Below are 111,515 nucleotides of genomic sequence, written 5' to 3'. Positions count from 1 at the left end.
AGCGGCTGAAGATGAACGTGAAGACTTGCAAACCAATATCGATACCTTACTCAGCCAGGCCCGCATCTGTGAGGCTGGCAAGGCGGCAGTGCAGGCCGCGCATTTTTCTGACATCGATACCTCGATAGCGCAAATGAGTGGCTCGTCTGTACTGGGCCACTCTGACATGACGGCCTCACCTGAACTGGCTGAAAATTTGCGTACATTTAAGTCTACCGTAGTGGATTGGCAGGCTGCCAGTACGCATGATCTGCAAGAGCCAGACGCAGCGCAACAGCAGGAGCTGCAAGCCAGCGCCAACAGGGTCGCCAATTCCGTCATGTCCCTGGTCAGATGGGACCAGATACAACTGCAGTTGATGCAAGAAAATGATTTTCAGGAAAATATCACACCATGGTTTGAGACAGTTGCTGCTGAAATGCAGCAGACAGACATGCAATTCTTGTCCTGGTTTCAAAACCTGGGCAATGTCGCCATGCTGGGTTGTGAAGCACCTGGCCAATGCTGGCTGTCGCCAGCACGGGACTTTGCGCTGACCGTAGAGGCAACCAGCAGGGGCACACTCAAGCGTTGTCTCAGCCGTTTTAGCGATGGTTCATTGATGCTGACGACAGATAGCCGCAGCAGTAATTATTTCATTAGCGGCAGCCAGGTACATATTTTCCCTGTCTACAAAGCGACCTCACTGACCGAGATGCTGAACTTGCATAAAGCACGCGTCGATGCACATTTGGCCAACTCACCTGATATCGCCGTCATCTCACTGGACAATATAGCGAGCATGCAAGAGCTGGAAAATATTTTACGCATCCATGGCCGGGAGTTCCGTCTAAGCCAGGGGATTACCGATGTTGAAATACGTGGTTTGAATGTCAGGTTTCATCAATACTTTGCCACGCAGTTAAAGCAGGTGGTGGCGCAGAGAATTGCTGCCTTGAAGTAACAGCCGGGGGCGCAGAGTTTGTCTGTGCGGGATTTATATGTAGAGTGAATCGCGAATAGAAGCTGGGATTTTAAAAATTTAATTTGCCTGCACAAGGGTTAAGCTTGGTTTGTTTAGTTTGCGGGTGTGGTCAGTGGCTGTTAGCATGGACCACCTTGTTACGATAAAACCATTTTCTTTTGTGGGCCATGGCACTAACTCTGCGCACCCTTTTCCAAAGCGAACTCCTGTCGATACGACATGGCGTGGCCAGGCCTGCGCCTGACGATAGCAAAGAACTGGAATGCGAAACTGCGGACCTGATCCTGCTGCCCATTGCTGGTGTACTGGCCAAACATGACGGTCCTAAACAACATGTCATCGCCAATGCCAATCATGCGATTTTCCTCGGTACGGGCCAACCGTATCGCATTACCTTCCCTGGTGATCTGGGCGATGAGGCATTGGTGCTGGATTTCTCCAAAGAAGCACTCATGCAAATGCTGGTCGATGCTGCTGGTGTGGAACAACTGTATGCCCCGGTACTCAGGCCGCATAGCCTGTTGCCGCCAGCCAGCATACTTCATCGTGAACTCTTGTGGCGGCATCTGCATGCGCCGGTAGTTGATCAACTGGCGGTACAAGAAATCAGCGTCTCTGTGTTGACGGCATCGGTACAGGCGGCATGCAGAAACCGTAGTCAACTCGACGGTGTCAGGCATACCCTGACACAAGGTCGAAGACGCTGGCAAGTTGAGACAGTTAAAGAATTGATTTCGCTTTATCCCCATCAGGACTGGGCGCTCGATGATCTGGCCCGCCATGTACACACATCCCCTTTTCATCTCTCCAGGGTATTCAGGGAAGAAGTCGGTTTGCCCGTCCACCGTTACCTGATACGCACGCGCCTGGCCAGTGCCTTGCGCGCCATGCAGGCGAGGTGCCATGACTTGTCGCAGATTGCCCATGCCTGCGGTTTTGCCAGCCATAGCCATTTCACAGCCAGCTTCCGTTCTGTATTCGGCATGACGCCCAGCCAATCCCAGCAGCGTGGCATGATATGATATGAGCAAGATTATGATAGCGGCAACAAGGCCAGGTATTTAAGATAGCCGGATTGTCAACCGCCAGGCAAACTAATGAGTCATTACTTTGATACCCGCGCAAATCCTCGTCAGGCTTACCCCATACTGGCATTGCTCATAAGCGTCATGCTGGCTTTTCCCTTCGTTGCCATGCAGTTTGGCAATGCCTGGGTGCGCATCATGGATTTTGCCTTGCTGTATATCATGCTGGCCCTGGGTTTGAATATCGTCGTGGGTTTTGCGGGTTTGCTTGATCTTGGTTATATCGCCTTCTATGCTTTGGGCGCCTATGTGACGGCGCTGCTGGCATCGTCGCAGTTTGCGCTCTTGCTGGAGTCACTGGTGAATACTTTCCCGGCGCTGGGCCATGCCCTGACATGGTTTTTCGGGCCAGAGATCGCCGCACATGGCATACATCTGTCGGCGTGGGTCATTATCCCTTTGGGGGCAATACTGGCAGCACTACTGGGGGCTTTGCTTGGTGCGCCTACCCTGAAATTGCGGGGGGATTACCTGGCCGTGGTGACCCTGGGTTTTGGTGAAATCGTGCGTATCTTCATCATCAATCTGAATGCACCTATCAATATTACAGACGGCCCCAAGGGCATCAATATGATAGACCACATACGCATCTTTGGCGTTTCTCTGGGGGGCGAACCAGGCCTGGGGTCGCCGGTGCACATAGGCAGTTTTTCCATGCCTTCGGTGAATGCCTATTACTTTCTTTTCTTATTCCTGTGTGCCTGCATCATCTTCGTGACAGTGCGTCTGCATGACTCGCGACTGGGGCGTGCCTTCATCGCCATACGCGAAGATGAAACTGCGGCGATAGCCATGGGCATCAATACCCGCAATATCAAGCTGCTGGCTTTCGCCATGGGGGCTTCATTTGGCGGCGTGGCGGGTGCCATGTTTGCCGTCTTCCAGGGCTTTGTTTCACCAGAATCGTTTTCATTGAATGAATCAATCACGGTCTTGTCCATGGTGATACTGGGCGGCATAGGCCATATACCTGGCGTGATCCTGGGGGCAGTGTTGCTGGCTATCCTGCCCGAAGTATTGCGCTATGTGGTGGTCCCCGTACAGATGAATCTGTTTGGCAGCATGCTGATAGAACCTGAAGTACTGCGCCAGCTCCTGATAGGCCTGACCATGGTCACCGTCATGTTGAAGCGTCCGGCTGGCCTGTGGCCATCCCCCAGACGTGAAGACAGACTCATCGTCACAGGCTGAACAAATAATTGAATAATCTAGAAAAAAAGTTCTAGACAAAAGTTTCTAGAACATTTATTCTGCATTCATTGTGTAATCTGGATGCCGAGTATGTCTACTGCTGTTGCAAAATCATCTATCCCCAAGCCTACGGCCTCTGAGCTAAATCTGCTCAAGGTCTTATGGCAGCATGGCCCCATGAGTGCCAAGCATTTGCATGAAAGCATACAGGATGAGCGCCCTGATCTGGCCTATGCCACGGTCTTGCGTCATCTGCAAATCATGCACGGCAAGGGTATCCTGACGCGTGATGAAAGCCAGCGCTCGCATGTTTATGCAGCTGCGCAAGAGCAAGATTCCTTGCAAACCAATTTGCTCAAAGACATGATACAAAAAGTCTTTGCCGGCTCGGGCAAGGCGCTGGTGCTGGCGGCCCTGCGCGGCCATGTCACCGACAAAGAACGCGATGAAATCGAGCAAATCCTGCAGGATGAGAAAAAATCATGATGGCTGCTACCCTACTCACAGAACATACACTGACTGAATTGCTGGGCTGGCCTTTACTGCACTTTGTCTGGCAAGGCGCATTGATTGCCAGTGTTTGCGCCATCTTGCTGGCCCTGACCCGCAATGCCCGTCCACAATTGCGCTATATGCTGGCTTGTGCCGCCATGTTGCTATGTCTGTTATGGCCAGCGCTGGGCGTGCTGCAGCAATGGCAGGACCCACAGGCCATCACCCTGGAAACAGCGCTACAGCTGGCCAGCAAGACCAGCATCTCCCTGGACCTGGTCTGGATCAGGCAAAGCCTGCTGGCGGCGCAGATAGAAGCCTGGTTGCCGCTGGTGGTCAGCATCTGGGGCATGGGCGTATTACTGATGCTGATGCGTCTGGCCCTGGGCCTGCTATGGGTGTATAGACTGGGCCAGCATGGTAATGATATCGCTACACTGACACAGCAATGGCAGGCGCGCACCAATCAACTGGCTTACCAGTTCTCGATACGCCGCCAGGTACAAGTGAAGTTTCAAAAAGATTTGTTAAGCCCGGTCACCTATGGCTGCCTGAAGCCGGTAGTCGTCATGCCTGCCTCTCTGCTGAGCGGCATGGCACCCGACATGATAGAAGCCTTGCTGGCGCATGAACTGGCACATATCAAACGCTGGGATTATGCCGTCAACCTGCTGCAAAATCTGGTCTTGTCCCTGCTGTTTTATCATCCTGCAGTATGGTGGATATCCAAACGCATCGATGCAGAAAGAGAATTGATTGCTGACGATATGGCTGCCACCATGCTGGGGCAAAGCAAGCCATTGGCACGTGCCTTGCAGGTACTGGATAAACTGCAAATCGCCGCCTTGCCAGCAACTGTCATGACGGCCAATGGTGGCGACCTGCTCTCGCGCATCAAGCGCCTGGTACGCCCGGATGCTCAGCCCTGGCACTGGAAAATGGCAGCTCCTGTCCTTGGCATCGCCGCGGCTTTGCTGCTGCTATTGCAGACCCAGGTCAATGCTGCGCCAGAGCTATCAGTAGCAGCGCCGGTAGAAAAATCTGCACCGGTGACCCATGTCAATGCCTATGTCAAAACCAGTTCAGAACATGTACTGGTCATTGATGAACAAAGCGGCAAGGTCTTACTGGAAAAAAATGCTGACACCGTCGTACCTATCGCTTCACTAAGCAAGCTGATGACGGCCATGGTGACTCTGGATGCCAGGCTGGATATGGAAGAACGTATTACCATCACCAGGGACGATATAGGTACATGGCAAAATATCCAGATCAAGCTGCCAGCGGGCATCAGCCTGTCGCGGCAAAATCTGCTGGAGCTGGCCCTGATCCCCTCCAGCAATGCAGCGGCGCGCGCCTTGGCCAGAACTTATCCTGGTGGCAAAGCCGCCTTTATCGCTGCTTTGCAAAAGAAAACTGCCAGCCTGGGTTTGCAAGCCACTCATCTGGACGAGGCATCGGGCATTTCACCAAATAATCGTTCCACCGCCAGAGACATCGCCCGCCTCGTCAAGGTCGCTGCCAGCTACCCTGAATTACGCAAGCTGACCAGTCGCAGCGAGGGGCTATATAGCTTCGCCGGTCAAAGCTATGCTTACCAGAGCACGAACGAGCTGACCGCTGACAAGGACTGGGACATCAGCCTGTCGAAAACCGGATATTCAAAAATCGCCGGACGCTGCATCACCATGCGCACCACGCTGGCAGGCAAACCCATCATCATGGTTTTGCTGAATGCAAAAAACAGTGATGTGCGCACCGACGATATCATGCACATACGCACTGCCCTGGAAGCCGCCACCCCGGGCTAAACCACTTAACACCACACTATCCCCCGCTTGACAGTCTTGCGCCAGCATAGGCGCAGGGACTGCTCACGCCCTTCAACTGTAAGCACTGTAAAAGAAAGAACACATCATGCTTTTTCAGCAGGACTCATTACGTCTGAACCCCTTGCCGCACCTGCCTGGTATTGCGCTAAGTGTGCTGGCCTTATTTGCCAGCAAGCCCGTGCTGGCACAAGTATCGGCGTCGGTAACACCAGCCCAGGTCGAAATCACAGGCAAGGCCCAGCCCAATCGCGACAGGCAGGACGATGTAGGCATGCGTGCCATATATGGTCGCGATGACATCGACAAATACGGCGACAGCAACCTCAGCGAAGTCTTGAAACGCCTGCCTGGCGTCAGCGTGACCGAAAGCAAGGGCAAAGGCGCAGAGATACGCATGCGCGGTCTGGGCAATGGCTATACCCAGATCCTGCTGAACGGCCAGGCTACGCCCGTCGGTTTCAGCATAGACAGTATCGCCCCTGATCAGATAGAAAGCATAGAAGTTATGCGCGTTGCCGGGGCTGATGTCAGTGCCCAAAGCATAGCCGGCACCATCAACATCATCCTCAAGAAAAAAAGCAGCAAGCAGGCAACGGAGATCAAATCCAATGCCAGCCTGCAAGCTGGGCGTCTGTTCGGCAATTTATCCTGGAGTGTTGGTGATCAATTGCCAGGCGCAGGAGCAGACATTAGCTATGTCCTGGCCGGTACATTGGAAAGCAATAATAATGAAGTCAATGCCACCCTGGCCGAAACATACGCCACCCGGGAGAATACCAGTGCAGCATGGCAAGTGCAAAATGACAGACTATTGCAGCAAAGCCAGCAAAATCGCCGCGATGTCGCCAGCTTCTCACCCCGCCTGAACTGGAAAATCGATGGACAAACCAGTCTCAACTGGCAAGCCAGCCTGAACCTGAGCAGGGCAGAGCAAGCCAAGAATGAAAAAGAAAATACCCAACTTGGTGAGTCCACAGAATACCCTGACAACCACAGCATCTGGGCCGCGCATATACTGACCTCGCGTAATGACTTCAGTTGGGAACGTCGTCTGGCCGATAGTGCCAAACTGAGCATGAATTTTGGCTGGAACAGCATAGACCGCGCCACCAAATTCCAGTTCTGGGGCAAGGATAATACAGGTGCCTTGAGTGTACACCGCTATGTCATTGGGGATGCCGATGAACATGAATATCGCTTCAATGGCAAATACCTGGCACCGTATGCAGAGTCGCACGTACTCAGCCTGGGCTGGGAAACCAGCCGCGCATTACGCCATGAAAATCGCGATGAACAAGAAACTGCGTTTTCCTTGGGAACTACAGACTACAGCGCCCATACCTACCAGGCCAGCTTGCAAAAACTGGCGGCTTATATCCAGGATGAATGGACCATCAACAGCGCCTGGTCAGCCTACCTGGGTTTGCGCATGGAACGTATCAGCAGCAATAGCCGCGAGGCAGGTGTTTTTGATTTTCAAAATAATTCCACCATGCTGAGCCCGATACTGCAAAGTGTCTGGAAGCTTGATGCCAAAAGGCAATGGCGCATGGCAATCAACCGCAGCTTCAAACTACCTACCGTTGCCAACCTGGTGCCGCGGCTGTTCCGCATTGATAACAACAACATGCCGCTGAATGCAGATTTCCAGGGTAACCCCAATTTGCGCCCGGAGCGCGCCTGGGGCATGGAACTCGCTTACGAGCACTACCTGAGCGAAGACAGCGTCATCAGTGCCAATGCCTATTGGCGGCGCATTGATGATGTCATGATCGAGCAAACCCTGCCATATGGCAAGACTTGGGTAAGCAGCCTCGTCAATGATGGCCGCGCCAGAATACTGGGGCTGGAAATCGAAGCCAAGCTCAACTTGCAACAACTCTATGACTACATGCCCGCCGTAGAAATACATGGCAACCTTAACCGCAACTGGTCAAGGGTAGAGCAAGTCCCTGGCCCCGACAATCGCCTGGCACAACAAACGGGTTTATTGATCAGCATTGGTGCCGACTACCAGATCCAGCCAGCCTGGCGCGCAGGGGCAGACTACAACTTCCAGGCTGCAGACAGCCTGCGTGAATCTGCCTACATGACAGGACATACCAGCCCCAGACGTCACCTGGATATTTACCTGGCCTGGAAGCAAAACAAGCAAAGCCAGTTACGTTTTTCTGTGACCAATGTTTTGCAGCAAAACAAGATGGAAAGCGGCAGCTTTACCGCTGCCAGCGAGCGCTGGACTGAAAACAGCCAGCAGCAAACCGCACGCACCTGGCGGCTGGTCTGGGAACTAAAGTTGTGAACTGCCCGCAGTAACCGAAATTAAATAGCAAGTATTTTTTACACACTGATTCAGCAAATTATAGGAAAATAAAATGACATCACCAGCCATGCAATATCTTCGTATAGGCGTACTTCTTGGCAGCGCCATCCTGAGCCTGCCAGCCGCCAGTGCAGAAGTGGACACTGTTAAACGCGCTACCGATGCAGCCATACTTCCAGTCATGAAAACCCATGACATCCCCGGCATGGCCGTCGGCATTTTTGTCGATGGCAAACAATATGTCTACAACTATGGCCTGGCATCCAGGGCAGAAAATAAAGCCGTCACAAATGCAACCCTGTTTGAGGTGGGCTCCATCAGCAAGACTTTCGCAGCCACCATGGCGACCCTGGCACAAGTCAGAGGCAAGCTGGCGCTGAGCGACAAAGTGGCCGATCACATAGACAGTTTGCAAGGCTCCGCCTTTGGCGAAACCACCGTGATCAGCCTGGCAACCCACACCACCGGCGGCCTGCCCCTGCAAGTCCCGGATGAAGTCAACAGCGATGAACAATTGATGACTTATTTCAAGAACTGGAAACCCGCTCACGATCAGGGCCTCTATCGCACCTATAGCAACCTCAGCGCAGGCGTGCTCGGCGTCATCGCCGCCAAGAGCTTGCAACAGCCATTTGCCACTGTGATGCAGGAACAAATCTTCCCAGCTTTTGGCATGCACAACAGCTACATGGTCGTGCCGGAGGCAAAGTGGGCAGATTATGCACAGGGCTATAAAAAAGACGACACCCCAGTCCGCCTGCGTGACGACGTACTGTCCATTGAAGCCTATAGCGTCAAAACCACAGCCAGCGACCTGCTGCAGTTTATCAAGGCCAATGTAGGTGAGATGAAACTGAGCCCGGAGTTTGCGCAAGCCTTGAACGATACCCACACCGGCTATTTCAAAGCTGGCCGCATGACCCAAAGCCTGATGTGGGAGCTATACCCTTACCCCGCGAATATGTCAGCACTACTGGAAGGCTCATCCGACCGCATGGTCTTTGAAGCCACCCCCGTACAAAAAATCAAGCCACTCATCGCATCTCAAACCAAGGTATTCATCCATAAAACCGGAGCCACCAGCGGCTTTGGCGCCTACATCGCTTTTATCCCACATAAAAAAATGGGCATAGTCATCCTCGCCAACAAGAGCTATCCAAATGCGGCGAGGATTAAAATTGCGCAGGAGATTTTGGGGGAATTGGATAAGTGAATCTTTCACATTATGTGGGATATCAATCACGACACATGACATACTTGTTTTGCAGTTTCTTTTTGCTGACTGCGTAGCAAATTCACGGACAAGTGACTATGACTAAACTTGTCCGTGGCTAATGCAGCGTTTTATGCAAAAAAATGCAAAGTTTTTCAGTGGGCAGAGCATCGTGTAGTTTTCTAAGTGCTTGCCAGGTAACTCACGAAACCATGAACCAACTGATCTGTCATTTCAGCCCTGCCAATGCAGGGTTCGACATGCCACATAGAGTTGGGGTCTAGCGAATAGGCTTCTATCGAGCATGTCGCATTGAGAACCAGAAACCGCAAGGATGCTGCTGGCACGACATGCCTGATTTCACTTTCATGCTGTAGCAAGATATCCACAATAAGATCGATGTTGGCCCGGATGATCGTTCGCGCTTCCGCGATAAATGCTCTGTCTGTATCTGCATCTATGAATTGCGACAGCGCCCGCAAAAAATGCGGATGTTGCTGATATTGATCAAATAGCATGACTATCAATTTTCTCACGCTGGTTGCCAGTGTGTCGCCCAGCAACTGGCTGCGCAATGATGCGCTGTTGGATACATTGCTCTGTTTTAATGCATGAAGAAATGCCGCCCGCAACAAGGCATTCTTGTCGGCAAAGCGGCGATACACGCTGGCAGGTGCCACTCCGGCGTGCTCAGCAATGCGTGGTATCAGTGCCCCTTCCAGGCCAGATTCATCCAGCAGGGCAATAGTGGCATTCAACAGGCGCAAAGCAGTAGATCGACTTCTTTCCTGCAATGGAGCATGAGATTTATTTTCTGAGTTCATACCCATAGTATAGACAAAAATCATAAATTATGTAAAAGTGAATTCACATTTACATTTTGTCGTGTCTTTGATAAGGAACATACCGTGCCCACTTTATTGGAATTGACACCGGTTGTGCTTCAAATGATCGTCGTTGTCATCGTGATTTGTCTGACCCTGACGGTTGATCAACAAAAGACAGCTCGTTTGCAAGCCCATACCAGTAGCATTGAACGCTTGTCTACTTACAAGCACGGCATTGCGAGCTGGTGGGGATATGCATGCATGGCAAGTCTGATGATCCCTCCTTCAGACCTCTTCATTGCGGCAGGCACAAAGAATGACATGGCATGGCTCCGCAATAGCCAACTGATGATGGGTGTGGCAACCACCATCCTGGTCATTTATTTTTCCCTGGCTTTCATGCCAGCAATACACTGCAGTTTCAAACCCAAAACCCGCCTAAGCTATTGGAAAGCCCTGCACAGCTACTATTTCCTGTTCCCTGTTTCAAAGCAGGAACGCCACTGGTGGGTGCTACTCAGCCTCACCGCTGGTATCTGCGAAGAAATTTTCTTTCGCGGGTTTTTGCTGCAATTCATTCACGGCCAGTCACATGCAAGCTGGTACTTAGACCTGAATCTTGCTTTAGTGCTCAGCGCTTTGGTGTTCGGCATATGCCACTACTACCAAGGCATAAGCGGTATTGTTCGTACTACGGTAGGGGGACTGCTTTTTGGTCTGCTGACCATACTCACCAACAGTCTTTGGCTGCCCATACTGCTACATGTCCTGGTCGATCTGGCCGTCTTGCTTATCTATAAACCGCAACAAGATTCTCCTGAAGCGGCAAAGCGCTTGATGGCTGGGTGTGAACCAGAATCGGTTAGGAGCGATATACTGACTTAATATCAGCAAAGTATGCAAAGCCGGATAGACATTAAACAGGCATAAACCTGAATAAGTCACGCATGTGACATAGTTGTTGGTTAACTGCAATCCAAATTCCTTGCCCATTGCATATTAGCAACGTAAGTTCTGTTTCTCTATAGAGGGAAACACTCAAATCACCCCCATCGCATGAAACATGTAGACGGGGCGCTAACGGTTCAGTATTCTTTCAGTATTCGAATAGACTTTGAGTCTTTGCCCGTGGTGAGATATGGCCTTGTTGTTGAAGGCGTCTTGTAAGCAGGAGTAATCATGCTAAGTAGTGATTCGTCATTGCAAGCCGGGGTGCCAGCGGAAGATGTGCTGGTGAGGCCTGTGCATGAGGAGTTGGCGATGAGTGCGGTGTTGCGGGTGAGTGAGCTAGAGCTTGAGGTGATGCGTTTACATAGTGCTTTTGCAGCGATGTCCGCCGAGGAGCGGCAAGGTCCTGTGTGGCGTGAGCAGGTCGCGGCGGTGCTCAGCAAGTTAGTGTTGTTGCGTATTGCCGTTGCCGATACAGCTATGCGCGACAATACGGCCTCTTCATCTGCTCAGGATGTTGATAGTGGCAGTGGCTTTGCTGCTTTCAGCAGGCGGCGTGGATAGATTTTTCATGTAACAAATTCGGGAGTTGGTCATGGCCACGGAAGAAACCAATGTAGTGTACGGGACAGAGGATTTGTTGACGAGTTTGTGTAACTCGGTGATACGGGTATTGAATGTCGCGACGAATAGCAAGGTGCATTATTCTGCAATGGTGCAGCGCATCACAAAAATAGGCTTGAAGCCGGATATCGGTTGCTTTGTCTTGTTTGATGGCGGTTTTTCTGGCCTGGTGGTGCTGAATTTTGATGGTGATACGGCGCTGGAAATTTACGAGAAATACATGCTCAACATGGGCATGCCCAAGTCTGAACTGGCCTCTTCTTTTACTTCGGATGAAGTGGCCAATATCCTGGGTGAGTTGATGAACCAGATTGTCGGTGACTTTACTGGCAAGGTGCGTCGCGAGTTGCAAACCAATATCACGCAGAACCAGCCCAAGATGCTGGTGCTGACCAAGCAAGTCATGCTGAGTGTGGATACGCCGCTGGACCGGCCAGAGTTGCGCCGGGTGTCTTTTTTCACTGAGAAAAATAATATTTTCTATCTGGAACTGGCGATAGACAGGACAGAGTTCATCAAGCTGCATGACTTTGATGCGCATGAAGTGACTGATGCGGATGCCTTGCTGGATTTTGAGCAGGCGTCTGAACAAAAATCTGCTGCCCCTGCAGCGGATGATGATGACGATGCAAACTCTGAATTGCTGAAGTCTCTGGGTATGTAATTAGCCGGGGTGGCTATCAGTCAAACACAGTCAAACCCAAAGTCAAACACAAAACAAAAGGCCGCAGATGCGGCCTTTGTTTTTTTGCGGTGCTGATCTGTGACCGGGATTAGCCCAGCTTCTTGACGACCACGCAACCTATCGAGTAACCCGCACCAAAGGAGCAGATCACGCCTATATTACCTGCTTCCAGGTCATCCTGGTATTTGTGGAAGGCGATGATGGAACCTGCTGATGAGGTATTGGCGTAAGTGTCCAGGATGGTCGGTGATTCTTCTGGCGATGCGTCGCGGCCCAAAATCATGCGGGCAATCAGCAGGTTCATGTTCAGGTTGGCCTGGTGCAGCCAGTAGCGTTTGACATCGGGGATGGTGATGTCGGCTGCTTCTACGGTAGAAGTGATCATGGCGGCTGCCATGGGGCAGACATCCTTGAACACTTTGCGGCCTTGCTGGCGGAACAGCTTGTCTACCTTGCCTATGCCGCTTTCATCGGCGCGGTTCAAGAAGCCAAAGTTGTTGCGGATATTATTCGAAAATTGCGTCTTGAGTTTCAGACCGACGATTTCAAACTGGTGCTTCGATGTCGCCAGGTCGGCACGTTCTACGATGATAGCAGTGCAGGCATCACCAAAGATGAAGTGGCTGTCACGGTCGCGCCAGTTCAGGTGGCCGCTGGTGATCTCCGGGTTGACGACCAATACAGCACGCGCCTGGCCGCTTTGGATTGCGGTAACCGCGGCCTGTATGCCAAAGGTGGCAGAGGAGCAGGCGACGTTGATGTCATAGCCATAGCCATCTATGCCCAGGGCAGCTTGAATTTCCACCGCCATGGCAGGGTAGCCGCGCTGCATATTGCTGGCGGCGCAAATGACGGCATCGATATCTGCTGCAGTGCGGCCCGCGCGTTCCAGCGCCTGGGTGGCGGCAGCGACGGCCATGTCGCACATGATGGATGGTTCGTCATCGCTGCGCTCTGGCAGGTGCGGCACCATGCGGTTGATGTCAAGCACGCCTTCTTTATTCATGACAAAGCGGGACTTGATGCCTGAGGCTTTTTCTATGAAGGCGACGCTGGATTCTTCCAGTGCGACTACTTCACCACTGGCGATGGCAGCGGCGTTTTGGGCATTGTGTTGCTGGACATAAGCATTGAAACTGGCGATCAGTTCTTCATTGGAAATGGACTGGGAGGGCGTGTACAGGCCGGTGCCGCTGATGACTACTTTACTCATCTCTTGCTTTCTGGTTATGTCGTTCTGAAGTAAGCGCAAAAATGCGCGACGAAGTCGCTCGATTTTACACAATAAAGATGACAGTTAAGCGAGAAACGCACAGAAATAGAGTGCTTGTTCCAGTTTGGTGCATGTGGGACTCACACTACTAATTCTGCGGTAATAAGAGATGTCAGACAGCTAATTGCTGTTTGTGGTGCAGCAAATGGTCTTCAATGAAAGTATTGATGAAGTAGTAACCGTGATCGTAGTCAGGCTGATAGCGTAGCGTCAGCGCTTGTCCGACGGCGGTACAGGCTAGTGCAAATTTCTCAGGATGCAGTTGTTCTGCCAAAAATTTATCGGCAAATCCCTGGTCTATCAAAATGCCTTTGGGAAAGGGCGGCTGGCTCTGCTTTTGCATCAATGCAGTGGCGTCATACTCGGCCCAGGTATTTTGATCAGATCCCAGATAGCCAGTGAAAGCTTTTTGGCCCCAGGGACATTGGCTGGGGGCGGCGACCGGGGCAAAGGCAGATACGCTGCTGAATAGCTCTGGATGGCGCAAGGCCAGTACCAGTGCACCATGGCCACCCATGGAATGTCCCATGATACCGACGCGCGCCTGGTCCATGGGCAGGCTGGCCAGCAACATGGGCAGCAATTCAGCGACGATGTAGCTGTGCATGCGGTAGTGCTTGTTCCACGGTGCTTGCGTTGCATCCAGGTAAAAACCGGCAGCCACACCAAAATCCCAGTTATCACTGTCGCCAGCGATGTTGGCATTGCGCGGACTGGTATCTGGTGTGATGAGGATGATGCCTTCGCGGGCGGCGATGGCTTGTGCGCCCGCCTTGATCATGAAAGTTTCTTCCGTGCAGGTCAGGCCAGCCAGGTAAATAATGGCCGGGCAAGTTTCACCGGCCATGGCCTGGGGTGGCAGATACACTGAAAACCGCATGGGCAAGCCTATTTCGGCAGAGTCATGCTGATAAAAGCGCTGCACGCCACCGTGGCAAGCGTGCTGGCTCAGCAATGTCACTTCTTCTGCGTCGTCTGCAGCGCCGTTTGTTGCATCGTTGCTGGATTCGCGTTGCGTCATCAGAACAACACCACAGAACGTATCGATTCACCGCTCTTCATGAGGTCAAAACCTTCATTGATGCGCTCCAGCGGCAGGCGGTGGGTGATGAGGTCATCGATATTGAGTTTGCCTTCCATATACCAGTCTACGATCTTCGGCACGTCGGTACGGCCTCGGGCACCGCCAAAGGCTGAGCCCTTCCATTCACGGCCAGTGACGAGCTGGAAGGGGCGGGTAGAGATTTCTGCGCCAGCTTCAGCGACACCGATGATGATGGATTTGCCCCAACCCTTGTGGCAGCATTCCAGCGCCTGACGCATGACCTTGGTATTGCCGATGCACTCGAAAGAATAATCAGCGCCACCATCCGTCAACTGGATGATATGGTCAACCACGTTTTCTACTTGCGTAGGGTTGATGAAGTGGGTCATGCCAAACTGGCGTGCCATGCTTTCGCGTGCAGGGTTCAGGTCCACGCCTATGATCTTGTCAGCACCGACCATTTTGGCAGCCTGTATGACATTGAGACCAATCCCGCCCAAGCCAAATACGACGACATTGGCACCAGCTTCAACCTTGGCCGTGAAAACCACTGCACCAACACCGGTAGTAACGCCACAACCTATGTAGCAAATCTTGTCGAAAGGGGCATCTTCACGCACCTTGGCAACGGCAATTTCCGGCACCACGATGTAGTTGGAAAATGTTGATGTGCCCATGTAATGGAACAGCGGCTTGCCATCCAGCGAAAAGCGCGAAGTCGCATCCGGCATCAGGCCGCGGCCTTGGGTAGAGCGTATGGCCTGGCAGAGATTGGTTTTGCGTGACAGGCAGAATTTGCACTGACGGCATTCTGGCGTATACAGCGGGATGACATGATCGCCTTTGCGTACGCTGGTGACACCCGGGCCGGTATCAACGATGACGCCTGCACCTTCATGACCGAGGATGGCTGGGAACAGACCTTCAGGATCAGCGCCAGAAAGCGTGTAATAGTCGGTATGGCAAATGCCGGTGGCTTTGACTTCGATCAGCACTTCACCAGCTTGCGGGCCTTGCAGATCAACTTCTTCTATCGTCAGTGGGGAACCTGCTTTCCAGGCGATGGCGGCTTTGGTTTTCATGGCTATCCTTTACAAAGTGAATAGACGCATTGTAAAGGAAGACGGGCAATTGTGGCCTAAGCTCACATTGCCATATAGCGGCCTGGTCGGTGATTCAGGCTGATCGCCAGGTTCAGGGCAAATGCGCCAAGTATGGATGCCCGCAAGGCCATGGGTGTGACAACCGTCAGGGATGTCAGCACGATGATGAAATCGATACCCATCTGCAATTTGCCTGCTGGTATGCCGCGCTTCTCTTGCAAATACAAAGCCAGGATATTGATGCCGCCCAGGCTGGCCTGATGGCGGAACAAGACAATGAAACCCACGCCCATCATCAAGCCGCCAGTCAGGGCGACATAATAAGGAGTCAAGGCCGTCATGCTGGTCAAGTGCAAGAGCCTGGGATGCAGGCTGGAGAATAGCGCCACCAGCGCCACCGCGCAAAAAGTCTTTAGCGTAAAGCGCCAGCCCATGCGCTGCCAGGCCAGCCAGTAAAACGGCAGGTTCAGCAAAAAGAATATCCATCCAAATGAATAGCCTGTGGTGTAGTGCAGCAAGAAGGCCAGGCCAGCCGTGCCGCCTGTCAGCAAGCCTGCCTGCTTGAACAGGGCAATACCCAGGGATATCAGTAAAGTGCCAGTGACAATAGCCAGCACATCTTCCAGCAGGCTATGCGGGATAAAGCGTTTCGATGTGATGGCGGTTTTCATAGCAGGCAGAACAGGAGTGAACGAGATGAAATTGTACGCCGCTGAACCTGGACTTAAATCGGGCTGACGCAGGCATTCAGGGTTTCATTGACCTGCGTCAAACCGGCGGCAGCATTTTTGTAACGATACAGACCATATAAAAAAACAGGCATGACTTACTGTGTCCAGTAAGTCATGCCTGCATTTTGATGAGATGCGTGCTGTCTGATCAGGCTTTTAAAGCCTTTAACTGATCTTCTGCATCTGTCCGTAATTTTTTGCTCAGTGCAGGTTTATAGCTCAGGGCTTTCTCAAAATAGGAAATCGCCTTGGTCTTATCATTTACTGCTTGCAGGCATTGTGCCAGGCGATAATAGACGGCAGCACTCGCCTCCAGGGTCTGGGATTTTTCAAACCAGTTGATGGCTTCCTTGTGCTTGCCTTGTTCCTGCAAAGAGCGGCCCATGCCATACGTGCCCTGATATTTATCAGGATAGCGTTGCAGCAATTCACCAAATACGCGGTCAGCATCAGCAAATTTCTTTTGCTGCATATAGTTCGCGCCTATGTTGAACAAAGCACTACGTTGCATTCTGCTCAGTGATTCGACATTGCCAGGAATGGCGCTTAAGGCAGCCGTTTCTGCATTGCTGATTTTTTCATCTGACAAGTCCACGCTGGCCTGCAATAAATTGCCTGCCGCACTATTGACCTTGGCAGTTTCTATGACCAGGTTTTGTGCCTTGCTTTTACCACCACCGGCAACTGCAGGTGCCTGTAAATAAAACTGCAGCAAGGAGCCGCGCGCGCTATAATTTTTGGGGTCAAGTTCTACTGCCTTGATGAAGGCATCACGTATTTTTCCGGCATACGACATGGCGGCAAACATGCTGCCTGAGGTGGCCTTGGCACCTAGGACATTGCCCAGCATTTCGTGGCATTCAGATAATTGTGGATGGGCGCTGACGCATTGCTCGGCATATTTGGCGGCATCATCAAGCTTGTCTATCTTGCCTTCCGTTAGTATCAAGTCTGCTTTCACCAGCAAGGCATCGGCATTGTTGGCATCTGTACTCAGCTTGGCGTTGGCGGCTTTTTCTGCTTCAGCATATTTCTTTGCCTTCAACAAGGCATCATATTCATGGGCACTGGCAGCTTGTGTCAGTAACAAGGCGAGAGTGCTGGCAAGCAGGACAGGCAAGAACTTCATGGATTACCTCAATCGAAGGGGATGATCTGGTATAACGATGCGCCAGCCTTTTTGGTTGACTGGCGCATGTTAATGCAAAAATCAGATCAGGCGATTTCTTTTTTCTCTTCGCTTTCTTCTTTTTTCTCCTCGCTTTTGGCTTCATTGTCTGGCAGAAAATAGTCGCGTGGCCTTTCCCAAAAACGTGTCCATAACAAGACCGTCAGCAAACCACCTTGTCCAAAACTCACTCTCCTGGAACGTAAGGCCACCAGCATGGCCAGGCTGAAACTGACACCCAGATTCACCATGCCTATGCTCATGATGCCAAACAGGGAATACACAGCCAGTTGCCAGCTTATGTAGTGGTCAAGGCCGACCAGGGCAAAGGCAAAATTGGCACTGGCAAAAGTGATGTGGCGTATATCGATGGGCAAGCCAAAGAAACTGCCTAATTGGCCTATCGTACCAAGCATAATGCCAAAGAAAAAATTCCCTGCCAGTGCACCCAGGTTATTGCCTATATAGGTGGTAACGCGCAGCAGACGTGCTTCACCCAGCAGGCGCTTTAACCAGCCTAGTTGACGCAGACGTTCCGGGATATTGGCATAGCTGGCCTTGTTATCGTAGTAGCCAGAAATCAAGCCAGACAAAAACAGGCAGACACCGGCGATCGCTGCATGCGGCAAGGCCAGGCTGGCAAAGGGATCAATATCATGCAGCAAATGCTGAGCTTTTTCTGGCGACACCAGGTGCTTGCCCGTGATGTAAAGCCAGCCCCAGGCGATTGCATAGGCCGTGGGCATGGCCAGGCCGACATTACCAACAATAGCAATGAATTGTGAACGCAGCACGCGCACGATGAGTTCAGCCAGTTCATCGAGTTTTTGTTTGCCGCCATCGATGGCACGCGCCAGCAAAGCTGCCGTCATCGCCGGTTGTTTGGTGGCGATGGTGAAATGCAGCACATGCACCAGCATGAAGCCGCCGGAATAATTCAGGCTGTACAACACCGCGTAACCAAATGGTGCCAGCACCAGCGTGCCAAACAAAATTTTGATGAGTGCCATGAAGCCGACGATGAAGCCTGCGCCCAGGGCTGAGCGCAACATCTCCAGCCACTCTGCACGATTATTCGTCACATAATGCTCACCGCTTTTACCCGCTCTTTCTGTCACTTGCAGGGACAAGAGTTCGGTATTGCTTTGCATCAGATTACGCAGGCTGTGACGCTGGTTTTCTGCGATGGTCAATTCCTTGAACAGGCTGGTGCCGATGGCGCAGGCATGTTCGGTACTGCGGCTATCAAGCAAAGCCAGTAACTGGCGCAAGCGCGCTATGCTCTGCATCAATTGCAGCAGCAAGCGGGTCAGACTGATAGACACTCCCTGCATGGAGGCTGTGCGGCGTATGCGGTTGGCAATGTCTTCGCACTGCGTCAGCAAGACTTCTATATGCTTGCTGTCTTCACGCTCATGGGTTTTGTCGCTCAGCCATTTGCTATAGCAAACTACATAGTCATTGATGGCATCGTTCTGGCGCAAAAATGGCGATTCGAATTTTTCTATGTCGGGATAATTTCTTACCAGTTCGGCTTCCAGACCGATGTTGGTGATGCGGTAAGACAGCACTTGTACGGCGCTCAGAATTTCACAGGTCAAAGCTGCATAAGTCGTGCGGGCTGCGGGTGAGCGAAAGCCTATGGCTGTCAGCAAATCCATCCAGGCCTGGTCTTCTACTGCATTGATCCAGACATGGTCCCATTTTTTATCAAATATCTGGCCGAACACATCCTTGATATAGGCATCATTGACCAGTGGCGGCAAAAACTTGTTCATCAGTCTTTGTCTTGCCACGGACCAGAAGCCGGTATTCTGGGTGATACCCAGATCGGTGAATAAATGCACCAGTTTGCGCGTGGTCAATACCTGCACCAGATAAGACCGTAATGCTGTGCGCCAGGCTGGTTTGTTTTGTAGGACAAAGCACAGGGCGCGTATATTGTCAGTGGCCCGCGCTGTGTCTTGCGGGCGTGGGGGGCGTATTTCTGCAATCAAGGCCCGCAGATGCTGGATATCATTGAGTGCAGGATATTCGCCAAGGCGGATTTCAATTTCCGCTAAAACACTGTCTAAGCTCAAACCTTTCTCCTCAAAATGCCGTGAACATAAGCTTTTAACGCAATTCACAGGTTTTGTCATGCGGGCTTGCTCGCATGCATCTTAATTACATGCGGCATGCCGGCAATTTTTCAAGTGTGGCTATACGCAAGGCATTGTAATTGCATGCAAAAAGGGGCAATTTAGTCTAAAGTGTCGGGGTGTTCATAAAAAAGGTTGAGCGTTGGATAATTTATTGTTGGTGCTGGCTGCCCTGTTACTGGTCTTGTTAAATGGCTTTTTCGTGGCGGCAGAATTCGGTCTGGTGAAGTTGCGTCAGACCAGGGTGCGCAGTATTGCGAAAACCTCAGGTTTGCGCGGCCGCCTGTTATTCACGGTGCATCAAAACCTGGATACCTATTTGTCTGCCTGTCAGCTGGGCATTACCCTGGCTTCACTGGGCCTGGGCTGGATAGGTGAGCCTGCCTTTGCCCGCTTGCTGTTACCCCTGTTTTCGCTGGTGGGTGTCACCTCAGCAGAGTTAATACACGGTATTTCCTTCTTCTTCGCTTTTTTTGTTATTTCTTTCCTGCATATCGTGGTGGGTGAGCTGGCCCCAAAATCGATGGCGATACGCATGCCTGAACGCGTCTCCCTGTGGACAGCGCCCGCCCTGTATGCATTTTACTGGGCCATGTATCCAGCTATCTGGACACTCAACTTCAGTTCCAACAAAGTCTTGAAGTGGGTAGGCCTGAGCGCAGAGCATGGTGGTGACGCCCATTATTCACCCGAGGAACTCAAACTCATCCTGCGCGGCAGCCATGGCGGCAAGAAAGAAACCCGCGATGAGTGGAGCATCATGGCCCAGGTGCTGGACTTCGGTGGCCTGGAAATTTCTGACCTGATGCGCCCCATCAATGAAGTTGTTGCCATGCATAAGAGCGCCAGCCTGGAAGAAAACATGCAAACCGCGGCGCGTAACCGTTTCAGCCGTTACCCCTATTTCGATGAAGATGAAGAAACCGTACTCGGTATGCTGCATCTGAAAGACTTGTTCCTGGCCCAGCAGGCTGGCAAGCCCCTGGATGACCTGAGCAAGCATTTGCGTCAGGTTGAGTTTGTACCACCCACCATGCCAGCGCTGGAATTGTTCCGTCGCTTCCGCAAGGGGGCACCGCACTTTGCCATCGTCGGCAACCGCGGCAGCAAGCCCGTGGGTTTCCTGACGCTGGATAACTTGCTGAGTGCCCTGGTCGGGCAGATACGCGATGAATTCCGCCAGAATGAAAATGACTGGACACCGCTGGATGATGGCACCCTGATAGGCAAGGGGAGTCTGCCCTTGTTCACGCTGGGCAGCGCCCTGGGCTTTGATGTCGATAGTGACGAGGTCGAATCCATAGGCGGCCTGATCATGCATAAACTCGGTGATTTGCCAGTCGAGGGACAAAAAATCGAATTTGAACGCTTTGATGCTGTCGTCAAGAAAATGAATGGCCCACGCATCATCCTGGTCAGGATACATCCCAAATCCGAGGCTTAAGCGACACAATACGCCAAGTTTAAGCTTGCCTCACGAGAAACTTGTTTTAGAATAAATGCTTATCCTTTGGGGCCGTGTGCCCCAAACCTGGTTTTGTTACCCGGTTCTTGAAAGCACTGAAGCAATGGCTACTCATGACAGCTTATCCACCTATACGCGCAGCTTTTGGCTGAGCCTGGTGGTGTTTGCTGCGTTCACCCTGGTCTTCGGCTGGTATGTGTATTCCGAAAAAACCGTAGACCGCCTCAATGAATTGCGCTTTGAATCCCATGCCCTGTCCATGGAATTGCAACAAAGCTCGGAAGACCTGACGCGTATGGTGCGCAGCTATGTGGTCACCGGCGACCCTGTCTATAAAAGCTATTTCCAGCAAGTTCTGGATGTCCGCAATGGCAAGCTGCCGCGGCCTGTACTGGGCCGCAACTTGTTCTGGGATCTGGTGCCTGCCAGTCAGACACAGGCGGCCAGCCAGTCCACCAGCCGGGCAGATTTGACTGGCTTGCGTATCCCGCTCATGGAATTGATCAAGAAGACCGGCATCAGCCAGCAGGAACTGGCCTTGCTGGAACAAGCCAAGGCCAATTCGGATGCGCTTACCTCGATAGAATACCGCGCCATGGACTTGATAGAAAATCCTGGGCTGGATGTCTACGCTGCCAAGGCAAAGGCTGGCAGCATGCTCTACGACGAGCAATACCGCCAGGCCAAACTGGCGATCCTGCGCCCGATTGCCGAAGCCAGTGACTTGATGGAAAAACGCGGCATCACGCTGGTGGAAGAGGCTGCGCAACTGGCCTTGCGTGTGCGCCTGTTATTCATTTTTGTCGGTATCCTGCAAGTCGGTGTGTTGTGGCGTGCCTACCGCTCCTTGAACCGCAGCCTCGGCGGTAATATCAGGGAAGTCTCGGCCAGCCTGGTCAATCTGGGCAAGGGCAATTTCTCCAGCCCCATCGTCGTCAAACCAGGCATGCAAGAAAGCATCATGGGGTGGTTGTCTGTCACCCAGGCCAAGCTGGCCGAGATTGATGAAGCGCGTAATCTGGCGGCACAAAAAAGCGAGCGACTGGGCCGGCTGTATAGCGCGCTGAGCCAGTGCAATCAATCAATACTGCGTTTGGGGAATAAAGATGATTTGCTGCCTCGTATCTGCGAAGATGCCGTGACCATAGGTGGCTTGAAAATGGCCTGGATAGGGTTGGTGGCAGAAGGTACGGAAGTGCTCAAGCCGGTGGCGTCTTTTGGGGCTGGCTCCAGCTATCTTGATGGCTTGCATATTTCTGTCCACCCCGGGGATGCTCATACAAATGAGCCCAGCGCGCAGGCCTACCTGAATAACCAGCCTTACTGGTGCCAGGATTTCTTGCATGATGCACAGACTGCAGCCTGGCATGAGCTGGGCACTACGCAGGGCTGGCTAGCTTGCGCCGCCTTGCCCTTGCTTAATAACGGCAAGGTGGTTGGTACTTTCAATTTATATGCAGGCAGTGAAAATGTCTTTGATGAATCGGTACAGGACTTGCTGATGGAATTTGCCATTGATGTCAGCCATGTCTTGAATCGTTTTGATCTCGAAGATGATCGCCTGCATGCCTTGCAAATGGAAGAATTGCGCAGTTATATGCTGGAGAGAATTACTGCCAATACGACACAAAAAGAATTATTCCATGATGTTGTTCTCAAGGTTGAATCCTTATTGCCGGAATGCCTGTGTTCCATCATGCTGCTGGACCAGGATGGCAAGCATTTACGTACCGGAGCGGCGCCCAGTTTGCCAGCCACATTTACCCGGGCGATAGAGGGCGAGGTGATCGGTGCTGGCATAGGTTCTTGTGGCAATGCCTTGTTTACTGGTGAGCGTACCATTGCGACTGATCTTTCCACCCATGCTTATTGGCGTGATTACTGGAAGCTGGCCGAGCAGTTTGAGCTGCGTTCATGCTGGTCGGAACCAATACGCTCTGCTGAGCGCAAGATCATAGGTGCCTTCGCCATTTACCACAGGCAGGCATCGGTGCCTGACGATTTTTCCCTGAACCTGCTGGAAATGGCCGCCAACCTGATTGCCATAGGCATGGATCGCAAGCAGTCGGAAGAGAGCTTGCGCAAGCTGTCGCAAGCGGTAGAGCAAAGCTCCAATGCCATCGTGATTACCGACACGGCGGCGAATATAGAATATGCCAATGAAGCCTATCTGAAAAACGCAGGCAAACAGTTGGCCGAAGTCCTGGGGCGCAGGCCCAGCATCATGCGATCCGGGATTACCGCCCCCGAAGTGTATGCAGAAATGTGGCAGCATCTGGAGCGTGGGGAAAGCTGGAAAGGTGAGCTCGTCAATCGCTATGCCGATGGCCTGGATCATACCGATCTGGCGCATATTTCACCGATCAGGAATAAGCAGGGCGTCGTGACGCATTTCCTGTCCATACAAGAAGATATCAGCGATAAAAAACGGACTGAAGAACGCATCAGATACCTGGCGCATTACGATGCCCTGACAGGCTTGCCTAACCGCAGCCTGCTCGATGAACTGGCGCGCTATGCCCTGAGCCTGGCTGAGCGCAATCAGGATGCGCTGGCCGTGATCTTTTTTGACCTCGATCATTTCAAGGATATCAATGACAGTCTGGGGCATAGCCTGGGTGATGTCATGCTGGTGGAATTATCCCGTCGCCTGGTTGCCGCCATGCGCGAGAACGACACTATCTCACGCCTGGGTGGTGATGAATTCATTTTGCTCTTGACGGGCGTCGATGAACACCAGGTTGAGCAGGTGGTACGAAAACTCATGCAAGTCGTCAACACGCCTTTTCACCTGGGTGAATATGATTTGAATGTCACCGCATCCATGGGGATAGCGATTTATCCCAATGATGGCAAGGACCTGGAAACCTTGTCACGTAATGCCGATGCTGCCATGTACCGTGCCAAGCGCGAAGGCAGGAATGCCTATCGCTACTTTACCCAGGAAATGCAGGAGCGTTCCACCCGTCATCTGGAGCTGGTAAATGCATTGCGTCAGGCCCTGGAAAAACAGCAGTTTCAGCTGCACTTCCAGCCACAGATTTCCATGCAAACCGGTGCGGTGCTGGGGGCAGAAGCGCTACTGCGCTGGCATCATCCGATACTGGGGCATGTATCACCGGCAGAGTTTATCCCGGTGGCAGAAGACAGTGGTTTGATCTTGCCCATAGGTGAATGGGTCATGCGTAGCGCGGTGCAGCAATGGAAGCAATGGCAGGCCAGTGGCTTGCCGGATTTGCTGATTGCCGTGAATCTGTCTGCCGTACAATTTCGCCACCATGATTTACCAGCGCTGGTGACGCGCATACTGGAAGAGGCGGATATGCCTGCGGCCTGCCTGGAGCTGGAATTGACCGAAGGGGTGGCCATGCATGACCCTCAGGGCGCGATTGCCGTCATGAACAATCTGCATGAGCGTGGCATACGTATGTCGATTGATGATTTTGGCACGGGTTATTCTTCTTTGAGTTACCTGAAAAAATTCAAGGTCTACAAGCTCAAGATAGACCAGAGTTTTGTCCGCGACATCACCAGCGACCCGGAAGACCGCGCCATCGTCAGCGCCGTCATCAGCATGGCCAAGAGCCTGGGCCTGATGACGATTGCCGAGGGGGTGGAGACGGCAGAGCAACTGGAATTCTTGCGACAGCAGAAATGTGATGAAGTACAGGGGTATTTTTATTCACGGCCCCTGGCTGCCGCGCAGTTTGCCGACTTTGTGAAAGCCAGCCTGCATCCATCCTGAGTTGCACCTCACGGTTTTTACGCGCGCCACGGCGCGTGCTTCCTTGCTATTCGTTGATACGCCATCATGGCAATTTCCTGGCTTATGCTCAGAGTGCGTTCAAGGGGATTTTCAAATAACGTGTGCCATTGTCTTCCGCCTCTGGCAAGGCACCGGCACGGATATTGACTTGTATCGCCGGTATCAGCAGGTAGGGCATTTCCAGGCCACTGTCACGTTTCTGGCGCAGTGCAACAAAGTCAGCTTCGCTGACGCCATCGCGCACGTGGACGTTTTCGGTTTTTTGTTGGGCAACCGTAGTATGTGTGCAAACCTCGCGCCCGGCTGGTGGATAATCGTGACAGAGGAATAGACGCGTCTCAGGCGGGAAGGATAATAACTGCTGGATGGACTGGTAGAGCTGGCGGGCATCACCACCAGGGAAATCACAGCGCGCCGTGCCTACATCGGGCATGAACAGGGTGTCACCTATAAAAATGCTGTCACCGATCAGATAAGCCATATCGGCCGAGGTATGGCCAGGCACATACAGGGCTCTGGCCTGCAATTGGCCTATGGAAAATATTTCATCTGCCGCAAACAGGGTATCGAACTGCGAGCCATTGATGGGGAAAGCAGACTCCAGATTGAACAGGCTCTTGAACGCCTTTTGCACTCCGGTGATATTTTCACCGATGGCGATATGACCACCGGCTTTTTCTTTCAGGTACTGTGCACTCGACAAATGGTCGGCATGGGCATGGGTTTCCAGTAACCATTGCAACTTCAGTTGATTGGTCGCCAGAAATTCCAGTACCTGGTCAGCTGATTTGCTGCTGGTATGGCCCGACTTGGGCTCGTAATTGAGGACGGGGTCGATCACCGCCGCATGACCGCCAGGCGCATCAAACACGATATGGGTTGCCGTGCAGGTCTGTGTGTCGAAGAGACTATGTACTTGAGGGTTCATGATGGATTGCATCGTTTGAGCAGTAACTTGAGAATCATAGCAATTTGTTGCAGATTTTGACATCTATCATTGAGAATGGAATTCAATTTGCTCAGCTTGACTCGACGCGGGTTTCAGCAAGGAATACACTAGCGCATATTTTTTATATCTATACTGATATGCTCATTCCTGCTGCAGAACTTCTGGTGGTATTGATCGGTGCCGTGGTTGGTCTCGTCATGGGTCTGACCGGGGCTGGCGGCGGAATACTGGCCGTGCCCGCGCTGGTGTACAGCCAGGGTTTCAGCATGCAGCAAGCCATGCCCATGGCCTTGCTGGCGGTCAGCAGTGCGGCCCTGATCGGAGCGATAGAAGGTCTGGTACGCAAGCTAGTGCGTTATCGTGCGGCCATACTGATGGCAGCGGCGGGTAGTCTCCCTACCTTGCTGGGGGTACAGGTGGCACATCGTATGTCACAGCAGTGGCTCATGCTGGTATTTGCCTTGATCCTGGGTGTAGTGGCGGTGCGTCTGATTGTGCAATTGCGTTCACCCGAGTGTGATGACCACAAGCGCGCGGCGCTGGCACACATCAATAGCAGCACAGGACGGTTCGACTGGACATTTAAGACCGGTGCAGTGATCGCTGGCATAGGGGCAGTGTCCGGCTTCATGACTGGCTTGCTGGGGGTGGGCGGCGGTTTTGTCATCGTCCCCATGCTCAGGCATTACACCAATGCCAGCATGCATGTGGCCGTAGCCACTTCTTTGCTGGTGGTCAGCATCGTTGGTTCCATGGGGGTGGGTTCAGCCTTGCTTAGTGGAGCACATTTGCCGGTTTTGCTGTCGGCCATTTTTGTCGCTACGACCGTGGCGGGCATGTTACTGGCCAGGCGCATTGCCTTGCATTTGCCAGCTAAAAAAGTGCAGATGATCTTTGTCGTCATGCTGCTCTGCGTGGCAGCCAGTTTGATTTATCGCGCCGCGATTTGAGAACGTGAGGTGCTAAGTGAGATGCTAAGTGCCTGGCCTGCCGTTTAACAAGGCTGCCTGCGATTCAAACTGGCGCGCCACATTGCCACACACCAGATCACACAGGGCATAGATCGATTCATCAGCGATATGATAATACACAGAAGTGCCGCGCCCTTCGCGTGCCACCAGGCCATGCTTGGCCAGGGTGGAAAGATGGCGCGAGACATTCGCTTGCGAGCAGGAGCAGCGCTCAGCCAGCTCACCGACATTGTATTCTTTTTCGCGCAGGCAATTCAGGATGCGCAAGCGGGTAGGCTCGGCCAGCGCTGAAAAATAATGGGCAATCTGTATCAAAGCCTGATCAGATAATCCGTCCATAACAAAGAATCTGGTAGTGGGAATATTTCTATCATACCCCTAGTGTATGAGATTGCCCATGCTTAATTTACTATATGCGTAATTGTGCAAATAGCAGAAGTATTTCTTCCAAGCGATAGAAAAATTGCCTATACGCAGATTGTCATCGCTATCATGAGTTATCTCGAGTTTGCCATGAGCAAGCTAATTTGCAAGCTAGTGTGCTGGCCAATAAAAAATGTTTAACCCTTGATGGAAAAATTGATGCGCGAATTTGGCGCAGCCAGTTTGTCACTGAGACGCCGTCCCGGATTTTTGCGCCTGCCCTGCAATTTGCGGGTATTGAGCAAGATGGCTTGCTGTTTTTCCCTGCGGTCGGCGCTACGCCTGTCTTCGTGATGACGGCGTTCAACTTCAGGCCAGACGGCATCTTCGCCGACGGATTTAGCATCCTGCGCATGGGCAGGACGATGGTGTTGGCTAGTGGCATGCGGTGTTTCTGCAGCCTGCTCAAAGAGTCGGAATACTTTTAGTGGGAACATGACATCAGTGCTGGAAATGAGACTATACGCACTTAGAACGGTCAGTTTGCCAAAAACTTTAGCAAGAGCATTTTTTCAGCCATCTCCGGCTGCAAAAATTCCCAACGAGAAATATTTCGTTTCCCTAGATTTTTAATTGGAAAGGCGTGAAATTGGTATCCTTGTCATAGTAGTCTTCATTCTCTTTGCGCTTGAGGAAAGCAACTACTTTGTAAGTCACAGGTGTCATGACGACTTCCCAGCTGGTTTTCAAAATATATTGCGCCACCATGACCGTGACTAACTGGCTATCTGACCAGATGCCATAAAAGGCAATCACATAAAACAGGCTGGAATCGACAAACTCGCCGCAAATCGTCGAACCTATGGTGCGCATCCATAGATGTCGGCCTTCCATTGCCACCTTCATCTTGGCCAGCACATAGCTATTCACAAAACTGCCGCACCAAAACGCCGTGACCGAGCCTAATATGATTCTGGGGGTATTACCAAACACTGCATTCAAATGGGTCTGGTATTCGGTATTGAAAGGGTCTGCTGCCGGTGTCAGCGCCAATACCACCATGGACATGATGGCGGCAAACAGTACTGCCCCAAAGCCTGCCCAGATCACCCTGCGGTCACGGCCATAGCCATAGACCTCGGTCAGTACATCACCAAAAATATACGAGATAGGGAAAAACAATACACCGGCACCGAAGGTGACGGTACCCAGCCAGGGCAGCGTCACTTGCGCGGCCTTGGCCGCACCAATCAGATTGGAACATAGCAAGACCGTGACAAAGGCGGCCATGACAAAGTCGTAATATTTATAGCTGGCAAGTGGGCGTGTCATCAGTTGGATCCGGTAAGGTCGCAATATATTGTTATGTTTGCAGGCAAAGCCAGGGTTTCAGGCATATTCATGTAGGGAACTCAAACTTGTCAACCATGGAGCAAGATTTTGTTGGAAAATGGGCGCACACGGCATTTTGCTACAATGAACTTAACCCAGTTCGATTCAGTTTTTAAGTATCCCCATGTGCGCAGCTTCAACGACAGTCAACGTCCCGGTAGAACAATTATGCATAGGCTTATATGTACATCTGGATATCTCATGGCTGGAACATTCTTTTGCCCTCAATAGTTTCAAGATCAAAAGCCAGGAAGAGATCGCGGCAATCAAGCATCTGGGTTTGAAAACTGTCAGGGTCAGCCCTGCCAGATCGGATAACCGCCCCCTGCCCGCGCTACCCAAAACGGCAGCAGTTGTTGAACCCGAACCAGCCATCGTACATAGCCCGGAAGAACTGGCTTTGATTGCGGAAAAGAAAGCGCGCATAGACAGACTGGTCAAGGAACGCAATGCCATCGCCCAATGCGAAAAGCAATTACTGAAAGCGGCCAATACACTTAAAAGCATCACCAAAAATTTGTTTTCACGCCCACAAGAGTCAGTGCGAGAAGCAGATCAACTGGTACAGCAAATGCTGGATTCTTTGCTGGTCGATAAAGACATTGCCATCCACCTCATGAATGACAAAATCGTCGGTGAAGAGTCTTATTACCATTCCCTGAATGTTGCCGTGCTGACCATGATGCTGGCAAAGGAATTATCTTTCCCTGCTGAAGATATCAAGCAACTGGGCATGGGTTGCATGTTCCATGACATAGGCAAGATAGAAATTCCTGATCGTATCGTCAACAAGACTTTTGCACTGACCAAGGCTGAGCAAAATCTCTTGCAAATGCATAGCCACTATGGCCAGCAAATTGCCGAGAAGTTGAATCTGTCAAAAGGCGCGACTGACATCATCGCCCAGCATCATGAAATGGCTGATGGCAGTGGTTATCCACAACAACTCAAGGCAGAGCGTATCTCACCGCTGGCACGCATCGTCGCCATCACTAACACTTACGATAATCTGTGCAATAAACCAAATTCTGCCGATTCGCTAAGCCCGTTTGAAGCCATGTCGTATATGTTTGCCCATCAACGCAAACAATTCGATGCGCCAGCCCTGAATCTATTCATACGTTGCATGGGCGTTTATCCGCCGGGTACTATCGTCAAGCTCAGCGATGGTACGCTGGGCATGGTCGTGGGCGTGAATTCCGGCAAGCCGCTGCGACCCAGTGTCTTGATCTATGACCCCAGCGTGCCCAAGTCCGAAGCTATCATCATCGACCTGATACACGAACCCATACTCGACATCACCGCCAGCCTCAAGCCCGGCCAGCTATCGCCCGAAGTGTATGAATACCTGAGCCCACGCAAGCGCATGACGTATTTCTTTGATACGCAAAAGGCCGATAATCAGCAGCGGCCATAGTAGAATAATTGTGGCGTACAGCCTCATTTATTCTTTCAAGGACTCCCATGCGCACAAAGCGTCTATTGTCATCCTTTGCACTATTTATTGCACTTGCAAACTTGAGTGCCAACAGTTCTGCCACATCGAATGATAGTTTGCGTGCCATGTATGAAGCAGACCAGAATGAGCGCAAAGCTGAGCAAGTTGATTTTTCTCGCATCATCAATAATGACAGTGAGCGTCGTGCTGCTGTATTGAATTTGTTGCAGACATCGAAATTAAATAGTGCAGAAGATTATTTTCATGCAGCCATGATTTACCAGCATGGCACGACGCTGGAAGACATACGCATGGCTTACAGCCTCAGCAATATCGCAGTCATTTTGCGGCCAGATCACCAACATTACCAACGATTGCGCGCACTGGCATGGGACAGGATGATGCTGCAATTGAATAAGCCGCAATGGTATGGCTCACAGTCCATGCAACAGGGTGCAGATCAGGACTGGAAACTGTATGACATTGATGAGACTGCCGTCAGCGATCATGAAAGAAAAGCATTAGGCATGCCCACCCTGGCTGAAGCGAAGTCAGAAATTGCAAGGCTTAATGCAGAACTGCAAAAGCAAAGATCATCTACCTCAGAAAAACCAAAAGAAGTCAAAGTGGTCAAACCTGTGCTCATCAGTTTCCAGCGTGATCCTGGCACTGGGTATGAGTTACTGGCGATTGACCGTTGTCTGGCAATGTTCTGGATCAAGCTTAGTGAGCGGGGCATGACCGAAGCCTTGAGTGCGCAACAAGCAAGCAGGAAAACGCGCTTGTTCGTTTTGCGCAAAGAAGAAAAAGATGTACTTGCCTTGCTTGATGGCAGAGCCAGGCTCATCCTTAACGACACCAGTAGCGAAGCCTGTTTTTTTGACTATGTTGCCTATGTCGATGAAAATCGCCATTTAATCCTTGACCTCGCACTGGACGACAAGGTCGTTGCGGGTCCTGGAACTACATTTGATGTGAAACCCTATAAGTACTTCCGCATCAAACTAGAACAGCTCGATACGGATTTGAAAGGCAGGCAAATTAAATTATTGCAAGCTGAGAAGATAGTGTTGACAGATATGAGGCAATGACGCCACCTTCAGAGTCAAACATATCAATGCTGTGTGCGGGGTAGGGATGCAATCAAATCTGCAAAGCGCTGGCCCTGTATCATGATATGGCCGCGCAATAAATTTGCAGTCAGTTCTGCTTCACCCTGCAAGATGGCTTGCACCACTTCATCGTGTTCATTATACGAATTGGCAATACGGTCGCGCACCCGCAATTGCAGGCGGCGGTAAGGGCGCAGACGGCGATGTAAATTCATCGCCTGCGTTTCCAGAAAATCATTATGGCTGCCGCGATAAATCAGGTAGTGAAAAATTTCATTCTTGTAAAAGTATTCGTCAGGGTCTTCGGCATCACGCGCGTCCTTGCAGGCTTCATGAGCAGCTTTTAAATCTGCCTGTTCCTGTTTGGACATGCGGCGCGCAGCCATGCGGCCGCACATGGCTTCAAACTCTGCCATGACTTCAAACATTTCTACCAGTTGCTGGGGGCTGATGGTGGCTACCTGGGCGCCACGACGTGGCCGCATTTCTATGATGCCCATGGATGCCAGTTGTATCAGCGCCTCACGAATAGGCGTGCGGGATACGCCAAAGCGTTCTGCCAGCTCGGTTTCGTCCAGATGATGGCCAGGCTGTAGTTGTCCTGTTGCTATCAATTCTTCTATCTCTTCTCGCAGGCTGGCTGAACGGTTTGTCATTTTTTGGTGTTTCTCATTAATTCGTCAGGCTAGTATATATTCAAGTTGACTTTGAATGCAAAATAGTCGATCTTGTATACAAGAATTTTAATAAAGCATACAAGGCAAAGTTGTTAGCGGGATATGCAAAGATCAAAGACAGGGGCAAACCTTGTCAAAAAGAGATGTCTCATCCATAAAACCTTAGGAGTAATCATGTCGCAACTGAAGAGAAGAGCAGTCTTGCAAGCTTTAAGTCTGGCCCCGTTGGCAGCGGCATGGTCACCAGCCTGGGCGCAAAGCACCGCCCTGAAAATTTCTCACCAATTCCCCGGTGGCACGCTGGAAGAAGGCGATTTCCGTGATCGCCTGTGCCGCATGTTTGCTGCAGAAGTGCAAAAACGCAGCAATGGCAGCCTGAAGTTTGAGATTTATCCAGGTTCTTCCTTGATGAAGACCAATGCGCAATTCTCATCCATGCGCAAGGGTGCGCTGGATTTGTCGCTGGTGCCTTTGTCGTATGCCGGTGGTGAAGTGCCAGAAGTGAATATAGGTCTCATGCCTGGTCTGGTGCCGTCGTATGAAGTGGGCGCAGCATGGAAGAATGCTGAAGTCGGCAAGGAATTGAATAAACTCTTGCTGGACAAGGGTATTGTTGTTGTCAGCTGGATATGGCAAGCCGGTGGCGTAGCGTCGCGCACCAAGGCAGTGGTTGACCCGGATGATGTCAAGGGCATGAAGATACGTGGCGGTTCGCGTGAAGTCGACCTGGTCTTGAAAGCCGCTGGTGCTGCCGTGGTCTCGCTGCCATCGAATGAAATCTATGCAGCGATGCAAACTGGGGCGATGGAAGCCGCCATGACTTCATCGACTTCACTGATCTCTTTCCGTCTCGAAGAAGTCTCCAAATTCCTGACCAGTGGTCGCGGCCAGAGTTACTGGTATATGTTTGAGCCCTTGATGATGTCGAAAGTGATTTTTGACAAGCTGACAAAAGACCAGCAAAACACCATCATGACTGTGGGTGCAGAACTGGAAGCCTTTGCCATCAAGGCTGCCAAACAAGATGATATCGCCGTCGCCACTGTCTATGAAAAGAAGGGTGCCAAGGTCGTAGATCTGAATGCAGCCACGGTAAAAAAATGGCAGGCTATCGCCCGCACTACGGCCTGGAAAGACTATGCTGACAAAAATGAAAACTGCGCCAAATTGCTGAAACTGGCGGAGAAATTATTATGAGTCATGGCTTTGAAATAGCACCGCCCAAAGGGCCGCCTGTTCCAGATCACCCCTTCGTTGCACGGCTGGCAAAAGTATTGGAATGGATTAATAACGCCATCGTGCGCATTTCCATGTTTGCCATGTTGCTGACGGCTTTCATTCTCACTTATTCTGTCGTCACACGCTATCTGTTCAAAGTACCGACAGACTGGCAGGATGAAGCCTCAGTCTTTATGCTCATAGGTGTGACCTTCTTTTCCGCGGCTTATGTGCAATCTTATCGCGGCCATATAGGCATAGAAGTCTTATCGTCCATTTTGCCACCAGCCGTCAACCGCTTTCGACTATTGATGGTAGATATTATCAGTGCGACGTTTTGCCTGTTCTTTTCCTGGAAATCCTGGACGCTGTTCCATGAAGCCTGGGTGGATGGTCAAACTACCTCGTCCACATTCGCGCCACCCTTGTGGATACCCTATGCCATGATGGCAACCGGCATGACCCTGTTGTCGCTGCAAATCCTGGTACAGATACTGGCTGCCGCCACTAATAAACGGAGGCCAGCATGAGTCCGCTTACTCTTGGCGTCTTATACGGCATCGTGACACTGGTTGTGATGTTTTCCGGCATGCCCATCGCCTTTGCTTTGGGCGTAGTGGCCACTGGCTTCATGTACTTTTTCATGCCTGCTGCATCGCTTGATACCATCACTCAGAACGTCTATGAAGAAATGGCATCGATCACCTTGCTGTCGATACCGCTATTCATTTTAAAAGGTGCAGCGATAGGCAAATCTCCCGCTGGGCGGGACCTGTATTCTGCCATTCATGCCTGGTTGCACAAGGTGCCGGGTGGCCTGGGCATTGCCAATGTATTTGCCTGCGCCATGTTTGCGGCAATGGCAGGATCTTCACCTGCGACCTGTTCTGCCATCGGTTCTGCTGGCATACCAGAAATGCGCAGGCGTGGTTATTCGCCGGGCTTCGCGGCAGGCATCATCGCTGCCGGTGGTACTCTGGGTATCTTGTTGCCACCATCGATTACCATGATCCTGTATGCCGTTGCTGCTGAACAGTCTTTGGGACGTTTGTTCCTGGCGGGCATAGGCCCGGGTGTTTTGCTGGTGATTTTGTTTTCCGGCTATGCCGTATATCGCGCACGCCGTGAGTATGCGATTGCGTACAAGGCTTATGAACAGGGCGGTGTCAAATCAGCCTATCTGGAAGAAGAACATTTCACACTCGCGCAAAAAGTCGAGATGCTGCCAAGGGTTTTGCCTTTCGTCATCCTGCTCATCGGTGTCATGGTTGCCCTGTATGGTGGTTATGCCACACCTTCAGAAACCGCTGGCCTGGGTGCCTTGCTGGCGATGGTGCTGATCGCGATTGTGTATGGCGTCTGGCGACCAAAAGATATCTCACCCTTCATCACCTCGACGATCAAAGAATCAACGATGCTGCTATTCATCATAGGCATGTCGCTGCTGTATTCTTATGTCATGAGTTATCTGCATATCAGCCAGTCAGCCGCGCAATGGGTGGTCGATCTGCATTTGAGTAAATGGATGTTGCTGACAGTGATCTTGCTGATGGTGGTGGTGTTTGGTTTTTTCCTGCCGCCGGTATCGATTATTCTGATGATGTGCCCCATCATCTTGCCACCCTTGAAAGTGGCAGGCTTTGACCTGATCTGGTTTGGTGTGGTCATGACCATCGTCATGGAGATGGGTTTGATACATCCACCCGTGGGTTTGAATATTTTTGTCATCAAGAATATCGCACCCGATATACCCTTGAAAGATATAGTCTGGGGTGTCATGCCTTTTCTGTTACTGATGCTGGTGGCGGTGATTTTACTGTGTATATTTCCGCATATCGCCACCGCATTTCCTGATGCCTTGATGGGAGCAAAATAATGACCGCAGCCGGTCGCTGGAACACCTTGCAAACCAACCGTCAGCAGCGCCTGCAAAGGGCTGCCGACGTGCTGGGTAATGATTTGCAGGGCAAGCTATTTCCGCAGCAGCGCATAGGTGATTGCCTGCATGCGGTATTGGAAACAGGCGATCGGGTTTGCCTGGAAGGGAATAACCAGAAGCAGGCAGATTTCCTGGCCAGGGCACTGACCAGACTGGATGCGACACGTGTCCATGATTTGCACATGCTACTGTCCGTGCTGGCCCTGCCTGAACATCTGGATGTATTTGACAAGGGCATTGCCAGCAAGCTGGATTTTTCTTTTTCCGGCCCGCAGGCTGCACGCCTGGCCAAGCTGGCCTCGGCAGGAAAATTGAATATCGGTGCCATCCATACTTATCTGGAATTGTATGCACGTTATTTCGTTGACCTGACGCCGCGCGTGGCACTGGTGGCAGCGCAGTCAGCTGACCGCGCAGGCAATTTATATACTGGCCCCAATACTGAAGACACGCCGACGATAGTCGAAGCCACGGCTTTCAAGTCCGGCATTGTGATTGCCCAGGTCAATGAGATTGTTGATGTCTTGCCGCGTGTTGATATCCCGGCTGGCTGGGTGGATTTTGTCGTGCAGGCACCGACGCCGCATTACATAGAGCCCTTGTTTACCCGCGACCCGGCTTTGATCTCGGAGATACAGGTCTTGATGGCGATGATGGCCATCAAGGGCATCTATGCAGAATATGAAGTCAAGCGCTTGAATCACGGCATAGGCTTTGATACTGCCGCGATAGAATTGCTCTTGCCTACCTACGCGGCTTCGCTTGGGTTGAAAGGCAAGATCGCCAGCCACTGGGCGCTGAATCCGCATCCTGCATTGATACCCGCGATAGAAGCAGGTTTTGTTGAATCCGTGCATTCTTTCGGTTCTGAACTGGGCATGGAAGACTATATCCGCGCCCGGCCCGACGTTTTCTTTGTCGGTGCTGACGGCAGTATGCGCAGCAACCGTGCGCTGTCACAGGCAGCAGGGCATTATGCCTGTGACATGTTCATAGGCTCCACTCTGCAAATTGATCTGCAGGGCAATTCATCAACAGCCACCCTGGGCCGCATCGCCGGTTTTGGTGGAGCACCGAATATGGGTGCCGATGCACGTGGCCGCCGTCATGCCAGCCCTGCATGGCTAAAAGCAGGTCGCGAAGCACGTGCGGGCAGCAATCAGATACCGCGCGGGCAAAAACTGGTAGTGCAGATGGTAGAGACTTTTCGCGAACACATGCAACCCGCCTTTGTAGAAAAACTCGATGCATGGCAACTGGCAGAACAAGCGAAGATGGCGATGCCGCCCGTCATGATTTATGGCGATGACGTCACCCACATCCTGACTGAAGAAGGCATCGCCAATCTTCTTTTATGTCGTAGCGAAGAAGAACGCGAACAAGCCATACGTGGTGTCGCAGGTTACACGCCAGTCGGCCTCGCACGCGATAAACGCATGGTAGAAAACCTGCGTGACCGTGGCATCATCAAACGCGCAGAAGATATGGGCATAGACAAGCGCATGGCTACGCGTGATCTGCTCGCTGCAAAGAATATGAAAGACCTGGTACGCACATCGGGCGGTTTATATCAGCCGCCTAAACGCTTCAGGAACTGGTAAGGATCATCATGGAAACTTTGGTATACCGTTTTGAACAGGGGCAACGCAAGCTGGGGTCTGCTGCGCAACTGGTCGGTGTGGTCAGTTCGGGCAATCTTGAAGTATTGGTACAGGCTGTCGATTTGCAGTCAGCCTGCGAGATAGAAATCAGCACGGCTGCCACGGGCTTTGGCGCAATCTGGCAGGCAGTGATGAATGATTTTAATCAGCGCTGGCAACTGGCCGACTGCCGCATTGCCATTAACGACATGGGCGCTACCCCTGCCGTTGTCAGCCTGCGTATGGATCAGGCCATAGAAGCCTGTCTGGAGCAAGCCAAATGAGCAGCTATCTGGAAGCAACGGCCAGACAAAGAGTGGCTGCACTGATCGGCGATTTCACAGAATTTCTGCCGCCCGCAAAAGAATGGACCAGCCCGCATTTGCCGCTACTGAACGCACCGGTGTCCTTTGATGATGGCGTCGTCATCGGTCGCGGCATTATCGATGGCAGGCAAGTGTATGTCGCCGCACAGGAAGGCGGCTTCATGGGTGGTGCAGTCGGTGAAGTGCATGGAGCAAAACTGGTAGGCCTCATGCGTGCTGCTGTCATCCACAAACCGCAGGCACTGGTCCTGCTGGCAGAGTCAGGCGGCGTGCGCCTGCATGAAGCGAATGCAGGCCTGATTGCCGTATCAGAAGTCATGCGCGCCTTGCTGGCCGTGCGCGCGGCGGGCATACCCGTGATTGTCGTCATTGGTGGCAGCAATGGCTGCTTTGGTGGCATGGGCATAGTCTCGCGCTGTGCGAATGTCATCATCATGTCGGAAGAAGCGCGCCTCGCCATGTCCGGCCCTGAAGTCATAGAAACCGCCAATGGCGTAGAAGAATTTGATTCACGCGATCGCGCGCTGGTATGGCGCACCACTGGTGGCAAGCATCGCTACCTGCTGGGTGATTGCCAGATGCTGGTGGCCGATGATGATGCCGCCTTCAAGGCAGCGATAGTGCAAGCCATGCAGGACAGTGTACAAAGCGAAGTTGCGCTCAGCCTGGCTGCACTGGAAGCAGAACAAAAAATGCTGACAGCGCGCCTGCAAGATTTTGGTAACAAGACTGAGCCCATGGACATCTGGGCTGCCATGGGTGTAGAACATCCTGAGGATATTGCCATGCTCGATACCGACGCTTTCCTGCAACTAAGCGCCAGCATCAGACAGACGGAGCGCCAACATGGATAGTATGCAATTGCTTGCGCAATTATTCCCACAAGGTCATGAAGTCACTATGGTTGATGATTTTATCTCTGGCACAGCGACGAGCGAAGGACAGAGCATCAGCGTCATCGGCACCAGCGGCCATACTCCGATAGGCGTAGAGATAGCTATGGCGCAAGCAAGGGCAGTACTGGCGACAGTACGTGATCATCCGCAAAGAGCTATCTTGCTGCTGGTCGATACCCAGGGGCAGCGCCTGCGCCATAGAGATGAAATGCTGGGCATTAACAGCTATATGGCGCATCTGGGTAAATGCATAGAGTTAGCCAGGCAATCTGGGCACAAGATCATCGCGCTGGTCTATGACCAGGCGCTCTCTGGCGGCTTCATCACCAGTGGCATGATGGCTGATGCCTGTTATGCCTTGCCAGAAGCTACCATACGCGTCATGGGCTTGCCAGCGATGGCCCGCATCACTAAAGTGCCTGAAGAAAAACTGACTGCGCTGGCATTGCACAATCCCGTATTTGCCCCCGGCCCTAAAAACTATGAACGCATGGGTGGCGTGCAGTCTATATGGCAAGGGGATCTGGCACAGTGTTTGCGCGAGGCCCTGTTGCAGGCCGATGCAACTGACAGACGCAGTGAACTGGGTCAGCAACGCGGTGGCCGCCGCAAGTCGCAGCAAGTCATAGATGCTGTGTTGTTACAAGCATCGCATGCAGGTTGATACATGGAGAGCATCGCGCAATACCAAAGACATGATCTGGTCTGGCTTGCTGATGAAGCCTGGCTTGCTGTCTTGCAGTCTTTTGGCGCACCGGATTTGCTCAGGCAGTGGCAGCAGGAAGAATGGCCAGCGGTAGTCACGCGTCGCCATCCTGATACCGCAGAAGATGAAGTTTGTATAGGTTTCCCGCTACCACCTCAGAATGGCAACAAGCCGCGCTTTGCTGCCAGGGTGAAGACTGAACATATCGCCATCCATCAATCTGCCTTGTCCTTGCATACGGTCACCGTGATTGTTCCACCTGCCTGGCAGGCAGGTTTGCAAAGCTTGCACCAGCAGGCATTGATGGCGGGTATCAAGCTGCGCGTGTATGGCTCGGTCGCCATGCAGTTTTTGACGGGGCAAGATTATTTGAATGCGACTTCAGATATCGATATCCTGTTCCGGCCTTATCATCAGGCACAATTGCGCGCTGGCCTGGCCTTGCTGCAAGAGCTGCAAAACTTGCCGATTGATGGCGAGATTATTTTTCCCGGTGAGGCTGCAGTGGCGTGGAAAGAATGGATACAGCCCGCCTATGCTGGACATGATTTTAATCAGCAAAGAGTGATGGTCAAAGACATGCATGGTGTCAGCCTGCGTACGCGACAAAGCTTGCTTGATCTCTTGTCTGAAGGCGAGCTGCCATGCTAGGTCAGGAGTATGTTGAACGGTGTTCAGTTCAGGCACCAATAATTTCGATCCGAAGAAAACAGATTGCGCAGCAGATTGCCATATTCGCCATACGCAGCCTGTATGCCGAGCTGGTCTTGTATCCCAAACCCGGCCTGGTATCTCTGCGTGACAATGGCAGCCATACAGATATGGATGCTGCCTGCTTCATGCGCAGCCTGTTTTCGCTGCGTCATTATTTCAAAGACATTGCGCTTGCTGGTGCTGCTGGTGCTGAATTTTACATACTAAAAAATTTGGGTATCGCAGCAGAACAGCGCATGTTGAAAGCGACCAGGGGTATCAATACGCATAGAGGTGCTATTTTTGCTTTGGGTATGCTTAGTGCGGCAGCAGGATATTGTTTGTCACGTGGCGATGTATTGACCACTGCGACTTTGCGACAAGTACTGATCTCGCAATGGGGTCAGGCTTTGCTTGTGCATAGCTGCACTGAAGATGTGCAATATCTGAGTCATGGTTTACAGGCCGCAAAACTCTATTCTGCCAGTGGTGCAAGGGAGGAAGCAGCATTGGGTTTTCCCTCCATCTTTGAACTTGCACTGCCACGTTTGCAGCAAAGCCTGCGAGAAGACCGCAGCCTGTATCTGGCCCAGATAGATTGTTTCTTCACGCTGATGGCGCATATCAGCGACACCAACTTGTATCACCGGGGCGGCGAGGCAGGCATAGCCTATGCCAGGAATGCCGCACAAAAATTCATGGGGCAGGGTGGCACAACTAATCCGCAATGGCTGCGTAAGGTAGAAAAATGCCATCAAGAATTCATCGCACGCAGATTGTCACCTGGCGGCGCTGCAGACATGCTGGCAGCCACTTGCTTTGTGCATCTGTGCCTGGAAGAATTTTCTGCGCCGAGGATACATGAATAAGTTCGCCCTGCTTTGTCCGGGGCAGGGCGCGCAGTCTGCGGATATGTTTGCACTGGCTAAGCAGGATGCGCAGGCGCTTAGTTTTGTGCACAAGGTCTTGAACCATCAGATAGAAAAACATACACTCGCAGATGCACTTTCATCGCCTGATCTGTTATTTGAAAATCGCTACGCCCAGCCTTTGATCGTCGCAGCTACGCTGGGCAACTGGCAGGCATTGCGGGATCATTTGCCGACGCCAGTTTTGATCGCCGGATACAGCGTAGGCGAAATTTCTGCGCATGCAATCAGTGGCAGTCTGGATGTGCAAGCAGCAGTGAAGCTCGCCACCACCCGCGCCAGCTTGATGCAGGCTTGCGTACATGCACCGCAGGGCATGCTGGCAGTATCTGGTGTCGCCATCAGCGATATACAGCAATTCGCAGCCAGTCATGATCTGCACGTTGCCATCGTCACTGCTGACAACAAGGCCATCATCGCTGGTCTGGCAGACAAGATCAGGGCAGCAATGCCTGAAATAGCCAGCCTGCCTGGACACGATATTTCGCATACAGAAATAGCTGTGCACATCGCTTCACATACCCCGTTGATGCTGGCGGCTACGTCTGGCTTTGCACAAGCGCTGATTGACACGTCTATGCGCGAAACCGACATCCCCGTACTGGCCGGTATCAACGCTGAAAAAATCATGCAAGCAGAAAATATACGCAGCAGCTTGCTGGCACAACTGACGCAGGCCATACAATGGCATGCCTGCATGGATGCACTGGCTGAAAACGGCATCAGCCATGCGCTGGAACTGGGCCCAGGTTCGGCGCTATCCAAAATGCTGCAGGTTCGTCATCCGCAAATTGCCTGTCGCTCTATCGCAGACTTCCGCAGCCTTGAAGGAATCGTCAATTGGGTGCAACGCCAGAACGAGAGTTGATTTTCACTAGCCGAAAGCAACACAAAGCAGCACATACAGGAGCCATCATGAAACGTATTACACTGAGCAATATTTTCATTCCTATCATACTCACCATGACCATCAACACCCTGGCACAGGCTGCCGAACGCCTTCCTACGATACCGCCATCGCAATACACCGAAGAACAAAAGAAAGCCGCGGAAGAATTCCTGGCAACGCGCAAGGTGCCTGTCTTTGGCCCCTTCGAGCCTTTGATGCACAGCCCGCAAGTCATGAGCCAGGCGCGTGCCATGGGGGATTATCTGCGTTATCAATCAGCCCTGGGCACTACTCTCAGTGAACTGGTGATACTGATCACCGCACGTGAATGGTCACAAGACTATGAATGGTATGTGCATCATCCCATTGCACTCAAGGCAGGCATCAAGCCAGAAGTGACGGCCGCAATTGCCGATGGCAGACGCCCGACCGGCATGACAGACGATGAAGAAATCGTCTATGATTTTTCGATGGAATTACACAAGAACAAACGCGTCTCCGACCACACTTATGAACGTGCAGAAAAACGTTTTGGTAAAAAAGGGATCGTAGATCTGACCGGCATCAATGCCTATTACACCTTGTTGGCAATGCAGATGAATGTGGCGCAATATCAAGTGCCTAAAGATGGCAAGAAGCTGTTGCGTTTTCCTGAGTGATTTTGAATTGTCTTCAACCGCTGGCAAGGCTTTACAAGTTTTGCCAGCGGTTGAAAAGATCAGAGATGTGGCCTGCACCCCAGGACTTTTCTCGAGATAAAAAAATGGGGCCAATGCCCCATTTTTTTACATCTGCTGTATTTGCTACAGCTACTATAGCTACTATAGCCGCGATCAGTAACGACGACGCTGCTGACCACCGCCTGATGGTCCGCGTGTTTCAATATGGCGGAATGTGATTCTGCCCTTGCTCAAATCATAAGGAGACAATTCCAGTGTCACCTTGTCACCGGCGAGTATGCGTATGTGATGCTGACGCATTTTGCCGGACGTGTAAGCGATCAGTTTGTGACCGTTTTCCAGATTCACACGAAAACGTGAATCGGGCAGCACTTCTTCAACTTGACCACTCATTTCCAACAGTTCTTCTTTTGCCATGGTTTTATCATCTTTATAGTAGGTCGTGACGCCTGTACACAGACTGCGTCACTAATGGCAGACGATCACATAATCATCTGCAAGGAATTACGGTTAACTCACTTCTGATTGCCTGAAGCTAAAGGCGCAAGGGCGTGAGTGTTGAAAGAGGCTGTGCACCGATGGTTTTGCCATCACATCAACACAGTGCTTGGGTACCAGCGAGAAGAATGCGCTAAAGGCCAGTAGGTAATACAGAAGTTCTCAGCAGCTTGTTACTGGAGATGCTTATTTCAGAATTACAGCGCAGGAATACAGCAATTTACCAGAAGATAAGAATTCTTTTGCAATAGGATTATACCCTGAATACCATACTTCCCCCGCGATTTGGCGATAAATCACCAGAGAAATTGAGAAAATGCTGTCTTTTTATTGCCAAAATGCTCTGTCAGGCCACAATCCGCTGTCATTGAGGCAAATCAATTTCACATGTATCGATCAATTTCAAACACAAATAGATTTTTAGAGTAGATATGTGTCTTGCCGATCAGCGATGCCTCAAGGCTTCCACCACCAGATTAAAGGCTGGTGAAGAATGGCGGCGGCTGGGGTAATACAGGTGATAACCAGGAAAGACCGGGCACCAGTCCTGCAGCACCTGTATCAGGCGGCCTTCTTTCACATGCTGCTCCACCATATCCAGCATGATCGTATTGCCCATGCTGGCCACCTTCCTGCTTATCCTGGCAAAATTTTCTGGCGCTATATTTGGTGAAGGGTATGCCGACCGGGGACAGGTATCGGCGACTTCAGTCACCACCATGATATGCAGCCTGGCCTATGCCGCAGTGTCGGTCTGCTGTTTGTGGCTGGCTATCCGCCAGATCAGACAGCAAGCGCAAGTAAGCGTGTACTGGCATGCTTATGCACTGTCTTTGCTGCATGGCCTGATGGTGGTGTATCTGGCTTATTACGGCATCATCGGTATCAGGACCTGGGCCTATTAACATTTGATGGACTTACCGAGTACCCTGTCCCAATAAGGCTGTTCACCAAATGTGCTGCGCAGATGGGCGATAAACAATTGCGCCTTTGCTGCATGTGAACGGCCAGGCATGCGCACTGCGTGTATGCCTGGCCGTATCTTTGCGTGCGTGTTGTTGGCGTCAGGGAAGAGCGAAATCAATTGCCCGGCCTCCAGCGCATCACAGACCATCCAGCTGGCCAGGTGAACGATGCCTATGCCTGCCAGTGCCGCCTGCAGCAAGGACTCGGTATCGTCAGAACGCAGGCTGCCGCGTATCGGCAAACTGGTTTCACGATTCACGCCGGGGTAACACCACCAACCTGATGGTATAGGCGGTGTCGCTATCGTCAGACAATTATGCTGGAGCAAGTCTTGCGGCGTGGCTGGCCTGCCATGGCGCGTCAGATAAGCCGGGCTGGCGCAGGTCAGCCTGTGCAAAGGTGCCAGCGTCGTCGCCACCAGATCGCTGTCTGGCAGCACGCCTATGCGCACTGCGACATCGACCCTGCGTGTGGACAGATCAACGATGTCATCGCTGACATGCAAATCCACTTCCATCAAGGGATAGCGATTCAGAAAGCTGGCCACAGCCGGGGCAATATGCCGCCTGCCAAAGGCGGAGGGCGCAGTCACGGTCAGCAAACCACGCGGGTCGGCATTCAATGCTGACATGGCTTGCCTGGCATCTGCCAGTTCTGCGGCGATGTTTTTTGCTCTTGGTAAAAACTGCTCACCTGTATCGGTCAGCAACAAGCGCCGTGAACTACGATGAAATAATTTGATACCCAGCTCGGCTTCGAGCGCATCTATCTTGCGGGAGATGGATGACACGGCTACATCATGTTTTTTCGCCACGGCAGACAGGCTGCCCGCTTCATGTACTTCCAAAAAAACCTGTATTGCATCGAACATGCTGGTCCCTGGCTGTTTTGCGAAAATCGCAAAGATAATTTGCAAAATGGATGATTGTACTGATTTTTGCAAAGAAATAGAATCTCTTCCATCAACAACAAGTCAACATTCAGTAGTTAACTCAGTAGCCAACTCAGTAGCCAGCAATACTGGCGAATAGCCCAAGGAAGAGAATATGATCAAGAACACTTTACATCAACTAGCCCGTGCCGCTTTATACCTGTCCATCGCCGGTGCAGTCGGCATGAGCAGCGGCGCAGCCTATGCAGCAGCACCCATGGTAAAAACCTCTGCCCCCGCGTATTACCGCACTATGCTGGGCGCATTTGAAGTGACAGCACTCAGCGATGGCACCGTCAAACTGCCAGTAGAAAAAATATTGATGGAGCCTGAGCAAAAAACCAAAGAGGTACTGGCAAAGTCATTTTTGCAGGCACCGCTGGAAACCTCAGTGAATGCCTATCTGGTCAACACGGGCAACAAATTGATCTTGATAGATGCAGGCACGGGCAGCCTGTTTGGCCCCAGCCTGGGCAAACTCATTGCCAATCTCAAGGCATCAGGGTATGAAGCGGCGCAGATAGATGATATCTATCTGACTCATTTGCATCCTGACCATGTAGGTGGCTTGATGATCAATGGTGCCATGGCTTTCAACAATGCCACGATCCATGTGCATCAGGTAGAAGCAGATTACTGGCTGAGCCAAAAAAACCTGGAGCAGGCACCAGCCGATGGCAAGCCTTTCTTTCAGGGAGCAATGACTTCGCTCAACCCTTACAAAGCCGCCGGCAAGCTGCAAACCTTTAGTGCAGATGGTGAATTATTGCCTGGCCTGACTGCCCAGTCCACGCAGGGACACACGGCGGGCCACACCTCTTATTTACTGGAAAGCCAGGGTGAAAAAATGCTGGTGGTCGGTGACCTGATCCACGTCGCTGCCGTGCAACTAGCCCAGCCAGAAGTGACGGTGACTTTTGATAGCCATGCCAAGGAAGCTTCAGCCATGCGCCAGAAAATATTTAGCCAGGCAGCAAAAGATGGTGTGATCATTGCTGCCTCACACATACAGTTCCCGGGCATGGGGCGTTTGAAAAAGCATGGTGCCAGCTATCAGTGGGTGCCTGTGAATTTCAGCTTGATGCCTTGATAAATTGCTTCAGGCCTGGGGATGTTCGGTAGCGCGTCTCAAGGCCTGATCCACACTGGTAGCGAGTTCGACCAGTTGAAAAGGTTTGCGCAAGATGGCGTTGCCTTCTATGACCTGGTCTATCGCTTCCATATCTGCATAACCAGTCGCAATAATCATCGGCAGGCCAGGAAATTCCTGGTTGGCGATATCTACCAGCTTGGCTCCTGTCATACCTGGCATCAGATAATCGGTGATCATCAGGTCGGGTTTTTCGCGCCTGAGTTCGCGCAAGCCCGCTTCACCATCTGCTGCCTGGCTGACTACATAACCCAGGGCCTGCAATGACTCCACCATCGATTGCCGGACTGAATCGTCATCTTCCACCACCAGTATACGGGTTCCTGCAGTCACCATTCTCAATACCGGAATGCTGCCCTGTTTATCCAGCTCAGAAAAATCTTCTGCTGACTTGAGCCATATTTCTATTGTGGTTCCTACGCCCATTTCACTGAGCGCCCTTGCAGTGCCTCCAGATTGTTGAGCCATGCCATATACCTGGCTCAAGCCCAGACCTGTTCCCTTGCCCACACCCTTGGTTGTGAAAAATGGTTCAAACACTTTTGCCAAGATGTTTGGTGCTATCCCATGCCCAGTATCTTTGACCGAGATGCAGGCATAAGCGCCGGGTGGGAGCAAACCTTCCGGTGGCACGGCCTTACAAGCCCTGACCTCCAGCTTGCCGCCTGTGGGCATGGCATCGCGAGCATTGATGGCCAGATTCAGCAAGGCCATTTCTATCTGGTTTTTGTCAGCCATGACAAATTCCAGCTTATCTTCTATTTCAAAGTCCAGCTCGATCAGCGAACCCACCGATGTCTTCATCAACTCCCGTACACCCTCGAACAGCGTGAGTACATCGGTCGAACGCAAGTCCAGTCTTTGATTACGCGAATAAGCCAGCAACTGCCCAGTCAGTTTGCCACCGCGTTCGCATGCCCGTCTGGCCACTTCAGCCTTGCGCCTTGCGATGTCATCCTTGGACAATAACAAGATCAAATCCATGCTGCCCTGTATCACATTGAGCAAGTTGTTGAAGTCATGCGCAATACCACCAGTCAGGCGGCCCATGGCTTCCATTTTCTGGAACTGCACCATGGCCTGCTGCACCCTTTCCCTTTCCATGACTTCATTCATCAGCCTGTCATTGGCTTGTGCCAGTGCGCGGGTGCGCTCTTCTATGCGTGACTCCAGGGTTTCATTCAATTGCAAAAGCTGGGCCTGGCTATCGCGCAATTTTTCAGTTGCCAGCATCCTGTCTTGCAGGATCTTGCGTGTCTCGTATTGGCGACGGCGTCCCCGCAAGGCAGAGGCCGCTGCACTACGCAGAGTTTCTGAATTCAGGGGCCGCTCCAGCAAAACGATATTGCCTAGCTGGTCGAGTATGCTCCTGGCCGCAATGGCTGCCGTAGTTGCAGCGCTGCCCCCTTTTGAAATGAGGACGACGAAAGGAAAATCTGACCAGGGTTCCTGTGCGTTGAGCCAGGTAATAAGCTGCATCACACTGGAATCTTGCAAGGTCTCTTCGGCAATCACGCAGGCACCAGCACCAAGCGATAGCTCGGCAACCATGACATCAAAATGCGACACTGCGCCGCATGCAAAACCACTGCGTATCAGGAATTGATAGATGACCTCAGCATCCCTGCCATGGGGTGCCAGAACCAGGATACGCTCATCGAATGCATTGTTAGCGCTCTTCATCAGCATCTTCCACCAGCATTGGGGTCGTGCCGCGATAGGTGGGTAAGCCAGTCAAGACACCTTCAAATCCTTCCAGCGCATCACCGATAATAATGCCACCGGCGGCTAATTGCAGTTCGTGGATAGTCAGTAAATGGTTGCTGGTCCTGCTCTTGATGACGGTAATGGCGCGGCGTAACCGGCCATTTGACTCAAAGAAGCGCAGCAATACAGTGGTGTCGCTCAAATAGCTGAGATCAACATCAGTACGCACTTCGCCTATCAAACCATGCTGGCCCAATACCAGCACCGTAGTCACGCCTTGCTGGTTCAGGTAAGACAGCAACTCGTGCATCTGCAAGGTCAGGAAGTGCTCGCCGGGCATCGCCTGTAAATAAGCATTCAAACTGTCGATGACGATGAACTTTACGCCGTGTATTTCAACTGCGTCACGCAGTTTTTGCGCAAATTCACCAGGCGCTAGTTCCGCTGGGTCTATATGCTGTATCGCCAGTTGGCCATTTTCAACATAGGGCCGCACGTCCATCCCCAGTGAAGCAGAGCGGGCAAAGAAAGTCCCCAGTCCTTCATCAAACAGGTAAAAAGAGGCTTTTTCTCCGCGTTCAAGTGCGGTCAGCAAGCAGCGCACAGAGACAGTCGTCTTGCCTATGCCAGATGGCCCGACAATCAGAGAATTGGTACCAGCGACCAGACCACCACCCAGCAATTGATCAAAACTGGGCAATCCGGTAGAGCTGATGCGGGCTTCAAATTCCCGATAATGTTCAGCTGCCACCAGGCGTGGAAATATCTTCAGCCCACCAGTTTCGAGGGTATAGTCATGATAACCACCACGGAACTTGATACCGCGCATCTTGATGATATTGACACGACGCCGCTCCTTGCCAAATTCTTGCGCAATCTGTTCCAGGCTAATAACGCCATGGGCAATGCTGTGCAATTGTTGATCCGGGCTATTTGACTTGTCATCGAGCAGCAACACCGTGCAATCACGCAGCGCAAAAAACTGTTTCAGCGCCAGGATCTGCCTGCGATAACGCAAGGGATTTTGCGCCAGCAAGCGCATTTCTGAGAGACTGTCAAACACCACGCGCAAGGGCTTGAGTTCATTGACGCGGTCCATGACGGACTTGGTGGTTTCACCTAGCTCAACTTCAGATGGATGGAATATCGATTGCTGCGCATCCGGGTGCAGAGAATTATCATTGGCCAGCTCAAATATCGTGATTTTGCTGATATCCCAGCCATGACTTTGCGCAACCGCCTCCAGCTCATCTTTCGTTTCTGAGAGCGTAATATACAAGCCGCGTTGGCCCTGGGCCACCCCTTCCAGCAAGAACTGCATACCCAGCGTGGTCTTGCCTGTGCCAGGTGAGCCTTCCACCAGATAGACACGCTGCGCCGTCAGACCGCCGCAAAGGATATCATCCAGCCCCGCAACACCAGTGGAAATGCGTGGCGTTGGCGTCGTTGCTTTGTGGTTATCACGTGAGATAGAGGTTTCTGTCATAAAGTGTCAGCGCTTTAGGCGTAAAAGTAGAGCAAGGCGTCGTATGAAATAGGGTCAATCCACACCAGGTTCTGCCGGGAAGCGTTCGCTGACAGCTATGTCCACGATTTATTGTAATTCTTTACTGGGATGCCGTATGTACGCAAACATACATAGAACAGCCAGTTTTCTCCATGACAAAGGCCAGGTAAGGGCTTTATTGAAAGTAAAGCATAAATCACCATGAATTGACAATATGCCTGTCGCTATATTGTTCTTGATATTTGCTTCGCCGGTAGCTGGGACCCAAGGTGGCAAGCTTAAGTCAGGCTTTCTGTTTGGAGTCGTGGCCAGCGCTACCTGAACCTGCGGCCAGGTATCTCATCAAAGCATGCACGCCTGGCATTGCGGTTAGGAAATGATTGCAGTCACCAGTTTTTATTTTTGTTCTGGGACAAAGAATAGTGGCCAGGGCCATGTACTTTGTACTTGAAGTTTGAGAGAATTTGCGCGACTTTTTTATTTGCGCCAGCGCAGTACAAGCTATGTGTTTTCTTGCGCAGGTACATAGCTGTAGTGCGTAGAAAACCATTATTCTTTCATTCCCATCTTTCAAGGCATCTTTCATGGCAACAGCTAGCGATATCCAAAACCTCTACATCGCTTATTTCAATCGCCCGGCAGATGTCGCGGGCCTGGCTTACTGGCAAACCACGCCATTCAGCCTTTTACAGATTGCACAGAGTTTTTCTCAACAAACAGAATACGCGAATTCTTTTTCATCTTATACAAGCAGGCAAACCGTCAATGCCTTGTATGGCAACCTGTTCAATCATGCTGCTGACTCTGCCGGACTGGCTTACTGGGTAGGCCAGATTGATAGTGGTGCTGTCAGCATAGGTGCAGCGGCGATTGCTATTCTGGGTGGTGCAATAGGTTCTGATTTAAGCGCGGTGCAGGCAAAAAATACAGCGGCCACTGCATTTACCGCTTCGATGACTAATAATGCTCAGGCTCAGGCTGCATACAATACAGCAAATGGATCATACAGCTTTGTGAAGACCTGGCTGGCAGCAGTGGTCGATACGTCGACAAGTACTATTGCCACAAACGGCCTGGCTACTGCCATCAATAATAATTATAAAACGACGGGTGGCGACACCATCGCCCTGGGCGCAGGCGCACAAACCATCAACTTCTACAATACCGTTGGTAGTGACACTGTCGTGATTGGCGGAATAAATCAAACAGTGAACCAGGTAACGCTGACTTCAGGCACCTTGACGGTCAATACCAGCAATGCCAACGCGGCAGGCCTGACCATCAATGCAGCAAATGCCAGCGGAGGAGCGAACATTAACTTCACCGACGCCGGTAAGGCAACACTGACAGCTGCCGCCTTGAATGGTGTTAGTACCATCAAACTGTTTGCTGGTGCTGGCGAGCTGCTGACACTAAGCCCTGCTTCAGCATTGACGATCCAGCAAGCTGAGGCTAGCGCGACCTTGAATGTGACGACGCCGCAAAAAATAATGGTGAATCAAGCTTCAACCGTAGCACTTACTCTGAGTGGGGTTGCCAACTATACCGTGGCAGGCGGAACGACAGGGTCAATTACAGCCAATGGGAGTGGCGGTTCTTTGAAGGTGATTGATACGACCAATGACCATACAATTACCAGCTCGGTTACCACGACAATTGATGCAAGTGCTGCGAATTACCATGCTGATACTTTGGCGGGTACGGGCAATTTCACAGTAACAGGTGCAGGTGAAAAAAATATACATATCTTCGATGGTGGTTTGACCGGTAACTTGAATGTCATCACTTCAGGACAAAGCCTGGTTGGCGTGGTAGAGGGGAGCGGAGCAGGCGCGGTCAACGTCACGATAGGTGGGACTGGCATGGCAAGCATCTCCACCAACGCAAGTCATACCACCACCATTAATGCAGTCAATGGCGTCAACGCATTTATATTCGCTTCTGGGCAAGGCAGCTTTACCTATAATGCAGCAGCAACAGGCAACACGATGATGTCGGCTGGTGGATCAAGTAACACGAATATCAACCTGTCAGCTACTGGAAACGGAAATGATGACATCACCTTGAACACTGGTGGTGGCATCAGGATAGGAACCATCACGACCGGGCTGACGACGATTACCAATTTCAAAGCCTCAGGCACAGACAAAATACATTGGGGTAATACGGCAAGTTCCTTGAGTACGATAAACATTGCTTCTTCAGACCTTGCCAGCCTGGCCGGTAATATTCAGGCTGGTGCAGGTTTGTTGACAGCGGGTGACAACAAGGCATTCATTGTTAACGTCACTGCTGGTGCAGCTGCAGGCACTTATGTTTATGAGCACATCAATCAATCGGCGGCAGTGACGGGCATAGACATGATCGTCAAACTGGTTGGTGCAGGTACGATCGTTGCTGGCGACTTGATGGGCCTCTGATTACCGGGTCCTTTCGCATCCTCCAGTTTTTGCTGATGATGTTCGCAGATTCGACAGGCACATAGAACTATTTCATTGTGCCTTGGTCGAACAACTGTCTTTGCAAAAAATATTGATGCAATTTGATCTCTCAAAATTTGATCTCTAGATAGCAGAGATTTTACTTCCCTATTCAATTCACCGACTGCTGCTTCAATGCCTCAGTTGCATTTTTCTTTTGAAAGCAGATTGAAATGACAAAACTGATTGCATCGCTTTACATCGTTTGCAGTTTGACAGGAGCGACAGCCTCTAGTTATGCCGAAAATGCGAATGGCGTTGCTGCACAAAATCAGTTCTCGGACACAGAAATCAAACAACAAATTGACCGCTATATAAAAAGCGAAATGCAGGAACGTCGCATTCCTGGCATGCAACTGGCTGTCGTTAAAGGTGGCAAGATTGTTTTGTTGAAGTCGTATGGGCTGGCGGAGATTCCCAATGCAGTGGCGGTGAACAACCAGAATGTGTTTTCCATCAATTCTGCGACCAAGTCATTTACTGGTGTGGCCATCATGCAGCTGGTGGAAGAGGGCAAGCTGGATTTATCTGCTCCGGTGTCGCGTTATCTGGATGGTCTACCGCTGACCTGGCAGGCGGTGACTGTGCGGCAGTTGCTCACACATACCTCGGGTATCCCTGACATTGTCAGCAGCAAGATACCGTCGCTGGCGACGCCTCAAGAGGTGGATGCGGCATGGGCTGCGATACAGACCTGGCCTATGGAATTCAAAACAGGTGAGCGCTATCGCTACAACCAGACCAATTATATTTTGCTGGGCAAGATCATAGACCGTTTGAGTGGCATGCCGTTTATAACGTTTTTCCAGAAGCGACAATTTGACGTTGCAGATATGCGCAGCGTGGGCTTTGGTGAGTCACGTGATGTGATACCGCACAAGGCGGTGTCCTACAGGTATGAAGAACCGGGTGGCAGCTTGAGGCATATCGTTGAGACCTACCCGCCATTCTTGCGCACGGGTGCGGGCATGAATAGCAGTGCCGGGGATGTGGCCAACTGGCTCATCGCGCTGCAACAGGGCAAACTGATTTCTGCCGCGGGTTTGAAGCAGCTCTGGACGCCGGGTACTTTCAACAATGGGAAGCCAACTGCCTGGGCGCTGGGTTGGCCAGTGATGCGTCAGGGTGAGTATGCTGCGGTGGCTGGGGTGGGTGGTGCGCGTTCGGCGTTCTATGTGTACCCCAGCCAGGATCTTGCCATCGTCACATTGACCAATCTGGCGGGCGCTGATCCGCAGGGCATGATCGATGATATTGCAGGTTTTTATTTGCCGGGCTTGAGAAAAGCGCATGGCGGCGCTTATGCTGCACATCTTTTGCGTGAACAGATTGCGCAGGATGGCTACGCTGGGCTGGCGGTGAAATTGAACAAGATCAAGACGACCCAGGGTTTGCCCGATCCGTCTGAAGATGATTTCAATTCCTGGGGTTATCGCTTGCTGAGCAAGAAGATGGCTGATCAGGCGGTGACGGTGTTTGGCCTTGGGGTACAGGTCTATCCCAATAGCGCGAACCTGCATGACAGCCTGGCGGAGGTGTATGAGTTTCAAGGAGATAAGCTGGCTGCCTTGAAGCATTACCATTTGTCGCTGGGGCTGGATGCGCAGAATAGACATGCTGCGGAGCGGATAGCGGCCTTGGGTGGAAAGTAAGTGAGAAGTAAATATCCCCATCTGTTGACAGCTAGCCTGGATTAGCTGTCAACACCATCATGCTGCTTGATATGCCTGTCACACTTTCCACGAACGGCGGGCTTCTTCTGCAATCACATCTGGATACTCTTCCTGAAAAAACAGCTTCCCTTCTGGTACCACGCGTATGCCACGTGATTGTGGGTGCCTTGCAGTCACGCCTGTGCATCGTTATGTCATGGAGCCATGCTTGCAACGCGCACGCCAGCTCATGATGGAAGGCAAGCAGAGCATGACAGACATTGCCCTTGAAACAGGCTTTATCCACTCCAGCCACCTGGCCCGCAACATGCGCTGTGTACTGAGTTCGAGTCCGGCGCAGATTTGCGGGATGTCGTGTCATCGGCTACGATAAAATAAGCGAGTTTTCTGGACGAACAATCTTGAATCAGTTAATTCGATACATGCGAAAGGAATGTACTATGAAATCTCTGTTTGCAGTTTTGCTGTTCCTGGTTTCACTGAGCGGGTTTGCAGAAGAGCAGCCTGCTCTTGTAAAAAAACTGGTCGAAGGATCTCCATGGGTGTTTACGACAAAATACGAAAACACGGTGATACAGTTCAGGCTGACTGCTGAAGGTGAATTTCAAAAGCTAGGGCAAGACGGGGAGTGGAAAAAAGTAGCTTTGTCTCAGGATGGAAATATCTACTGGCAAACGATAAAAGGACATCAGATAAGTATCAGGCTCAATGAAGCCGGGGAACCAGTTGCGGCGCATTCCAAACATGCTTCGACTTTTAAATCGCAGGCTAAAAATCCCTAGAAATTATATTTACTTGCCTGTTCTTCGGGGAAACAACTTTCTTGCATTTTGAGAGAGCAAGTGAAGATGCAGTTGTGGCAGCAGTGGCAGCTTGACCGGTTCGAGAAATTTATTTTGTCGAACCAGTCAATCCGTCAGAGTTATTCACCCTTTGCCAAGGATGAATTTTTATTTCAGCCTATCCCATGCGCCTGCTGATCTGCATGGTAGCTGGATCGCACCATTGCACCAACGGCTGCATGAGCAAAGCCCATTTTGTAGGCTTCTTCTTCATACATCTTGAAGACGTCAGGGTGGACATAGCGGCGTACTGGCAAGTGGTGGCCACTTGGTGCCAGGTACTGGCCTATGGTCAGCATGTCGACATTGTGGGCGCGCATGTCGCGCATGACTTGCAGGACTTCTTCATCGGTTTCACCGAGGCCTACCATGATGCCGGATTTGGTGGGGGTATTCGGGTGTTGTTCCTTGAAGCGTTTCAGCAGGTTCAGGGAATATTCATAGTCAGAACCCGGGCGCGCTTCTTTGTACAGGCGCGGGGCGGTTTCGAGGTTGTGGTTCATGACATCTGGTGGTGCCATGTTGAGAATTTCCAGCGCGCGGTCCATGCGGCCACGGAAATCCGGTGTCAGGATTTCTATGCGTGTCATCGGGGACAATTCGCGCACGCGGGTAATGCATTCGGCAAAGTGGGCGGCACCGCCGTCGCGCAAGTCATCGCGGTCTACTGAGGTGATGACGACGTAGCTGAGCTTCAAGGCCGCGATGGTTTTTGCCAGGTTGGCTGGCTCATCGACATCGAGCGGGTCCGGGCGGCCATGGCCGACGTCACAGAATGGGCAGCGGCGGGTGCATTTGTCGCCCATGATCATGAAGGTGGCCGTGCCTTTGCCAAAGCATTCACCTATGTTGGGGCAGGAAGCTTCTTCGCAGACTGTCACCAGTTTGTTGGCGCGCAGGATGTCCTTGATTTCATAAAAGCGGGTGGTCGGTGAACCGGCCTTGACGCGTATCCAGTCTGGCTTGGGCAATCTTTCCATCGGGATAATCTTGATGGGGATGCGCGCAGTCTTGCTTGCCCCTTTTTGTTTTTCGGTGGGATCGTAAGCGGCGGTGGCGACGGGTGTGTTTTCGGTTGTCATGGTATGAAGCGATGTCGAAAAATCAGGGGGCAGTCAAAAGATCTTGCAAATTCTGTGCGAGTACATTCTGGACTTGGGCTAGCGGCACGGTCACGCCCAGGGTTTTCATGTCCACGGTGGCTAGACCAGCATAGCCACAGGGGTTAATCCAGGAAAACGGTGTCAAATCCATATCTACATTCAGTGATACGCCATGATAGGTGCAGCCGTTGCCGCGCACTTTCAATCCCAGGGCGGCGACCTTGGCGCCTTGCCACTGGCCGTCGCTGACATAGATGCCGGGCGCGCCTTCCTTGCGTTCACCAGTGAGATTATACGCTGCCAGGGTGTTGATGACTGCCTGTTCTATCTTGTTGACGAATTCGCGGGCGAATAATCTTGCCTTGGGGTGGCTGCGGCGCAGGTCTATTAACAGGTAGATCACAACCTGGCCGGGTCCGTGATAGGTGACTTCACCGCCACGGTCGGTCTGCACCACCGGGATGTCATGGGCGGCGAGCACATGTGACTGGTCGGCGCCCAGGCCCAGGGTATACACGGGCGGGTGCTCGACGATCCAGAATTCATTTTGCGTATGCTCATCACGGGCATCAGTAAACGCGCGCATGGCGTCGAAAGTGAGCTGATAAGGCTCAATACCGCGATGGATGATGCGGGGTGTGACGTTGGGGGCGAGGGCAGCTTGCATAGGCTGCTAGTGTAACATTTTGTTGGGGCGGGGTCTTTGCTTGTGTAAACACCATATTAGATGGATACGTGATAAGTTTATGGTGGTGTAGGTTTGTCGTAGGTTGGGCTGCGCTGTATCAGCCCAACACTCGGCGCTTAAATTACGTATACGTTTGTTGAGGCCCAGTGTTGGGCTGGTAAAGCGTAGCCCAACCTACAAGAAATGACGACCTCGCTTATCAAATCCTGACAGCCATGGTCTTCTCCACCCTGGCGCGGCCACCGACCATGAGACTGGGGATTTGCCCATCTTGTATATCCAGCTCCACCTTGATCAGGCTGGGAGAGGCGGGTTCCATGAGTACGCCTTGTTCTATCTGCAAGGTGGGGCCGGGGATATTGTATTGGGTGTAGAGCAGGCAGGCCAGCGGCCCGGCGGCGGTGCCGGTGGCGGCTTCTTCGCCTATGCCGTAGCGTGGGGCAAACATGCGGGTGCTGGCGGCGTTGCTGCTGTCTTGTACATCGAGGGTGAAGGGGTAAAAGCCGATGAGGTCCAGTTCTTCGCTGATATTGCCGATTTCTTCATGGTCAGGCTGGATATTGGCCAGACATTCGCGGCCCTTGACGGGGATAGCGAGGAAGGCATTGCCAGTATTGACGATGGTGGGCAGGCGGTCGCGCAGCAGGTCATGCTCGGTCAGGCCCATGCTTTGCAGTATGCGCGTATACAGATTCGGATTGTCGGTGTCGTCGGCAGAGATGGCCTGGTAGCGCGGGCTGCTTTGTTGCATGAAGGCCAGGTCGTCCTTGATGAGGATGTCGCGGTTGCCATCGATGGTTTGTTTGCTGCACAAGCCTTCCGTGACCTTGCCCAGTTCACGCAAGAGCGAGAATGTGGCTACTGTGGCATGGCCGCAATGAGCAATCTGGCGGTTAGGGGTAAAAAATTCCAGCTTGTAGGTGGCGCAGTCTGAGCTTGAGACAAAAGCGGTTTCTGACAAACCGACGGCGCGGGCAATTTGCAACTTTTGCTGGGAGGTGTAAATGTCGGCATTCAAGACCACGCCTGCCGGGTTACCACCTTCGTTCTGCTGGGTAAATGCGTGAATGATATGCACTTCTACTGACTCGCCCATGTCCATTCCTGTTGGAGGGCATGCGGAAAATTGTTCCAGCAAGGCGTCAGCGACGACGACAGTACTTTAGTACGACTAGGCGCTGCAACGCAGCTGGGGCAATTTTTCGTATGTCCGAATTGTTGGAATGGACATTATAGGAGTGAACTCCCCATACTTACCAGTTGGATTTTAGAGACCTGCCTTGTTATGCGCAGCAATCACATCGGCAGTATTCTTGACGATGCAAAATTCATTGTGCAGGCTGGCGAGGTGGATGCGGTGAATTTCCTCAGCCGGGATTAGTTCACCATTAACGCCAGGCCGATCAAAGGTGGCACAGGCATCGGCCACCAGCTCTACGCTAAATCCCAGGTTGCCCGCCATGCGTGTGGTGGTTGAGACGCAGTGATCTGTGGTCAGGCCTGCAATAACAAGCTGCTTGATACTCTTGGCCTGCAACCAGGCTTCCAGCTCGGTGCCGATGAAGCCGCTGTTCACTTTTTTAGTGAAAATCGCTTCGCCTGGCAACGGGCGCGCCAGGGGTTTGAATTCAAAACCCTCTTGCCCGGCACGCAAAGGCGAATCTGGCTCTTGCGACTGATGACGTACATGGATCACAGGCAGCTCTTGCTCACGCCAGTGTTGCAGCAGGGTGGCCATGTATTGCTCAGCCGCCGGATTATTACGCTGTCCCCACTTGGGGTGATCAAAGCCTTGTTGTACGTCAATCAAGATCAATGCAGTTTGTGCCATATTCGCCCCGGTGCTGCTTTTGTTATTCAGGCAAATGCCTGGCTCAATTTACGTGTCAGTTTTTGCAGGTAACTGGTGTCAGCCATAGTCGCTTTGATGTCGATCACGCTGGATACCGCAGACAGTTCAATGACACTGGCCTGGTTTTCTGCTTCGATGACGACGAATTGATGGGCTGGTATGACCATGGATTCGCCAGTGCTGAGCCAGTAGTCATCAAGCTGACCAGCAATAGTCAACCAGACGCGGCCACATGCCACTTCAATTTTGCGGGCGTGGTCGGCTGTGCCAGACAAGGTGCCACTGGCGGCAATCATGTATGATGGGTTTGCGAAATTATTTGTCATTTCTTTACTCCTGATATTTTACTGCTAAAGTGGCAATGCATTCTGCTGGATAGAGAGTGAAAATCACTTTGTTGCACTGCGATAGAAGCATTGTAGTCTTGCATCACAAGAAAATAAAACGAGTAATTTTTGAATGCCTTGCTAAATTAATTCACAATAAGTTCATACAAGATGGATTTTCGACGACTCCCCAATTTAGCTGCCCTGCGTGCCTTTGAAGCAGCGGCACGTCACCAGAATTTTTCCAGAGCGGCGCAAGAAATCCATCTGACCCACGGCGCGATCAGCCATCAGGTCAGGGCGCTGGAAGAAGAATTGGGTGTGCCGCTGTTCACCCGCCATGGCAAACGTATCAGCATCACGCCTGATGGCGAGCAGTTTGCCGCGACTATCAGAAAAGCCCTGATGGATTTGGGGGACGCTGCCGATTTGTTAAAAAAACGCAATAAGCAAAAGCGCCTGGGTATTACTTCGCTACCTTCGTTTGCGGCACGCTGGTTGTCGCCCCGCCTGGGGAGTTTTATAGAACATCATCCTGATCTGGAAGTCAGCCTGCAGTCCAGCAATCACCTGACTGATTACAATATGGAGTCTATCGATATAGGCATACGTTTTGGACTGGGTAATTATCCGGGCATGGTCAGTGAATTATTGATGGGTGACTATTATTACCCGGTCGCCAGTCCGCATTATCACGGTGGGCAATTACCGCAGACACCGGCAGAACTGGCCAGCATGCTGTTATTGCGCTGTGATGGCGAACCCTGGGAACCCTGGTTTCGCGCCGCGGGTCTGGACAATGAAGAACCAACCGGTGGCCTGGTATTCCAGGATTCATCCATGCTGGCACGTGCCGCGGTGGATGGTCAGGGTATAGCGCTGGGCAGGCATATCATCGTGCAGCCGGATATCAAGGCGGGTTTGTTGCAGCGCCTGTTTAATATTGATATACCTTGTGAAGTTGCCTACTACCTGGTGTATCCGCCAGGTGCATTGGCAAAGCCGCAAGTCAAGGCTTTCCGGGAGTGGCTACTGGCAGAAATCGCTGTAGAAAAAAAGCAGATGGATATGGCGGGGGCATTGACTACCAGCCCCTCATCTTTTGCAGGAGCGGCTTCCGCCGCGAAATGACCTGCACGGCAGAGCGTTCGCGGCTGAAGTTAATGCGTATGACTCACAATACGAATTTCACCATAGGGTGAGAAGACAGTGCACGATACAGATTGTCCAGTTGCTCACGGCTAGTGGCCAGGACGGTCACCGTGACCGAGATATAAGCACCTTTGCTGGACGGGCGCATTTCTACCTTGCCAGCATGAAACGTCGGGTCAAACGACGTTACGACTTCTACCATGGTCTGGGTGAAATCGTCGTGCATAGGTCCCATGATCTTGATGGGAAAGTCACTAGGATATTCAATCAGACTTTCTTCGGGGGGGATGGGTCTCATTTCCATAATGTTTCCAAATCTCAAAATAACTTAATGTCAGTATATGGGGTCTTGCGACTGAATTCCAATACCATCGCCCGCTCTCTTTGACATGGCCTGGTTTTCAGGCATAAAAGCTTGTCAGTGATGCCAGCGGCACATGCAAAGCCTCAGTCTGTGCCAGCTCTTCCAGCAAAAAATCCACGGTCGCCTTGACGCGGGGCGCAATCAGGGCGCGATGTGGATATTGCAATACCATCTGTCTGTTGCCTGCTTCATGAAAAGTGCCCAGCACAATCTTGAGCTTGTTGTCGCGCAAATAACGCCATGAATGGTGGACTGCCACCTGGGCAATGCCCAGGCCCATGACAGCCGCCTGCACTGCAGATTCAGGGGCTGACACCGTCAGGTCAGGCTCACGCGGGTAGGGGCGGTTTATCTCACCCTGCCTGAGCTTGAGGTTCCAGGTCGTCATTTTGCCATTCAAAAAACGCACGGCGATTTGCTTGTGCTGGTCCAGGTCGCTGATTTGTTGTGGCACGCCGTGCTGCTCCAGGTAAGAAGGAGCAGCCGCCAGAATAGTGTACAGAGGGCAGACTGCGCGCGCGACGATGCTGGAGTCTTCTATCATGCCGCCACGCAAGGCCAGGTCATAACCATCGCGCACCAGGTCTATGCGATGGTCATCAAAGTCAATCGCCAGCCGCAAGCCAGGGTGGCGCTGCTGCAATTTTGGCAACAAGGGCAGCAAGTAATGCTGACCAAAGGCATTGCCTGTCGATATCCTGACCTCGCCGACAACTTCTGCATGCTGGCGGCTGACGCTTTCTACTGCATGGTCAAGTGCATCAATTGCTGCGCGCGCGTTGGCCAGGAAAGTCTGGCCCTCGCGGGTCAATTGCAGTGAGCGGGTGCTGCGGTTCATGAGGCGCACGCCCAGGATCTGCTCCAGTCCAGCCACATTCTTGCTGACCGCTGCTGCTGAAATATGCAGTGCCCTGGCGGCTGCTGCAAAACTGCCACGGTCTGCTGCCTGTATGAAAGACATCATGGCAGGTATGCGTTGAGAGGCATCCAGTTTCATATTCGTAACTTCGAGTTGTGAGTGAAAATAAGAATAGCTGTCTTATCAACATTAATCAATGAGATCACAATCACTCCCATCAACACATACATGGGAGAAACAAAATGCAAACAGCTACAAAGACAGTCGCAGTCCTGGGTAATGGTATCGTCGGCGTTGCCATCGCCAAAGGATTTGCCAGCCTGGGTTATCAAGTGATCTTTGGTACTCGTAACCCTGATAGCGATAAAAGCAAGGGGGCGCTGGCTGCAGTACCAAGCGCAAGTGCCAGCAGCTATGCAGATGCGACCAAGGCTGCCGACCTGGTTTTCCTGGCTTTGCCATGGGATGGCTTATCTGAAAGCCTGGCATTGGCTGGCCCTGCCAATTTTGCTGATAAAACCGTCATTGATGCTGTCAATCCGCTACTGGATTTTGCGACAGGTTCGCCCAGGCTGGCAGTGGGCTTCAGTGATTCTGCCGGTGAGCTGGTACAAAGGCTGCTGCCACAGGCGCGGGTGGTCAAGGCTTTCAATACCATCGTCTTTACGCATATGGTGCAGCCAAAATTTTCGGATGGTCAGCCGGATATGTTTATTGCTGGTAATGATGCAGGAGCGAAACAGGAAGTGTCGGCCATCCTGCGTGATTTTGGCTGGCGCGGCGCGATCGACATGGGTGACATCACGGCAGCGCGTTTGATTGAGCCGCTGGCGATGTTATGGATAAGCTATGCCTTCCAGCGTCAGCATTGGACGCATGGGTTTAGTTTGTTGGGGCAGGCGAAGGCGTAGGAGGTTTGCTATCGGTGGCAACGTTGTAGGTTGGGCTACGGTTTACCAGCCCAACACTCAGCCTCTGCAAACGTATACGTTATCAAAAGCCGAGTGTTGGGCTGGTAAACCGCAGCCCAACCTACGTGGTAATAAGTGTTCGGTATGTTTAAGCTGCCTTGGCTGCCTGATACGCCGCATACAACTGATGATAAACCGCGCCGGGTTTGCCATCACCTATCACCGTGTCATCCAGCTTCACCACTGCCAGCACTTCCTTGGTCGCGGATGAGAGCATGACTTCATCGGCCGCAAAGACTTCTTCACGTGTGATGCGGCGGGCTTCCAGCTTGATCTGGTTAGCCGCGCACAGTTCTTCTATGAGGCCATAGCGTATGCCTTCGAGTATCAGGTTGTCTTTCGGTGGGCCCATGAGGACGCCGTCCTTGACTATCCAGACATTCGAGGCTGATGCTTCAGTCAGATAGCTGTCACGGAATTGTATGCTTTCGACCACGCCGTTTTCAGCAGCGTTTTGGGCTGCCAGCACATTGCCCAGCAAGGAGATGGATTTGATTTCGCAGCGCAGCCAGCGCTTGTCTTCCATGGAAACGCAGGCAACGCCGTTTTCACGTGCAGCCGCCGTCGGCAAGACAATGGGATTGGTCATGATGAAGACTGTAGGCGTGACTTCATCCTTGGGGAAGGCATGGGCACGCTTGGCAACACCACGGGTGACTTGCAGGTAGACCATCTGGTCATCGGCTTCATGGGCATCCATGACTTGGGCGATCAGTGCCAGCCATTCTTCCTTGCTATGCGGATTTGTAATACCTATGGAAGCCAGGCTGCGGAACAGGCGTGCCAGATGCTGGTCGGCACGGAACATCTTGCGTTGATAGACAGGGATGACTTCATAAATGCCGTCACCAAAAATAAAGCCACGGTCCAGCACCGGGATTTTGGCTTCGGACAGCGGCGTCATTTCGCCATTCAGATATACCAGGGGATCATTCATGATGTCTGTGCAAGTGGTGAATAGAAGAACTTATTCTCACACAGAATCAGGGCCATGCTTATGCAAATAAAGCATACAAGCATGGCCCTGAATATTGCAGTTACAGGTTTATTTGAACATCAAACGCACTGAATCCCAGGCGCGGCCAAAGATGCTGGCCTGGTTGACTTGTTCCAGCGCAATCACCGGGACTTCTGCGACGGCTTTACCATCGAGCATCATCTTCATCGTGCCCACCTTGCTGTTGAGGGCAATAGGAGCAACCAGCGGGTCTTTGCGTTCCAGTGAAGGTTTCAACTTGGCTGCAGCGCCTTTTGGCAAAGTCACATACAGTTCACGGTCAAAGCCTATCTTGACCTGGGCTTGTGTACCTTTCCAGACTTCTGGTGTGGCGATAGACTGGCCCTTGTCGTACAGCTTCAGGGTGTCAAAGTTCAGGTAACCCCAGTTCAGCAATTTCAGGCTTTCCTGCGCGCGTACTGAGTCACTTTCGGCACCGATGACGACCGAGATCAGGCGGCGCTGGCCCGTGCCATTGGGACGGTTTGCAGAAGAAATCAGGCTATAACCACCACTGGTGGTATGGCCAGTTTTCATGCCGTCTACGCTAGGGTCCAGCAACAGCAGGCGGTTGCGGTTGGGCTGGCTGATCTTGTTATAGGTATAGCTCTTGGTCGAGTAATAAGTTTTGTAAAAATCAGGATGATCGATAATCAGGCGTGCTGCCAGGTTGGATAAGTCCTGGGCAGTTGAATAATTATCCTTGCTGGGCAAGCCATGTGGATTGGCAAAGCGGGTGGCTTTGAGGCCCATGAGCTCTGCTTCGCGGTTCATTTGCACGACAAAGGCTTCTTCGCTACCCGCCACGGCTTCTGCCAGGGCAACGGCGGCATCATTGCCGGATTGTACGATCAGGCCATACAGTAATTCATTGATGGTGACGGGTTTGTTCGGTTCGATAAACATCTTGGAACTGCTGCCATCGACTTTCCAGGCACGAACCGAGACATTGATGCTTTGTTCCAGGTTGAGTTTCTTGTCCTTCAGGGCAGAAAACACCAGGTAGGCAGTCATGATCTTGGTCAGCGACGCAGGTTCTACACTCAAGGTAGGTTCCTGGGCGGCGATCACCTGGTTACTGGTAGCGTCGAGCAAGAGCCAGGATTTGGAGGCAATGGTAGGCGCAGGCAGGGTTTGCGCAACGGCAGCTGTCATTGACAGTAGCGAGATGGCAATTGAGGCAAGGAATTTTTTCATTGGTGGTTGCTAGTAAAACAAGGGTGACAAAAAATGAATAATCAGGTGTTGAGCCGATCCGTGATCCGTGTTTGTATGGCAGATCTGGCAATGCACATCATCAGGCTTTATCCCACATGCTGGTGATGAGTTGTTTGATATGGTGCAGGCGACGATGGAAGAAATGGTCGGCACCGGGTATCACGGTAACAGGTATATCTTGCGGGCGCAGCCAGTCCAGCACGGCGCTGAGCGGAATGGTGTCATCCAGTTCACCATGGATCAGGATGGTGTTGGCAGGTATGGCGGGCATATCCCATTTACCGGCAGCCGCACCGACCAGGGCCAGGCGCTCGGCTGGCTGGCCATTCTCCTGCAGGCGTTGCTGTAAACGGGCTTGTACAAAAGTGCCAAAAGAAAAGCCTGCCAAAGCCAGTGGCAAACCCGGGAAACGCGCACGCATGCTATTGAGCAAGACTTCCATGTCGTCGGTTTCACCCATGCCGGCATCATAGACGCCTTCGGACTTGTCAACGCCGCGAAAGTTCATGCGTACGGCGACATAACCCAGCGCCGTGAATGCCCGCGCCAGGGTTTGCGCTACCTTATTATCCATACTACCGCCATACAGCGGGTGTGGATGGGCTACCAGGGCCAGGCCTATAGGTGCAGCATGTGTTTCAGGATCGGGCAAGTCCAGCGCGCATTGCAAATTGCCAGCCGCACCCTGGAGTGAAAAATGTTCGGTTTGCGCATTCATGGTGATCAGACCCGCAAACGTTCGACGACACCGCCGCCTATCAGGTCGACATCAATGATTTCATCAATATCGGATTGATCGACAAAGGTATACCAGGTGCCTTGCGGGTAAACCACCAGCACCGGGCCTTCTTCGCAACGGTCAAGACAGCCGGCTTTATTGATACGGATCTTGCCCTGGCCATTCATGTCCAGTTGCTTGATACGGCGTTTGGCATGTTCCTGGGCAGCTTGCGCGCCACGGTCAGCACAGCAAGGGCGACCATCTTCGCGTTGGTTCAGGCAAAAAAAGACGTGTTTTTGAAAATAGAGTTCTTCAGACATAAGATATCCAGCCTGCGGTTGAGTCCGCCACCGGGTGGGTGATGGCGCTTGTTGCCCGCTATGATACTGCAATTGTGATCGCCGGGTCTGCTTTACACCGGACGCGGCTTGCGTAATAGCGCCCAGATCGCCAGATAAGGCCAGAACAAGGACAGGAATTGCGCTGCGCCATTGAAGTTCAGGAACTTGCCCTGCACCCAGGTTTGCATGGTGGCCGCAAAGTAGGGACTGTCCGAAATCAGGTTGATGACGATCAGCGATATTGTCAGCATCAACAAGGCCAGGCGCTTTTGTACCTGAGCTGGGGCAAAAGAAAAGCCATATAGCATGATGATGCTGATCAGGATGCCGCCACGCGCACCCGGCGTCAGCCAGGCGAAGGCATATTCCGGCTTGAACAACAGGGCGCTGGCCAGGGATTTGATGGTCAGTGCCGCTCCCAGCAATAGCACTGACAGTATGGTTTTAGGGGCATGGCGGTTGAGCAGACTCAGGCATATCAGCAAGGCACCGGTGCAACTGCATGCTGTGATGATGGTTTCCGAGAGCAGGTATTCTTCCGCGCTCGGTTCAAAACCCTGCAGCAGGAAAGCGCTGATGTCGATATCCATGCCCATCAATTCACTCAGGGTTTGCGAAATCACAGGGAAGATTTGCCCCAGGCCAAACAAATAAGCTTGTGGATAAATCTGTGCCATGGTCCATAGACCCAGCACCAGGACTTCACGGCTGGATTCTTTATGCGTCCATTGCTTGCGCAATAATTGCAGGCGGCCTTTTTCCAGTATCAGGGGAGTCAGCAGGGCACCCAGTATAGCCCCCAGTATCGCACCCGAGGTATTGGTCAGGAAATCCAGCAGGGAGGTAACACGGCTGGGCAAAAAGTTTTGTACTATCTCAGCCGTTGCCGAGATCACTGCCCCGCTCAGGCTGGCCAGCAGGGCAGCCCACCAGCGCGTAACCAGTGGATAAAGTGCAAACACGATGAGCATGCCAAAGGGGATATATCCTACGACATTGATGGAGGCATCAAAGCCACCCCAGTAGCGCGGCCATTGCTGTATCAGTTCCGGCAATGCAGCCACGCTGTTGGCTTGCCAGCCGGTGAACGGATACCAGCTCGCATACAGTATCAAAAACAGATAGGCGACCAGACTCACCCTGGCAAAGGGGGAGCTCTGCAATGAACTTAGCTGCGGGCTTGTTTCTGCGCTCGCTTCAGTGCCTGGTTCAGTGCCTGGTTCTATGTTCGGCTCAGGACTGAGCGTTTCCTTATCAGGGGCTTGCATACAGTATGTTTTACTTGGCTTATCAGCTTTATTTCAGCGGCAGGCTCATGATCCAGTTTTGTATTTCAATAATGCTGGCATCTGCAGCTTCCCGCATGGCCCTGGCACCACCCGGCGCATCAGCTGTGCTTGCCGGTATTTTCTGCTGGAAGCTTTTTTGAGCCAGCAATTTACGGTCCTTGATGACGGAGGCACGCAGGCTGATGTGTGCATTGCTTAGACTGGCAGAGCTGAATATCTGTGAAAACTCATCAAGCTCCAGGCGCAATAATGGCAGATTGGCAGCGCCGTCGCTATTCGTCAGCACATCGGCACCTTGTGCCACCAGGCCAGCTTTCAATCTTTGCAGCAGCAATTGTGCTGGTGGCATGCTCCAGCGGTGCAATGAATACGCCTTCAGTTGTTGCACATTATCATATTGCAGCCGGTACAACATGGCATTGCTATCCAGCGCTGGTGGGATGCTGATTTCGGCTATGCTGATTTGCAGCTTGCGTGTACCTGCTGGCGCAGATGTATTGGTAGCAAGCGGGCCAAAATCATATTGCTGGGCTTGCTGTGCCACTGGCGCGCTGCTACAGGCCGACAGCAGCATGAGTAAAAAGACTGCGCCGACATTGCTGAGGCGAGCTATCAATGCGGGATATATCATGCGAATTCCTTTACTTGGGGGCGACAAAGCCAGGTTCACCCGGACCAGGTGCAGGCAAGGGGTTGCCAAACAAAATGCTTTGCGGCCTGTCTTTCAGTGAATCTGACAAGCGGCCAAAAGAGCGCAGGCTGGCCTTGGCTTCGCCCGTCATCGTTTGTATTTTGGGCAGGGTATCCAGGGTCAGGCTATTGCCTACATTGTCCATCACCAGATTGAAGCGTGCCAGCGGGCCATCATCAGCTTGCAGGTTGCTTGTCAATTGATTCAGATTATTACTGAGCTTGCTGGCATTGGCAGACAGAGTGCGTACTTCTGCCATCGTCAGTTTTGCCTGGTCGGCCAGTTCAGGCAAGCGCGCCAGGGTAGGCTCAAACTTTGCTGGCAAGGCTTTCCAGGCCGCAGAAGCCTGGCCAAAATTCTCTACCGCAGTCATCAGTGATTTCTGGTTGGCCGGGTCCAGCATGGTGTTGAGCCTGCGTGCCAGTTCTTCAGTTTGTGCCAGGATGGCCTGGCCGCGTTTTTCCAGGTTTTGCATCATGCCGGGGCGCATGGGTATGCGTGGCACCACATCAGGATTATGATCTGCCACCAGCAATTGCTTGGATGTGCCTTCATCATCCAGTTGCACGAAGGCGATGCCCGTCACGCCCTGGTAACCCAGTGTGGCATAGGTGGAACTGGTGACCGGGGCATCGGGCAGGATTTCCAGGCGCAAGATGATTTGACCTGGATTCTTGTCATCAAAGTCGATATCGGTAACATTGCCGACTTTGATGCCCTTGTAACGTACCGCTGCCTGCAAGTTCAGGCCGGATACTGCCATCTCTGTTACGACATCGTAGGGTACGCGTTTGATTTTGTCGCGACCCAGCCAGATGGCCAGCACAGTAGCCAGTATTAACAGGGCGATGGTGAAAAACCCTGCCATGAGCGCATGAGATCTGTTTTCCATAACTTATATTTCCTGATGCGTTTTGGGGGGCAGCACTTCCATGGCGCGCAGGCCGCGACCACCGAGAAAGAAACTGCGGATAAATGGATGCTGGAAATCCACGACTTCCCGGGGCGTGCCCACCGTCACCACCCGCTTTTCTGCCAGCACGGCAATCCGGTTGGATAATGCAAACAGGCTATCGAGGTCATGCGTCACCATGATGACAGTCAGGCGCAATTGCTGGTGTAGCGATAATATCAGTTCAACAAAACTGTCTGAACGGTCAGGGTCCAGGCCTGCAGTCGGCTCATCCAGGAATAAGAGCTCCGGGTCCAGCGCCAGTGCTCGTGCCAGGGCGATGCGCTTGATCATGCCGCCCGACAAGTCGGCTGGCATCTTGCGCGCATGTTCAAAGGCAATATCAACCATATGCAGCTTCAGGTAGACCAGGTCAGTGATGAGTTCTTCTGGCAGTGTACCCAGTTCGCGCATGGGTTGGGCGACATTATCAAACACGCTCATGGCAGAATACAGGGCGCCATGCTGGAACAGCATGCCGGATCGCTTGCGCAAATAATCCAGATGACCATCCTGCGAAGTATGCAAGTCTTCGCCAAAGACCTTGATGCTGCCACGTGTCGGAGTTTCCAGTCCCAGCATTTGCCGCATCAGGACAGTCTTGCCCGAGCCCGAGCCACCGACGATGGAGAGGATTTCGCCACGCCTGACCTGCAACTCTAGTTGATCATGCACTACGGCACGACCAAACTGTGTGCGCAAATCCTTGATTTCTATAATGTATTCATTATCCATCAATATCCCGACTTGCTGAAAATGATGGCAAACACGGCATCGGCAATGATGACGATAGTGATGGCAACGACGACAGAATTGGTGGTGCCACGACCCAGGCTTTCGGTATTCGGTTCTATGCGCAAGCCATAGTGACAGGCAATCAGGGCGATCAGGACACCAAAGGTGACGCCCTTGGCCAGGCCTATCCAGTAATTCAGCAGGGGTACGGCTTCCGGTAATTTATAGATGAAAAATTCTGGCGACATGCCGAGCAGGGCCTGGGCCGAGATCATGCCACCAGCCAGCGCCATGACATCAGTCCAGATCACCAGCAAGGGCATGGCCAGCGCCAGCGCCAGCACCTTGGGCATGATGAGGCGATAACCATGCGGTATACCCATGACACGCATGGCATCCAATTCTTCCGTCACCCGCATGACACCAAGTTGCGCCGTGATGGCAGAACCAGAACGCCCAGCCACCAGGATCGCCGCCAGCATGGGCCCGAGTTCACGAATGATACTCATCCCCAGGATATTGACGATATATAAATCACCACCAAAAGTGCGCAATTGTTGCGCTGACAAATAGGACAACACCACGCCTATCAATATGCCGACCAGAGCCGTGATGCCCAGCGCTTGCGCACCAGTGCGGTAGACATTGGCTGACAATTCTTTCCATGGCGCTTTCATGGGATGGCGTGCAAAGCGTGCCAGGTCCAGCATGAGCTGGCCCAGCAAGGCAGTGAAACTGTGCAAGTGATTGAACAGGCCCAATACTTGTGCACCCAATTGCATGGTACGCGTCAGGCGCGGTTTGGCCGGTGATGGCAGGGCGATCTGGCTGACTTCTTCCAGACGGGCAAACAAGCCCTCATGGGCTGGCAGCATGCTGATGTGGGCAGGCCTGCGCTTGCCCCAGGTGCGCCACAGCATTTGTGCGCCTATGTGGTCCAGGCTACTGATTTGTGTCAAATCCCAGTGCAGCCCTGGTTGACTGGCGGCCTGTTGTAATTGAGCACTGATCTCGTGCATAGTGCTTTTATGTGACAGGACATGCACCAGCCAGGCACCAGCGACGAGGGCGGTAGGCTGTTGCTGGTGCGTGAATTGCAGGGTGGGCGCGATCTCGTGAGGCATATTTTGCAAGTGTAAGTGAGAAAGTGCATTTGCGGCAATCAAGCTGCCTCACATTCACCGGGTATAGCTATTTGATACCTGCCGCCTATTTTTCCTGTACCAGGGGTGTTTTTTTATCCATGATTTCGCGGCAATCCCCTTTCAAGGTGGCGTTGTCATAATTTGTCCAGCCATAACTATCGACATAACGGGTATGCGCTTTGAGCTGTTTGCTGAGTATGCTCCACTCCAGTTTTTCATCTGGGTAGCGGATATTGGCCATGTCCAGCAAGCTGTGAAAGACGTTTTCTGTTGATAGTTTGGCTTTCTGGTGCAGGCGCAACTGCACTATCTTGTCCGGGAACTGTTCTTGATAAGCGTCGGAATACCACATGAAAGCCGGGACATGGAATTCATATTGGGTATTGTGACCATGGAAAGCCAGGTTGCAAGTGCCGTCATACAAAGTCTGGCCGTGGTCAGATATATAGAATAGCGAAGTGATTTGCGAACTGGTTTTCAGTTTTTGTATGACTTCCGACAGCATCCAGTCCGTGTACAAAATGGAATTGTCGTAGCTATTGTTCAGCGCCTGCTTGTTTTTCAGATCGGTATACGCAGGATTAACGATGCCATACAAAGAGGGTTTCCATTGATCAAAAGATTGCGGGTGGCGGTGGCTGTAATTCCAGTGATTGCCCAGGGTATGCAAAACGATGAGTTTCTTCGGTGCCGCGTCGCGCATGGCATTGGCCATCGGTTCCAGCAAGACTTGGTCAAGATTCGAACTATTGGTAAAGCCACCGAGGTTCAAGAACTGGGTGACATCAGCTTCCTTGGCAAATACCGAAGTCGGCGTATCAAACTGACCAAAGCTCATTTGATTCGACAGCCAGTAAGTCTTGAAGCCTGCTTCCTTGAAGGCCGTCAAAAATGATTTTTCAGAAAAACCTGCTTTCAGGCTTTGCGCAGCCGGTTTGCGCGAGACGATGATGGGCACGGATAAGCGAGTGGCCGAGACGGCAGTCACCACATCACTGAAGCTGACCAGATTGCTTTCTTTCTTCAGCAGGGGATTGGTATCCCGCTCATAGCCATTCAGACTCCAGCGGTCAAAGCGTGACGATTCACCGATCACCATGATGATGGTTTGCGGTGTTGCCGGATTACCATCCAGATGTGCCTGGAAGCGGAAGGCCCGGCTTTTTTCTGATAATTTGGCCAGATAGTCGCGCTCTATCCAGAAATCATTGGCACGCAAGACCAGGCCAAATGGCCAGGTACGTATATAAATCTCTTCATCGTAGGGTATCCTGGCCCAGTGCGGCAAAGCTGGCAGATGCTTTTTCAGGCTGGTTTGCCAACTAGTCAGGGTATCGGCTGAAGCACTCGCACTGCTGCTGACCGAGCTGGCTGTCGAAGCACTGGCTTCTTCCTCGTCATCCTCGTCATCATCGTCATCTTCATCATCTCCTTCCTCCGTAGATGACGAGCTTGCACTATCACTGCTTGCGCTGGCAGAGGCCGGTGAAATGCCGATCTGCTCGCCATAATTCCAGCAACCCAGACCCAGCGCAAACACTAACAAGACCAGCCAGCGTGAGCGATGTGTCCAATGCCAGTGACTATGGGCCTTGGCAATGCGCAGCAAGCTCCACCACCAGGCTGACACGAGGATCACCAGTAATAAGAGTAGCCAGACCTTGTTGCCCAGGAATTCCATTGCTTCCTTGGGACTGGTTTCCACCATGATGCCCAGGTGATGTGTAGAGATGCCCTGGCCGAAATACAGGCGCAGGTAAACCTCAATAGGCACGGCAAAAAAAGCCGGCAGCAGCAGGTAATGAAACCAGCGTGGTCTTTGTAGCAAGGCCCAAAAGCCCAGCCAGGTCACCAGTTCCATCGCCAGCAAATGAAATGGTTTTTCCACGGGCTGCCCCTGCAGCAATGGAAAAAACGGCAAACTGGAAATCAGCAAGTAACTGCCTAAAAGATACAAAGAGGCTGGGCGGAGCAGGGCGGGCATTATGTTTGGGTACTTGCAACTTGGTTAGTGGCTAAGCTGCGCAAAGCCTGGCCCCTTATCATATATATAGTTATAGGAATGGCGCAGTTTTGCAGCAAGCTGGCGTTTAAGGGCGTAAATAGTAAATGATTTGCTTTACCTGAGTAGATCTAATTTGGGATTTAAGTATATTTTGCTTTTCAATGCACGCCTTAAGGCTTGGTGACCAAGGGTAAACCTTGATTTTTTGCCGAAATTCTCTACTCTGAAAGGCCGCCCACGCCCTCGCAAAATACGCTAAGCGCTTGAATTGTAGAAATAAAAAGCGTTGACACGCTTGATTAAAGCGACATAAAATTGCGAGTTCTCGATTTTGGGTTTGCATTTGCTATTCTTGCTTTGCCTGGTTTTATCAGGTAAGCAATGCTTAAAAAGCAGGCAAAGGCAGGCGCTTCAGTCGGGTTGGTCTGAGGATTCAGGCTGAAAAATGATTTTAAGTTCCCGGGCAACCGTTTCCGGGTTTGTGTTTAACGTTGTATTTTGTTGGATTAAAAACGATGCCAACCATCAATCAACTGATTCGCCAACCACGTGTTTCTGCACGTGTTAAAAGCAAATCGCCGGCGCTGGAAAACAGCCCGCAAAAACGTGGCGTTTGTACCCGCGTTTATACGACAACTCCAAAAAAGCCTAACTCGGCTTTGCGTAAAGTTGCCAAAGTTCGCCTGACTAATGGTTTCGAAGTTATTTCGTACATTGGCGGTGAAGGTCATAACTTGCAAGAACATAGCGTGGTATTGCTGCGCGGTGGTCGTGTAAAGGATTTGCCAGGTGTTCGTTACCATATGGTTCGCGGTGCTTTGGATACTCAAGGCGTTAAAGACCGTAAGCAAGCTCGCTCCAAATATGGTGCTAAGCGTGCTAAGGCAGTTAAGAAGTAATTATCTCGTAATTTAATCTCCGTAAACTATTACGGATCAGTGTCGGTTTGGAAATAAGCCGAGTAAGTGACCGGTTATGATGGCCTGTCGCGAGCGTGGAGCAAAATGTTGCTTTGTGCTCAACTGAAGATTGAAAGGAATTGAAATGCCACGTCGTCGTGAGGTCCCGAAACGGGACGTACTGCCGGATCCAAAATTCGGTAATGTAGAAGTAGCAAAATTTGTAAACGTATTGATGTTGTCCGGCAAGAAATCTGTTGCTGAAGGCATCATCTACGGCGCATTCGATCACATCCAGCAAAAATCTGGTAAAGATCCTTTGGAAGTGTTTGCGCTGGCAATCAGCAACGCCAAACCACTGGTTGAGGTTAAATCCCGCCGTGTTGGTGGCGCGAACTACCAGGTGCCTGTAGAAGTGCGCCCAGTTCGTCGTCTGGCTTTGTCTATGCGTTGGTTGCGTGAAGCCGCTAACAAGCGTAGCGAAAAATCCATGCCACAACGTTTGGGTGGTGAATTGCTCGAAGCCGCAGAAGGCCGCGGCGGCGCAATGAAGAAACGTGATGAAGTCCATCGTATGGCTGAAGCCAACAAGGCCTTCTCTCACTTCCGTTTCTAAGAGTAAGAGTAAGGAGCTGTTGTATGTCTTTAGTGCAACGGCTCTGGCAAGTATTTTGAATCAGGCCGGGCGCGATTTTTGTAAAAAAATGCGCTCGGTTTTGTCCATTAAAAGATTTAGGATTAGCTATGGCCCGTAAGACCCCCATTGAGCGCTACCGCAATATCGGTATTTCTGCTCACATTGATGCCGGTAAAACAACAACGACAGAACGCGTACTGTTTTACACAGGTGTAAACCACAAAATTGGTGAAGTGCATGATGGCGCGGCTACCATGGACTGGATGGAGCAAGAGCAGGAACGTGGTATTACCATTACTTCTGCAGCGACGACATGCTTCTGGAAGGGCATGGCGAACAACTTCCCAGAACATCACATCAACATCATCGATACACCAGGCCACGTTGACTTCACGATTGAAGTTGAGCGTTCCATGCGTGTTCTGGATGGCGCCTGCATGGTTTACTGTGCGGTAGGTGGTGTTCAGCCTCAGTCTGAAACTGTATGGCGTCAGGCTAACAAGTACAAAGTCCCACGTTTGGCATTCGTCAACAAAATGGACCGTACTGGCGCGAACTTCTTCAAAGTGTACGATCAAATGCGTGCACGTTTGAAAGCCAACCCAGTTCCTCTGCAAGTACCTATCGGCGCTGAAGACCTGTTCGAAGGTGTTATCGATCTGGTCAAGATGAAAGCGATCATTTGGGATGCAGCATCTCAAGGTATGAAATTTGAATACCGTGATATCCCTGAAAGTCTGTTGGCTGAAGCGCAAAAATGGCGTGAAAACATGGTTGAAGCAGCTGCTGAAGCCAGTGAAGAGCTGATGAATAAATACCTTGAAGAAGGTGATTTGACTGAAGAAGAAATCAAGGCTGCTTTGCGTCAACGTACTATCGCTTCCGAAATCGTTCCTATGATGTGCGGTACTGCATTTAAGAACAAGGGCGTACAGGCGATGCTGGATGCGGTTGTTGAATACCTGCCATCCCCATTGGACATCCCACCAGTTCCTGGTGTGAACGAAGATGACGAACCAGTTGTTCGTAAAGCTGAAGATACAGAGAAATTCTCTGCTCTGGCATTCAAAATCGCAACTGATCCATTCGTTGGTCAATTGTGCTTTATCCGTTGCTACTCCGGTACTTTGAATTCTGGCGACAGCGTTTACAACTCTGTTAAAGAGAAAAAAGAACGTATCGGCCGTCTGGTTCAAATGCACGCGAACCAACGTGAAGAAATCAAAGAAATGATGGCGGGCGATATCGCTGCTGTGGTTGGTCTGAAAGACACAACGACTGGTGATACTCTGTGTGACGAAAAAGCGATCGTTGTTCTGGAACGCATGATATTCCCAGAGCCAGTTATTTCTCAGGCTGTAGAACCAAAAACCAAAGCCGACCAGGAAAAAATGGGTCTGGCATTGAACCGTCTGGCCGCTGAAGATCCATCTTTCCGCGTACGTACTGACGAAGAATCTGGTCAAACAATTATCGCCGGTATGGGCGAGTTGCATCTGGATATTATCGTTGACCGTATGAAGCGTGAATTCAACGTTGAAGCGACAGTTGGTAAACCACAAGTTGCTTACCGCGAAACTATCCGCAAAACTTGCGAAGAAATCGAAGGTAAATTCGTTAAGCAATCCGGTGGTCGTGGTCAGTACGGTCACGTTGTTCTGAAGATCGAACCGCAAGAACCAGGTAAAGGCTTTGAATTCGTTGACGCGATCAAAGGCGGTACAGTTCCACGCGAATACATCCCTGCAGTTGAAAAAGGTGTTCGCGAAACACTGACTTCCGGTGTATTGGCTGGCTACCCAGTGGTTGACGTTAAAGTCACATTGTTCTTCGGTTCCTACCATGACGTTGACTCCAACGAAAACGCCTTCCGTATGGCGGGTTCGATGGCGTTCAAAGATGGCTGCCGTAAAGCAAGCCCAGTTATCCTGGAACCTATGATGGCTGTTGAAGTAGAAACACCTGAGGACTACGCTGGTACAGTCATGGGTGATCTGTCTTCACGTCGTGGTATGGTTCAAGGTATGGACGAAATCGCTGGCGGCGGTGGCAAGATCATCAAAGCTGAAGTGCCTTTGTCTGAGATGTTTGGTTATTCCACATCCCTGCGTTCTGCTACACAAGGTCGTGCAACGTATTCCATGGAATTCAAGCACTACTCTGAAGCACCTAAGAACGTGATTGACGCTATCGTCACATCCAAAGCTAAGTAATAAAGAATCAAAGGCCTGCCCCATGCCGGGGTAGGTTTTCTATTGTTGATAAATCGTTCTTTTTGAAGGAAGAATAAAATGGCAAAAGGTAAGTTCGAGCGCACCAAGCCGCACGTAAACGTTGGCACAATTGGTCACGTTGATCACGGCAAAACCACACTGACAGCAGCGATTGCAACAGTCTTGTCGAAAAAATTCGGCGGCGAAGCTAAAGCCTACGATCAGATCGATGCAGCACCAGAAGAAAAAGCGCGCGGTATTACTATTAATACAGCCCACGTTGAGTACGAAACAGCTGGTCGTCACTACGCCCACGTTGACTGCCCAGGCCATGCTGACTATGTTAAAAACATGATCACTGGTGCTGCTCAGATGGACGGCGCGATCCTGGTTTGCTCCGCAGCAGACGGTCCTATGCCACAAACTCGTGAACACATCCTGTTGGCCCGCCAAGTTGGCGTACCATACATCATCGTGTTCCTGAACAAGTGCGACATGGTTGACGATGCAGAATTGCTGGAACTGGTCGAAATGGAAGTTCGTGAATTGTTGTCCAAATACGAATTCCCAGGCGACGACCTGCCTATCATCCAGGGTTCCGCTAAACTGGCCCTCGAAGGCGACAAAGGTCCTCTGGGTGAAGAAGCCATCATGAAACTGGCTGATGCACTCGATTCCTACATCCCAACACCAGAACGTGCTGTTGACGGCGCCTTCCTGTTGCCAGTAGAAGACGTATTCTCCATCTCCGGTCGCGGTACAGTAGTAACTGGCCGTATCGAACGCGGTATCGTCAAAGTTGGCGAAGAGATCGAAATCGTTGGTATCAAAGACACAGTCAAAACAACATGTACTGGCGTTGAAATGTTCCGCAAACTGCTCGACCAGGGTCAAGCAGGCGACAACGTCGGCGTATTGCTGCGTGGTACAAAGCGTGAAGATATCCAACGTGGTCAAGTGTTGGCAAAACCAGGTTCGATCAAGCCACATGCGCATTTCACAGGCGAGATCTATGTTCTGTCCAAAGATGAAGGTGGCCGTCATACGCCATTCTTCAACAACTACCGTCCACAGTTCTACTTCCGTACAACGGACGTAACTGGTTCGATCGAGTTGCCGAAAGACAAAGAAATGGTTATGCCAGGTGATAACGTTTCTATCACAGTAAAACTGATCAACCCGATCGCGATGGAAGAAGGCTTGCGCTTCGCTATCCGTGAAGGTGGCCGTACAGTTGGTGCTGGCGTTGTTGCTAAAATCATCGAGTAATATCTGCCGTAATTTGTAGTATACTAGTTGGCTGTCGTATTGAATTTAATGCGACAGCCAATTTAGTTTTCGCTCTTTATTAAATATGCCGGCGGCTCTGCCGTACCTGGCTCGCTCTTTATAGGAATGAACATGTCCACACAAAATCAAAAAATCCGTATCCGTCTGAAGGCTTTCGATTACAAACTGATCGATCAGTCCGCTCTGGAAATCGTAGAAACAGCCAAGCGCACTGGCGCTGTTGTTAAAGGCCCGGTTCCTTTGCCTACACGTATCCAGCGTTTCGACGTATTGCGTTCCCCACACGTGAACAAAACTTCCCGTGATCAATTTGAAATCCGTACTCACCAGCGTTTGATGGACATCGTTGACCCAACTGACAAAACAGTTGACGCGTTGATGAAGCTCGACCTGCCAGCTGGCGTTGACGTAGAAATCAAACTGCAATAATTCTTATTGATTTGAGCATACTGATGCAAATTAGTATTCTCAGAAAAATACTGAAAATTCGACATACCACAATTTTTCGAAAATTCAAATAAATTAGTCTTGTAAATAAAAAATTTGCGGGCTATAATCGAAGGCTTAGATGTAGGTCAGCTCCGGCTGGCCTATTCGTTTAAGTTTTTTAAACATCAGCCTCACCCAATCGTAGGTGAGAATGGAGAAAACAATGAGCTTGGGCCTAGTTGGTCGCAAGGTTGGCATGATGCGCATCTTTACAGATGATGGGGATTCGATTCCTGTTACTGTTTTGGACGTGTCCAACAACCGCGTGACGCAAGTCAAAACTCCTGAAACAGACGGTTACTCCGCTGTTCAGGTAACTTTCGGTCAGCGCCGTGCATCCCGCGTAACAAAAGCGGCTGCCGGTCACCTCGCAAAAGCAGGTGTTGAAGCTGGTACTGTATTAAAAGAATTCCGTATTGATGCTGCTAAAGCTGCTGAATTGAAAGCAGGCGATGTTGTGCCTGTTGGTATGTTCGAAGCTGGTCAAAAAGTAGACGTGCAAGGCGTAACGATTGGTAAAGGCTATGCCGGTACCATCAAACGTCACCATTTCTCTTCTGGTCGTGCAACTCACGGTAACTCCCGTTCGCATAATGTACCTGGTTCTATCGGTATGGCGCAGGATCCAGGTCGTGTATTCCCTGGTAAGCGCATGACTGGTCATCTGGGTGATGCAACTCGCACTGTGCAAAATCTGGAAATCGCTCGCGTAGATGCAGAGCGTCAGTTGTTGCTGGTGAAGGGTGCCGTGCCGGGTGCAAAAAATGGTCAGGTGATTGTATCTCCTGCTGTTAAAGTTAAAGCCAAGAAGGGAGCCTAATCCATGGAACTGAAGCTCCTAAACGAACAAGGTCAAGCAGCGTCGAACGTAGCCGCTCCTGATACTATCTTTGGTCGTGATTACAATGAAGCCTTGATCCATCAAGTCGTCGTTGCATTCCAAGCCAATGCTCGTAGCGGTAATCGCAAACAAAAAGATCGTGAAGAAGTCCATCACACAACCAAGAAGCCTTGGCGTCAAAAAGGTACTGGTCGTGCACGTGCTGGTATGTCTTCTTCTCCATTGTGGCGTGGCGGTGGTCGTATATTCCCGAACTCGCCTGATGAGAATTTCTCTCACAAAGTTAACAAAAAGATGTATCGCGCAGGTATCTGCTCGATCCTGTCTCAGTTGGCTCGTGAAGGTCGTTTGAATGTGGTTGACGATGTTACTGTTGACGCACCTAAGACTAAACTGTTGTCCGACAAACTGAAAGCAATGGGTTGCCTGGATTCCGTCCTGATTATTACTGACGAATTCAATGAAAACCTGATGTTGGCAGCGCGTAACCTGGCAAACGTATTGGTTGTTGAACCACGTTATGCTGATCCAGTTTCTTTGGTGTTCTACAAGAAAGTGTTGATCACTAAGCCAGCACTGGCAAAGATTGAGGAGATGCTGGCATGAGCGCACAAGTCAAAATTAGCGAAGAACGCCTGATGAAGGTGTTGCTGGCTCCTGTTATTTCTGAAAAAGCAACTATGGTTGCTGAAAAGAATGAGCAAGTGGTTTTCCTGGTTATGCCAGATGCAACCAAGCCAGAAATCAAAGCTGCCGTCGAATTGCTGTTCAAAGTACAAGTTGAATCCGTACAAGTAGCGAATCGTCAAGGTAAACAAAAACGTACCGGTAAATTTAATGGCCGCCGCAATCATACAAGACGCGCTTTTGTATGCTTGAAGCCAGGTCAGGAAATTAACTTCACTGAGGGGGCATAAGCATGGCACTCGTTAAGATGAAGCCAACCTCACCAGGTCGTCGTGGTATGGTGAAGGTAGTGACAGAAGGCCTGTACAAAGGTCGTCCGTTCGCTGCTTTGTTGGAAAAGAAATCAAAAACTGCTGGCCGTAATAACAACGGTCACATCACTACCCGTCATATCGGTGGTGGTCACAAGCAGCATTATCGTCTGGTTGACTTCAAACGCACCAAAGATGGTATCCCTGCAAAAGTAGAACGTATTGAATACGATCCTAACCGTACAGCACACATTGCTTTGTTGTGCTACGCGGATGGTGAACGTGCATACATCATTGCCCCTAAAGGTATGGCTGCTGGTGATCAGGTCATGAACGGCTCTCAAGCGCCGATCAAATCTGGTAACTGCTTGCCTATCCGTAATATCCCGGTCGGTACAACTATGCATTGCGTAGAAATGCTGCCAGGTAAAGGTGCTCAGATTGCACGTACAGCTGGTGCTGGCGTTGTCCTGATGGCACGTGAAGGTACTTACGCTCAGGTTCGTCTGCGCTCCGGTGAAGTTCGTCGTATTCATATCGAATGCCGCGCGACTATCGGTGAAGTAGGCAACGGTGAGCATAACCTGCGCAAAATCGGTAAAGCTGGTGCAATGCGTTGGCGTGGTGTTCGTCCTACCGTTCGCGGTGTGGTCATGAACCCGGTCGATCACCCGCACGGTGGTGGTGAAGGTAAAACTGCAGCCGGCCGTCACCCAGTATCACCATGGGGTCAGCAAACCAAGGGTAAGAAGACTCGTCGCAACAAGCGCACTACTTCGATGATCGTCTCACGCCGTGGCAAGAAATAAGGGATAAAACATGACACGTTCATTGAAAAAAGGGCCGTTTTGCGACGCCCACCTGGTGAAGAAAGTCGAAACCGCGCAAGCGACTAAAGACAAGAAGCCAATCAAGACTTGGTCCCGTCGTTCGACAATTATGCCGGACTTCATCGGTTTGACCATTGCGGTTCATAACGGTAAGCAACACGTACCAGTTTATGTTTCCGAAAACATGGTTGGTCACAAGCTCGGCGAATTCGCGCTGACCCGTACGTTCAAGGGTCACGCAGCCGATAAAAAGGCTAAGAGATAAGGACCGATGATGGAAACTAAAGCAAATTTGCGCGGTGTGCGTCTGTCTGAGCAAAAAGGTCGCCTGGTGGCTGACCTGATTCGCGGTAAAAAAGTAGATCAGGCATTGAATATCCTGGCATTCAGCCCTAAAAAAGGTGCTGCGATCATCAAGAAAGTGTTGGAGTCTGCAATTGCAAACGCCGAGCACAATGATGGCGCGGACATCGATGAGCTGAAAGTAAAGACTATCTATGTCGAAAAAGGTGCGATTCTGAAGCGCTTCACAGCACGCGCTAAGGGTCGTGGTGATCGTATCTCTAAACAATCCTGTCACATTTATGTGACCGTTGGTAACTAAGGAGTCACGATGGGACAGAAGATACATCCAACCGGTTTTCGTTTGGCAGTAACGCGTAACTGGTCTTCTCGTTGGTATGCTGGCAATGGTAACTTTGCCACTATGCTCATCGAAGATCTGAAGGTACGTGAATACCTGAAGAAGAAACTGAAAAACGCGTCTGTAGGCCGCATCGTTATTGAGCGTCCTGCTAAAAACGCACGCATCACGATATACAGCTCCCGTCCAGGCGTTGTGATCGGTAAAAAAGGCGAAGATATTGAAGTATTGAAAGCCGACTTGTCGAAATTGATGGGCGTGCCAGTGCATGTCAACATCGAAGAAATTCGCAAGCCAGAAATCGATGCTCAACTGATCGCTGATTCTATCGCTCAGCAACTGGAAAAACGCATCATGTTCCGCCGCGCGATGAAACGTGCGATGCAAAATGCAATGCGTTTGGGCGCTCAAGGTATCAAGATCATGTCTGGTGGTCGTTTGAACGGTATTGAGATCGCACGTAAAGAATGGTATCGCGAAGGCCGTGTGCCTCTGCATACTCTGCGTGCTGACATCGATTACGGCTTTGGCGAAGCATCCACAACTTACGGCATCATTGGCGTAAAAGTATGGGTCTACAAAGGCGATCGTTTGGCAAATGGCGATGCGCCTGTTATCGAATCGACACCGGAAGACGACAAAAAACGTCGCGGTCCACGTCGTGATGATGGCAAGCCAAATAGCCGTCCACGCGCCAAGCGTCCAGAAGGACAAACACCGACGACCGGCGCAGCAGCCCCGGCAGCTAAGCGCGTACGCGCAAAAGCTGACGCTGCAGCACCGGCTGAGAAAGCAGGAGAATAATCATGCTGCAACCAGCACGCAGAAAATATCGCAAGGAACAGAAAGGCCGTAACAAGGGTATCTCGCATACTCGTGGTACAGCAGTTTCCTTCGGTGAGTTTGGCTTGAAGGCAGTTGGTCGTGGTCGTATCACAGCGCGTCAGATTGAAGCAGCGCGTCGTGCAATGACTCGTCACATTAAACGCGGTGGCCGTATCTGGATCCGCATTTTCCCGGACAAGCCAATTTCCCAGAAACCAGCGGAAGTCCGTATGGGTAATGGTAAAGGTAATCCTGAGTACTACGTTGCCGAGATTCAACCAGGCAAAATGTTGTACGAAATGGATGGTGTCGATGAGACGCTGGCACGCGAAGCGTTCCGCTTGGCTGCAGCTAAATTGCCGCTGTTGACAACGTTCGTCGTCCGTCAAGTCGGCCAATAATAGGAGTTGTAAATGAAAGTATCTGAACTCCAAGGTAAGGATCAGGCGGCTTTGACTAAAGAACTGAATGAATTGTTGAAGGCACAATTCAGCCTGCGTATGCAAATCGCTACGCAACAGCTGACTAACACTTCTCAATTGAAGAAAGTTCGTCGTGACATCGCACGTGTGAAAACCGTCATGAACCAGAAGGATGCCAAATAATGAACGATCAAGTTAAAGTCGCACTGAAGCGCACATTGATTGGCAAGGTTGTTTCCGACAAGATGGACAAAACCGTAACAGTGGTTGTTGAACGTCACGTTAAGCATCCTTTGTATGGCAAGATCATCGTCCGTAGTGCTAAGTACCACGCACACGATGAAGCGAACCAGGCAAAGGCCGGCGACACCGTTGAAATTCAAGAAGGTCGTCCTATCTCCAAGACTAAAGCTTGGACAGTGACACGTGTGGTTCAAGTCGCACAAGTAGTATAAATTTATTGCACAAAAAGTTTTTTAGTGTAATAATGATGGGCTGTCATTTGCAAAGTATGCGAGTGGCAGCCTAAATGTCTTTCATAACGCCCTCTTGTTGTGAAAGTGGTTAAAAAATCGTCCACCTAATCAGTTGGCTCGTGCATTGTGGGTTATGTAGGGGTTAGCTGGCGGGACCAAGACTGACTACAAATTTGCATTGTGCAAGTTGTGTGGATTAAGTTGGGAAAGAGAACATTATGATTCAAACAGAAAGCCGGCTGGAAGTGGCTGACAATACTGGTGCGCGCGAAGTTTTGTGCATTAAAGTGTTGGGCGGTTCCAAGCGCCGTTATGCGGGTATTGGTGACGTAATTAAAGTCACTGTTAAGTCTGCTGCTCCGCGCGGTCGTGTAAAAAAAGGTGAAATTTACAACGCCGTTGTCGTGAGGACAGCTAAGGGTGTTCGTCGTCAAGATGGCTCGTTGGTCAAATTTGATGGCAATGCTGCAGTATTGTTGAATGCAAAACTTGAGCCTATCGGTACTCGTATTTTCGGCCCAGTAACACGCGAATTGCGTACTGAGCGCTTTATGAAAATCGTGTCTTTGGCTCCAGAAGTGCTGTAAGGGGTCGTGATGAACAAAATTCGTAAAAACGACGAAGTCATCGTCTTGACGGGTAAAGACAAAGGTAAACGCGGTCAGGTGCAAGTTTGCATCGATAGCGATTACGTTGTTGTTGCAGGTATTAACGTTGCTAAAAAAGCTGTTAAACCTAACCCAATGACTGGCGCAGTAGGTGGCATCGTGGATAAAGTGATGCCGATTCATGTGTCGAATGTTGCATTGTTTAATGCAGCGTCTGGCAAAGCAGACCGTGTAGGCTTCAAGGTAGTGGATGGCAAGAAAGTCCGTATCTACAAGTCGACTGGCGAAGTTGTGAAGGCATAACATCATGGCCCGTCTACAAGCAATATATAAAGATAAAATCGTTGGTGAACTGACTGAAAAGTACGCGTACAAATCAGTTATGGAAGTTCCACGTATCTTGAAAATCACCCTGAACATGGGTTTGTCTGAAGCAATTGCAGACAAAAAGATTATCGAGCATGCGGTTGGTGACCTCACCAAGATTGCTGGTCAAAAACCAGTAGTTACCAAAGCTCGCAAAGCGATCGCTGGTTTTAAAATCCGTGAAGGCTACCCAATTGGTTGTATGGTAACTTTGCGTGGCGCTCAGATGTATGAATTCCTGGACCGTTTCATTACCGTGGCTTTGCCGCGTGTACGTGACTTCCGTGGCGTTTCTGGTCGTGCGTTTGATGGTCGTGGTAACTACAATATCGGTGTCAAGGAACAGATCATTTTCCCTGAAATCGAATACGACAAGATCGACGCGTTGCGTGGTATGAATATCAGTATCACGACAACAGCAAAGACCGACGACGAAGCGAAAGCGCTCCTCGCCGCATTTAAATTTCCGTTCAGAAACTGAGGTCGCCATGGCAAAACTGGCACTGATTAATCGTGAGCAAAAGCGTGCAGACCTGGTGAAGAAATTCGCTGGCAAACGCGCTGAATTGAAGGCCATCATTGATGACCAATCAAAGACTGAAGAAGAGCATTATCTTGCTCGTCTGAAGTTGCAGGCCTTGCCACGTAACTCCAATCCGACTCGTCAGCGTAACCGCTGCGCTTTGACAGGTCGCCCACGTGGCACATTCCGTAAATTCGGTTTGGGCCGTATTAAACTCCGTGAAGTCGCCATGCGTGGTGAAATCCCGGGTATGACTAAAGCCAGCTGGTAATAGGAGAATAAGCAATGAGTATGAGCGATCCTATCGCCGATATGCTGACCCGCATTCGTAACGCACAAGTTGTTCAAAAAACTGTCGTCGCGATGCCGTCTTCCAAAGTAAAGATCGCAATTGCGAACGTACTTAAAGACGAAGGTTACATTGAAGATTTCGCAGTTTCTGAAACTGCAGGTAAGTCCGAATTGAAAATCGGCTTGAAATATTACGCAGGACGTCCTGTGATTGAACGCTTGGAACGTGTATCACGTCCAGGTCTCCGTATTTACAAAGGTAAAGACGAGATCCCAAGTGTCATGAACGGTTTGGGAGTGGCGATCGTTTCCACACCAAAAGGCGTTATGACTGACCGCAAAGCGCGCGCAACCGGTGTCGGTGGCGAAGTGATTTGCTACGTCGCCTAAGGAGTGAAAGATGTCTCGAGTAGGTAAGATGCCAATCGCTTTGCCGGCAGGTGCTGAAGTCACCATTTCGACAGAGCAGATTACAATTAAAGGCCCACAGGGCGTGTTGTCTCAAGCCTTGAATGGCTTGGTGACAGTTGCGAACGACAATGGCACTTTGAGTTTTTCCCCAGCTAATGATGGTCGTGAAGCCAATGCGATGAGCGGCACCCTGCGTGCCCTGGTCAACAACATGGTTAACGGCGTCACTAAAGGTTTCGAAAAGAAACTGAATCTGGTCGGTGTTGGTTACAAAGCGCAAGCTCAAGGCGACAAATTGAATTTGTCTCTTGGTTTCTCGCACCCAGTTGTTCACGCAATGCCAGCAGGCGTTACATGCGCAACACCAACTCCAACTGAAATCCTGATCAAAGGGATTGATAAGCAAAAAGTTGGTCAGGTTGCTGCTGAAGTTCGTGCATACCGCAGTCCAGAGCCTTATAAAGGCAAAGGCGTTCGCTATGCGGACGAAGTGGTTGTGATTAAAGAAACCAAGAAGAAGTAATAGGGGTTGACGATGGACAAGAAACAATCACGTCTGCGCCGCGCACGTCAAACCCGTGCCAAGATCGCAGAACTCAAAGTGAACCGCCTGGCCGTGCATCGCACAAACCTGCACATCTATGCAAACATCATTGGCCCAGACGCCAAAGTGTTGGCATCTGCTTCTACAGTAGAAGCAGAAGTACGTGCAGAGTTGGCTGGCAAGTCTGGTGCAGGCGGCAACGCTGCTGCAGCGAGCTTGATCGGCAAACGTGTTGCAGAGAAGGCAATCAAAGCAGGGGTTACCGAAGTTGCGTTTGACCGCTCCGGTTTCCGTTACCACGGTCGCGTCAAGGCGCTTGCAGAAGCAGCCCGTGAAGCTGGCTTGAAGTTCTAAGGAAAATTTGTCATGGCAAAAATGCAAGCAAAAACAGCAGCCGACAAGCCGGATGATGGCATGCGCGAAAAAATGATCGCGATCAACCGCGTGACCAAAGTGGTCAAGGGTGGTCGTATCATGGGTTTCGCGGCGCTGACAGTCGTTGGTGACGGCGATGGCCGTATCGGTATGGGCAAAGGGAAATCGAAAGAAGTTCCAGTTGCTGTACAAAAAGCGATGGAAGAAGCACGTCGTAAGATGATCAAAGTGACTTTGAAGAACGGTACTCTGCAACACACCGTTACTGGCAAGCACGGCGCGTCTTCCGTCATGATTTCTCCAGCAAAAGAAGGTACTGGCGTTATCGCTGGTGGTCCAATGCGCGCAATTTTTGAAGTAATGGGTATTGTAAACGTCGTGGCGAAATCCAACGGCTCCACAAATCCATACAACATGGTTCGTGCAACTTTGAACGGTTTGGCCAAGATGAGTACTCCATCTGAAATCGCTGCAAAGCGTGGCAAAACTGTTGAAGAAATTCTCAGTTAAGGAGCACCTCATGTCTAAGACAGTAAAAGTGCAATTGGTTAAAGGTTTGATCGGCACACGCCAGGATCACCGTGCAACTGTACGTGGCCTGGGTCTGCGTCGTGTTAATTCAGTTTCCGAACTGGAAGACACACCATCCGTACGTGGCATGATCAATAAAGTCTCGTATCTTGTGAAGGTTGTATCGTAAGCCGTCTGGTTTACGATCGGAGCAAATTATGGAATTGAATACAATCCAGCCAGCTGATGGCGCAAAACACTACAAACGTCGTGTTGGTCGCGGTATCGGTTCAGGCTTAGGTAAGACAGCGGGTCGCGGCCATAAAGGTCAAAAATCCCGTTCAGGCGGCTTTCATAAAGTCGGTTTTGAGGGCGGTCAGATGCCTTTGCAACGTCGTTTGCCAAAACGTGGTTTCAAATCACTGGCAACTCCGTACAAAGCAGAAGTTCGCCTGACAGATCTGGAAAACCTGCCAGTGACAGAAATCGACGTTTTGGCTTTGAAACAAGCCGGCGTAGTTTCTGAGCTCGCACGTGTAGTCCGTGTGATCTTGTCTGGTGCCATCACCAAGAAAGTTTCTTTGAACGGCTTGATCGTCACTAAAGGCGCTAAAGCTGCAATCGAAGCTGCTGGCGGCACTATCGCTTAATTTAAGCAGACAACCGGAGCATTAATTGGCAACATCTCCACAACAAAAAAGTGCGGCAAGCGGGTTCCCATGGGGTCGACTCTGGTTCTTGCTGGCGGCACTGGTTGTCTACAGGATTGGTGCACATGTTCCTGTACCAGGTATAGACGCCAAAGTACTGGAAGAAATGTTTAAACAAAACCAGGGTGGTTTACTGGGTATGTTTAATATGTTTTCCGGTGGTGCGATGCAAAGATTCACTGTATTCGCGCTCGGTATCATGCCGTATATTTCTGCGTCGATCATCATGCAATTGATGTCGATTGTCTCTCCGCAATTGGAAGCACTCAAAAAAGAGGGCGAATCCGGTCGTAGAAAGATTACGCAATTTACACGTTATGGCACTGTGGTTCTGGCCTTGATCGAAAGCTATTTTATTGCATTCGGTCTTGAGGGACAGGCTAATCTGGTACTTGATCCTGGCATGGCATTCCGTTTGACGACAGTGCTGTCGCTGGTGACCGGCACCATGTTCCTGATGTGGTTAGGTGAGCAAATCACTGAGCGCGGTCTGGGAAATGGTATTTCGATCATCATTTTTGCCGGTATTGCAGCAGGCTTGCCTGGTGGTTTGAGTAATTTGTTTGAACTGGTCCGTACTGGTCAAATGGGTAACTTTGCCGCACTGGTTATTTGTGTTGTAGTTCCTGCAGTAACGTTTGCGGTGGTGTTTGTCGAGCGTGGTCAACGCAAGATCCTGGTGAATTATGCGAAGCGTCAGGTTGGTAACAAAATTATGGGCGGTCAAAGCAGTCATTTGCCGCTGAAGTTGAATATGGCTGGTGTAATTCCTCCTATTTTTGCTTCTTCCATCATCTTGTTTCCAGCGACGATTACTAGCTGGTTTACTAAGGGTGCAGAGTCTTCAACAAGTGGTTTTATCACTTTCCTGAAGGATCTGGCAGCGTCGATGGCGCCTGGTGAACCTATACACGCTTTGTTGTATGCAATAGCGATCATTTTCTTCTGCTTCTTTTATACCGCTTTGGTATTCAATAGCAAAGAAACCGCTGATAACTTGAAGAAGAGCGGTGCTTTTGTTCCCGGGATACGTCCTGGTGACCAGACCGCACGCTATATCGACAAGATCTTGATGCGTTTGACGCTGGCAGGTGCGATTTATATTACGCTGGTTTGTCTGTTGCCAGAATTTTTGATTGCGAAGTGGAAAGTACCATTTTATTTCGGCGGAACGTCTCTGCTGATTATCGTGGTGGTAACCATGGACTTTATGGCGCAGGTACAGAACTATGTTATGTCCCAGCAATATGAATCGCTTCTTCGTAAAGCAAATTTCAAGGGCGGGATTCCTACTCGGTAATCGCCCAGGGGACAGCAGATCGAATGGCAAAAGACGACGTTATACAGATGCAGGGCGAGATTCTTGAGAATCTTCCGAATGCAACATTTCGAGTTAAGTTGGAAAACGGGCATGTTGTACTTGGCCATATTTCCGGGAAGATGCGAATGAACTATATTCGCATTCTTCCAGGTGATAAGGTGACAGTGGAATTGACGCCTTATGATTTGAGCCGGGCGCGAATAGTGTTCCGTACCAAGTAAATTTAAAATGAACTAGAAGGAAAGAGGGCAAAAATGAAAGTTCTCGCATCAGTTAAGCGGATCTGCCGCAACTGCAAAATCATCAAGCGCAAGGGTGTTGTTCGTGTTATATGCACAGAACCACGCCATAAGCAGCGCCAAGGTTAATTAACGTTATTGAACGAGGAATAACGAATGGCACGTATCGCAGGGGTTAATATCCCAAATCATCAGCATACCGTAATCGGCTTAACAGCTATCTATGGTATTGGCCGTCCACGCGCACAGAAAATCTGTGACGCAACAGGTGTTTTGACCAATAAAAAGGTTAAAGATCTGGATGACAACGAACTCGAGAAGCTTCGCGACGAAATCGGTAAATTTATCGTCGAAGGCGACTTGCGTCGTGAACTCTCCATGAACATCAAACGTTTGATGGACTTGGGTTGCTACCGTGGTCTCCGTCATCGTAAAGGCTTGCCTTGCCGTGGCCAACGTACACGCACAAATGCGCGTACTCGTAAGGGTCCACGTAAAGCAGCGCAATCTTTGAAGAAATAATCCAGGCTAGCCCGGATCCAAGGAAAACATTATGGCAAAAGCTCAAAATAACGCTGCAGCAGCACGTGCGCGTAAGAAAGTTAAAAAGAACGTTGCGGAAGGTATCGCTCACGTTCACGCTTCTTTCAACAACACCATCATCACGATCACTGATCGTCAAGGCAATGCGTTGTCTTGGGCAACTGCCGGTGGTGCTGGCTTCAAAGGCTCACGTAAGTCTACTCCGTTTGCAGCGCAGGTTGCAGCAGAGGCAGCTGGTAAAGTTGCGGTTGAATGCGGTATCAAAAATCTGGAAGTTCGTATCAAAGGCCCAGGCCCAGGTCGCGAATCTTCAGTACGCGCTTTGAACAATCTGGGTATCAAGATCTCCCTGATTCAAGACGTTACTCCAGTTCCACATAACGGCTGCCGCCCTCCAAAGCGTCGTCGTATCTAAGTTGCTTATTATTTAAGCGCCTTAGGCAAGCAGAATTATTCTCTGCTGGCATTCTTGCGGAATCTCCGTTAGAATGCAGACCCGCCATTTCGTTGGCGGGTTTTGTGTTGTGGAAATTTTAGGGTAGTAAAAAAATAATCAAAGGCATGACCTTTGTTGTTAAGACCACCGTCTGATTGCAGGCAGATCAGACTAGCGTAGTGAAGAACACTACGTCATTTACAAGGAAAACATCGTGGCACGTTATATCGGACCAAAAGCAAAACTTTCCCGTCGCGAAGGCACGGACCTGTTCTTGAAGAGCGCACGTCGCTCCCTGGACTCTAAATGCAAACTGGACGCAAAACCAGGTCAACATGGTCGCACTTCTGGTGCTCGTACCTCTGACTACGGTAACCAATTGCGCGAAAAGCAAAAAGTTAAACGTATGTACGGCGTTTTGGAACGTCAGTTCCGCCGCTACTTCGCTGAAGCTGACCGTCAAAAAGGCAACACAGGCGAAACACTGTTGAAATTGCTGGAATCCCGTCTGGACAACGTTGCTTACCGTATGGGCTTCGGCTCCACACGCGCTGAAGCACGTCAGCTGGTGAGCCATAAAGCATTCACAGTCAACGGTATCGTTGTCAACATCGCTTCTTACCAAGTTAAATCTGGTGACGTGATCGCTGTTCGTGAAAAAGCGAAAAAACAAGTTCGTATCGCTGAAGCTCTGTCCCTGGCAGAACAATCCGGCATGCCTTCATGGGTAGCTGTTGATGCGAAAAAACTGGAAGGTACTTTCAAGTCCATGCCAGATCGTAGCGATATCGCTCACGATGTCAACGAATCCCTGATCGTTGAATTGTATTCTCGTTAATATTCAAGTTTCACCGCCTGCCTGTTTTACTACAGGCAGGCTTTTTTCTTTAATGCCGTCAGCCTTATCGGTGTAACGAGCCGAGGGTATTGAAAAGGACATTCATGCAAAACAATCTGTTAAAACCACGTATTATCGATGTGGAAATGTTGGGTGCCGGTCACGCTAAAGTCGTGATGGAACCGTTTGAACGTGGCTATGGCCACACACTGGGCAACGCACTGCGTCGCGTATTGTTGTCCACTATGGTTGGTTATGCACCGACTGAAGTTGTGATCGCCGGTGTTGTTCATGAATACTCATCCCTCGATGGCGTGCAAGAAGACGTCGTTGACATCCTGTTGAACTTGAAAGGCGTCGTCTTCAAGTTGCACAACCGTGATGAAGTCACCCTGACATTGAAAAAAGATGGCGAAGGCGCTGTATTGGCTTCCGACATCGATCTGCCGCATGACGTAGAACTGATTAACCCAGATCACGTTATCGCCAATCTGACAGCCGGCGGTAAGCTGGACATGCAGATCAAGGTAGAAAAAGGCCGTGGCTATGTGCCAGGTAACGTTCGTCGTCTGTCTGAAGATGCGAACAAAACCATCGGTCGTATGATACTGGATGCGTCTTTCTCACCAGTACGCCGTGTTTCCTACGCTGTGGAATCTGCCCGCGTTGAACAACGTACTGACTTGGATAAACTGGTTATCAATATTGAAACCAATGGCGTTATCTCTCCTGAAGAAGCAATTCGTCAATCTGCCCGCGTGCTGGTTGATCAATTGAATGTCTTCGCTGCCCTGGAAGGTACTGAAGCCGCTGCTGAAGCTCCATCCCGCGCACCTGCAGTTGATCCTGTCCTGTTGCGCCCAGTCGATGATCTGGAACTGACAGTACGTTCAGCCAACTGCCTGAAAGCGGAAAACATTTACTACATTGGTGATCTGATCCAACGTAGCGAAAATGAACTGTTGAAGACACCAAATCTGGGTCGCAAGTCCTTAAACGAAATCAAGGAAGTTCTGGCTTCCCGTGGTTTGTCTTTGGGCATGAAGCTGGAAAACTGGCCACCAGCTGGCCTGGAAAAATAATTTTGTCCCAACGGGTGGGCTGAGACAGCCTGCCCGTTTTTTAACCGTAGTAAAAATAATTACCGGCCCGCGATAAGTTTGCTTATCGATAGAAGAGCTGGCATTTAAATCTGAAAGGAAATACCATGCGTCATCGTCACGGCTTACGTAAGCTGAATCGTACTTCTTCCCACCGTCTGGCAATGCTGCGCAACATGACAGTATCCCTGTTGCGTCACGAAGCCATCAAAACAACTTTGCCAAAAGCCAAAGAACTGCGCCGCGTTATCGAGCCGATTCTGACTTTGGGTAAAACAGACACACTGGCTAACAAGCGTCTGGCTTTCTCCCGTTTGCGCGATCGCGAAATGGTAGTCAAGCTGTTTGCTGAACTGGGCCCACGTTACGCAAATCGTAACGGCGGCTACCTGCGCATCCTGAAAATGGGTTTCCGCGTCGGCGACAATGCTCCTATGGCATACGTTGAACTGCTGGACCGCCCAGAAGGCGCAGATGCAGCTGATGCACCAGTTGCTGAGTAATTAGGCCTGGGCTTCATGCTCAATACTGCTTAAGACTTAAAAAAGCCGTTCAGTGTAAACTGAACGGCTTTTTGCTTATGGACGCGCATAATGCATTTGTCCATACGCATATTAAACACAGGCTTGCACGGATGCATTTGCAGGCATTTATTTTATGTAGGCTGTAATCGCTTTGCTTTGCGCCCGACCAAATATCATGCAAGTTTTATCAGGCTCAATGGCGTTGCCAGCCTAGGGAGTAGCGATGAATAATGACACTGTGATCCTGGTATTAAGCAATCTGCCAGACCGCGAAACCGCCAAAAAACTGGCCAGCCACATCGTTGCCGAAAAATTGGCTGCCTGCGTGAACATTTCTGCTGATATATTGTCCATCTACAACTGGGATGGTGAGCAACAGGCTGATACCGAAGTGCAATTGATGATCAAGACCCGGCAAGCTTGTTATGCCAGGCTGGAAGCACTGATACTCGCCCAGCATCCTTATGATCTACCCGAAATAATAGCCATCCCCCTGGTGGCCAGATTACCGGCTTATCTGGACTGGGTGAGAAAAGAAACCGAAACGCCATGAATACCTCAACGCCGCTGTTTTCTGCATCCATGCCAGCCGGACCAAAGATCCTTCGCCTATCGCAGCTATGGCGCTGGTGCGCCGTGGTAATTGCCATGCTGTTTGCATCGCTAGTGGCTCCCTTTGCTAGCGCAGAAGACTTCCTCGATCCTGAAGAGGCATTCAAGGTATCTGCCAGGATGGTAGAGCCTGGCATGGCCGAGGTGACTTTTGCCATAGCAGACGGTTACTACCTGTATCGCGAGCGTTTCAAGTTCAGCTCTGACGATGCCAAACTGGGCGAAATTGATATCCCCAAGGGCAAGGTCAAGTTTGATGAAACCTTCCAGAAAGAGGTGGAGACGTACCGTAAATCGCTGGTGGTGCGCATCCCTGTGCAGGCCGCAGCAGATTTCACGCTGAATATTGGCCGTCAGGGCTGCGCCGATGGTGGCTTGTGTTATCCACCTCTGGAAACACAGCTTAAATTGCAGATAGCCGGGGCGAGTACAGCAGGTGCGGAGCCAGCAGCCAATGTGAGCGCCAACTCTGCTGCCAATGTTGGTACAGAAAGTAATATCAAAGCCACAGAAGCCAGTCATGATGAAGAAACCAGCAGTATCAGTGTCGCTTTGAAAAGTGGCAGGCTGGTCCTGATTCTGCCTTTGTTCCTGTTGTTGGGCCTGGGTCTGTCTTTTACACCTTGCGTCTTGCCCATGGTGCCTATTCTGTCCTTCATCATCGTAGGCGAGGGTACGGGCATCAAACGTAGCCGCGGCTTTCTTCTGTCCCTGTGCTATGCGCTGGGTATGGCGCTGGTGTACACGGCACTTGGTATTGCCGCTGGTCTGGTGGGTGAAGGTTTGTCGGCTACCTTGCAAAACCCCTGGGTACTGGGCACATTTGCCTTATTGATGGTGATACTCTCACTGTCCATGTTCAATGTCTATCAATTGCAGGTGCCTGCCGCCTTGCAAACCAAGCTGACACAGGCATCTGAAGGTCAACGCAATGGCAAGTTGGTGGGCGTGTTTTTGATGGGAGCAATATCAGCCCTCATCGTTGGCCCCTGCGTGGCGGCACCTCTGGCAGGTGCATTGGTCTATATCAGTCAGACGCGTGATGTTGTCGTCGGTGGTTCAGCTTTGTTCGCCATGGCAATGGGCATGAGTGTGCCCTTGTTGCTGGTGGGGATATCGGCGGGTAGCTTGTTGCCCCGTGCCGGTATGTGGATGGAAAGCATCAAACGATTCTTTGGCGTCTTGATGCTGGCCATGGCTTTGTGGATGGTCAGTCCCGTGATCCCTGTCTGGTCACAAATGCTGGGTTGGGCCATCTTGTTGATTGCCTATGCCAGCTATCAATTGTTTTTTCAGCGTATAGGCATGTTTGCCAAGTTTGTATCGGTGATCTTTTTCTTGCTTGGCGCAGTGCAGCTGGTAGGCGTTGCCACTGGCGGCCGCGATGTATTTTCTCCTGTTGCCCACTTATACGGTGGCAGTAGCGAACATGTGAAATTCACTCGCGTCCGCCGCATCGCCGAACTCGATGCGGCTCTGGCGCAATCCAAGGGCAAGACCGCCATGCTGGATTTTTATGCCGACTGGTGTGTCTCTTGCAAAGAGATGGAAAAACTGACCTTCCCTGAAGCCAAGGTCAAAGCCAGGCTGGACAATATGCTCTTGCTGCAAGTGGATGTTACCGCCAACAATGCCGACGACAAAGCCTTGTTGAAACGCTTTGGGCTGTTTGGTCCTCCAGGCATTATTTTCTTTGATGCCCAGGGTAAGGAAATCCCTGGTCAGCGTGTCATCGGTTATCAGAATGCAGATAAATTCCTGTTGTCACTGACGCGTACCGAGCTTAAGTGAAGCTTGTTTATTGTATATGTAAAGAAAGTATAAGCTTGCATTAAAACTATCCTTGAGTAAGCCCGGCAGAGAGGCTATATTCGAAGTCTTGTTTCTTTTTGGAGAAAAATATGACTTTACGTTTAGGCGACATCGCCCCTGATTTTGAGCAGGATTCTTCTATCGGGCCTTTGAAATTTCACGAATGGGCGGCTAATTCCTGGGTAGTCTTGTTTTCCCATCCGGCGGACTTTACACCTGTCTGCACGACAGAGCTGGGCCTGACTGCAAAACTCAAGCCAGAGTTCGACAAGCGCAATGTAAAAGCCATCGCTCTGTCAGTTGATGGTGCAGAATCCCATCTGCAATGGATCAAGGATATTGAAGATACGCAGAATACGGTAGTCGGTTTCCCCATCGTTGCCGATGCTGATAAAAAAGTTGCTGCACTGTATGACATGATCCACCCTAACCAGTCTGAGACTGTCACGGTGCGCTCATTGTTCGTCATTGACCCGAATAAAAAAGTCCGTCTCATCATCACTTATCCGCTGACTACAGGTCGCAATTTTGACGAAGTCTTGCGCGTCATTGATGCCCTGCAATTGACAGATGGTTATACCGTCGCCACACCAGGCAACTGGCGTGATGGTGATGATGTCATCATCCCGCTGTCTATCAAGGATGAAGATGTGATCAAGCAAAAATATCCTAAAGGCTATACTGCTGCACGCCCTTATCTGCGCGTGACACCGCAGCCAAACAAGTAATTGATGAAATAAGCCATGCCTTACGCATAAACAAAAGCCACGAGTGACTCGTGGCTTTTGTTTTTGAGACGCAGAATGAATTCAGCTTATCTCGATGGAACGATCATTTCAGCATAGTCATACAAAGCGCCCAAAATCTCTTCTGCCGCTTCGTCTGCTGTTTCCGACAAAGTATCGATTTCATTGAAATACATATCCACAGTCCTGGCATTGCCTGCCCCGTCGAGCAAACGTGCCGCGCGGTGCTCTTCCCAGCTTTCCTGTTCTTCCCTGCTCAGGCTGTCATGGAAGTTACGGGCGCGGTAGCGGAACAGTAATTCAGCCAGGCGCGGGTCCTGGAAACTGGTGCTGGCCTTGGCCAGTTGTGTGCCACTCATGCGGCGCAAATCATTCAGGAGGCGGCGGTCACCGGCACCGACAAAGCCGCCATACAAGTCTTCATCGACATCGCTGGCTACGGCCTCTGGGCGGGCATACACTTCTTCCCATATGGCTTTGGCAGAGTCTGGCAGGGCGGCCGCTTTGATGATGTGCTCTTGCACCTGATGCATATTGATCTTCCAGCGCTCAGCCATGGCTGCTGACAAGGTTTTCAGATTGCCGATCACGATGGGTGATTTGTTGATATGTATGCTTTTCACCGGCAGACGTTGCACGCCTTCTGGCAAGGTATCGGTCTTGCTGAACATGCGTAGCTGTATGGTCTCTGCATCCAGCCCTGCCAGCTCTGCCGGGTCATGGGCCAGGTCCCAGGCAATGACTTCATTCTTGTTCTTGGGGTGCATGGCCAGCGGCCACATCACGGCCAGGCAGCCGCGATCTACCGGGAACATACCAGATACATGCAAAAATGCTTTGTTCAGCACTGGCATATCGACTTCTGCCGCAACCTTGTCTTTCTTGTGCAGGGCAAAACAAAAATCGAACAGTTTGGGCTGGCGCTCGCGTATCAGGCGGGCCAGGGCGATGGTGGCACGTACATCAGATAGCGCATCATGTGCTGCTTCGTGTGCAATGCCATTGGCCTTGGTCAGATGCTCCAGGCGAAAGCTAGGCTTGCCTTCATCATTCAGAGGCCAGTTGATGCCATCGGGGCGCAGCGCATAGCAGGTGCGCACCATGTCCATGATGTCCCAGCGACCGCAATTATTTTGCCATTCGCGTGCATATGGATCGATGAGGTTACGCCAGAACATGAAGCGGGTAATTTCATCGTCGAAGCGTATGGTGTTATAGCCCACGCCTATGGTGCCGGTCTTGCCCAGTTCCTGTTCTATTTTTCCTGCAAATTCGTGTTCAGGTATGCCGCGTTCCAGGCAGGTTTGCGGCGTGATATGGGTAATCAGGCAAGACTGCGGATCAGGCAAAAAATCATTGGCGGGCTGGCAGTACAACATGACTGGCTTGCCTATCTCATTGAGATCGGCATCTGTGCGTATGGCGGCAAACTGCGCAGGCCTGTCGCGGCGGGCGACAGCGCCAAAGGTTTCATAGTCATGCCAGAGGAAAGTGTGTTCTTGCATCGGTATTTAAACTCGCGAATTAATTTGTTGAATCAGTGTTTTGCAGATCGTATCGCATCCGGCATGTCATTCTATGCGACGACTGGCCTGGTCTTCCAGATAGCGCTGACTACGGAAATAAATCAGCAGCAGGATCACGATGACACCCATCGCACCCATGGTGTACCAGAAGCCAGAGGCATGCTTGAGCAAGGGCATGACTTCAAAGTTCATGCCAAAGATACCGGTGATCAATGTCAGTGGCATGAACAGGGCAGTGATGACAGTCAGGGTGCGCATGATTTCACTGGTTCTGTGTGCCATCGCTGCAAAATGGATTTGCACTGCCGATTCCAGCGATGCCTCCAGACGGCGCGCATGGTTCAATACGCGGCTGATATGTTCCATGACATCATTGGTGCGCACCAGCAGCAAGTCCTTGGCGCGGCTATTGCCATCATGGGTATCGACGATATGGTCACGCAATTCCTGCATGGCATCGCGCTGCTCTTCACACAGATTATCAAGCTTGCGTAATTCCACACGGGAGTCGAGCAAGGCCAGCCAGTTATTGAAGGGGCGGCGCGGGTCCAGCAAGGCATGCTGCCAGCGATCGAGTTGCTGGGTCAGCGGCTGGCGCAACTCCAGATATTGATCGACCATGGCATTCAAGAGCCGCAACATCAGCTCTTCCGGCGAAGCCGGCAGGCGGCTGCCATGGGTATTATTCTCGGCTTTGGATTTATAATCCAGCAGGCGCTGGCGTGCCAGTTCTACCGTGCGGCTTTGCGCCGGGCGCACGGTCACCAGCACATTTTGCATGAGTAAAAAAGACACAGGCGTGGTCGCCAGTTTATTCAGCGCTGCCGGTATCTTGCGCTTCACACCGTTCTTGTTGTCAGTACTTGCTTCTGTCAATGTCAGCTTGCGAAATACCACCATTTCATATTCTTCAGTGGCATCGAAATAAGAAGGGTGCGTGAGATTTGTCAGATCCTTGAGATGCAATTCATAAATCTGTGTACCTGTGATGGCCTCGACACGATTGCGCCAGGCTTCCGGGTCGGCAGCAACTTCTTCATGGCTGGCATCCAGCCATAGAAAACCACCGGCATTGACCAGGGCTTCGGGTGTGTCAGGATTTTGCAGTACCTGCGTATCATTAATGTGGAAGATGTCCATGCGTCTTTTGTCGTGAAAAAATAAGCCAGAGTCCACCCAGTGAAATCAGGCAGGTGGCAGTCAGTAATGCCTGTTCTGGCGTCGATAAAGCAAAGGAATAAAACCAGCTGGCAGTGAAGAGGTTCATCAATAAGATGCACAGTATACGTACAGTCTCAGGCAGCAGATAAATACGGCCTCTTTCCATCAGGCCACCTATGGACCACAAGCCCATGACCAGCCAGCTGACATAGATAGTGGCATTCAAGGCACTGATGGATTTATACACGATCAGGAAGTGCGTCGCCGCTTGCAGCAATAAGATGAACTGCATGATGCAATACCCGGTCATGGCCTTGCTCATGACAGGATCATAAATAGGTCTGTGCAAATCAAAGGATGAAGACGCAGATTGTGCCATCACATCGGCTGGTCGCCAGCCTGGTGGTCGCAACCATATCTGCAATTTATCCAGCCAGTTTTTTGTGTGCCAGGCATCGCGCCAGACTTGCTCATATACTTCCAGATTGGCCCACAAAGGGTTCCAGCTACGCAGTGGCTTGCGCGTGCCGTAGACGATGGCTACATCATCCAGCTCTTCGATAAAAGTGCCAAATAACCTGTCCCAGATAACCAGGATGCCACCAAAATTCTTGTCCAGATACATGTCATTGACAGCATGATGGACGCGGTGATTGGATGGTGAGACAAACACACGGTCAAACCAGCCCAGCTTGCCTATCTGCTCGGTATGCACCCAGAACTGATACAGCAAATCAATGAGGGCCACGGCTATAAACACATCCAGCGGAAAACCGATGACTGCCATGGGTAAATAAAATATCCAGCCAAACAAAGGTCCGGTGCTGGTCTGGCGCAAGGCTGTGCTCAGATTGTATTGCTCACTCTGATGATGTACCACATGGGCCGCCCATAGCAGATTGGTCTGGTGCCCCATCCTGTGCAGCCAGTAATATAAAAAGTCATACAGCAGCAGGGCGGCGATCCACACCCAGACACTGTCCGATGGCAAGCTGAACAGTGACAGATGCTTGAGCACCAGCGCATACATGCCTATCGAAAACAGCTTGGAGAACGCCCCTATGATCTGGCTCATGACCCCCAGAGAGAGGCTGTTAAGCGAATCATTGATACGGTACAAATGACGCTGGCGTTTGCGCGCCACGATAAACTCCAGGGCGATCAGAATGAAAAAAACCGGACTGGCAAAGGTAATGATTTTTTCATGCATGATCCTGGCCTTATTCAGTGGGGGATGAGGTAACCGAAGCTGCAATCAGCCACAGCGCCAGATAATAGCTGCTGAGGATGAGTAAAGGAGAATGCGCAATAGGTGCATAAAAGCGGTTATAGGCCAGCAGGGTATCTGACAGCATGAAGCACAGGCCGCCTATCAATGCGAGGCGACCAGAGGTGATGCGTAATTGCAGGCCGCGGCTGATGGCTTGCGCAGTCATGCACAGCAACAGACAGACATAGGCGACAACCGGAATTTGCATGGCTATTGGCAAGCCCGGCCACAGTATCACCAGGTTGATGATGCCAAGTGCAGCAATGCCGACGAAGGCCAATGGTTTCCCGGCAAAGCGGCTGTCACTGATGAGGGCTCGCAAGAAGCAAATGTGGGCCAGCAAAAAACTCAAGAGGCCACATAAAAAACCATGTTGAAAGACAGCCCTCGGTAACATCAGGAAGATGTCGCCAATCAATGAGCAGATGATGCCAGCCAGTATGGCAGTTTGGTAGCTGCGGCTGATGACAGGCTTGCTGCGCCATGCAAAAAAGAAGATGGCGAGGGTCGTCAGCGGTTTGAAAATATAATGCAGATATTGCGCGCTGCCTATCTCTTTCCCCCATTCTGCACCAGCAATGGCCAGCGTAGCAAAAATGAAGATGAAGGCAGCACGCAACATCGTTGGCATGGTATCAGCCAGTATGTTTCAGCAGACGTGCAACATCACGGGCGAAATAAGTCAGTATGCCATCGGCACCGGCACGCTTGAATGCCAGCATGGATTCCATCATGGTCTTGTTATGATCGAGCCAGCCATTTTGTGCTGCCGCCTTGATCATCGCATATTCGCCACTGACCTGATAGGCAAAGGTTGGCACCTTGAATTCATCCTTGACCCTGCGCACGATATCCAGATAAGGCATGCCGGGTTTGACCATGACCATGTCGGCACCTTCGGCCAGATCCAGCGCCACTTCGCGCAAGGCTTCATCGCTATTTGCCGGGTCCATCTGGTAATTCGCTTTATTGCTTTTGCCCAGATTGGCGGCAGAGCCTACGGCTTCACGGAAAGGGCCGTAAAAGGCCGAGGCATATTTGGCCGAGTAAGCCATGATGCGGGTGTGGATAAAATTGTTGGCTTCGAGTGCATGTCGTATCGCGCCTATGCGGCCATCCATCATGTCGCTCGGGGCGACGATGTCGACGCCAGCTTCTGCCTGCACCAGGGCCTGGCGTACCAGCATGGCCGTAGTTTCATCATTGAGGACATAGCCATCTGCATTGATCAAGCCATCCTGGCCGTGACTGGTGTAAGGGTCGAGTGCGACGTCAGTCAGTACACCCAGTTCAGGGAAACGGCTTTTCAGTTCTCGTACTGCGCGTGGTATCAAGCCTTTGGGATTGGTGGCTTCTATGCCATCTGGTGTTTTCAGTTGCGGGTTGATGGCCGGGAACAACGCCAGTACCGGTATGCCCAGGGCCACGCAATCTTCGGCCACGCCCATCAGCAAATCTATCGTCACCCTCTCCACACCAGGCATGGATGAAATTTTTTCACTTTGATTCACACCGTCAATGACAAAAACCGGATAAATCAAATCAGATGCAGTCACTATATTTTCACGCATGAGCGCGCGGGAAAACGCATCCTTGCGCATGCGGCGCATACGTATTGCAGGGAAATGGGCAGACAGGTGAGGTGGCTTATTGGATGACATGGTCAGATGAAAATCAATGAAAAGAATTTTATGCAGGTTAATGAAACTTTTTTTAAGTTGCAACATCTTAATGCACAGGTTGGATCAACTCCACGCCTACCGCTTCTCCTCCCTGAGCGGGCACCGTGCGTCCCTATTCGTAACGGTGTTATTACCCCGGCAAAAAAACACACTTTGCCGGGGTTTTTTTATTCTGCGTCAGCTGGCTTGCTGATCTGATTTTCTGCAGTTTCATCCGCTGTGTCGACGCCTGCATCGACAGCATCGACAGCATCAACGATGGGTTCCCTGTCCAGGCCAACCAGGCGTTGCACTGCGGCATCGGCTTCTTCTATGCCTATGCGTTTCAGGGCAGAGAATAATTGCAGGCTGAAAGGGAAGAGCGGTCCTTCATCATCTACGTAACTGTCGAGCACTGCCTTGGCTTTGCGCAAGGCATCGGTACATTCGCTGCGATTAAGCTTGTCAGCCTTGGTCAATATGCAGTGGATGGGACGGCCAGTTGGTGCAAACCATTCCAGCATCTGTATATCCAGGTCAGTAAACGGGCGACGGGCATCCATGATCAGGACCAGGGCCGCCAGTTGCGTGCGTCTTTGTACATAGGCACCGAGTAACTGGTTCCAGTGTTGTTTCGCTGCACCTGGTACTTCGGCATAGCCGTAGCCAGGCAAATCCACCAGTAAGGCGCGAATTTCATCGACCCTGGTTTCATCCTTGCGATGTTGCCCTACGTGGGCACCACCAATTGAAAAATAATTAATATGTTGAGTGCGGCCCGGTGTTTTAGAGGCAAAACAGAGTTTTTTCTGATTGCACAGGGTATTGATTGCAGTCGATTTGCCAGCGTTGGAGCGGCCAGCGAAAGCAATTTCCGGCACGTGGGTGCGCGGGAGATCGCGCAGATGATTCACCGTAGTGAAGAAGCGGGCTTGCCAGAGGATAGACATAGAGGAAAGGAATAATGGAAAAATGCAACATAAGGCAGTAAAAACGCCTGAAAGCTATTGTACAATAAGGGGTTAGGTATTGGGCAGCGATTAAAATCATGTTTGTTTACCAGTTTTGATCGCATCTTGATGCCGAAAAGCTCTTTTTACAGATCAAATTGCATCAAATGCGTCGCCAATAGGGCAGATTTCCATTATTTAGTCTCAGGGTGTTTGAATGAACCGTGCTTTTTTATCGTTTACTAAGTCCATCAGTGTCGCAGTCCTGGCGGTATCTTCTTTCGCTTCCTTGGCTAATACGCATGAAGAAGCCAAGCCAGCCAAAGCTGACCCAGTCAAAGGCGAAGCGCTGTATACCAATGGTGATGCAGCACGCGGCATTGCAGCTTGCGTATCCTGTCATGGTGCATCCGGTAATTCCACAATCAGCGCCAACCCAAAATTGTCTGCACAGCATGATGCCTATCTGGTCAAGCAATTGACAGATTTCACGGGTGATACACGCAAAAATGCCATCATGACAGCATTTGCCAAAGCCATGACGGCGGATGATATCAAAAACGTTGCAGCTTACCTGTCTACTCAAAAATCCAAGCCAGGCACGGCAAAAAATAAAGATATCGTAGAACTGGGCAAACAAATCTATCGCGGTGGTATTGCCGAGAAAAATGTCCCAGCCTGCGCTGGCTGTCATAGCCCGAATGGTGCTGGTTTGCCAGCACAGTTCCCGCGTATCGCTGGTCAGCACCAGGATTACACCGTTGCTCAATTGACTGGCTTCCAGAATGGTTCTCGTAAAGATGGCGCAAAAATCACAGGTGCCCGTCAAAACAGTGCGCAGATGATGAGCATTGCCAAGAAAATGTCTGAAGATGAAATGCGTGCTGTAGCTGACTATATTGCTGGCCTGAAGTAATAGAAAAGAATAAGTAGTGAAGGAGGGGGGTGGCAATAGCCATCCCCTTTTTTCTTGATGGATGCCGCATAGCAATTCGCCCAGGCGCAAGAGTATGTTTCAGCCATTTTTGGGTAGAGCGTGTACTATTCGTTGCGCCCGGATATTGATGTAAAACACGTCTGGACAGAGATGTTTCCTCTAACATCTGACACATGCATTTTGCGCAAACTTCATAAGTAATGTAATCATCAGCATTAATCCGCAATAGTCAGCAATAAGCAGAGAGTATGGAAAACAAGATAGAAGGCGATCAGCCTGCAGATACTGGTGGTATACAGCTACAAACCCGGCGCGCCTGGCTGGCGGACGGGGTGGAGTTGCTGTCTTCCATGCGCTTTGCCATCAGTTTATTGACACTGATAGCGATTGCCTCGGTCATAGGTACGGTGCTCAAGCAAAATGAGCCCATGCCCAATTATGTCAATCAGTTCGGCCCTTTCTGGTTTGAAATTTTCAATAAGCTGGGCTTGTATGCCGTGTATTCTGCCTGGTGGTTCTTGCTCATCATGACCTTCCTGGTGATCTCGACCTCGCTATGCGTGATACGCAATGCACCCAAGATGATCAAGGATATGCGCAGCTGGCGCGACAATGTGCGCGAGCAATCCTTGCGCAATTTCCATCATCGCTCAGAATGGCATAGTGCAAATGGCAGGGGCAAGGTTACAGAGCAAATCCTGGCTCACCTGGCGCGGGTTGGCTATCGTTTCAAGCTGGTGGAAAAAGAAGGCGCGACCTTGATCGCTGCCAAGCAAGGTGCAGCCAACAAATGGGGTTATATATTCGCCCATAGCGCCATCGTCATCATCTGCATAGGCGGCTTGCTGGATTCTGAATTGCCCATACGCTTCCAGCAATGGTTCATGGGCAAGCTGCCGTATGAAGGTGCGGGCCTGATTTCCAAGATACCTGCGCAACATCGCCTTTCACTGGCGAATCCTACTTTCCGTGGCAATACCATGATACCCGAGGGGGCTAGCAGCAGTACCGCCATCCTGCCTCAGGCGAATGGGGTATTGATACAAGACTTGCCTTTCACCATCAAGCTGAAAAAATTCACCATCGATTTTTACTCCACCGGCATGCCCAAGCTGTTTGCCAGTGACGTGGAAGTGACTGATCATGAAACCGGCAAGGTTTTTTCTTCTGTCATCAAGGTTAATGAGCCTTTGATATACAAGGGTGTTGCCATTTATCAGTCAAGTTTTGAGGATGGTGGCAGTCGTCTGCAGGTCAAGGCTTATCCCATGCAGGGACCAGATATCAGCACCCTTGCCATGAATGGCGAAGTCGGTGGTAGCACTGCCTTAAAGCCAGGAAATGGCAATGACTTCACGATAGAGTGGTCAGGTTTTCGTCCTTTTAATGTGGAAAACATGGCCCGCAATGGCAGTGATGTCAGGGCCGTTAATCCCGATCAAAGCTTGAATGAAAAGTTGACAGAAGACCTGAGCAAGCATCTGGGTTCGGCGGCAAAAAATGCGAATAATAAGGACTTTAAAAATGTAGGCCCCAGCTTGCAATACAAGCTGCGCGATGAAACCGGCCAGGCCAGAGAATTCCATAACTATATGCAACCCGTCCAGATTGACGGTGACTACGTAATACTGGCAGGCACGCGTGACTCGCCCAATGATGCCTTCCGCTATCTGCGCATACCGGCAGATGATGAGGATAGCATCAAGGATTGGATGCGTTTGCGTGCCGCAGTGCAAAACCCTGAATTACGTGCCATGGCAGTGACCCGTTTTGCCGAGCATGCTGTCCAGCGTAACCCGGGCGGCAGTACGCAAAAACAAGGCTTATGGGAAACCTCCGCCAGGATCAGTCTGGATGCTTTTGCCGGCGATGAAAAAATATCTGGTTTGCCGGCAATTTCCAAAAAACTGGAAAAAGTCCCGCAGGAAGAACAAGCCAAGGTCGCTGAAGGCTTGATCAAGGTATTGAACGGCAGCATGTGGGAACTGTGGATGATCGCCAGGGAAAAAGAGGGCTTGCCCATCTATGAACTTGATGAAAAGCACGCACGCTTCCTGCAATTGGCGATAGGCGCGATCTCTGATTCTGCCTTCTATGGCGCACCGGTGTATTTGCAGCTCACCGGTTTTGAAGAGGTCAAGGCCACGGTCTTGCAAGTGACGCGTTCACCGGGCAAGAATGTGGTCTATCTGGGATGCCTGCTCCTGGTATTGGGCGTGTTCTCGATGTTCTATATACGTGAGCGCCGCCTGTGGATCTGGATCAGGGATGATGGCACAGGTGCACATGCACTCATGGCCCTGAGTTCGCAAAGAAAGACGCTGGATTTTGAAAAAGAGTTCGAGCAATTGAAAATGCATTTGCGGCAATTGACTAGCCAAGCAGGTCAAGAGAAATAAGCAGAGCAGCAGATTGAGAGGCAGGCAAGCGCAGCTTAATCGACTACACTATGAAGCATATGGCCTGATGGCCTGGCAGCTGGGGAGATATGATGGAAATCACGCAGAATTACACACCCTATCAGGGTTTTTTTAAACGATTATCGATCGCAGACTGGCTGTATGCCGTAGTGCTGTGCATGGCATCCTTGTTCGCCCTGAGCCGTGTTGGCGGTTATATGGATGTCTATGAAAAGGGCATAGTCTTACTGGCTGCGCCGACTTTTGCCTTGCTGGGCTGGCATTGGAAATCAGTGCGCACCCTGATGCTGATTTTGGCGGTGCTCAGCCTGCTGGCCATACAAATGTACGGCGGTTCGCTGGAGATGGCGAACAAGAAATTTTTCCTGAAATATCTGCTATCCAGCCAGTCCGCGATTTTGTGGATGAGTACCCTGTTTATCCTGTCCACTCTGTTTTATTGGGGGGGCTTGATCGCCCGTTCCGATTTCGGCGCTTCGGTTGGTTCCATATTGTGCTGGTCAGCCGTGGTCATGGGTTTTACCGGCATGCTGGTGCGCTGGTATGAGTCTTATCTGATAGGCACTGATGTTGGCCATATCCCGGTATCGAATCTGTATGAAGTGTTCATCCTGTTTTCGATGATCACTGCCTTGTTTTATCTGTACTATGAGCAGCAATACCGCACTCGCCAACTGGGGCCTTTTGTCATGCTGGTCATTACAGCGGCAGTCAGTTTCCTGATGTGGTACACCGTCAGTCGTGATGCAGCAGAAATCCAGCCGCTGTTGCCAGCCTTGCAAAGCTGGTGGATGAAAATTCATGTGCCAGCCAATTTCATAGGCTATGGCACGTTTGCATTGGCTGCCATGGTGTCTGTGGCCTATTTGCTCAAGTCCAAAGGGTATCTGGTTGACCGCTTGCCTGCACTGGAAGTGCTGGATGATGTCATGTACAAGGCCATTGCTGTTGGTTTTGCCTTCTTCACCATTGCCACCATCCTTGGTGCCTTGTGGGCGGCGGATGCCTGGGGTGGTTATTGGTCCTGGGATCCAAAAGAAACCTGGGCGCTGATAGTCTGGCTCAATTATGCGGCCTGGTTGCACATGCGCCTCATGAAAGGTCTGCGCGGTCAGGTTGCTGCCTGGTGGGCTTTAGTCGGTCTGTTGGTCACCACCTTCGCATTCCTGGGCGTGAATATGTTCTTGTCGGGTCTTCACTCCTACGGCAAGTTATAAATTTAGGACTGACACAAAACCGCCCCAGCTGCGTTATAGCTCCTGTTTTGGCAAATTCGGTACTGAAGTACTGTCTTCGTCGCTATGGTGTAGTCGGGGTTGCAGACAACATGTTGTCTGTCGACGTAACGAACATCCCTTATAAGGGATGTTTCCTAAAAGCGATAGCCTTGCTGGGACAATTTTGTGTTAGTCCTATTTACATGTGTAAGGATTAGCAGGAAACCGCGACTCATGAGAAACTAGGGTGTAATGATCATCTCGAATGATTGTTGCGCCAGTCTCAACCACGGAGTCCACCATGCTGATCAAACCTAGCCCAAATGGCATAGACCTGCCTTTTTCTTCTGAAATCACCCCGCGCGCCGTGTTTGAGGCGCGTCGAGACTTTATCCGCAAGATGGCAGTAGGCTCCATAGCTGGCACAGCCTTGTTTGAAATGGCCAATCGCGCCGCTTTTGCCCAAAATCCTGCTGCACAAAAACTGGCTGCCACGCTGAATTCTGCCTATGCTGTGGTGGAAAAGAAGACGGCTTACAAAGATGCCACTAGCTATAATAATTTTTATGAGTTCGGCACTGACAAGGCTGACCCGGCAGTGACTGCTCACACACTCAAGCCACGTCCCTGGACAGTGAGCATAGAGGGTGAAGTCAAAAAGCCCATGACCCTGGATCTCGATAGCCTGATGAAGCTGGCTCCACTGGAAGAACGTATCTACCGTTTGCGTTGTGTTGAAGGCTGGTCCATGGTGATACCCTGGACAGGTTATTCACTCTCCAATCTCATCAAAAAAGTCGAGCCTACGGGCAATGCCAAGTATATTGAATTTGTCACGCTTGAAGACAAAAAGCAAATGCCAGGCTTGCGTAGCCCCGTGCTGGAGTGGCCTTATGTAGAAGGTTTGCGCATGGATGAGGCTAATCATCCGCTGGCCTTGCTGACTTTTGGTATGTATGGCGAAGTCTTGCCCAACCAGAATGGTGCACCTGTGCGCATGGTCTTGCCATGGAAATATGGTTTCAAGTCTGCCAAGTCCATCGTTAAAATCCGTTTTGTCAAAGAGCAGCCACGCACAGCATGGAATATTGCTGCGCCCAGCGAATACGGCTTTTATTCAAATGTGAACCCGGATGTTGATCACCCGCGCTGGTCGCAGGCAACTGAGCGCCGCATAGGGGAAGACGGTTTGTTTGCCCGCAAGCGCAAGACCCTGATGTTCAATGGCTATAGCGAAGTGGCGTCGCTGTATTCTGGCATGGACTTGAAGAAGTTTTTCTAGGATATACGCCCCATGTTGCTCACCAATAAGCAGGTTTCCTGGTTCAAGACAGCTTTGTTCATCCTGGCTCTTTTGCCTTTTGTGCGGCTGGTCAGTTTTGTCTTTCTCGACAAGCTGGGGGCAAATCCAGTTGAATTCATCACCCGTAATACTGGCGACTGGACCCTGTATTTCCTCTGCATGACTTTGGCTGTGACGCCTTTGCGCAAGCTTTTGCATATGCCATGGCTAATCCGTTGCCGCCGCATGCTGGGTGTGTATACCTTCTTTTATGCCTTCCTGCATTTCATGACCTTTCTCTGGTTTGATCATTTCTTTGATCTGACAGAAATGTGGAAGGATGTGATTAAACGTCCCTTTATCACTATCGGTTTTATTGCCTTTGTCTTGTTGATCCCCCTGGCTGCGACCAGCACCAATGGCATGATCAAACGCCTGGGCGGCAAGCGCTGGCAGTGGCTGCATAAATTGATCTACCTGATCGCACCTTTGGCAGTACTGCATTATTTCTGGATGAAGGCGGGCAAGCATGATTTTTCCCAGCCTGCGCTGTTCGGTATCATCGTTGCCGCTTTGCTCATGATACGTATATGGTGGCGCTGGTCCGGGCGTGATACTGTCGCTGCAGGAGTCTGAATATTGGCTGCATTCCATGTTGCGGGTGCACATTGATCTTGTTTTACAACGCACATTTCTTCACGGCATAATCCCGTTTTTGAAGAATGCGGGCACAGACCCGCGCGCGCATAAAACATGAATGACTATTTACTGGAAAAGAAAACCGTCGCGACACGCACCCAGCGTGTCGCTGTCAGTATCCTGGGGATGTTTGGCTGGCGTGTGCGCTACCGCCCTTTGCCTGGGCCGCGTGGTGTCGTCGTCATCTATCCACACACTTCCAACTGGGATTTCGTGGTGGGTATCCTGGCCAAGCTGGCGATAGGCATGCCTTTCCACTTCATTGCCAAATCTTCCTTGTTTGAAGGCTTGACCGGGGCAACTCTGGGGCGTCTGGTGCGCTATCTGGGTGGTGAGCCGGTAGAGCGCGGTGTATCAACCGGGGCGATTGCCCGCCTGGCCGAGAAAATCAATCAATCTGACTGGTACTGGCTGGCTATCACGCCAGAAGGTACACGTAGTCGCAAGCCGTATTGGCGTAGCGGTTTTTATCATATTGCCACCACTGCCAAAGTGCCTGTGGCGTGTGCTGCCTTTGATTTTGTCAAACGCGAAGTGGTGCTGGTCGATCATCTTGAGCTGACTGGTGAGCGTGAACAAGACATGGCGAACATGGCAGCCCTGTTTGAGGGTGTGCAAGGCTGTCGTCCAGCACTGGCCAGCCCTATCGTCTTGCGTCCTGAAGATGATGTGGATATGAGCAAAAATAACGCATATCCAAAGTTAAATTCAACGCAAAATCAGGGGTGAGCTGGTGCGCTGCTTGTCGTCACCGGAGCAGGCTTGGCTGGCATGACCAGCGGGCCTTTTTGGCCGCAAGCCGTCAATAAAGACATGATGAAAAATAGGCTAATCAGTTTGCGCATCTTGTATTCCCGGAACACCGTATAGAATGGCGTTTTACTTATGAAGACGCTGGAGTGTAGCATGACTGAATCCGAATTCCTGATACTGGCCGATACTTGCTTGCGACAAGTAGAGGAATTATTTGAACAAGCCTTTGAAAACGATGAATACGATGTCGAGTGCAGCCGCAGTGGCAATGTACTGACGGTGGAATTTGTCGATACCAATACAAAAATCATCGTCAATAGCCAGGCACCAATGCAGGAAATGTGGGTAGCCGCACGCAGTGGTGGCTTTCACTATAAATATGACGGCCAGCATTGGCTCAATACCCGCGATGGTTCTGAGTTATTTGCGACCTTGTCCCGCGTGGCGCAAGAGCAAGGTCGTTAAGAGCAAAGCTATTCTTCGATGACATTCACCGGTGGTGGTGGCGGTGCCAGGCTACCCACACCCAGGCCCGGTGGATTCTCGGCATAATAATAATCACCGTCTATCGCCAGTATGCCTTTAGGTACTGGCCTTTCTTCGATAGGGAAATCCTTCAGGATTTTTTGCATATAAGTAATCCAGATAGGCAAGGCCAGACCGCCACCGGTTTCCTTGTTACCGAGGTTTTTCGGTTGATCAAAGCCTATCCAGGCAATGCCGACGACCTTGGATTGATACCCGGCAAACCAGGCGTCAAAAGAGTCATTGGTGGTGCCGGTCTTGCCAGCGATATCCGGGCGTTTCAGGATCAGGGCCTTGGTTGCCGTCCCCATTTTGACGACGTCGCGCATCATGCTATCCATCATGAAGGCATTGCGTTCATCGATGACGCGGTTGACTTCATCGCCTGCCATGTCGGGTTTGGTTTGCACCAGCACCTGGCCATTGCTATCGGTGATCTTGGAAATCAGGTAAGGGTTCACTTTGTAGCCGCCATTTGCAAACACTGCATAGGCACCTGCCATTTGCAGTGGCGTGACCGCACCTGCACCTAGAGCGAGGGTCAGATAGGGCGGGTTTTTCTCAGGCAGAAAGCCAAAGCGATTGGTATATTCCTGGCCATATTTGGCACCTATCTTGTGCAGGATACGTATGGAGATCATGTTCTTGGACTTGGTCAGGCCGCGACGCATGGTCATTGGGCCTTCATACTTGCCATCATAATTCTTTGGCTCCCAGGACTGACCACCAGTCTGGCCAGCATCAAAGCTGATCGGCTCATCATTGATGATGGTGGAAGGGGATAAACCTTTTTCCAGTGAAGCCGAATAAATAAAGGGCTTGAAGCTGGAGCCAGGCTGGCGCCAGGCCTGGGTAACGTGATTGAATTTATTCAGGTTGTAATCAAAGCCACCGACCAGAGCACGTATGGCACCATCCGTGGTATTGGCTGCAACAAAGGCAGACTGCACCTCCGGCATTTGCGTGATGGCCCAGCTCTTGCCTTCCAGTACCACGCGTATCACCGCGCCACGCTGTATGCGTTTGTTGGCGGGTGTTTTTGCAGACAGGCCGCTGGCAGCAAACGTCAGGCCAGTGTCTTCAATACGGATTTCTTCGCCAGAAGACAAGACGGCGCGCACCAGCTTGGGCGTCGCTTCCAGTACCATCGCCACTTGCAAGTCATCACTGTCCGAGTGCTCGGCCAGTTCTTTTTCTATGGCGTCCTCAGCAGCTTCCTTGCCATCGGGTATGGCGATGATGGCTTCTGGTCCGCGATAGCCATGGCGCTTCTCATAATCCATGACACCACGACGCAGGGCCAGATAGGCGGTGTCCTGGTCGGCCTTGGTGATGGTGGTATACACATTCAGGCCGCGGGTATAGGTTTCTTCCTTGAATTGCTCATACACCAGTTGGCGCGCCATTTCTGCCACGTATTCTGCATGGATGCCAAATTCGCTGCTGTCGGTCTTGGTCCTGAGTTCTTCATTCTTGGCTTGTTCGTATTGCGCTTCGGTGATGTAGCCCAGATTGCGCATCCTCTGCAGGATGTATTGTTGCCTGACAGTGGCACGCTTGGGGTTGGCCACCGGATTATAGGCAGATGGTGCTTTAGGCAAGCCAGCCAGCATGGCGGCTTCGGCAATGGTAATGTCTTTCAAGTCCTTGCCGAAATAAATTTGCGCGGCCGAGGAAAAGCCATACGCACGCTGACCCAGATAAATCTGGTTCATATAGACTTCGAGAATCTGGTCTTTGCTGAGGTTTTGTTCTATCTTCCAGGCAAGCAGGATTTCATAAATCTTGCGTTTGAAAGTTTGCTCGCTGGACAGGAAAAAATTGCGGGCAACCTGCTGGGTAATGGTCGATGCGCCCTGTTTCGCGCCGCCAGTCAGATTGTGCAGGGTGGCACGGGTGATACCCTGATAATCAACGCCGCCATGTTCATAAAAACGGTCATCCTCAATCGCCAGCACGGCTTTTTTCATGATTTCAGGAATATCCTTGAAGCGCACGACATTCCGTCTTTCTTCGCCAAACTCGGCGATGAGCATATTGTCAGCCGAAAAAACTCGCAGTGGCATTTTGGGACGGTAGCTGGTAATGGAGTCCAGTTCTGGCAAATTTGGATAGGCCATGGTGAGCGCAAAACCCACAATTAATACTCCTGCTACAACTAATCCGAATAAAACACCCGTAGTTCCGAGTACAATGCGGGCCAAAAGCTTTCCTGCAGAGCGTTTTTGTGGCTCAGGAAGATTGTCGGGCTCTTTATTTTGTTCTGACATAGCGGCTAATTGTAAATAAGGCAGCGGACATTATAGCCGCCTTCGGCAAGCATGAGACGGCCAGCAGATAGACGGATTTGTAAGCAAATTTTCAGAATATTCTTGATGCACGTGGATATTTGGCAACGCATAGGGGTAGTGCTGCGTGGAAATTGCTTTACCAATGCCAGTCTTATTGCTAGGATTTCATGTAAGCTTGGATAATTGTCTCGTAAATAGCGGTTTTTAAAGACAATTTATTTTTAGCAACAGAATGATTCGCACATGTAATTTTGTGTAAATTGAAATGATGATGTAATCGTGAGGGGATATTCTTGGCTTTAGATCTGGCTTCGTTGCTCGGCAGAAAAAATCCGCCACTATTTGGTCTGGATATCAGTTCTCTCGATATCAAACTTGTTGAACTTTCGGAAGGAAGCAACAAGTCGTATCGACTTGAGCGCTATGCCTCAGAACCACTGCCGAAAGGCGCGGTACTGGATGGCAATATCGAGAATATTGAACAAGTGACCGAGGCAATCCGCAAACTCGTCAAGAAAAGCGGAACCTCGGCAAAGAACGTGGCAATGGCAATGCCGGCATCCGCCGTCATTACTAAAAAAATCATACTCGCCGGAACCTTGAGCGAACAAGCACTGGAAGTGCAAGTTGAGTCTGAGGCTAGTCAGTACATACCGTTTTCCATGGATGAAGTTAGCCTGGATTTCTGTGTGCTGGGACCGGCGGCCAATGCGGAAGAAGATATAGAAGTGATGCTTGCTGCGTCTAGAAAAGAAAAAATTGAAGATCGCGTAGCCACCATACAGGCAGCGGGTTTGCAAGCCAAAGTCATGGATATTGAATCCTATGCTGCGCGTGCTGCCGTGTCACGTCTGATTGATCAGCAAGCCAGTGGCGGCAAGGATCAGATTTATGCAGTTTTCCAAATAGGTTCCAAGCGCACTTATATCTTTATCATATTAAATGGTGAAGTCA

General features: G+C 51.0%; 120 protein-coding genes and 1 pseudogene (2 of these 121 cut by a window edge). 78 read left to right on the top strand and 43 right to left on the bottom strand.

The annotated features are described in order from the left end of the window. From ACO0LF_RS22905 to ampC, 7 genes are all read left to right on the top strand, one after another. Positions 1-943 carry the 3' portion of a hypothetical protein gene (locus ACO0LF_RS22905; RefSeq protein ID WP_423018209.1) on the top strand. Its footprint begins 857 nt before the window's first position, so 943 of the gene's 1,800 nt are visible here — the last part of the coding sequence; its start codon lies beyond the left edge, outside the window; it ends in the stop codon at positions 941-943. A 188-nt stretch (positions 944-1,131) separates the two neighbouring features. Further along, on the top strand, positions 1,132-1,986 hold the full coding sequence (locus tag ACO0LF_RS22900) for a helix-turn-helix transcriptional regulator (protein WP_423018207.1): 855 nt from the start codon (positions 1,132-1,134) through the stop codon (positions 1,984-1,986). 75 nt (positions 1,987-2,061) lie between these two features. After that, the gene (locus tag ACO0LF_RS22895) at positions 2,062-3,240 is read left to right on the top strand and encodes an ABC transporter permease subunit (protein WP_423018205.1); all 1,179 of its coding nucleotides are present in this window, start codon (positions 2,062-2,064) and stop codon (positions 3,238-3,240) included. Positions 3,241-3,330: 90 nt separating this feature from the next. Beyond that, complete coding sequence (locus ACO0LF_RS22890; protein ID WP_423018203.1) at positions 3,331-3,726, top strand: BlaI/MecI/CopY family transcriptional regulator; 396 nt, start codon at positions 3,331-3,333, stop codon at positions 3,724-3,726. Beyond that, positions 3,723-5,543 carry a M56 family metallopeptidase gene (locus ACO0LF_RS22885; protein ID WP_423018201.1) on the top strand — a complete coding sequence of 607 codons (1,821 nt, stop codon included), beginning with the start codon at positions 3,723-3,725 and terminating at the stop codon, positions 5,541-5,543. The genes ACO0LF_RS22890 and ACO0LF_RS22885 overlap by 4 nt, the downstream gene beginning before the upstream one ends. Before the next feature lie 106 nt (positions 5,544-5,649). After that, positions 5,650-7,866, top strand: coding sequence for a TonB-dependent receptor plug domain-containing protein (locus tag ACO0LF_RS22880; RefSeq protein WP_423018199.1), 2,217 nt, complete (start codon positions 5,650-5,652; stop codon positions 7,864-7,866). Positions 7,867-7,939: 73 nt separating this feature from the next. After that, complete coding sequence (gene ampC / locus ACO0LF_RS22875; protein ID WP_423018197.1) at positions 7,940-9,100, top strand: class C beta-lactamase; 1,161 nt, start codon at positions 7,940-7,942, stop codon at positions 9,098-9,100. 182 nt (positions 9,101-9,282) lie between these two features. Here ampC and ACO0LF_RS22870 read toward each other — a convergent pair whose 3' ends face one another. Then, positions 9,283-9,924, bottom strand: coding sequence for a TetR/AcrR family transcriptional regulator (locus ACO0LF_RS22870; protein ID WP_423018195.1), 642 nt, complete (start codon positions 9,922-9,924; stop codon positions 9,283-9,285). A 123-nt stretch (positions 9,925-10,047) separates the two neighbouring features. On the opposite strand from ACO0LF_RS22870, the gene ACO0LF_RS22865 reads away from it, so the two are divergent. From ACO0LF_RS22865 to ACO0LF_RS22855, 3 genes are all read left to right on the top strand, one after another. After that, positions 10,048-10,812, top strand: a complete 765-nt coding sequence (locus ACO0LF_RS22865) for a CPBP family intramembrane glutamic endopeptidase (protein ID WP_423018193.1) — start codon at positions 10,048-10,050, stop codon at positions 10,810-10,812. Positions 10,813-11,106: 294 nt separating this feature from the next. Then, on the top strand, positions 11,107-11,439 hold the full coding sequence (locus ACO0LF_RS22860; RefSeq protein ID WP_423018191.1) for a hypothetical protein: 333 nt from the start codon (positions 11,107-11,109) through the stop codon (positions 11,437-11,439). A gap of 31 nt (positions 11,440-11,470) precedes the next feature. Continuing rightward, positions 11,471-12,163: a DUF3334 family protein gene (locus tag ACO0LF_RS22855; RefSeq protein WP_423018189.1), complete on the top strand. Its 693-nt coding sequence runs from the start codon at positions 11,471-11,473 to the stop codon at positions 12,161-12,163. A 109-nt stretch (positions 12,164-12,272) separates the two neighbouring features. Here the strand turns inward: ACO0LF_RS22855 and ACO0LF_RS22850 are convergent, their stop codons facing one another. From ACO0LF_RS22850 to ACO0LF_RS22825, 6 genes are all read right to left on the bottom strand, one after another. Then, positions 12,273-13,397, bottom strand: coding sequence for a beta-ketoacyl-ACP synthase III (locus tag ACO0LF_RS22850; protein ID WP_423018187.1), 1,125 nt, complete (start codon positions 13,395-13,397; stop codon positions 12,273-12,275). A 172-nt stretch (positions 13,398-13,569) separates the two neighbouring features. Next, positions 13,570-14,478, bottom strand: coding sequence for an S-formylglutathione hydrolase (fghA, locus tag ACO0LF_RS22845; protein WP_423018185.1), 909 nt, complete (start codon positions 14,476-14,478; stop codon positions 13,570-13,572). Then, complete coding sequence (locus ACO0LF_RS22840; RefSeq protein WP_423018183.1) at positions 14,478-15,584, bottom strand: S-(hydroxymethyl)glutathione dehydrogenase/class III alcohol dehydrogenase; 1,107 nt, start codon at positions 15,582-15,584, stop codon at positions 14,478-14,480. Before ACO0LF_RS22840 ends, fghA begins: the two co-directional genes overlap by 1 nt. Before the next feature lie 62 nt (positions 15,585-15,646). Beyond that, positions 15,647-16,276: a YitT family protein gene (locus tag ACO0LF_RS22835; protein ID WP_423018181.1), complete on the bottom strand. Its 630-nt coding sequence runs from the start codon at positions 16,274-16,276 to the stop codon at positions 15,647-15,649. A gap of 208 nt (positions 16,277-16,484) precedes the next feature. Continuing rightward, positions 16,485-17,465, bottom strand: coding sequence for a tetratricopeptide repeat protein (locus ACO0LF_RS22830; protein ID WP_423018179.1), 981 nt, complete (start codon positions 17,463-17,465; stop codon positions 16,485-16,487). Positions 17,466-17,551: 86 nt separating this feature from the next. Beyond that, positions 17,552-19,585, bottom strand: a complete 2,034-nt coding sequence (locus tag ACO0LF_RS22825) for a site-specific recombinase (RefSeq protein ID WP_423018177.1) — start codon at positions 19,583-19,585, stop codon at positions 17,552-17,554. Between the two features lie 202 nt (positions 19,586-19,787). On the opposite strand from ACO0LF_RS22825, the gene ACO0LF_RS22820 reads away from it, so the two are divergent. Together ACO0LF_RS22820 and ACO0LF_RS22815 are read left to right on the top strand one after the other, a co-directional pair. Then, a complete protein-coding gene (locus ACO0LF_RS22820) occupies positions 19,788-21,089 on the top strand; it encodes a hemolysin family protein (RefSeq protein ID WP_423018175.1) in 1,302 nt (433 codons plus the stop codon). 124 nt (positions 21,090-21,213) lie between these two features. Then, on the top strand, positions 21,214-24,855 hold the full coding sequence (locus tag ACO0LF_RS22815; RefSeq protein ID WP_423018173.1) for a sensor domain-containing phosphodiesterase: 3,642 nt from the start codon (positions 21,214-21,216) through the stop codon (positions 24,853-24,855). Between the two features lie 88 nt (positions 24,856-24,943). Here ACO0LF_RS22815 and ACO0LF_RS22810 read toward each other — a convergent pair whose 3' ends face one another. Beyond that, complete coding sequence (locus ACO0LF_RS22810) at positions 24,944-25,804, bottom strand: MBL fold metallo-hydrolase (RefSeq protein ID WP_423018170.1); 861 nt, start codon at positions 25,802-25,804, stop codon at positions 24,944-24,946. A gap of 158 nt (positions 25,805-25,962) precedes the next feature. Here ACO0LF_RS22810 and ACO0LF_RS22805 point away from each other — a divergent pair, with 158 nt between their 5' ends. Continuing rightward, positions 25,963-26,775, top strand: coding sequence for a sulfite exporter TauE/SafE family protein (locus tag ACO0LF_RS22805; protein WP_423018168.1), 813 nt, complete (start codon positions 25,963-25,965; stop codon positions 26,773-26,775). Positions 26,776-26,799: 24 nt separating this feature from the next. On the opposite strand, the gene ACO0LF_RS22800 is transcribed toward ACO0LF_RS22805, so the two are convergent. From ACO0LF_RS22800 to ACO0LF_RS22790, 3 genes are all read right to left on the bottom strand, one after another. Further along, positions 26,800-27,135, bottom strand: coding sequence for an ArsR/SmtB family transcription factor (locus ACO0LF_RS22800; RefSeq protein WP_423018166.1), 336 nt, complete (start codon positions 27,133-27,135; stop codon positions 26,800-26,802). 221 nt (positions 27,136-27,356) lie between these two features. Next, the gene (locus tag ACO0LF_RS22795; RefSeq protein WP_423018164.1) at positions 27,357-27,656 is read right to left on the bottom strand and encodes a hypothetical protein; all 300 of its coding nucleotides are present in this window, start codon (positions 27,654-27,656) and stop codon (positions 27,357-27,359) included. A 124-nt stretch (positions 27,657-27,780) separates the two neighbouring features. Next, positions 27,781-28,491, bottom strand: a complete 711-nt coding sequence (locus tag ACO0LF_RS22790) for a queuosine precursor transporter (protein WP_423018162.1) — start codon at positions 28,489-28,491, stop codon at positions 27,781-27,783. 184 nt (positions 28,492-28,675) lie between these two features. Between ACO0LF_RS22790 and ACO0LF_RS22785 the strand changes: the two genes are divergently transcribed. Then, positions 28,676-29,968 carry an HD-GYP domain-containing protein gene (locus ACO0LF_RS22785; protein WP_423018160.1) on the top strand — a complete coding sequence of 431 codons (1,293 nt, stop codon included), beginning with the start codon at positions 28,676-28,678 and terminating at the stop codon, positions 29,966-29,968. A 47-nt stretch (positions 29,969-30,015) separates the two neighbouring features. Continuing rightward, on the top strand, positions 30,016-31,080 hold the full coding sequence (locus ACO0LF_RS22780; RefSeq protein ID WP_423018158.1) for a hypothetical protein: 1,065 nt from the start codon (positions 30,016-30,018) through the stop codon (positions 31,078-31,080). Positions 31,081-31,103: 23 nt separating this feature from the next. On the opposite strand, the gene ACO0LF_RS22775 is transcribed toward ACO0LF_RS22780, so the two are convergent. Continuing rightward, positions 31,104-31,757, bottom strand: a complete 654-nt coding sequence (locus ACO0LF_RS22775; protein WP_423018156.1) for a GntR family transcriptional regulator — start codon at positions 31,755-31,757, stop codon at positions 31,104-31,106. Positions 31,758-31,952: 195 nt separating this feature from the next. On the opposite strand from ACO0LF_RS22775, the gene dctP reads away from it, so the two are divergent. Genes dctP through ACO0LF_RS22720 form a run of 11 tightly spaced genes read left to right on the top strand, consistent with a single transcriptional unit; the run spans position 31,953 to position 41,673 of the window. Beyond that, positions 31,953-32,975 (top strand): TRAP transporter substrate-binding protein DctP, encoded by a 1,023-nt coding sequence (gene dctP / locus ACO0LF_RS22770; RefSeq protein ID WP_423018153.1) that lies wholly within the window; start codon positions 31,953-31,955, stop codon positions 32,973-32,975. Next, on the top strand, positions 32,972-33,526 hold the full coding sequence (locus tag ACO0LF_RS22765; protein WP_423018151.1) for a TRAP transporter small permease: 555 nt from the start codon (positions 32,972-32,974) through the stop codon (positions 33,524-33,526). The genes dctP and ACO0LF_RS22765 overlap by 4 nt, the downstream gene beginning before the upstream one ends. After that, positions 33,523-34,872, top strand: coding sequence for a TRAP transporter large permease (locus ACO0LF_RS22760; RefSeq protein WP_423018149.1), 1,350 nt, complete (start codon positions 33,523-33,525; stop codon positions 34,870-34,872). Before ACO0LF_RS22765 ends, ACO0LF_RS22760 begins: the two co-directional genes overlap by 4 nt. Then, a complete protein-coding gene (mdcA, locus tag ACO0LF_RS22755; protein ID WP_423018147.1) occupies positions 34,872-36,536 on the top strand; it encodes a malonate decarboxylase subunit alpha in 1,665 nt (554 codons plus the stop codon). The genes ACO0LF_RS22760 and mdcA overlap by 1 nt, the downstream gene beginning before the upstream one ends. An 8-nt stretch (positions 36,537-36,544) precedes the next feature. Continuing rightward, positions 36,545-36,859, top strand: coding sequence for a malonate decarboxylase acyl carrier protein (gene mdcC / locus ACO0LF_RS22750; RefSeq protein WP_423018145.1), 315 nt, complete (start codon positions 36,545-36,547; stop codon positions 36,857-36,859). Next, positions 36,856-37,755 carry a biotin-independent malonate decarboxylase subunit beta gene (locus ACO0LF_RS22745; protein WP_423018143.1) on the top strand — a complete coding sequence of 300 codons (900 nt, stop codon included), beginning with the start codon at positions 36,856-36,858 and terminating at the stop codon, positions 37,753-37,755. Before mdcC ends, ACO0LF_RS22745 begins: the two co-directional genes overlap by 4 nt. After that, entirely contained in the window at positions 37,748-38,461 is a 714-nt protein-coding gene (gene mdcE, locus ACO0LF_RS22740; RefSeq protein WP_423018141.1) for a biotin-independent malonate decarboxylase subunit gamma, read from the top strand. Before ACO0LF_RS22745 ends, mdcE begins: the two co-directional genes overlap by 8 nt. A gap of 3 nt (positions 38,462-38,464) precedes the next feature. Further along, entirely contained in the window at positions 38,465-39,154 is a 690-nt protein-coding gene (gene mdcG / locus ACO0LF_RS22735) for a malonate decarboxylase holo-[acyl-carrier-protein] synthase (RefSeq protein WP_423018139.1), read from the top strand. Next, positions 39,148-40,065, top strand: coding sequence for a triphosphoribosyl-dephospho-CoA synthase MdcB (gene mdcB / locus ACO0LF_RS22730; protein ID WP_423018137.1), 918 nt, complete (start codon positions 39,148-39,150; stop codon positions 40,063-40,065). The genes mdcG and mdcB overlap by 7 nt, the downstream gene beginning before the upstream one ends. Beyond that, the gene (locus ACO0LF_RS22725) at positions 40,058-40,993 is read left to right on the top strand and encodes an ACP S-malonyltransferase (protein WP_423018135.1); all 936 of its coding nucleotides are present in this window, start codon (positions 40,058-40,060) and stop codon (positions 40,991-40,993) included. Before mdcB ends, ACO0LF_RS22725 begins: the two co-directional genes overlap by 8 nt. Positions 40,994-41,040: 47 nt before the next feature. Then, positions 41,041-41,673 carry a carboxymuconolactone decarboxylase family protein gene (locus tag ACO0LF_RS22720; protein ID WP_423018132.1) on the top strand — a complete coding sequence of 211 codons (633 nt, stop codon included), beginning with the start codon at positions 41,041-41,043 and terminating at the stop codon, positions 41,671-41,673. 174 nt (positions 41,674-41,847) lie between these two features. Here the strand turns inward: ACO0LF_RS22720 and infA (ACO0LF_RS22715) are convergent, their stop codons facing one another. After that, on the bottom strand, positions 41,848-42,111 hold the full coding sequence (infA, locus tag ACO0LF_RS22715) for a translation initiation factor IF-1 (protein WP_110258049.1): 264 nt from the start codon (positions 42,109-42,111) through the stop codon (positions 41,848-41,850). Positions 42,112-42,637: 526 nt separating this feature from the next. Then, positions 42,638-42,769 (bottom strand): annotated as a pseudogene (locus tag ACO0LF_RS22710) (LysR family transcriptional regulator); the annotation flags it as partial. Between the two features lie 25 nt (positions 42,770-42,794). On the opposite strand from ACO0LF_RS22710, the gene ACO0LF_RS22705 reads away from it, so the two are divergent. Then, complete coding sequence (locus tag ACO0LF_RS22705; RefSeq protein ID WP_423018130.1) at positions 42,795-43,097, top strand: hypothetical protein; 303 nt, start codon at positions 42,795-42,797, stop codon at positions 43,095-43,097. Here ACO0LF_RS22705 and ACO0LF_RS22700 read toward each other — a convergent pair. After that, complete coding sequence (locus tag ACO0LF_RS22700) at positions 43,094-44,029, bottom strand: LysR family transcriptional regulator (protein ID WP_423018128.1); 936 nt, start codon at positions 44,027-44,029, stop codon at positions 43,094-43,096. The two genes, ACO0LF_RS22705 and ACO0LF_RS22700, sit on opposite strands and share 4 nt — an antisense overlap. 175 nt (positions 44,030-44,204) lie before the next feature. Here ACO0LF_RS22700 and ACO0LF_RS22695 point away from each other — a divergent pair, with 175 nt between their 5' ends. Beyond that, positions 44,205-45,179, top strand: coding sequence for an MBL fold metallo-hydrolase (locus tag ACO0LF_RS22695; RefSeq protein ID WP_423018126.1), 975 nt, complete (start codon positions 44,205-44,207; stop codon positions 45,177-45,179). A 9-nt stretch (positions 45,180-45,188) separates the two neighbouring features. Here ACO0LF_RS22695 and ACO0LF_RS22690 read toward each other — a convergent pair whose 3' ends face one another. The 3 genes from ACO0LF_RS22690 to ACO0LF_RS22680 all read right to left on the bottom strand — a co-directional run bounded on the left by ACO0LF_RS22690 (position 45,189) and on the right by ACO0LF_RS22680 (position 49,039). After that, positions 45,189-46,928, bottom strand: coding sequence for a response regulator (locus tag ACO0LF_RS22690; RefSeq protein WP_423018124.1), 1,740 nt, complete (start codon positions 46,926-46,928; stop codon positions 45,189-45,191). Further along, positions 46,909-48,432 carry an ATPase domain-containing protein gene (locus ACO0LF_RS22685; protein ID WP_423018122.1) on the bottom strand — a complete coding sequence of 508 codons (1,524 nt, stop codon included), beginning with the start codon at positions 48,430-48,432 and terminating at the stop codon, positions 46,909-46,911. The genes ACO0LF_RS22690 and ACO0LF_RS22685 overlap by 20 nt, the downstream gene beginning before the upstream one ends. Positions 48,433-48,736: 304 nt before the next feature. Then, on the bottom strand, positions 48,737-49,039 hold the full coding sequence (locus ACO0LF_RS22680) for a hypothetical protein (protein ID WP_423018120.1): 303 nt from the start codon (positions 49,037-49,039) through the stop codon (positions 48,737-48,739). Here ACO0LF_RS22680 and ACO0LF_RS22675 point away from each other — a divergent pair. From ACO0LF_RS22675 to ACO0LF_RS22660, 4 genes are all read left to right on the top strand, one after another. Next, on the top strand, positions 49,038-50,873 hold the full coding sequence (locus tag ACO0LF_RS22675) for a beta strand repeat-containing protein (RefSeq protein WP_423018118.1): 1,836 nt from the start codon (positions 49,038-49,040) through the stop codon (positions 50,871-50,873). The two genes, ACO0LF_RS22680 and ACO0LF_RS22675, sit on opposite strands and share 2 nt — an antisense overlap. 233 nt (positions 50,874-51,106) lie before the next feature. Next, on the top strand, positions 51,107-52,585 hold the full coding sequence (locus ACO0LF_RS22670) for a serine hydrolase (protein ID WP_423018116.1): 1,479 nt from the start codon (positions 51,107-51,109) through the stop codon (positions 52,583-52,585). 166 nt (positions 52,586-52,751) lie between these two features. Next, positions 52,752-52,979, top strand: coding sequence for a helix-turn-helix domain-containing protein (locus ACO0LF_RS22665; protein ID WP_423018114.1), 228 nt, complete (start codon positions 52,752-52,754; stop codon positions 52,977-52,979). 67 nt (positions 52,980-53,046) lie between these two features. Beyond that, positions 53,047-53,388, top strand: a complete 342-nt coding sequence (locus ACO0LF_RS22660; protein WP_423018112.1) for a hypothetical protein — start codon at positions 53,047-53,049, stop codon at positions 53,386-53,388. Between the two features lie 173 nt (positions 53,389-53,561). On the opposite strand, the gene lipA is transcribed toward ACO0LF_RS22660, so the two are convergent. The 5 genes from lipA to ACO0LF_RS22635 all read right to left on the bottom strand — a co-directional run bounded on the left by lipA (position 53,562) and on the right by ACO0LF_RS22635 (position 57,417). Further along, the gene (lipA, locus tag ACO0LF_RS22655; RefSeq protein WP_423018110.1) at positions 53,562-54,530 is read right to left on the bottom strand and encodes a lipoyl synthase; all 969 of its coding nucleotides are present in this window, start codon (positions 54,528-54,530) and stop codon (positions 53,562-53,564) included. Between the two features lie 22 nt (positions 54,531-54,552). Continuing rightward, a complete protein-coding gene (gene lipB, locus ACO0LF_RS22650; RefSeq protein ID WP_423018108.1) occupies positions 54,553-55,218 on the bottom strand; it encodes a lipoyl(octanoyl) transferase LipB in 666 nt (221 codons plus the stop codon). 220 nt (positions 55,219-55,438) lie between these two features. Next, complete coding sequence (locus tag ACO0LF_RS22645) at positions 55,439-56,335, bottom strand: PhzF family phenazine biosynthesis protein (RefSeq protein WP_423018106.1); 897 nt, start codon at positions 56,333-56,335, stop codon at positions 55,439-55,441. A 171-nt stretch (positions 56,336-56,506) separates the two neighbouring features. Continuing rightward, the gene (locus tag ACO0LF_RS22640; protein ID WP_423018104.1) at positions 56,507-57,070 is read right to left on the bottom strand and encodes a cysteine hydrolase family protein; all 564 of its coding nucleotides are present in this window, start codon (positions 57,068-57,070) and stop codon (positions 56,507-56,509) included. Between the two features lie 26 nt (positions 57,071-57,096). Continuing rightward, on the bottom strand, positions 57,097-57,417 hold the full coding sequence (locus ACO0LF_RS22635) for a DUF2917 domain-containing protein (RefSeq protein WP_423018102.1): 321 nt from the start codon (positions 57,415-57,417) through the stop codon (positions 57,097-57,099). A 171-nt stretch (positions 57,418-57,588) separates the two neighbouring features. Here ACO0LF_RS22635 and gcvA point away from each other — a divergent pair, with 171 nt between their 5' ends. Further along, a complete protein-coding gene (gcvA, locus tag ACO0LF_RS22630) occupies positions 57,589-58,548 on the top strand; it encodes a transcriptional regulator GcvA (protein ID WP_423018100.1) in 960 nt (319 codons plus the stop codon). 43 nt (positions 58,549-58,591) lie between these two features. On the opposite strand, the gene ACO0LF_RS22625 is transcribed toward gcvA, so the two are convergent. Continuing rightward, positions 58,592-58,873 (bottom strand): DUF493 family protein, encoded by a 282-nt coding sequence (locus ACO0LF_RS22625; protein WP_423018098.1) that lies wholly within the window; start codon positions 58,871-58,873, stop codon positions 58,592-58,594. Positions 58,874-58,970: 97 nt separating this feature from the next. Next, positions 58,971-59,930, bottom strand: a complete 960-nt coding sequence (locus tag ACO0LF_RS22620; RefSeq protein WP_423018096.1) for a LysR family transcriptional regulator — start codon at positions 59,928-59,930, stop codon at positions 58,971-58,973. A gap of 104 nt (positions 59,931-60,034) precedes the next feature. Between ACO0LF_RS22620 and ACO0LF_RS22615 the strand changes: the two genes are divergently transcribed. After that, positions 60,035-60,703 carry an NADPH-dependent F420 reductase gene (locus tag ACO0LF_RS22615; RefSeq protein WP_423018094.1) on the top strand — a complete coding sequence of 223 codons (669 nt, stop codon included), beginning with the start codon at positions 60,035-60,037 and terminating at the stop codon, positions 60,701-60,703. Positions 60,704-60,851: 148 nt separating this feature from the next. Here ACO0LF_RS22615 and ACO0LF_RS22610 read toward each other — a convergent pair whose 3' ends face one another. From ACO0LF_RS22610 to ACO0LF_RS22565, 10 genes are all read right to left on the bottom strand, one after another. Continuing rightward, positions 60,852-61,700, bottom strand: a complete 849-nt coding sequence (locus ACO0LF_RS22610) for a D-amino acid aminotransferase (protein ID WP_423018092.1) — start codon at positions 61,698-61,700, stop codon at positions 60,852-60,854. A 108-nt stretch (positions 61,701-61,808) separates the two neighbouring features. Next, positions 61,809-62,957 (bottom strand): D-alanyl-D-alanine carboxypeptidase family protein, encoded by a 1,149-nt coding sequence (locus ACO0LF_RS22605; RefSeq protein WP_423018090.1) that lies wholly within the window; start codon positions 62,955-62,957, stop codon positions 61,809-61,811. Positions 62,958-63,057: 100 nt separating this feature from the next. Then, on the bottom strand, positions 63,058-63,696 hold the full coding sequence (locus ACO0LF_RS22600; protein ID WP_423018088.1) for an alpha/beta hydrolase: 639 nt from the start codon (positions 63,694-63,696) through the stop codon (positions 63,058-63,060). 5 nt (positions 63,697-63,701) lie between these two features. Continuing rightward, positions 63,702-64,019: a (2Fe-2S) ferredoxin domain-containing protein gene (locus ACO0LF_RS22595; protein WP_423008187.1), complete on the bottom strand. Its 318-nt coding sequence runs from the start codon at positions 64,017-64,019 to the stop codon at positions 63,702-63,704. Between the two features lie 92 nt (positions 64,020-64,111). Continuing rightward, positions 64,112-65,308 carry a VanZ family protein gene (locus tag ACO0LF_RS22590; RefSeq protein WP_423018086.1) on the bottom strand — a complete coding sequence of 399 codons (1,197 nt, stop codon included), beginning with the start codon at positions 65,306-65,308 and terminating at the stop codon, positions 64,112-64,114. Positions 65,309-65,336: 28 nt separating this feature from the next. Beyond that, positions 65,337-65,960, bottom strand: coding sequence for an ABC-type transport auxiliary lipoprotein family protein (locus ACO0LF_RS22585; RefSeq protein ID WP_423018084.1), 624 nt, complete (start codon positions 65,958-65,960; stop codon positions 65,337-65,339). A 10-nt stretch (positions 65,961-65,970) separates the two neighbouring features. After that, on the bottom strand, positions 65,971-66,912 hold the full coding sequence (locus tag ACO0LF_RS22580; protein ID WP_423018082.1) for an MlaD family protein: 942 nt from the start codon (positions 66,910-66,912) through the stop codon (positions 65,971-65,973). Between the two features lie 3 nt (positions 66,913-66,915). Further along, positions 66,916-67,707 (bottom strand): ABC transporter ATP-binding protein, encoded by a 792-nt coding sequence (locus ACO0LF_RS22575; RefSeq protein ID WP_423018080.1) that lies wholly within the window; start codon positions 67,705-67,707, stop codon positions 66,916-66,918. After that, positions 67,707-68,831 carry an MlaE family ABC transporter permease gene (locus ACO0LF_RS22570; RefSeq protein WP_423018078.1) on the bottom strand — a complete coding sequence of 375 codons (1,125 nt, stop codon included), beginning with the start codon at positions 68,829-68,831 and terminating at the stop codon, positions 67,707-67,709. The genes ACO0LF_RS22575 and ACO0LF_RS22570 overlap by 1 nt, the downstream gene beginning before the upstream one ends. Before the next feature lie 85 nt (positions 68,832-68,916). Further along, complete coding sequence (locus ACO0LF_RS22565) at positions 68,917-70,740, bottom strand: phosphoethanolamine transferase (protein WP_423018076.1); 1,824 nt, start codon at positions 70,738-70,740, stop codon at positions 68,917-68,919. Positions 70,741-71,372: 632 nt separating this feature from the next. On the opposite strand from ACO0LF_RS22565, the gene rpsL reads away from it, so the two are divergent. The 36 genes from rpsL (at position 71,373) to ACO0LF_RS22385 (ending at position 93,851) form a co-directional block, all read left to right on the top strand. Continuing rightward, positions 71,373-71,756 (top strand): 30S ribosomal protein S12, encoded by a 384-nt coding sequence (gene rpsL, locus ACO0LF_RS22560; protein ID WP_110258019.1) that lies wholly within the window; start codon positions 71,373-71,375, stop codon positions 71,754-71,756. A 145-nt stretch (positions 71,757-71,901) separates the two neighbouring features. Next, positions 71,902-72,372 carry a 30S ribosomal protein S7 gene (gene rpsG / locus ACO0LF_RS22555; RefSeq protein WP_186957171.1) on the top strand — a complete coding sequence of 157 codons (471 nt, stop codon included), beginning with the start codon at positions 71,902-71,904 and terminating at the stop codon, positions 72,370-72,372. Between the two features lie 128 nt (positions 72,373-72,500). After that, complete coding sequence (gene fusA / locus ACO0LF_RS22550; protein ID WP_423018074.1) at positions 72,501-74,606, top strand: elongation factor G; 2,106 nt, start codon at positions 72,501-72,503, stop codon at positions 74,604-74,606. Positions 74,607-74,684: 78 nt separating this feature from the next. Continuing rightward, on the top strand, positions 74,685-75,875 hold the full coding sequence (gene tuf, locus ACO0LF_RS22545; RefSeq protein ID WP_423018072.1) for an elongation factor Tu: 1,191 nt from the start codon (positions 74,685-74,687) through the stop codon (positions 75,873-75,875). Positions 75,876-76,007: 132 nt separating this feature from the next. After that, positions 76,008-76,325 carry a 30S ribosomal protein S10 gene (gene rpsJ / locus ACO0LF_RS22540; protein ID WP_110255911.1) on the top strand — a complete coding sequence of 106 codons (318 nt, stop codon included), beginning with the start codon at positions 76,008-76,010 and terminating at the stop codon, positions 76,323-76,325. A 223-nt stretch (positions 76,326-76,548) separates the two neighbouring features. After that, a complete protein-coding gene (gene rplC, locus ACO0LF_RS22535) occupies positions 76,549-77,205 on the top strand; it encodes a 50S ribosomal protein L3 (RefSeq protein WP_110255912.1) in 657 nt (218 codons plus the stop codon). A 3-nt stretch (positions 77,206-77,208) separates the two neighbouring features. Further along, positions 77,209-77,832, top strand: coding sequence for a 50S ribosomal protein L4 (rplD, locus tag ACO0LF_RS22530; RefSeq protein WP_186953126.1), 624 nt, complete (start codon positions 77,209-77,211; stop codon positions 77,830-77,832). Continuing rightward, complete coding sequence (gene rplW, locus ACO0LF_RS22525) at positions 77,829-78,143, top strand: 50S ribosomal protein L23 (protein ID WP_110255914.1); 315 nt, start codon at positions 77,829-77,831, stop codon at positions 78,141-78,143. Before rplD ends, rplW begins: the two co-directional genes overlap by 4 nt. 2 nt (positions 78,144-78,145) lie before the next feature. Beyond that, positions 78,146-78,973, top strand: a complete 828-nt coding sequence (gene rplB / locus ACO0LF_RS22520) for a 50S ribosomal protein L2 (RefSeq protein WP_110255915.1) — start codon at positions 78,146-78,148, stop codon at positions 78,971-78,973. 10 nt (positions 78,974-78,983) lie between these two features. Further along, the gene (gene rpsS / locus ACO0LF_RS22515) at positions 78,984-79,259 is read left to right on the top strand and encodes a 30S ribosomal protein S19 (protein WP_110255916.1); all 276 of its coding nucleotides are present in this window, start codon (positions 78,984-78,986) and stop codon (positions 79,257-79,259) included. Between the two features lie 6 nt (positions 79,260-79,265). Beyond that, positions 79,266-79,598: a 50S ribosomal protein L22 gene (rplV, locus tag ACO0LF_RS22510; protein ID WP_174244915.1), complete on the top strand. Its 333-nt coding sequence runs from the start codon at positions 79,266-79,268 to the stop codon at positions 79,596-79,598. A gap of 9 nt (positions 79,599-79,607) precedes the next feature. Further along, a complete protein-coding gene (gene rpsC, locus ACO0LF_RS22505; protein WP_110255917.1) occupies positions 79,608-80,441 on the top strand; it encodes a 30S ribosomal protein S3 in 834 nt (277 codons plus the stop codon). 2 nt (positions 80,442-80,443) lie between these two features. Then, complete coding sequence (gene rplP / locus ACO0LF_RS22500; protein WP_110255918.1) at positions 80,444-80,863, top strand: 50S ribosomal protein L16; 420 nt, start codon at positions 80,444-80,446, stop codon at positions 80,861-80,863. A 12-nt stretch (positions 80,864-80,875) separates the two neighbouring features. Further along, positions 80,876-81,067 carry a 50S ribosomal protein L29 gene (gene rpmC / locus ACO0LF_RS22495; protein WP_110255919.1) on the top strand — a complete coding sequence of 64 codons (192 nt, stop codon included), beginning with the start codon at positions 80,876-80,878 and terminating at the stop codon, positions 81,065-81,067. Continuing rightward, positions 81,067-81,339 (top strand): 30S ribosomal protein S17, encoded by a 273-nt coding sequence (rpsQ, locus tag ACO0LF_RS22490; RefSeq protein WP_110255920.1) that lies wholly within the window; start codon positions 81,067-81,069, stop codon positions 81,337-81,339. Before rpmC ends, rpsQ begins: the two co-directional genes overlap by 1 nt. A 239-nt stretch (positions 81,340-81,578) precedes the next feature. Beyond that, a complete protein-coding gene (gene rplN, locus ACO0LF_RS22485; protein WP_006464924.1) occupies positions 81,579-81,947 on the top strand; it encodes a 50S ribosomal protein L14 in 369 nt (122 codons plus the stop codon). 9 nt (positions 81,948-81,956) lie between these two features. Next, positions 81,957-82,271: a 50S ribosomal protein L24 gene (gene rplX / locus ACO0LF_RS22480; RefSeq protein WP_110255921.1), complete on the top strand. Its 315-nt coding sequence runs from the start codon at positions 81,957-81,959 to the stop codon at positions 82,269-82,271. A gap of 4 nt (positions 82,272-82,275) precedes the next feature. Then, positions 82,276-82,815, top strand: a complete 540-nt coding sequence (gene rplE, locus ACO0LF_RS22475; protein ID WP_110255922.1) for a 50S ribosomal protein L5 — start codon at positions 82,276-82,278, stop codon at positions 82,813-82,815. A gap of 7 nt (positions 82,816-82,822) precedes the next feature. Continuing rightward, positions 82,823-83,128 (top strand): 30S ribosomal protein S14, encoded by a 306-nt coding sequence (gene rpsN, locus ACO0LF_RS22470; RefSeq protein ID WP_423009071.1) that lies wholly within the window; start codon positions 82,823-82,825, stop codon positions 83,126-83,128. 14 nt (positions 83,129-83,142) lie between these two features. Beyond that, a complete protein-coding gene (rpsH, locus tag ACO0LF_RS22465) occupies positions 83,143-83,538 on the top strand; it encodes a 30S ribosomal protein S8 (protein WP_162039557.1) in 396 nt (131 codons plus the stop codon). A gap of 10 nt (positions 83,539-83,548) precedes the next feature. After that, entirely contained in the window at positions 83,549-84,082 is a 534-nt protein-coding gene (gene rplF / locus ACO0LF_RS22460) for a 50S ribosomal protein L6 (protein WP_110255925.1), read from the top strand. Between the two features lie 12 nt (positions 84,083-84,094). Next, positions 84,095-84,457, top strand: a complete 363-nt coding sequence (gene rplR, locus ACO0LF_RS22455; protein ID WP_110255926.1) for a 50S ribosomal protein L18 — start codon at positions 84,095-84,097, stop codon at positions 84,455-84,457. 12 nt (positions 84,458-84,469) lie between these two features. Continuing rightward, on the top strand, positions 84,470-84,988 hold the full coding sequence (gene rpsE, locus ACO0LF_RS22450) for a 30S ribosomal protein S5 (RefSeq protein WP_423009068.1): 519 nt from the start codon (positions 84,470-84,472) through the stop codon (positions 84,986-84,988). A gap of 10 nt (positions 84,989-84,998) precedes the next feature. Continuing rightward, positions 84,999-85,178 carry a 50S ribosomal protein L30 gene (rpmD, locus tag ACO0LF_RS22445; protein ID WP_110255928.1) on the top strand — a complete coding sequence of 60 codons (180 nt, stop codon included), beginning with the start codon at positions 84,999-85,001 and terminating at the stop codon, positions 85,176-85,178. A gap of 28 nt (positions 85,179-85,206) precedes the next feature. Beyond that, entirely contained in the window at positions 85,207-85,638 is a 432-nt protein-coding gene (rplO, locus tag ACO0LF_RS22440) for a 50S ribosomal protein L15 (protein ID WP_110255929.1), read from the top strand. Between the two features lie 25 nt (positions 85,639-85,663). Next, positions 85,664-86,998, top strand: a complete 1,335-nt coding sequence (gene secY, locus ACO0LF_RS22435) for a preprotein translocase subunit SecY (protein WP_423009066.1) — start codon at positions 85,664-85,666, stop codon at positions 86,996-86,998. Positions 86,999-87,021: 23 nt separating this feature from the next. Continuing rightward, positions 87,022-87,240: a translation initiation factor IF-1 gene (infA, locus tag ACO0LF_RS22430; RefSeq protein WP_005663428.1), complete on the top strand. Its 219-nt coding sequence runs from the start codon at positions 87,022-87,024 to the stop codon at positions 87,238-87,240. Between the two features lie 33 nt (positions 87,241-87,273). Next, positions 87,274-87,387: a 50S ribosomal protein L36 gene (gene rpmJ, locus ACO0LF_RS22425; protein ID WP_014004415.1), complete on the top strand. Its 114-nt coding sequence runs from the start codon at positions 87,274-87,276 to the stop codon at positions 87,385-87,387. Positions 87,388-87,414: 27 nt separating this feature from the next. Continuing rightward, on the top strand, positions 87,415-87,780 hold the full coding sequence (gene rpsM / locus ACO0LF_RS22420) for a 30S ribosomal protein S13 (protein WP_186950499.1): 366 nt from the start codon (positions 87,415-87,417) through the stop codon (positions 87,778-87,780). Positions 87,781-87,811: 31 nt separating this feature from the next. After that, entirely contained in the window at positions 87,812-88,216 is a 405-nt protein-coding gene (rpsK, locus tag ACO0LF_RS22415) for a 30S ribosomal protein S11 (protein ID WP_110255932.1), read from the top strand. Between the two features lie 235 nt (positions 88,217-88,451). Further along, positions 88,452-89,075: a 30S ribosomal protein S4 gene (gene rpsD / locus ACO0LF_RS22410; protein ID WP_422989145.1), complete on the top strand. Its 624-nt coding sequence runs from the start codon at positions 88,452-88,454 to the stop codon at positions 89,073-89,075. A gap of 104 nt (positions 89,076-89,179) precedes the next feature. Continuing rightward, on the top strand, positions 89,180-90,157 hold the full coding sequence (locus ACO0LF_RS22405; protein ID WP_110255934.1) for a DNA-directed RNA polymerase subunit alpha: 978 nt from the start codon (positions 89,180-89,182) through the stop codon (positions 90,155-90,157). A gap of 125 nt (positions 90,158-90,282) precedes the next feature. After that, positions 90,283-90,678, top strand: coding sequence for a 50S ribosomal protein L17 (rplQ, locus tag ACO0LF_RS22400; RefSeq protein ID WP_423018069.1), 396 nt, complete (start codon positions 90,283-90,285; stop codon positions 90,676-90,678). 244 nt (positions 90,679-90,922) lie between these two features. Continuing rightward, positions 90,923-91,252, top strand: a complete 330-nt coding sequence (cutA, locus tag ACO0LF_RS22395; RefSeq protein ID WP_423018067.1) for a divalent-cation tolerance protein CutA — start codon at positions 90,923-90,925, stop codon at positions 91,250-91,252. Beyond that, positions 91,249-93,102, top strand: a complete 1,854-nt coding sequence (gene dsbD, locus ACO0LF_RS22390) for a protein-disulfide reductase DsbD (RefSeq protein WP_423018065.1) — start codon at positions 91,249-91,251, stop codon at positions 93,100-93,102. Before cutA ends, dsbD begins: the two co-directional genes overlap by 4 nt. Positions 93,103-93,212: 110 nt before the next feature. Beyond that, positions 93,213-93,851, top strand: a complete 639-nt coding sequence (locus ACO0LF_RS22385; protein ID WP_423018063.1) for a peroxiredoxin — start codon at positions 93,213-93,215, stop codon at positions 93,849-93,851. A gap of 86 nt (positions 93,852-93,937) precedes the next feature. Here ACO0LF_RS22385 and sbcB read toward each other — a convergent pair whose 3' ends face one another. The 6 genes from sbcB to yihA form a co-directional block, all read right to left on the bottom strand. Continuing rightward, complete coding sequence (sbcB, locus tag ACO0LF_RS22380) at positions 93,938-95,374, bottom strand: exodeoxyribonuclease I (RefSeq protein ID WP_423018061.1); 1,437 nt, start codon at positions 95,372-95,374, stop codon at positions 93,938-93,940. Between the two features lie 66 nt (positions 95,375-95,440). Next, the gene (locus ACO0LF_RS22375) at positions 95,441-96,535 is read right to left on the bottom strand and encodes a magnesium transporter CorA family protein (RefSeq protein WP_423018059.1); all 1,095 of its coding nucleotides are present in this window, start codon (positions 96,533-96,535) and stop codon (positions 95,441-95,443) included. Further along, positions 96,516-97,766 (bottom strand): sterol desaturase family protein, encoded by a 1,251-nt coding sequence (locus ACO0LF_RS22370; RefSeq protein WP_423018057.1) that lies wholly within the window; start codon positions 97,764-97,766, stop codon positions 96,516-96,518. Before ACO0LF_RS22370 ends, ACO0LF_RS22375 begins: the two co-directional genes overlap by 20 nt. Before the next feature lie 10 nt (positions 97,767-97,776). Next, positions 97,777-98,457, bottom strand: coding sequence for a lysoplasmalogenase (locus ACO0LF_RS22365; protein WP_423018055.1), 681 nt, complete (start codon positions 98,455-98,457; stop codon positions 97,777-97,779). Positions 98,458-98,461: 4 nt separating this feature from the next. Then, positions 98,462-99,487, bottom strand: coding sequence for a porphobilinogen synthase (gene hemB / locus ACO0LF_RS22360; protein ID WP_423018053.1), 1,026 nt, complete (start codon positions 99,485-99,487; stop codon positions 98,462-98,464). A 188-nt stretch (positions 99,488-99,675) separates the two neighbouring features. Further along, on the bottom strand, positions 99,676-100,437 hold the full coding sequence (gene yihA, locus ACO0LF_RS22355) for a ribosome biogenesis GTP-binding protein YihA/YsxC (RefSeq protein WP_423018051.1): 762 nt from the start codon (positions 100,435-100,437) through the stop codon (positions 99,676-99,678). A gap of 217 nt (positions 100,438-100,654) precedes the next feature. On the opposite strand from yihA, the gene ACO0LF_RS22350 reads away from it, so the two are divergent. From ACO0LF_RS22350 to ACO0LF_RS22325, 6 genes are all read left to right on the top strand, one after another. Further along, the gene (locus ACO0LF_RS22350) at positions 100,655-101,353 is read left to right on the top strand and encodes a c-type cytochrome (RefSeq protein WP_423018049.1); all 699 of its coding nucleotides are present in this window, start codon (positions 100,655-100,657) and stop codon (positions 101,351-101,353) included. Positions 101,354-101,622: 269 nt separating this feature from the next. Further along, positions 101,623-103,773 carry a cytochrome c biogenesis protein ResB gene (locus tag ACO0LF_RS22345; RefSeq protein ID WP_423018047.1) on the top strand — a complete coding sequence of 717 codons (2,151 nt, stop codon included), beginning with the start codon at positions 101,623-101,625 and terminating at the stop codon, positions 103,771-103,773. 89 nt (positions 103,774-103,862) lie between these two features. Beyond that, on the top strand, positions 103,863-105,011 hold the full coding sequence (gene ccsB, locus ACO0LF_RS22340) for a c-type cytochrome biogenesis protein CcsB (protein ID WP_423018045.1): 1,149 nt from the start codon (positions 103,863-103,865) through the stop codon (positions 105,009-105,011). Between the two features lie 301 nt (positions 105,012-105,312). Continuing rightward, entirely contained in the window at positions 105,313-106,293 is a 981-nt protein-coding gene (msrP, locus tag ACO0LF_RS22335) for a protein-methionine-sulfoxide reductase catalytic subunit MsrP (protein ID WP_423018043.1), read from the top strand. A 12-nt stretch (positions 106,294-106,305) separates the two neighbouring features. Beyond that, positions 106,306-106,929 carry a sulfite oxidase heme-binding subunit YedZ gene (locus tag ACO0LF_RS22330; RefSeq protein WP_423018041.1) on the top strand — a complete coding sequence of 208 codons (624 nt, stop codon included), beginning with the start codon at positions 106,306-106,308 and terminating at the stop codon, positions 106,927-106,929. A 117-nt stretch (positions 106,930-107,046) separates the two neighbouring features. Continuing rightward, the gene (locus tag ACO0LF_RS22325) at positions 107,047-107,721 is read left to right on the top strand and encodes a 1-acyl-sn-glycerol-3-phosphate acyltransferase (RefSeq protein WP_423018039.1); all 675 of its coding nucleotides are present in this window, start codon (positions 107,047-107,049) and stop codon (positions 107,719-107,721) included. On the opposite strand, the gene lptM is transcribed toward ACO0LF_RS22325, so the two are convergent. Beyond that, entirely contained in the window at positions 107,712-107,837 is a 126-nt protein-coding gene (gene lptM, locus ACO0LF_RS22320; protein ID WP_423018037.1) for an LPS translocon maturation chaperone LptM, read from the bottom strand. The genes ACO0LF_RS22325 and lptM overlap by 10 nt on opposite strands. 61 nt (positions 107,838-107,898) lie before the next feature. On the opposite strand from lptM, the gene cyaY reads away from it, so the two are divergent. Then, positions 107,899-108,210, top strand: coding sequence for an iron donor protein CyaY (cyaY, locus tag ACO0LF_RS22315; RefSeq protein WP_423009028.1), 312 nt, complete (start codon positions 107,899-107,901; stop codon positions 108,208-108,210). Between the two features lie 8 nt (positions 108,211-108,218). Here cyaY and ACO0LF_RS22310 read toward each other — a convergent pair whose 3' ends face one another. Further along, a complete protein-coding gene (locus tag ACO0LF_RS22310) occupies positions 108,219-110,540 on the bottom strand; it encodes a penicillin-binding protein 1A (RefSeq protein WP_423018035.1) in 2,322 nt (773 codons plus the stop codon). Positions 110,541-110,854: 314 nt separating this feature from the next. Here ACO0LF_RS22310 and ACO0LF_RS22305 point away from each other — a divergent pair, with 314 nt between their 5' ends. Next, a protein-coding gene (locus ACO0LF_RS22305) for a pilus assembly protein PilM (protein WP_423018033.1) crosses the window boundary here: on the top strand, positions 110,855-111,515 show its 5' portion. It continues 419 nt past the right edge of the window; only the first 661 of its 1,080 coding nucleotides appear in the window; the start codon lies at positions 110,855-110,857; the stop codon falls past the right edge of the window.

The sequence above is a fragment of the Undibacterium sp. Di27W genome (assembly GCF_049340345.1).
GTDB lineage: Bacteria > Pseudomonadota > Gammaproteobacteria > Burkholderiales > Burkholderiaceae_D > Undibacterium.
This window is presented reverse-complemented; position numbering and strand designations above follow the sequence as displayed.

Bases quoted from the DNA above. Each gene is read 5' to 3' on its own strand.
- ACO0LF_RS22855 (WP_423018189.1), top strand. From the start codon at position 11,471: ATGGCCACGGAAGAAACCAATGTAGTGTACGGGACAGAGGATTTGTTG.
- infA (WP_110258049.1), bottom strand. From the start codon at position 42,111: ATGGCAAAAGAAGAACTGTTGGAAATGAGTGGTCAAGTTGAAGAAGTG.
- ACO0LF_RS22870 (WP_423018195.1), bottom strand. From the start codon at position 9,924: ATGAACTCAGAAAATAAATCTCATGCTCCATTGCAGGAAAGAAGTCGA.
- rpmJ (WP_014004415.1), top strand. From the start codon at position 87,274: ATGAAAGTTCTCGCATCAGTTAAGCGGATCTGCCGCAACTGCAAAATC.
- rplW (WP_110255914.1), top strand. From the start codon at position 77,829: ATGAGCGCACAAGTCAAAATTAGCGAAGAACGCCTGATGAAGGTGTTG.
- fghA (WP_423018185.1), bottom strand. From the start codon at position 14,478: ATGACGCAACGCGAATCCAGCAACGATGCAACAAACGGCGCTGCAGAC.
- ACO0LF_RS22890 (WP_423018203.1), top strand. From the start codon at position 3,331: ATGTCTACTGCTGTTGCAAAATCATCTATCCCCAAGCCTACGGCCTCT.
- rplC (WP_110255912.1), top strand. From the start codon at position 76,549: ATGAGCTTGGGCCTAGTTGGTCGCAAGGTTGGCATGATGCGCATCTTT.
- ACO0LF_RS22325 (WP_423018039.1), top strand. From the start codon at position 107,047: ATGAATGACTATTTACTGGAAAAGAAAACCGTCGCGACACGCACCCAG.
- yihA (WP_423018051.1), bottom strand. From the start codon at position 100,437: ATGTCTATCCTCTGGCAAGCCCGCTTCTTCACTACGGTGAATCATCTG.
- lptM (WP_423018037.1), bottom strand. From the start codon at position 107,837: ATGCGCAAACTGATTAGCCTATTTTTCATCATGTCTTTATTGACGGCT.
- ACO0LF_RS22605 (WP_423018090.1), bottom strand. From the start codon at position 62,957: ATGAAAAAATTCCTTGCCTCAATTGCCATCTCGCTACTGTCAATGACA.
- sbcB (WP_423018061.1), bottom strand. From the start codon at position 95,374: ATGCAAGAACACACTTTCCTCTGGCATGACTATGAAACCTTTGGCGCT.
- ACO0LF_RS22365 (WP_423018055.1), bottom strand. From the start codon at position 98,457: ATGCCAACGATGTTGCGTGCTGCCTTCATCTTCATTTTTGCTACGCTG.
- ACO0LF_RS22760 (WP_423018149.1), top strand. From the start codon at position 33,523: ATGAGTCCGCTTACTCTTGGCGTCTTATACGGCATCGTGACACTGGTT.
- ACO0LF_RS22375 (WP_423018059.1), bottom strand. From the start codon at position 96,535: ATGGACATCTTCCACATTAATGATACGCAGGTACTGCAAAATCCTGAC.
- ACO0LF_RS22860 (WP_423018191.1), top strand. From the start codon at position 11,107: ATGCTAAGTAGTGATTCGTCATTGCAAGCCGGGGTGCCAGCGGAAGAT.
- ACO0LF_RS22610 (WP_423018092.1), bottom strand. From the start codon at position 61,700: ATGAATGATCCCCTGGTATATCTGAATGGCGAAATGACGCCGCTGTCC.
- rpsN (WP_423009071.1), top strand. From the start codon at position 82,823: ATGGCAAAACTGGCACTGATTAATCGTGAGCAAAAGCGTGCAGACCTG.
- rplN (WP_006464924.1), top strand. From the start codon at position 81,579: ATGATTCAAACAGAAAGCCGGCTGGAAGTGGCTGACAATACTGGTGCG.
- rpsG (WP_186957171.1), top strand. From the start codon at position 71,902: ATGCCACGTCGTCGTGAGGTCCCGAAACGGGACGTACTGCCGGATCCA.
- ACO0LF_RS22895 (WP_423018205.1), top strand. From the start codon at position 2,062: ATGAGTCATTACTTTGATACCCGCGCAAATCCTCGTCAGGCTTACCCC.
- ACO0LF_RS22620 (WP_423018096.1), bottom strand. From the start codon at position 59,930: ATGAAACTGGATGCCTCTCAACGCATACCTGCCATGATGTCTTTCATA.
- ACO0LF_RS22765 (WP_423018151.1), top strand. From the start codon at position 32,972: ATGAGTCATGGCTTTGAAATAGCACCGCCCAAAGGGCCGCCTGTTCCA.
- ACO0LF_RS22405 (WP_110255934.1), top strand. From the start codon at position 89,180: ATGCAAAACAATCTGTTAAAACCACGTATTATCGATGTGGAAATGTTG.
- ccsB (WP_423018045.1), top strand. From the start codon at position 103,863: ATGATGGAAATCACGCAGAATTACACACCCTATCAGGGTTTTTTTAAA.
- lipB (WP_423018108.1), bottom strand. From the start codon at position 55,218: ATGCAAGCTGCCCTCGCCCCCAACGTCACACCCCGCATCATCCATCGC.
- hemB (WP_423018053.1), bottom strand. From the start codon at position 99,487: ATGTCATCCAATAAGCCACCTCACCTGTCTGCCCATTTCCCTGCAATA.
- mdcC (WP_423018145.1), top strand. From the start codon at position 36,545: ATGGAAACTTTGGTATACCGTTTTGAACAGGGGCAACGCAAGCTGGGG.
- ACO0LF_RS22685 (WP_423018122.1), bottom strand. From the start codon at position 48,432: ATGACAGAAACCTCTATCTCACGTGATAACCACAAAGCAACGACGCCA.
- ACO0LF_RS22615 (WP_423018094.1), top strand. From the start codon at position 60,035: ATGCAAACAGCTACAAAGACAGTCGCAGTCCTGGGTAATGGTATCGTC.
- rplV (WP_174244915.1), top strand. From the start codon at position 79,266: ATGATGGAAACTAAAGCAAATTTGCGCGGTGTGCGTCTGTCTGAGCAA.
- ACO0LF_RS22645 (WP_423018106.1), bottom strand. From the start codon at position 56,335: ATGGGCGAGTCAGTAGAAGTGCATATCATTCACGCATTTACCCAGCAG.
- ACO0LF_RS22330 (WP_423018041.1), top strand. From the start codon at position 106,306: ATGTTGCTCACCAATAAGCAGGTTTCCTGGTTCAAGACAGCTTTGTTC.
- ACO0LF_RS22835 (WP_423018181.1), bottom strand. From the start codon at position 16,276: ATGAAAACCGCCATCACATCGAAACGCTTTATCCCGCATAGCCTGCTG.
- ACO0LF_RS22815 (WP_423018173.1), top strand. From the start codon at position 21,214: ATGGCTACTCATGACAGCTTATCCACCTATACGCGCAGCTTTTGGCTG.
- ACO0LF_RS22660 (WP_423018112.1), top strand. From the start codon at position 53,047: ATGAAATCTCTGTTTGCAGTTTTGCTGTTCCTGGTTTCACTGAGCGGG.
- ACO0LF_RS22885 (WP_423018201.1), top strand. From the start codon at position 3,723: ATGATGGCTGCTACCCTACTCACAGAACATACACTGACTGAATTGCTG.
- ACO0LF_RS22775 (WP_423018156.1), bottom strand. From the start codon at position 31,757: ATGACAAACCGTTCAGCCAGCCTGCGAGAAGAGATAGAAGAATTGATA.
- mdcE (WP_423018141.1), top strand. From the start codon at position 37,748: ATGGATAGTATGCAATTGCTTGCGCAATTATTCCCACAAGGTCATGAA.
- ACO0LF_RS22790 (WP_423018162.1), bottom strand. From the start codon at position 28,491: ATGACACGCCCACTTGCCAGCTATAAATATTACGACTTTGTCATGGCC.
- rpsL (WP_110258019.1), top strand. From the start codon at position 71,373: ATGCCAACCATCAATCAACTGATTCGCCAACCACGTGTTTCTGCACGT.
- ACO0LF_RS22785 (WP_423018160.1), top strand. From the start codon at position 28,676: ATGTGCGCAGCTTCAACGACAGTCAACGTCCCGGTAGAACAATTATGC.
- ACO0LF_RS22810 (WP_423018170.1), bottom strand. From the start codon at position 25,804: ATGAACCCTCAAGTACATAGTCTCTTCGACACACAGACCTGCACGGCA.
- rpmC (WP_110255919.1), top strand. From the start codon at position 80,876: ATGAAAGTATCTGAACTCCAAGGTAAGGATCAGGCGGCTTTGACTAAA.
- rplQ (WP_423018069.1), top strand. From the start codon at position 90,283: ATGCGTCATCGTCACGGCTTACGTAAGCTGAATCGTACTTCTTCCCAC.
- rpsJ (WP_110255911.1), top strand. From the start codon at position 76,008: ATGTCCACACAAAATCAAAAAATCCGTATCCGTCTGAAGGCTTTCGAT.
- rpsS (WP_110255916.1), top strand. From the start codon at position 78,984: ATGACACGTTCATTGAAAAAAGGGCCGTTTTGCGACGCCCACCTGGTG.
- ACO0LF_RS22625 (WP_423018098.1), bottom strand. From the start codon at position 58,873: ATGGAAATGAGACCCATCCCCCCCGAAGAAAGTCTGATTGAATATCCT.
- ACO0LF_RS22345 (WP_423018047.1), top strand. From the start codon at position 101,623: ATGGAAAACAAGATAGAAGGCGATCAGCCTGCAGATACTGGTGGTATA.
- mdcA (WP_423018147.1), top strand. From the start codon at position 34,872: ATGACCGCAGCCGGTCGCTGGAACACCTTGCAAACCAACCGTCAGCAG.
- cutA (WP_423018067.1), top strand. From the start codon at position 90,923: ATGAATAATGACACTGTGATCCTGGTATTAAGCAATCTGCCAGACCGC.
- ACO0LF_RS22575 (WP_423018080.1), bottom strand. From the start codon at position 67,707: ATGGATAATGAATACATTATAGAAATCAAGGATTTGCGCACACAGTTT.
- ACO0LF_RS22700 (WP_423018128.1), bottom strand. From the start codon at position 44,029: ATGTTCGATGCAATACAGGTTTTTTTGGAAGTACATGAAGCGGGCAGC.
- ACO0LF_RS22675 (WP_423018118.1), top strand. From the start codon at position 49,038: ATGGCAACAGCTAGCGATATCCAAAACCTCTACATCGCTTATTTCAAT.
- ACO0LF_RS22725 (WP_423018135.1), top strand. From the start codon at position 40,058: ATGAATAAGTTCGCCCTGCTTTGTCCGGGGCAGGGCGCGCAGTCTGCG.
- ACO0LF_RS22705 (WP_423018130.1), top strand. From the start codon at position 42,795: ATGATCGTATTGCCCATGCTGGCCACCTTCCTGCTTATCCTGGCAAAA.
- rplE (WP_110255922.1), top strand. From the start codon at position 82,276: ATGGCCCGTCTACAAGCAATATATAAAGATAAAATCGTTGGTGAACTG.
- rpsE (WP_423009068.1), top strand. From the start codon at position 84,470: ATGGCAAAAATGCAAGCAAAAACAGCAGCCGACAAGCCGGATGATGGC.
- ACO0LF_RS22690 (WP_423018124.1), bottom strand. From the start codon at position 46,928: ATGCTGATGAAGAGCGCTAACAATGCATTCGATGAGCGTATCCTGGTT.
- ACO0LF_RS22805 (WP_423018168.1), top strand. From the start codon at position 25,963: ATGCTCATTCCTGCTGCAGAACTTCTGGTGGTATTGATCGGTGCCGTG.
- rplF (WP_110255925.1), top strand. From the start codon at position 83,549: ATGTCTCGAGTAGGTAAGATGCCAATCGCTTTGCCGGCAGGTGCTGAA.
- ACO0LF_RS22590 (WP_423018086.1), bottom strand. From the start codon at position 65,308: ATGCAAGCCCCTGATAAGGAAACGCTCAGTCCTGAGCCGAACATAGAA.
- ACO0LF_RS22600 (WP_423018088.1), bottom strand. From the start codon at position 63,696: ATGAATGCGCAAACCGAACATTTTTCACTCCAGGGTGCGGCTGGCAAT.
- dsbD (WP_423018065.1), top strand. From the start codon at position 91,249: ATGAATACCTCAACGCCGCTGTTTTCTGCATCCATGCCAGCCGGACCA.
- rplP (WP_110255918.1), top strand. From the start codon at position 80,444: ATGCTGCAACCAGCACGCAGAAAATATCGCAAGGAACAGAAAGGCCGT.
- ACO0LF_RS22595 (WP_423008187.1), bottom strand. From the start codon at position 64,019: ATGTCTGAAGAACTCTATTTTCAAAAACACGTCTTTTTTTGCCTGAAC.
- ACO0LF_RS22310 (WP_423018035.1), bottom strand. From the start codon at position 110,540: ATGTCAGAACAAAATAAAGAGCCCGACAATCTTCCTGAGCCACAAAAA.
- ACO0LF_RS22780 (WP_423018158.1), top strand. From the start codon at position 30,016: ATGCGCACAAAGCGTCTATTGTCATCCTTTGCACTATTTATTGCACTT.
- ACO0LF_RS22695 (WP_423018126.1), top strand. From the start codon at position 44,205: ATGATCAAGAACACTTTACATCAACTAGCCCGTGCCGCTTTATACCTG.
- gcvA (WP_423018100.1), top strand. From the start codon at position 57,589: ATGGATTTTCGACGACTCCCCAATTTAGCTGCCCTGCGTGCCTTTGAA.
- ACO0LF_RS22635 (WP_423018102.1), bottom strand. From the start codon at position 57,417: ATGACAAATAATTTCGCAAACCCATCATACATGATTGCCGCCAGTGGC.
- ACO0LF_RS22850 (WP_423018187.1), bottom strand. From the start codon at position 13,397: ATGAGTAAAGTAGTCATCAGCGGCACCGGCCTGTACACGCCCTCCCAG.
- ACO0LF_RS22795 (WP_423018164.1), bottom strand. From the start codon at position 27,656: ATGTTCCCACTAAAAGTATTCCGACTCTTTGAGCAGGCTGCAGAAACA.
- ACO0LF_RS22720 (WP_423018132.1), top strand. From the start codon at position 41,041: ATGAAACGTATTACACTGAGCAATATTTTCATTCCTATCATACTCACC.
- ACO0LF_RS22665 (WP_423018114.1), top strand. From the start codon at position 52,752: ATGCCACGTGATTGTGGGTGCCTTGCAGTCACGCCTGTGCATCGTTAT.
- ACO0LF_RS22370 (WP_423018057.1), bottom strand. From the start codon at position 97,766: ATGCATGAAAAAATCATTACCTTTGCCAGTCCGGTTTTTTTCATTCTG.
- fusA (WP_423018074.1), top strand. From the start codon at position 72,501: ATGGCCCGTAAGACCCCCATTGAGCGCTACCGCAATATCGGTATTTCT.
- ACO0LF_RS22670 (WP_423018116.1), top strand. From the start codon at position 51,107: ATGACAAAACTGATTGCATCGCTTTACATCGTTTGCAGTTTGACAGGA.
- mdcB (WP_423018137.1), top strand. From the start codon at position 39,148: ATGCTAGGTCAGGAGTATGTTGAACGGTGTTCAGTTCAGGCACCAATA.
- ACO0LF_RS22580 (WP_423018082.1), bottom strand. From the start codon at position 66,912: ATGGAAAACAGATCTCATGCGCTCATGGCAGGGTTTTTCACCATCGCC.
- ACO0LF_RS22385 (WP_423018063.1), top strand. From the start codon at position 93,213: ATGACTTTACGTTTAGGCGACATCGCCCCTGATTTTGAGCAGGATTCT.
- ACO0LF_RS22800 (WP_423018166.1), bottom strand. From the start codon at position 27,135: ATGGACGGATTATCTGATCAGGCTTTGATACAGATTGCCCATTATTTT.
- rplX (WP_110255921.1), top strand. From the start codon at position 81,957: ATGAACAAAATTCGTAAAAACGACGAAGTCATCGTCTTGACGGGTAAA.
- ACO0LF_RS22830 (WP_423018179.1), bottom strand. From the start codon at position 17,465: ATGAAGTTCTTGCCTGTCCTGCTTGCCAGCACTCTCGCCTTGTTACTG.
- rpsQ (WP_110255920.1), top strand. From the start codon at position 81,067: ATGAACGATCAAGTTAAAGTCGCACTGAAGCGCACATTGATTGGCAAG.
- rpsC (WP_110255917.1), top strand. From the start codon at position 79,608: ATGGGACAGAAGATACATCCAACCGGTTTTCGTTTGGCAGTAACGCGT.
- rplD (WP_186953126.1), top strand. From the start codon at position 77,209: ATGGAACTGAAGCTCCTAAACGAACAAGGTCAAGCAGCGTCGAACGTA.
- lipA (WP_423018110.1), bottom strand. From the start codon at position 54,530: ATGACAACCGAAAACACACCCGTCGCCACCGCCGCTTACGATCCCACC.
- infA (WP_005663428.1), top strand. From the start codon at position 87,022: ATGGCAAAAGACGACGTTATACAGATGCAGGGCGAGATTCTTGAGAAT.
- ACO0LF_RS22640 (WP_423018104.1), bottom strand. From the start codon at position 57,070: ATGGCACAAACTGCATTGATCTTGATTGACGTACAACAAGGCTTTGAT.
- ACO0LF_RS22840 (WP_423018183.1), bottom strand. From the start codon at position 15,584: ATGAAAACCAAAGCCGCCATCGCCTGGAAAGCAGGTTCCCCACTGACG.
- ACO0LF_RS22745 (WP_423018143.1), top strand. From the start codon at position 36,856: ATGAGCAGCTATCTGGAAGCAACGGCCAGACAAAGAGTGGCTGCACTG.
- ACO0LF_RS22900 (WP_423018207.1), top strand. From the start codon at position 1,132: ATGGCACTAACTCTGCGCACCCTTTTCCAAAGCGAACTCCTGTCGATA.
- ACO0LF_RS22680 (WP_423018120.1), bottom strand. From the start codon at position 49,039: ATGAAAGATGCCTTGAAAGATGGGAATGAAAGAATAATGGTTTTCTAC.
- rpmD (WP_110255928.1), top strand. From the start codon at position 84,999: ATGTCTAAGACAGTAAAAGTGCAATTGGTTAAAGGTTTGATCGGCACA.
- ACO0LF_RS22585 (WP_423018084.1), bottom strand. From the start codon at position 65,960: ATGATATATCCCGCATTGATAGCTCGCCTCAGCAATGTCGGCGCAGTC.
- rplO (WP_110255929.1), top strand. From the start codon at position 85,207: ATGGAATTGAATACAATCCAGCCAGCTGATGGCGCAAAACACTACAAA.
- rplB (WP_110255915.1), top strand. From the start codon at position 78,146: ATGGCACTCGTTAAGATGAAGCCAACCTCACCAGGTCGTCGTGGTATG.
- cyaY (WP_423009028.1), top strand. From the start codon at position 107,899: ATGACTGAATCCGAATTCCTGATACTGGCCGATACTTGCTTGCGACAA.
- ACO0LF_RS22570 (WP_423018078.1), bottom strand. From the start codon at position 68,831: ATGCCTCACGAGATCGCGCCCACCCTGCAATTCACGCACCAGCAACAG.
- ACO0LF_RS22880 (WP_423018199.1), top strand. From the start codon at position 5,650: ATGCTTTTTCAGCAGGACTCATTACGTCTGAACCCCTTGCCGCACCTG.
- rpsK (WP_110255932.1), top strand. From the start codon at position 87,812: ATGGCAAAAGCTCAAAATAACGCTGCAGCAGCACGTGCGCGTAAGAAA.
- rpsH (WP_162039557.1), top strand. From the start codon at position 83,143: ATGAGTATGAGCGATCCTATCGCCGATATGCTGACCCGCATTCGTAAC.
- mdcG (WP_423018139.1), top strand. From the start codon at position 38,465: ATGGAGAGCATCGCGCAATACCAAAGACATGATCTGGTCTGGCTTGCT.
- ACO0LF_RS22350 (WP_423018049.1), top strand. From the start codon at position 100,655: ATGAACCGTGCTTTTTTATCGTTTACTAAGTCCATCAGTGTCGCAGTC.
- msrP (WP_423018043.1), top strand. From the start codon at position 105,313: ATGCTGATCAAACCTAGCCCAAATGGCATAGACCTGCCTTTTTCTTCT.
- rplR (WP_110255926.1), top strand. From the start codon at position 84,095: ATGGACAAGAAACAATCACGTCTGCGCCGCGCACGTCAAACCCGTGCC.
- rpsM (WP_186950499.1), top strand. From the start codon at position 87,415: ATGGCACGTATCGCAGGGGTTAATATCCCAAATCATCAGCATACCGTA.
- ACO0LF_RS22865 (WP_423018193.1), top strand. From the start codon at position 10,048: ATGATCGTCGTTGTCATCGTGATTTGTCTGACCCTGACGGTTGATCAA.
- ampC (WP_423018197.1), top strand. From the start codon at position 7,940: ATGACATCACCAGCCATGCAATATCTTCGTATAGGCGTACTTCTTGGC.
- dctP (WP_423018153.1), top strand. From the start codon at position 31,953: ATGTCGCAACTGAAGAGAAGAGCAGTCTTGCAAGCTTTAAGTCTGGCC.
- tuf (WP_423018072.1), top strand. From the start codon at position 74,685: ATGGCAAAAGGTAAGTTCGAGCGCACCAAGCCGCACGTAAACGTTGGC.